Annotated in this window: 102 protein-coding genes and 4 pseudogenes (1 of these 106 cut by a window edge); 51 read left to right on the top strand and 55 right to left on the bottom strand. The window is 67.5% G+C overall.

The genetic code is table 11. From position 1 onward, the window contains the following. The 3 genes and pseudogenes from KM176_RS20065 to KM176_RS25370 all read right to left on the bottom strand — a co-directional run. Positions 1-600, bottom strand: the 5' portion of a protein-coding gene (locus tag KM176_RS20065) for a TRAP transporter substrate-binding protein (protein WP_160895535.1). Its footprint begins 369 nt before the window's first position; only the first 600 of its 969 coding nucleotides appear in the window; it begins with the start codon at positions 598-600; its stop codon lies beyond the left edge, outside the window. 375 nt (positions 601-975) lie between these two features. After that, entirely contained in the window at positions 976-1,446 is a 471-nt protein-coding gene (locus KM176_RS25005) for a formylglycine-generating enzyme family protein (RefSeq protein WP_375372129.1), read from the bottom strand. 158 nt (positions 1,447-1,604) lie between these two features. Then, positions 1,605-1,793 (bottom strand): annotated as a pseudogene (locus tag KM176_RS25370) (SUMF1/EgtB/PvdO family nonheme iron enzyme); the annotation flags it as partial. A gap of 151 nt (positions 1,794-1,944) precedes the next feature. Here KM176_RS25370 and KM176_RS20050 point away from each other — a divergent pair. Genes KM176_RS20050 through KM176_RS20020 form a run of 7 tightly spaced genes read left to right on the top strand, consistent with a single transcriptional unit; the run spans position 1,945 to position 7,535 of the window. Continuing rightward, positions 1,945-2,700 carry a GntR family transcriptional regulator gene (locus KM176_RS20050; protein ID WP_160895536.1) on the top strand — a complete coding sequence of 252 codons (756 nt, stop codon included), beginning with the start codon at positions 1,945-1,947 and terminating at the stop codon, positions 2,698-2,700. Next, positions 2,697-3,242, top strand: a complete 546-nt coding sequence (locus tag KM176_RS20045) for an ABC transporter substrate-binding protein (RefSeq protein WP_160895537.1) — start codon at positions 2,697-2,699, stop codon at positions 3,240-3,242. Before KM176_RS20050 ends, KM176_RS20045 begins: the two co-directional genes overlap by 4 nt. A gap of 42 nt (positions 3,243-3,284) precedes the next feature. Next, entirely contained in the window at positions 3,285-3,662 is a 378-nt protein-coding gene (locus KM176_RS20040; protein ID WP_160895538.1) for a substrate-binding domain-containing protein, read from the top strand. A gap of 6 nt (positions 3,663-3,668) precedes the next feature. Further along, positions 3,669-4,112: an ATP-binding cassette domain-containing protein gene (locus tag KM176_RS20035; RefSeq protein ID WP_160895539.1), complete on the top strand. Its 444-nt coding sequence runs from the start codon at positions 3,669-3,671 to the stop codon at positions 4,110-4,112. 13 nt (positions 4,113-4,125) lie between these two features. Beyond that, positions 4,126-4,485 (top strand): ABC transporter ATP-binding protein, encoded by a 360-nt coding sequence (locus tag KM176_RS25315; protein WP_160895540.1) that lies wholly within the window; start codon positions 4,126-4,128, stop codon positions 4,483-4,485. Then, complete coding sequence (locus tag KM176_RS20025) at positions 4,470-5,243, top strand: ABC transporter permease (protein WP_202397907.1); 774 nt, start codon at positions 4,470-4,472, stop codon at positions 5,241-5,243. The genes KM176_RS25315 and KM176_RS20025 overlap by 16 nt, the downstream gene beginning before the upstream one ends. A gap of 57 nt (positions 5,244-5,300) precedes the next feature. After that, positions 5,301-7,535 carry an arylsulfatase gene (locus KM176_RS20020; RefSeq protein WP_160895541.1) on the top strand — a complete coding sequence of 745 codons (2,235 nt, stop codon included), beginning with the start codon at positions 5,301-5,303 and terminating at the stop codon, positions 7,533-7,535. 647 nt (positions 7,536-8,182) lie between these two features. Here the strand turns inward: KM176_RS20020 and KM176_RS20015 are convergent. The 5 genes from KM176_RS20015 to soxR all read right to left on the bottom strand — a co-directional run bounded on the left by KM176_RS20015 (position 8,183) and on the right by soxR (position 14,500). Next, a complete protein-coding gene (locus tag KM176_RS20015; RefSeq protein ID WP_160895542.1) occupies positions 8,183-9,496 on the bottom strand; it encodes an RsmB/NOP family class I SAM-dependent RNA methyltransferase in 1,314 nt (437 codons plus the stop codon). Positions 9,497-9,716: 220 nt separating this feature from the next. After that, entirely contained in the window at positions 9,717-11,072 is a 1,356-nt protein-coding gene (locus tag KM176_RS20010) for a cytochrome c (protein ID WP_160895543.1), read from the bottom strand. 12 nt (positions 11,073-11,084) lie between these two features. Continuing rightward, entirely contained in the window at positions 11,085-12,854 is a 1,770-nt protein-coding gene (locus KM176_RS20005) for a GMC family oxidoreductase (RefSeq protein ID WP_160895544.1), read from the bottom strand. Positions 12,855-12,856: 2 nt separating this feature from the next. Further along, positions 12,857-13,558, bottom strand: a complete 702-nt coding sequence (locus KM176_RS20000) for a gluconate 2-dehydrogenase subunit 3 family protein (protein WP_160895545.1) — start codon at positions 13,556-13,558, stop codon at positions 12,857-12,859. 438 nt (positions 13,559-13,996) lie between these two features. Next, positions 13,997-14,500, bottom strand: a complete 504-nt coding sequence (soxR, locus tag KM176_RS19995) for a redox-sensitive transcriptional activator SoxR (protein ID WP_160895546.1) — start codon at positions 14,498-14,500, stop codon at positions 13,997-13,999. A gap of 84 nt (positions 14,501-14,584) precedes the next feature. Between soxR and KM176_RS19990 the strand changes: the two genes are divergently transcribed. From KM176_RS19990 to KM176_RS19980, 3 genes are all read left to right on the top strand, one after another. Next, on the top strand, positions 14,585-14,986 hold the full coding sequence (locus KM176_RS19990; protein ID WP_160895547.1) for a VOC family protein: 402 nt from the start codon (positions 14,585-14,587) through the stop codon (positions 14,984-14,986). A 115-nt stretch (positions 14,987-15,101) separates the two neighbouring features. Then, a complete protein-coding gene (locus tag KM176_RS19985) occupies positions 15,102-16,220 on the top strand; it encodes a Fic family protein (RefSeq protein WP_160895548.1) in 1,119 nt (372 codons plus the stop codon). Positions 16,221-16,303: 83 nt separating this feature from the next. Then, positions 16,304-16,828: a hypothetical protein gene (locus KM176_RS19980; protein ID WP_160895549.1), complete on the top strand. Its 525-nt coding sequence runs from the start codon at positions 16,304-16,306 to the stop codon at positions 16,826-16,828. A gap of 44 nt (positions 16,829-16,872) precedes the next feature. On the opposite strand, the gene KM176_RS19975 is transcribed toward KM176_RS19980, so the two are convergent. The 6 genes from KM176_RS19975 to KM176_RS19950 all read right to left on the bottom strand — a co-directional run bounded on the left by KM176_RS19975 (position 16,873) and on the right by KM176_RS19950 (position 22,938). After that, the gene (locus tag KM176_RS19975) at positions 16,873-17,151 is read right to left on the bottom strand and encodes an NfeD family protein (protein ID WP_160895550.1); all 279 of its coding nucleotides are present in this window, start codon (positions 17,149-17,151) and stop codon (positions 16,873-16,875) included. Beyond that, the gene (locus tag KM176_RS19970) at positions 17,151-18,017 is read right to left on the bottom strand and encodes an SPFH domain-containing protein (protein WP_160895551.1); all 867 of its coding nucleotides are present in this window, start codon (positions 18,015-18,017) and stop codon (positions 17,151-17,153) included. Before KM176_RS19970 ends, KM176_RS19975 begins: the two co-directional genes overlap by 1 nt. A 260-nt stretch (positions 18,018-18,277) precedes the next feature. Continuing rightward, on the bottom strand, positions 18,278-19,426 hold the full coding sequence (locus tag KM176_RS19965; protein WP_160895552.1) for an NAD(P)/FAD-dependent oxidoreductase: 1,149 nt from the start codon (positions 19,424-19,426) through the stop codon (positions 18,278-18,280). Positions 19,427-19,428: 2 nt separating this feature from the next. After that, positions 19,429-20,475 carry a Gfo/Idh/MocA family protein gene (locus tag KM176_RS19960; protein WP_160895553.1) on the bottom strand — a complete coding sequence of 349 codons (1,047 nt, stop codon included), beginning with the start codon at positions 20,473-20,475 and terminating at the stop codon, positions 19,429-19,431. A 3-nt stretch (positions 20,476-20,478) separates the two neighbouring features. After that, positions 20,479-21,942, bottom strand: coding sequence for an amino acid ABC transporter permease/ATP-binding protein (locus tag KM176_RS25310; protein WP_202397908.1), 1,464 nt, complete (start codon positions 21,940-21,942; stop codon positions 20,479-20,481). A gap of 174 nt (positions 21,943-22,116) precedes the next feature. Then, on the bottom strand, positions 22,117-22,938 hold the full coding sequence (locus KM176_RS19950) for an ABC transporter substrate-binding protein (protein ID WP_160895555.1): 822 nt from the start codon (positions 22,936-22,938) through the stop codon (positions 22,117-22,119). Positions 22,939-23,110: 172 nt separating this feature from the next. On the opposite strand from KM176_RS19950, the gene KM176_RS19945 reads away from it, so the two are divergent. Further along, positions 23,111-24,169 carry a LacI family DNA-binding transcriptional regulator gene (locus tag KM176_RS19945; RefSeq protein ID WP_160895556.1) on the top strand — a complete coding sequence of 353 codons (1,059 nt, stop codon included), beginning with the start codon at positions 23,111-23,113 and terminating at the stop codon, positions 24,167-24,169. Between the two features lie 17 nt (positions 24,170-24,186). On the opposite strand, the gene KM176_RS19940 is transcribed toward KM176_RS19945, so the two are convergent. Continuing rightward, positions 24,187-24,600 (bottom strand): ester cyclase, encoded by a 414-nt coding sequence (locus KM176_RS19940; protein ID WP_160895557.1) that lies wholly within the window; start codon positions 24,598-24,600, stop codon positions 24,187-24,189. 98 nt (positions 24,601-24,698) lie between these two features. Between KM176_RS19940 and KM176_RS19935 the strand changes: the two genes are divergently transcribed. Beyond that, complete coding sequence (locus tag KM176_RS19935) at positions 24,699-25,139, top strand: MarR family winged helix-turn-helix transcriptional regulator (RefSeq protein WP_160895558.1); 441 nt, start codon at positions 24,699-24,701, stop codon at positions 25,137-25,139. A gap of 6 nt (positions 25,140-25,145) precedes the next feature. Here the strand turns inward: KM176_RS19935 and KM176_RS19930 are convergent, their stop codons facing one another. Continuing rightward, entirely contained in the window at positions 25,146-26,117 is a 972-nt protein-coding gene (locus KM176_RS19930) for a quinone oxidoreductase family protein (RefSeq protein WP_160895559.1), read from the bottom strand. A gap of 177 nt (positions 26,118-26,294) precedes the next feature. On the opposite strand from KM176_RS19930, the gene KM176_RS19925 reads away from it, so the two are divergent. Next, positions 26,295-27,215 carry a LysR family transcriptional regulator gene (locus KM176_RS19925; RefSeq protein WP_160895560.1) on the top strand — a complete coding sequence of 307 codons (921 nt, stop codon included), beginning with the start codon at positions 26,295-26,297 and terminating at the stop codon, positions 27,213-27,215. Between the two features lie 11 nt (positions 27,216-27,226). On the opposite strand, the gene KM176_RS19920 is transcribed toward KM176_RS19925, so the two are convergent. The 6 genes from KM176_RS19920 to KM176_RS19895 all read right to left on the bottom strand — a co-directional run bounded on the left by KM176_RS19920 (position 27,227) and on the right by KM176_RS19895 (position 34,183). Then, on the bottom strand, positions 27,227-28,351 hold the full coding sequence (locus KM176_RS19920; RefSeq protein WP_160895561.1) for an iron-containing alcohol dehydrogenase: 1,125 nt from the start codon (positions 28,349-28,351) through the stop codon (positions 27,227-27,229). 1 nt (position 28,352) lies between these two features. Further along, a complete protein-coding gene (locus KM176_RS19915) occupies positions 28,353-29,084 on the bottom strand; it encodes an amino acid ABC transporter ATP-binding protein (RefSeq protein ID WP_160895632.1) in 732 nt (243 codons plus the stop codon). 19 nt (positions 29,085-29,103) lie between these two features. Continuing rightward, the gene (locus KM176_RS19910; protein ID WP_160895562.1) at positions 29,104-29,787 is read right to left on the bottom strand and encodes an amino acid ABC transporter permease; all 684 of its coding nucleotides are present in this window, start codon (positions 29,785-29,787) and stop codon (positions 29,104-29,106) included. A gap of 78 nt (positions 29,788-29,865) precedes the next feature. Continuing rightward, on the bottom strand, positions 29,866-30,696 hold the full coding sequence (locus KM176_RS19905; protein ID WP_160895563.1) for an ABC transporter substrate-binding protein: 831 nt from the start codon (positions 30,694-30,696) through the stop codon (positions 29,866-29,868). Positions 30,697-30,974: 278 nt separating this feature from the next. Next, positions 30,975-32,021: an oxidoreductase gene (locus KM176_RS19900; RefSeq protein ID WP_160895564.1), complete on the bottom strand. Its 1,047-nt coding sequence runs from the start codon at positions 32,019-32,021 to the stop codon at positions 30,975-30,977. A gap of 266 nt (positions 32,022-32,287) precedes the next feature. Beyond that, positions 32,288-34,183, bottom strand: a complete 1,896-nt coding sequence (locus tag KM176_RS19895; protein WP_160895565.1) for a PhoX family protein — start codon at positions 34,181-34,183, stop codon at positions 32,288-32,290. Positions 34,184-34,608: 425 nt separating this feature from the next. Between KM176_RS19895 and KM176_RS19890 the strand changes: the two genes are divergently transcribed. The 5 genes and pseudogenes from KM176_RS19890 to KM176_RS24990 all read left to right on the top strand — a co-directional run bounded on the left by KM176_RS19890 (position 34,609) and on the right by KM176_RS24990 (position 43,655). After that, the gene (locus KM176_RS19890) at positions 34,609-35,670 is read left to right on the top strand and encodes a homocysteine S-methyltransferase family protein (protein WP_160895566.1); all 1,062 of its coding nucleotides are present in this window, start codon (positions 34,609-34,611) and stop codon (positions 35,668-35,670) included. Next, entirely contained in the window at positions 35,663-38,380 is a 2,718-nt protein-coding gene (gene metH, locus KM176_RS19885) for a methionine synthase (protein WP_160895567.1), read from the top strand. The genes KM176_RS19890 and metH overlap by 8 nt, the downstream gene beginning before the upstream one ends. A 1,457-nt stretch (positions 38,381-39,837) precedes the next feature. After that, positions 39,838-41,184: pseudogene (locus tag KM176_RS19880) on the top strand (low temperature requirement protein A). Then, positions 41,181-42,206, top strand: coding sequence for an ion transporter (locus KM176_RS19875; protein WP_160895568.1), 1,026 nt, complete (start codon positions 41,181-41,183; stop codon positions 42,204-42,206). Before KM176_RS19880 ends, KM176_RS19875 begins: the two are co-directional and overlap by 4 nt. A gap of 759 nt (positions 42,207-42,965) precedes the next feature. Continuing rightward, complete coding sequence (locus KM176_RS24990) at positions 42,966-43,655, top strand: alpha/beta fold hydrolase (protein ID WP_375372130.1); 690 nt, start codon at positions 42,966-42,968, stop codon at positions 43,653-43,655. Between the two features lie 23 nt (positions 43,656-43,678). Here KM176_RS24990 and KM176_RS19865 read toward each other — a convergent pair whose 3' ends face one another. The 8 genes from KM176_RS19865 to KM176_RS19830 are packed head-to-tail and all read right to left on the bottom strand — an operon-like array spanning position 43,679 to position 53,241. Further along, on the bottom strand, positions 43,679-44,149 hold the full coding sequence (locus tag KM176_RS19865) for an Lrp/AsnC family transcriptional regulator (RefSeq protein WP_236045386.1): 471 nt from the start codon (positions 44,147-44,149) through the stop codon (positions 43,679-43,681). A gap of 30 nt (positions 44,150-44,179) precedes the next feature. After that, positions 44,180-44,908 carry a haloacid dehalogenase type II gene (locus KM176_RS19860; protein ID WP_160895569.1) on the bottom strand — a complete coding sequence of 243 codons (729 nt, stop codon included), beginning with the start codon at positions 44,906-44,908 and terminating at the stop codon, positions 44,180-44,182. Positions 44,909-44,920: 12 nt separating this feature from the next. Then, a complete protein-coding gene (locus tag KM176_RS19855) occupies positions 44,921-46,261 on the bottom strand; it encodes an aminotransferase class III-fold pyridoxal phosphate-dependent enzyme (protein ID WP_160895570.1) in 1,341 nt (446 codons plus the stop codon). A gap of 23 nt (positions 46,262-46,284) precedes the next feature. Beyond that, complete coding sequence (locus KM176_RS19850; RefSeq protein WP_202397910.1) at positions 46,285-48,339, bottom strand: NADH:flavin oxidoreductase; 2,055 nt, start codon at positions 48,337-48,339, stop codon at positions 46,285-46,287. Between the two features lie 52 nt (positions 48,340-48,391). Beyond that, positions 48,392-50,029: an ABC transporter ATP-binding protein gene (locus KM176_RS19845; protein WP_160895572.1), complete on the bottom strand. Its 1,638-nt coding sequence runs from the start codon at positions 50,027-50,029 to the stop codon at positions 48,392-48,394. 1 nt (position 50,030) lies between these two features. Further along, positions 50,031-50,888 (bottom strand): ABC transporter permease, encoded by an 858-nt coding sequence (locus KM176_RS19840; RefSeq protein WP_160895573.1) that lies wholly within the window; start codon positions 50,886-50,888, stop codon positions 50,031-50,033. After that, a complete protein-coding gene (locus KM176_RS19835) occupies positions 50,885-51,829 on the bottom strand; it encodes an ABC transporter permease (RefSeq protein WP_160895574.1) in 945 nt (314 codons plus the stop codon). Before KM176_RS19835 ends, KM176_RS19840 begins: the two co-directional genes overlap by 4 nt. Next, positions 51,826-53,241, bottom strand: a complete 1,416-nt coding sequence (locus tag KM176_RS19830; protein ID WP_202397912.1) for an ABC transporter substrate-binding protein — start codon at positions 53,239-53,241, stop codon at positions 51,826-51,828. The genes KM176_RS19835 and KM176_RS19830 overlap by 4 nt, the downstream gene beginning before the upstream one ends. A gap of 395 nt (positions 53,242-53,636) precedes the next feature. Between KM176_RS19830 and KM176_RS19825 the strand changes: the two genes are divergently transcribed. From KM176_RS19825 to KM176_RS19805, 5 genes are all read left to right on the top strand, one after another. After that, entirely contained in the window at positions 53,637-55,061 is a 1,425-nt protein-coding gene (locus KM176_RS19825) for an aldehyde dehydrogenase family protein (protein WP_160895575.1), read from the top strand. After that, a complete protein-coding gene (locus KM176_RS19820; RefSeq protein WP_160895576.1) occupies positions 55,048-56,574 on the top strand; it encodes an argininosuccinate lyase in 1,527 nt (508 codons plus the stop codon). The genes KM176_RS19825 and KM176_RS19820 overlap by 14 nt, the downstream gene beginning before the upstream one ends. Then, positions 56,571-57,785: an MFS transporter gene (locus tag KM176_RS19815; RefSeq protein ID WP_160895577.1), complete on the top strand. Its 1,215-nt coding sequence runs from the start codon at positions 56,571-56,573 to the stop codon at positions 57,783-57,785. The genes KM176_RS19820 and KM176_RS19815 overlap by 4 nt, the downstream gene beginning before the upstream one ends. Continuing rightward, a complete protein-coding gene (locus KM176_RS19810) occupies positions 57,782-58,141 on the top strand; it encodes a tRNA-binding protein (RefSeq protein ID WP_160895578.1) in 360 nt (119 codons plus the stop codon). The genes KM176_RS19815 and KM176_RS19810 overlap by 4 nt, the downstream gene beginning before the upstream one ends. Positions 58,142-58,516: 375 nt before the next feature. Further along, positions 58,517-59,134 (top strand): GNAT family N-acetyltransferase, encoded by a 618-nt coding sequence (locus KM176_RS19805; RefSeq protein ID WP_160895579.1) that lies wholly within the window; start codon positions 58,517-58,519, stop codon positions 59,132-59,134. 196 nt (positions 59,135-59,330) lie between these two features. Here the strand turns inward: KM176_RS19805 and KM176_RS19800 are convergent, their stop codons facing one another. The 3 genes from KM176_RS19800 to KM176_RS19790 form a co-directional block, all read right to left on the bottom strand. After that, complete coding sequence (locus KM176_RS19800) at positions 59,331-59,735, bottom strand: hypothetical protein (RefSeq protein ID WP_160895580.1); 405 nt, start codon at positions 59,733-59,735, stop codon at positions 59,331-59,333. A gap of 31 nt (positions 59,736-59,766) precedes the next feature. Continuing rightward, entirely contained in the window at positions 59,767-60,690 is a 924-nt protein-coding gene (locus KM176_RS19795) for an ABC transporter substrate-binding protein (protein ID WP_160895581.1), read from the bottom strand. 145 nt (positions 60,691-60,835) lie between these two features. Beyond that, on the bottom strand, positions 60,836-61,273 hold the full coding sequence (locus KM176_RS19790) for an FCD domain-containing protein (protein WP_311136174.1): 438 nt from the start codon (positions 61,271-61,273) through the stop codon (positions 60,836-60,838). Between the two features lie 293 nt (positions 61,274-61,566). Here KM176_RS19790 and KM176_RS24985 point away from each other — a divergent pair. From KM176_RS24985 to KM176_RS19750, 7 genes and pseudogenes are all read left to right on the top strand, one after another. Then, a pseudogene (locus tag KM176_RS24985) lies at positions 61,567-62,565 on the top strand (ABC transporter ATP-binding protein). A gap of 68 nt (positions 62,566-62,633) precedes the next feature. Continuing rightward, the gene (locus KM176_RS19775; protein ID WP_160895585.1) at positions 62,634-63,668 is read left to right on the top strand and encodes an extracellular solute-binding protein; all 1,035 of its coding nucleotides are present in this window, start codon (positions 62,634-62,636) and stop codon (positions 63,666-63,668) included. A 16-nt stretch (positions 63,669-63,684) separates the two neighbouring features. Then, a complete protein-coding gene (locus KM176_RS19770; RefSeq protein ID WP_160895586.1) occupies positions 63,685-64,515 on the top strand; it encodes an ABC transporter permease in 831 nt (276 codons plus the stop codon). Then, positions 64,508-65,332: an ABC transporter permease gene (locus KM176_RS19765; RefSeq protein WP_160895587.1), complete on the top strand. Its 825-nt coding sequence runs from the start codon at positions 64,508-64,510 to the stop codon at positions 65,330-65,332. Before KM176_RS19770 ends, KM176_RS19765 begins: the two co-directional genes overlap by 8 nt. A gap of 27 nt (positions 65,333-65,359) precedes the next feature. Further along, positions 65,360-66,769: a M24 family metallopeptidase gene (locus tag KM176_RS19760; protein WP_160895588.1), complete on the top strand. Its 1,410-nt coding sequence runs from the start codon at positions 65,360-65,362 to the stop codon at positions 66,767-66,769. Beyond that, positions 66,766-67,410: a flavin reductase family protein gene (locus tag KM176_RS19755; protein WP_160895589.1), complete on the top strand. Its 645-nt coding sequence runs from the start codon at positions 66,766-66,768 to the stop codon at positions 67,408-67,410. Before KM176_RS19760 ends, KM176_RS19755 begins: the two co-directional genes overlap by 4 nt. 651 nt (positions 67,411-68,061) lie before the next feature. After that, positions 68,062-68,772 carry a cysteine hydrolase family protein gene (locus tag KM176_RS19750; RefSeq protein WP_160895590.1) on the top strand — a complete coding sequence of 237 codons (711 nt, stop codon included), beginning with the start codon at positions 68,062-68,064 and terminating at the stop codon, positions 68,770-68,772. Between the two features lie 136 nt (positions 68,773-68,908). Here the strand turns inward: KM176_RS19750 and KM176_RS19745 are convergent, their stop codons facing one another. The 5 genes from KM176_RS19745 to KM176_RS19725 are packed head-to-tail and all read right to left on the bottom strand — an operon-like array spanning position 68,909 to position 73,530. Beyond that, the gene (locus KM176_RS19745) at positions 68,909-69,616 is read right to left on the bottom strand and encodes an ABC transporter ATP-binding protein (RefSeq protein ID WP_160895591.1); all 708 of its coding nucleotides are present in this window, start codon (positions 69,614-69,616) and stop codon (positions 68,909-68,911) included. Next, on the bottom strand, positions 69,603-70,337 hold the full coding sequence (locus tag KM176_RS19740; protein WP_160895592.1) for an ABC transporter ATP-binding protein: 735 nt from the start codon (positions 70,335-70,337) through the stop codon (positions 69,603-69,605). The genes KM176_RS19745 and KM176_RS19740 overlap by 14 nt, the downstream gene beginning before the upstream one ends. Before the next feature lie 6 nt (positions 70,338-70,343). Beyond that, positions 70,344-71,357 (bottom strand): ABC transporter permease subunit, encoded by a 1,014-nt coding sequence (locus tag KM176_RS19735; RefSeq protein WP_160895593.1) that lies wholly within the window; start codon positions 71,355-71,357, stop codon positions 70,344-70,346. 19 nt (positions 71,358-71,376) lie between these two features. Further along, positions 71,377-72,243, bottom strand: a complete 867-nt coding sequence (locus KM176_RS19730) for a branched-chain amino acid ABC transporter permease (protein WP_160895594.1) — start codon at positions 72,241-72,243, stop codon at positions 71,377-71,379. Between the two features lie 57 nt (positions 72,244-72,300). Further along, a complete protein-coding gene (locus KM176_RS19725) occupies positions 72,301-73,530 on the bottom strand; it encodes a transporter substrate-binding protein (RefSeq protein ID WP_160895595.1) in 1,230 nt (409 codons plus the stop codon). Between the two features lie 317 nt (positions 73,531-73,847). On the opposite strand from KM176_RS19725, the gene KM176_RS19720 reads away from it, so the two are divergent. Beyond that, positions 73,848-74,768, top strand: a complete 921-nt coding sequence (locus tag KM176_RS19720; protein WP_160895596.1) for an AraC-like ligand-binding domain-containing protein — start codon at positions 73,848-73,850, stop codon at positions 74,766-74,768. Between the two features lie 9 nt (positions 74,769-74,777). On the opposite strand, the gene KM176_RS19715 is transcribed toward KM176_RS19720, so the two are convergent. The 12 genes from KM176_RS19715 to KM176_RS19660 all read right to left on the bottom strand — a co-directional run bounded on the left by KM176_RS19715 (position 74,778) and on the right by KM176_RS19660 (position 86,025). Continuing rightward, a complete protein-coding gene (locus tag KM176_RS19715; protein WP_160895597.1) occupies positions 74,778-75,761 on the bottom strand; it encodes an asparaginase in 984 nt (327 codons plus the stop codon). Between the two features lie 10 nt (positions 75,762-75,771). After that, positions 75,772-76,965 (bottom strand): ABC transporter substrate-binding protein, encoded by a 1,194-nt coding sequence (locus KM176_RS19710; RefSeq protein ID WP_160895598.1) that lies wholly within the window; start codon positions 76,963-76,965, stop codon positions 75,772-75,774. Continuing rightward, positions 76,962-78,017 carry a CobW family GTP-binding protein gene (locus tag KM176_RS19705; RefSeq protein ID WP_160895599.1) on the bottom strand — a complete coding sequence of 352 codons (1,056 nt, stop codon included), beginning with the start codon at positions 78,015-78,017 and terminating at the stop codon, positions 76,962-76,964. The genes KM176_RS19710 and KM176_RS19705 overlap by 4 nt, the downstream gene beginning before the upstream one ends. Beyond that, entirely contained in the window at positions 78,014-78,343 is a 330-nt protein-coding gene (locus KM176_RS19700) for a hypothetical protein (RefSeq protein WP_160895600.1), read from the bottom strand. Before KM176_RS19700 ends, KM176_RS19705 begins: the two co-directional genes overlap by 4 nt. 60 nt (positions 78,344-78,403) lie before the next feature. Further along, positions 78,404-79,282, bottom strand: coding sequence for a polysaccharide deacetylase family protein (locus KM176_RS19695; protein ID WP_160895601.1), 879 nt, complete (start codon positions 79,280-79,282; stop codon positions 78,404-78,406). Between the two features lie 24 nt (positions 79,283-79,306). After that, positions 79,307-80,374, bottom strand: a complete 1,068-nt coding sequence (locus tag KM176_RS19690) for an ABC transporter ATP-binding protein (protein WP_160895602.1) — start codon at positions 80,372-80,374, stop codon at positions 79,307-79,309. A gap of 77 nt (positions 80,375-80,451) precedes the next feature. Next, on the bottom strand, positions 80,452-81,672 hold the full coding sequence (locus tag KM176_RS19685) for an ABC transporter substrate-binding protein (RefSeq protein WP_160895603.1): 1,221 nt from the start codon (positions 81,670-81,672) through the stop codon (positions 80,452-80,454). A 66-nt stretch (positions 81,673-81,738) separates the two neighbouring features. Further along, the gene (locus tag KM176_RS19680; RefSeq protein WP_160895604.1) at positions 81,739-82,491 is read right to left on the bottom strand and encodes an SDR family NAD(P)-dependent oxidoreductase; all 753 of its coding nucleotides are present in this window, start codon (positions 82,489-82,491) and stop codon (positions 81,739-81,741) included. A gap of 29 nt (positions 82,492-82,520) precedes the next feature. After that, positions 82,521-83,249, bottom strand: a complete 729-nt coding sequence (locus tag KM176_RS19675) for an SDR family NAD(P)-dependent oxidoreductase (RefSeq protein ID WP_160895605.1) — start codon at positions 83,247-83,249, stop codon at positions 82,521-82,523. Further along, positions 83,246-84,091, bottom strand: coding sequence for an ABC transporter permease (locus KM176_RS19670; RefSeq protein WP_160895606.1), 846 nt, complete (start codon positions 84,089-84,091; stop codon positions 83,246-83,248). Before KM176_RS19670 ends, KM176_RS19675 begins: the two co-directional genes overlap by 4 nt. Before the next feature lie 3 nt (positions 84,092-84,094). Then, the gene (locus tag KM176_RS19665; RefSeq protein ID WP_202397914.1) at positions 84,095-85,006 is read right to left on the bottom strand and encodes an ABC transporter permease; all 912 of its coding nucleotides are present in this window, start codon (positions 85,004-85,006) and stop codon (positions 84,095-84,097) included. After that, complete coding sequence (locus KM176_RS19660; RefSeq protein WP_311136175.1) at positions 85,003-86,025, bottom strand: ABC transporter ATP-binding protein; 1,023 nt, start codon at positions 86,023-86,025, stop codon at positions 85,003-85,005. The genes KM176_RS19665 and KM176_RS19660 overlap by 4 nt, the downstream gene beginning before the upstream one ends. 289 nt (positions 86,026-86,314) lie before the next feature. Between KM176_RS19660 and KM176_RS19655 the strand changes: the two genes are divergently transcribed. From KM176_RS19655 to KM176_RS19590, 14 genes and pseudogenes are all read left to right on the top strand, one after another. Continuing rightward, positions 86,315-87,313, top strand: coding sequence for a GntR family transcriptional regulator (locus tag KM176_RS19655; protein WP_160895607.1), 999 nt, complete (start codon positions 86,315-86,317; stop codon positions 87,311-87,313). A gap of 398 nt (positions 87,314-87,711) precedes the next feature. Next, entirely contained in the window at positions 87,712-88,455 is a 744-nt protein-coding gene (locus KM176_RS19650; protein WP_160895608.1) for a gluconate 2-dehydrogenase subunit 3 family protein, read from the top strand. Positions 88,456-88,484: 29 nt separating this feature from the next. After that, entirely contained in the window at positions 88,485-90,257 is a 1,773-nt protein-coding gene (locus KM176_RS19645) for a GMC family oxidoreductase (protein ID WP_160895609.1), read from the top strand. A 13-nt stretch (positions 90,258-90,270) separates the two neighbouring features. Continuing rightward, a complete protein-coding gene (locus KM176_RS19640; protein WP_160895610.1) occupies positions 90,271-91,548 on the top strand; it encodes a cytochrome c in 1,278 nt (425 codons plus the stop codon). A gap of 44 nt (positions 91,549-91,592) precedes the next feature. After that, on the top strand, positions 91,593-92,663 hold the full coding sequence (locus KM176_RS19635) for an ABC transporter substrate-binding protein (protein ID WP_311136176.1): 1,071 nt from the start codon (positions 91,593-91,595) through the stop codon (positions 92,661-92,663). Between the two features lie 65 nt (positions 92,664-92,728). Next, positions 92,729-93,538, top strand: coding sequence for an ABC transporter permease (locus tag KM176_RS19630; RefSeq protein WP_160895611.1), 810 nt, complete (start codon positions 92,729-92,731; stop codon positions 93,536-93,538). Then, positions 93,535-94,347: an ABC transporter permease gene (locus tag KM176_RS19625; RefSeq protein WP_160895612.1), complete on the top strand. Its 813-nt coding sequence runs from the start codon at positions 93,535-93,537 to the stop codon at positions 94,345-94,347. Before KM176_RS19630 ends, KM176_RS19625 begins: the two co-directional genes overlap by 4 nt. A gap of 50 nt (positions 94,348-94,397) precedes the next feature. Further along, on the top strand, positions 94,398-95,558 hold the full coding sequence (locus KM176_RS19620) for an acyl-CoA dehydrogenase family protein (protein ID WP_160895613.1): 1,161 nt from the start codon (positions 94,398-94,400) through the stop codon (positions 95,556-95,558). Positions 95,559-95,561: 3 nt separating this feature from the next. Then, entirely contained in the window at positions 95,562-97,613 is a 2,052-nt protein-coding gene (locus KM176_RS19615) for an acetate--CoA ligase family protein (RefSeq protein ID WP_160895614.1), read from the top strand. Continuing rightward, complete coding sequence (locus KM176_RS19610; RefSeq protein WP_160895615.1) at positions 97,610-98,395, top strand: carnitinyl-CoA dehydratase; 786 nt, start codon at positions 97,610-97,612, stop codon at positions 98,393-98,395. The genes KM176_RS19615 and KM176_RS19610 overlap by 4 nt, the downstream gene beginning before the upstream one ends. A 20-nt stretch (positions 98,396-98,415) precedes the next feature. Then, entirely contained in the window at positions 98,416-99,336 is a 921-nt protein-coding gene (locus KM176_RS19605) for a BKACE family enzyme (RefSeq protein ID WP_160895616.1), read from the top strand. Beyond that, positions 99,333-100,753, top strand: a pseudogene (locus KM176_RS19600) (carnitine 3-dehydrogenase). Before KM176_RS19605 ends, KM176_RS19600 begins: the two are co-directional and overlap by 4 nt. A gap of 14 nt (positions 100,754-100,767) precedes the next feature. Further along, positions 100,768-101,502 (top strand): class II aldolase/adducin family protein, encoded by a 735-nt coding sequence (locus KM176_RS19595; RefSeq protein WP_160895617.1) that lies wholly within the window; start codon positions 100,768-100,770, stop codon positions 101,500-101,502. Between the two features lie 117 nt (positions 101,503-101,619). Then, the gene (locus KM176_RS19590) at positions 101,620-102,618 is read left to right on the top strand and encodes a zinc-dependent alcohol dehydrogenase family protein (protein ID WP_236045388.1); all 999 of its coding nucleotides are present in this window, start codon (positions 101,620-101,622) and stop codon (positions 102,616-102,618) included. 32 nt (positions 102,619-102,650) lie between these two features. Here KM176_RS19590 and KM176_RS19585 read toward each other — a convergent pair whose 3' ends face one another. Beyond that, positions 102,651-103,643, bottom strand: a complete 993-nt coding sequence (locus KM176_RS19585; protein WP_160895619.1) for an aldo/keto reductase — start codon at positions 103,641-103,643, stop codon at positions 102,651-102,653. Further along, positions 103,640-105,139 carry an NAD(P)-binding domain-containing protein gene (locus KM176_RS19580; protein ID WP_160895620.1) on the bottom strand — a complete coding sequence of 500 codons (1,500 nt, stop codon included), beginning with the start codon at positions 105,137-105,139 and terminating at the stop codon, positions 103,640-103,642. The genes KM176_RS19585 and KM176_RS19580 overlap by 4 nt, the downstream gene beginning before the upstream one ends. Positions 105,140-105,588: 449 nt before the next feature. On the opposite strand from KM176_RS19580, the gene ggt reads away from it, so the two are divergent. Continuing rightward, positions 105,589-107,283: a gamma-glutamyltransferase gene (gene ggt, locus KM176_RS19575; RefSeq protein WP_160895621.1), complete on the top strand. Its 1,695-nt coding sequence runs from the start codon at positions 105,589-105,591 to the stop codon at positions 107,281-107,283. Between the two features lie 6 nt (positions 107,284-107,289). On the opposite strand, the gene KM176_RS19570 is transcribed toward ggt, so the two are convergent. After that, on the bottom strand, positions 107,290-107,565 hold the full coding sequence (locus KM176_RS19570) for a WGR domain-containing protein (protein WP_160895622.1): 276 nt from the start codon (positions 107,563-107,565) through the stop codon (positions 107,290-107,292). 231 nt (positions 107,566-107,796) lie between these two features. On the opposite strand from KM176_RS19570, the gene KM176_RS19565 reads away from it, so the two are divergent. Next, positions 107,797-108,729 carry a 2-hydroxyacid dehydrogenase gene (locus KM176_RS19565; protein ID WP_160895623.1) on the top strand — a complete coding sequence of 311 codons (933 nt, stop codon included), beginning with the start codon at positions 107,797-107,799 and terminating at the stop codon, positions 108,727-108,729. Positions 108,730-108,735: 6 nt separating this feature from the next. On the opposite strand, the gene KM176_RS19560 is transcribed toward KM176_RS19565, so the two are convergent. Together KM176_RS19560 and KM176_RS19555 are read right to left on the bottom strand one after the other, a co-directional pair. Next, complete coding sequence (locus KM176_RS19560) at positions 108,736-109,947, bottom strand: MFS transporter (RefSeq protein WP_160895624.1); 1,212 nt, start codon at positions 109,945-109,947, stop codon at positions 108,736-108,738. Between the two features lie 239 nt (positions 109,948-110,186). Next, positions 110,187-110,909, bottom strand: a complete 723-nt coding sequence (locus KM176_RS19555) for a GntR family transcriptional regulator (protein WP_236045385.1) — start codon at positions 110,907-110,909, stop codon at positions 110,187-110,189. Between the two features lie 127 nt (positions 110,910-111,036). Between KM176_RS19555 and dctP the strand changes: the two genes are divergently transcribed. From dctP to KM176_RS19535, 4 genes are read left to right on the top strand one after another with little or no spacing between them, the layout of a single operon-like run. Then, positions 111,037-112,062, top strand: a complete 1,026-nt coding sequence (dctP, locus tag KM176_RS19550) for a TRAP transporter substrate-binding protein DctP (RefSeq protein WP_160895625.1) — start codon at positions 111,037-111,039, stop codon at positions 112,060-112,062. A 58-nt stretch (positions 112,063-112,120) separates the two neighbouring features. Beyond that, entirely contained in the window at positions 112,121-112,642 is a 522-nt protein-coding gene (locus tag KM176_RS19545; protein ID WP_160895626.1) for a TRAP transporter small permease subunit, read from the top strand. After that, the gene (locus tag KM176_RS19540) at positions 112,632-113,948 is read left to right on the top strand and encodes a TRAP transporter large permease (RefSeq protein WP_160895627.1); all 1,317 of its coding nucleotides are present in this window, start codon (positions 112,632-112,634) and stop codon (positions 113,946-113,948) included. Before KM176_RS19545 ends, KM176_RS19540 begins: the two co-directional genes overlap by 11 nt. A gap of 13 nt (positions 113,949-113,961) precedes the next feature. Then, on the top strand, positions 113,962-114,132 hold the full coding sequence (locus KM176_RS19535) for a hypothetical protein (protein ID WP_202397916.1): 171 nt from the start codon (positions 113,962-113,964) through the stop codon (positions 114,130-114,132). Positions 114,133-114,286 lie beyond the last annotated feature (154 nt).

Raw genomic sequence — 114,286 nt, 5'->3', positions numbered from 1 at the left:
GACCGCGTCGATGGCCCCGGCGGCAAGCGAGGGGATCACCTCGCCCCAGGGCAGCTGCACCGGGACCATGCCGGCGGAAGAGAAGACCTCGGTCGAGGATTTGTCATAGGAGCGGATCTTCATGCCGGCGAGGCTGGCGATGTCGCTGACGGGGGTCTTGGTCCAGATCTGCTGCTGCGGCCAGGGGATCGTGTACAGCAGCTTCTGGTTGTTCTTCGCCATGATCTTTTCCAGCTCGGGTTCAAAATAGCTTTCGAACTGCTCCAGCTCGGCGAAGGAGGACAGGAAGTAGGGCAGAGAGGTCAGGCCCAGCATCGGCTCCTCGCCGATCTGCTGGTTCAGCAGCATGTCGCCCACCGGCACCAGGCCGTCGCGGATGGTGCCCAGCATCTCGGGGCCCTTGAAGCCCAGCGAGCCGCCGGTGTGCAGCACCATGTCGACCCGGCCGTCGGTGGCCTTGCGCACGTCGTCGGCGAAGGTGCCGGCGCTGACGCTGATGTAGTTGTCGTCGGGCCAGGCCAGGGGCAGATCCCAGGTCTCGGCGAGGGCAAGGGAGGGGCTGGCGGTCAGCAGGGCAAGCGCGAGGCCGCGGGTGAACATCGGAAGATCTCCTGTTGCAGATGGCGCGATGGTGTCCGCGCTCGTGGGATGAGGGGAAATTTCCGCCTCGGGACTGACAACAAAAGCGAATTGTTCGGCGGGCATTTTCATTCCATGATGGAATGAAAGCCCGCCCTAAGGCATAAATGCTTTGCGGACGCAGCTTTAGCGATTGTTCGGTCGCGGTGGCGCGCATCACGCCGGCGATCTGCCGTCGTGTCAGGCCGGGCGTTCCTGCCGCGAGGATAGCGCAAATTTTGCGCATTTCGCCCAAGAATTAATCCGATCGACCGTCCGTGATCCCTTCGGGCCTCTGGTTGCCGCCGGGAAATCCTCCGGGTGGACCATGGGAGGCAGGGGGAGTTCACCGCCCCGTCAGGGCCCTATCTCCGCGATATCCGCAGCGCAGCGGAAGCCCAGGTGGCTTGAGGTCGCCTGCACCATGTTGGCGGTCCGGGCCGAGACCCGGTAGCGGTTGCAGTAGGAGGCATGGCACAGGTAGGAGCCGCCGCGCATCGCCTTCAGGTCCGGCGTCGCCTCGGCCCAGTCCGAGCCGGTCCATTCCCAGACATTGCCCGCCATGTTGTACAGGCCGTAGCCGTTCGGGGGAAAGCTGCCCGCCGGCGCCGTGCCGAGGTGCCCGTCGGCACCGGTGTTCTCGACCGGGAAATGGCCTTGCCAGATGTTGCACATGTGCCGACCGCCCGGGGTCAGCGCATCGCCCCAGGGAAAGCGGGACCCTTCCAGGCCGCCCCGCGCCGCGATTTCCCATTCCGTTTCGTCCGGAAGGCGCTTGCCGGCAAAGCGGCAGAAGGCCCAGGCATCGTTCCAGGACACATGCACCACCGGATGATCCTCGCGCCCGCGCAGGCCGGAAATGCCACCGTCGCGGCGGTGCCGGTGGCCTCCTGCGCATCGGGCCAGAGCTGGGCGAGGAAGACGAAGGACCAGCCCAGGCGCTCGGCCTCGCTACGGTGGCCGGTCGCGCGGACGAAGGCGGCGCACTGGGCATTTGTGACCGCGGTGCGGTCGATCAGGAAACCGGGCCGGGTGATCCGCCGCACCGGGCCCTCGCCGTCGCCGGGGTTCACATCGGGGTCATCACTGCCGATCTGCCAGTGCCCCGGGGGGGATTCGTGCCATCTCCGGGTGTTCGGCGGGGGCCAGGGCGGCTGCCGTCCTGGCCGGATCATGCGACATTTTCGGCTTTTGCCCGGTTTTTTGGGCTGCAACAGCTCATCTGACTCGATCCTTTCCGGTCCCGCAGCGCGCGGCGTGGGCGAACTTTGACTCGGGGAGGCGAAGAACCTCCAGAGGTAGGACGTCCTACCTCTCGGAGTGCCCATGCAGGAAACCGCCACCGACCGCGTCATCAACTACATCCGTTCCGCGGGGCTGACCGCGGGGGATCGCCTGCCGGCAGAGATCGTGCTGTCGCAGATCCTCGGGCTCAGCCGGAACTCTGTTCGCGAGGCCTATGCAGACCTGCTGGCCAAGGGGATGCTGATCCGCCGCCGTGGCGTGGGCACCTTCGTGGCCGAACCGCCGATCATCAATTCGATGGCCGCCGGCACCGGGTTCTGGCGGCTGATCGAACAGTCCTGCATGATCCCCGGCCTGACCGAGCTTGAGCGCGGCCCGGCGCCGCCGCCGGTCGAGGTCGCCGGCCCGATGGGGCTGGAAGAGGGCCAGAAGATCGACCGGATGCGCTGGCTGTTCCGCGCCAACGGCACGCCCTGCGTGCTGATCGATCACTACATCGCGCCGCAGATCCCGCTTGCGGCCTTCGAGCCCGAAAGCGGCCCGAACGCCCTGCTGGCCCTGCGCGATCACATCGTCATCGAGGGCGCCCAGCTGATCACCAGCGCCTGTGCGGTCAACGCCACCCACGAGATCGGCGGCCTGCTGCAGCTGCCCGAGGGTGAGGCGATCCTGGCCGGGACCGCCACCGTGCGCTCGGGCGATGGCCGCGTCCTTCTCGCCTCGCGGTCCTGGTACAACTCCCGGATCGTCAACAACCGCCAGACCCTGAACCTGACGGCGATGCATTTCCTTCCCGCCACTGCCACGACGACATCCGACATGGAGCACTCCGAATGAAGACTTCTCTCCTCTTGCGCGGCCTGATGGTCGGCCTCGGCCTGACCCTGGCCCAGCCGTTGCTGGCCAAGGATACCCCCGTGCGCTTCGGTGTCGACGCCTATACCACCGGGTCCCAGATCTGGGTGGCCGCCGAGAAGGGCTACTTTGCCGAGGCCCAGATCAAGCCCGAGAGCACCACCTACGCCATCGGCGTGGAGGCCAACGACGGCCTGCTGATCGGGCGCGAGGACATGTCGGTGGGGCTTGATTTTCCGATTGTCACCCGCCTGAGTGGCGGCAAGATGACGGTGCTGGCGGGGATCTTCCATTCCGCCCCCGGCTTCCACAAGCTGGTGGTCGTCAACGACATCAAGACCGCCGCCCGCCTGAAGGGCAAGAAGATCGGCCTGGCCACCGGCACCGCCGAGCACCTGATCACCCTGAAGTACCTCGAAGAGAACGGGCTGTCGGAAGATGACGTACAGATCGTCGGCTTCACCAGCCTGATGGAAATCGTCGCCTCCCTGGGTTCGGGCCGCATAGACGCCGCCTTCGTCTGAGCCGACGGCACCGAGAAATCGACCAGCGACGGCAAGCATTACGTGCTGACCGACGACAGCGCCGCCAAGCGCAGCGGCTCGGGCTACATCGCGGCCTCCACCGCCTTCGCAGTGGCCCACCCCGAGACCGTGACCGCCGTGCTGGGCGCTCTGGAAAAGGCCAGCACCTTCATCGCCGGGAATCCCGACGAGGCCGCCCGGATCACCGCCGGCCACACCCGCGCCCCCGAGAAGACCATGCGCAGCCTGCTGGACGACATCAAGTTCGCCCTGGCGCTGAGCGACCACGAGAAGACCGGTTTCGACGAGGTGGCGGGCTCCCTGGCCCGGACCGGCCAGGGAGATGTGACCTTCGCGACCGGCGTGTCGCCGCAATTCCTCGAACAGGCCGTGCCCGGCGCGGTCTCCTATACCAAGTAAGTGATGATGACCTCCGACAGCCCCCGAGCGCCGACCGGTCGGGCTGCCGTGACCTTCGACCGGGTAGGCATGGCCTACCCCGGTCAGAAGGCCGGCAGCGACCTGATCCTGGCCGAGCTTTCGCTGACCATCGGCGAAGGCGAATTCTTCATCCTTGTGGGCCCTTCCGGGTCCGGCAAGTCGACCCTGCCGAAGCTGTTCGCCGGCACAGAGATCCCGACCGAGGGCCGGGTGCTGGCCTTCGATCGTCCCATCGACGGGCCGGACCGGCGCCACGGCATGGTCTTCCAGTCGATCGAGGAGCCGCTGTTCCAGTGGCTGACGGTCACGGGCAACGTGGGCTTCGGCCCCCCGGTTGCCGGGAAATCCCGCAAGGAATGCCGAGAGATGGCGCAGCGCTACATTGACCTCGTGGGCCTGTGCGGCCACGCGGCGAAGTTCCCCCAATGAACTCTCGGGCGGGATGAAGCAGCGGGTGCAGATCGCCCGGACGCTGGCCGCCGAGCCCGAGCTGATCCTCTTCGACGAACCCTTCGCGGCGCTGGATGCGCTGACCCGCCGGGTGCTCCAGCAGGAGCTGATCCGGATCTGGCAGGAGACCGGGCGCACCATGGTCTATGTCACCCACGACATCCGCGAGGCGGTGATCCTGGGCCCGCGCGTCGCGGTGATGAGCCGCGGCCCGCGCGCCAGCATCATCCGCATCTACGACACTGACCTGCCCTATCCGCGCGACGATCTGGATGCGGCCTTTGCCACCTCCGTCCGCGCCATCGAGGCCGATATCGAAAAGGAGGCGTCCAGCCAATGGCACGCGGAATGACCCGGGATTACGTCCTGTCCATTGCCTCTGTCGCGGCGGTGCTGCTGCTGTGGCAGGCGGCCTCGACCTGGCTGGTCGATCCGATGTTCCTGCCGACGCCGGTCGCGGTGCTGGCGGGGGGCTGGCAGATGCTGAAGGACGGCACGCTGCTCAGCTCCATGGGGATCTCTCTGATGCGGATCCTCTGCGGCTGGGTGCTGGGCAGCCTGATCGCGGTACCGCTGGGCCTGGCGGTGGGCGTGTCGCGCACCGCGCGGGCGCTGATCGACCCGTTCATCCACTTTTTCCGCTTCGTGCCCGCCATCGCGCTGGTGACGCTGTTCATCGTCTGGTTCGGCGTCGGAGAGTTCAGCAAGATCGTCCTGATCGCCTATGCCACCGCCTTCATCGTCATGGTGAACACGGCAAGCGGCGTCTCGGGGATCTCGCAGGACAAGCTGAACGCGGCGCGCTGCCTGGGCGCCAGCCCGCGCCAGGTCTTCCTGAGGGTGACGGTGCCGGCGGCACTGCCTTCGATCTACATCGGAATGCGGCTGGCGCTGGCCTCTTCCTTCCTGGTGATCGCCGCGGCCGAGATGCTGGCCGCCAATGCGGGTCTTGGCTACATCATCTGGACCGCCCGCCTGTATTTTCAGGTCGACTGGATGTTCGCCGCCATCATCGTGCTGGGCCTGCTGGGTTTCACCGCCGACCGCCTGTGGCGGATGATCGGGCGGCGCTGGCTTGCGCACTTCCTGCGCGGCGTCACCGGCTACTGATTTCCTTGCGCTGCGCCTTGCCGGGCGCTGCGCCATGCTTTCCCAAGGATCCTTCCCATGACCCAGGACACCCGCCAGATGATCGGGCGGACCCATCACGAGTCCGATCGCCGTTACGCCCCCATCGCGGCCGGCCCCAAGGGCCAGCCGAACGTGATCTACGTGGTGCTCGACGATGTGGGCTATGCCGACCTCGGCTGCTTCGGCTCCGACATCGACACCCGGAACTTCGACAGCCTTGCCGACAACGGGCTGCGCTACGCGAATTTCCACACCACGACGCTCTGCTCTCCGACCCGCGCCTGCCTGCTGACCGGACGCAACCACCATTCGGTGGGGATGCGCTACATCGCCAATGCCGACATGGGCTGGCCCTCGGGGCGCGGTGCCATCGACCACAAGGCCGGCACCCTGGCCGAGATGCTGCGGATGCAGGGCTTTGCCACCTATGCGGTCGGCAAGTGGCACCTGGCGCCCACGGAACAGGCCAATGCCGCCGGTCCCTTCGACCAGTGGCCGCTGGGCCGCGGCTTTGACCGGTTCTACGGCTTCATGAACGGCGGCACCGACCAGTATTACCCCGAGCTGTTCGAGGACAACCACCCGACCCGACCGCCGAAAAGCCCCGAAGAGGGCTATCACCTGTCCGATGACCTGGCCGACCGGGCGGTGCGCTTCATGTCCGACAAGATGGCGATCTGGCCGGACAAGCCCTTCTTCCTTTATCTCTGCTACGGCGCGGGTCACTTCCCCCACCACGCCCCTGCGGCGGCGATGGAGAAGTATCGCGGAGCCTTCGCCCATGGCTGGGACGAGGAACGTGAGCGCCGCCTGGCCAAGCAGAAGCGCATGGGGCTGGTGCCCGCCGACACCGCGCTGCCCGATCCCAACCCCGGCGTGCGCCCCTGGGCCGACCTGTCGCAGGAGGAACGCGCCGTCTCCGAACGGATGCAGGAGGCCTATGCCGCCTTCCTCGACCATACCGACAAGAGCTTTGGCCGCGTCCTCGACTTCCTCGACCGCACCGGCCAGCGCGAGAACACGATCATCGTGCTGATCTCCGACAACGGCGCCTCGGTCGATTGCGATCCCGACGGCACCACCAACGTGCTGCGCTGGTTCAACCGGATCTCGGACGATTACGAGGTCTCGGCGCAGGAGATCGACCAGATCGGCGGCCCGCGCAGCTTCGGCAACTATCCCTGGGGCTGGGCGCAGGCTTCCAACACGCCGCTGAAGCTCTACAAGAGCTTTACCCACGGTGGCGGCGTACGCGACCCGATGATCTTTTCCTGGCCTGCCGGGATCGAGGCGGCGGGCGGTATCCGCAGCCAGTTCACCCATGCCACCGACATCACGCCGACGGTGCTGGAACTGTGCGGCTACACCGCGCCCGAGGTGATCAGCGGCGTGCCGCAGATGCCCGTGCACGGCGAGAGCTTTGCCTACAGCTTCCTCGAACCCGGGGCCGAGACCCTCAAGAAGACCCAGTATTTCGAGATGTACGGCCATCGCAGCATCTGGCACCAGGGCTGGAAGGCGGTCACCTGCCACAAGGCCGGCACCGATTTCGAGTCCGAGGCCTGGGAGCTGTACCACCTGGACGAGGATTTCTCGGAGACCCGCGATCTTGCGGCAGAGATGCCCGGCAAGCTGACCGAGCTGAAGGAACGCTGGTGGGCGGAGGCGGGCCGCTACGGGGTCGAGCCGCTGGATGACAGCGACGTGCTGTTCAAGCCCGCCTACCGCCCGGGCGCGCCGCGCTGGCGCGCCAGCTACACGTTCCATCCGCCGCTGTCCCCGATCCCCCCGGAAACCGCGCCGCTGACCCAGGATCGCCCGCACAGCATCACCGTCACGGTGGAGCGCGACAGCCCCGATCAGGACGGGACGCTGGTCTGCTTCGGCAGCTGCCACGGGGGCTACGGGCTCGACATCATCGAAAACCGGCTGGTCTATGTCTACAACGCCGCCGGCACCGGCGTGACCCGGCTGGTCTCGGACCGGGAGGTGCCGCTGGGGCGCAGCACGCTGACCTTCGAGTTCGACAAGACCGGGTCGTTGCAGGGCCGGGGACGGCTGCTGATCGACGGCGTGGCGGCGGGCGCGTGCGACTTCCCGCGCACCCTGCTGCGGCTGTCGCTGGCACCGCTGAAGTTCGGCGCCAGCCACCCCGAGCCCGTCGATCCCGACCGCCGCGATGCGCCCGCGTTCCGGGGCCGTCTGCTACGGGTGGACTATGCCCTTGGCGCCGACAGCGGCCTGATGCCTGACACGCTCGATATCGACTGAGCGTTTGCCGCCCCGCTCAGGGGCGGCAACCTTCGCAACGGCGTCCCGGGGCCTGTGCTTCCCTGTCCGCCATGGCACCCAAGCGCCGCGCATCGCGACCTGCGGCCAAGCGCTGGCGCGCGCCCCACCATCGACGCGGATCAGGGACGAATGCGCGATCTCCACGCTTTGGCCAATCGACCGGAGGGCAAGCCCTCTTCCACGCGGGCAATGACGGCCACAGGCATGAACCCCGGCGGATCCATGACGACGAGGACCGTTGAAGACCGGCCCTGCCTGCCCGAGAGTCGGAAGGCCATCGCCCGCAATATCGATAAGGAGGGCCGCCGGGGCAGGCCCGTGCGGATCCCGCCGGACGCACCGGGCGGGCTGTCTGCGTTAGGTAGGGCGCTGGATGATCACATGCTGGCAATCACGATGACGGCTGATCTTCCGGCCCGGTCGTGCACCCGGCGCCTGGCCAATGGCCCGGGGGATGGCGCTGGCCGCACCGGCGGCCCGCCGCGATCCTGCCATAGTGACGCCCTTCGCCCGATTGCGGCCCGCCCGGGAGTTGGTGAGGACGGGGCAGCCTTCCGGCGGCCTGGCAGATGACCGGTGGCCCCCGGATATCTGACCGGGGGGCACCATGCCCCCGCCATCCGGTCTCAGGCCTGTGCCGGATCTGCCGCCTCCCGCAGCAGGATCGCCGCAAAGAAGCCGTCGGTGTCATGGCGCGCGGGCGTCAGCGACAGATGGACGGGATGCGCCGAGGCGATGCCCGGCGCGGCCTCGGACAGCGGCAGGATGCGGAAGTCGGGATGCGCGGCCAGGAAGGCGTCGACCTGCGCCTCGTTCTCCTCGGGCAGCAGAGAGCAGGTGGCGTAGACCAGGCGCCCGCCCGGTTTCACCAGCCGCGCGGCGCTGGACAGGATGCGGGCCTGCAGGGCGATCAGGCTGTCGAGGCCCTGTTCCTCGGGGGCGCGCCAGCGGGCATCGGGATTGCGCCGCCAGGTGCCGGTGCCGCTGCAGGGGGCATCGACCAGAACGCGGTCGAAGCTGCCCTTGTGGCGTTTCACCCAGCGGTCGGTCTCACTCGTCAGAAGCCGGGTTTCGGCATTGTGCACGCCGGCCTTGCGGAACCGTTCCGAGGCGCGTTTCAGCCGTCCCTCGTTGACGTCGCAGGCGATGATGCGGCCCTTGTTTTCCATCTGCGCGGCAATCGCCAGCGTCTTGCCGCCGGCACCGGCGCAGAAATCGACCACGCGATCGCCGGGACCGGCCTCGACCAGCATGGCGACCAGCTGGGAGCCCTCGTCCTGGATCTCGACCGCGCCGGATTTCAGCGGCTCAAGCCGGGCCAGCGACAGGCGCGTGCGCAGCCGGATCCCCTGCGGTGCCAGACCGGAGGGCTCGGGCTGCAGATCCTGCGCCTCCAGGGCGCGCAGCACCTCGGCGCGGTCGGCCTTGAGGGTGTTGACCCGCAGGTCCAGCGTCGGGGGCGTCAGAAGTGCGGCCATTTCGGCCTCGAAACTGTCGCCGAAGCGGCGGTGCAGCGGCTCCGCGGCCCAGTCGGGGCATTCCAGCCGCACCTCCTGCGACATCGCCGGATGGACCATGGTGCTGCCCCGCAGCTTGGTCAGCAGGGTGTCTTCCTGGGCCGTCAGCGGGGCGGGGGCGAATTTTGCGCCGCTGAACTGGCGGCGGATCTGCTCGGGCGGCTGGCCCTCGCCCAGGCTCAGCCAGGCCAGCAGCCGGTTGCGGGGCGTGTCGGGGCGACCGTGGCGCTCCAGCCACCAACCCAGCCGGGCCCGGTGCCGCAGGATCGCGTTCAGCCGCTCCAGCAGGGCGCCGCGATCGCGGTCATCCATCTTGCGCCGGGCGCGGAACCAGGCCGAGACAACGGCATCCGCGGGGCGCGCGACGCGATCGAGGTCCCCCATGAGATCGAGGGCAGCTTGCAGGCGGTTGGCAGAGGTCATGGTCAGATGGTCAGTTCGCTGGGCTTCGGGACGGGCTGGACAGGCCGCCGGGCGGACCTTCGGGTCCGGGTCCTGCGGCCCTGCGGCGCTTTCCGGCGTGCTTACTGGCAGGCCCGGCGTTTGGAAACCGGGATTTTCGCGGCGGGCAACTGTCCGGACGGCAAAAGGGCCGGTCGCGGGGACCGGCCCTTTCGGGTTTGCGGGGCGCGGCGCCCGGAATTCAGTGCGCGGGGGCGGCGCTCCGGACGGCGGCGACATCGGCTTCGCTCACGGCGGGGGCGGCATTGCCCCAGGCCTGGCGCAGGAAGCTGGCCAGCGCCGCGACCTCGCTGTCATCCAGCCGCTCGCCATAGCCCTGCATCACCAGGGCCTCGGGGCGTTCCCGGGTCGAGGGAACGCTGGCACCGTGCAGGATCACCGAGATCAGCGGGGTCTTCTGGTCCGAGGTCACCAGCGTGTTGCCGGCGAGTTCGGGGAAGATCCCCGGCGCACCCTTGCCGGTCACGAAGTGGCAGGCCGAGCAGTTGTCGAGGTAGAGACGCGCGCCCAGCGGCATCTCGGGGTTTGCCTCGGTCAGCATCTTCGCGGTCTCGGCGCCGGCATCGTCGGCCTTGGCCGGGGGCAGGACCTGCGGCAGGGCGACGGAGAGGCTTTGCGGCACATCGCTCACCTTGCCGTCCAGACCCTTCAGGAAGGCGGCCATGGCGATGTTGTCCTGGTCGCTCAGGTACTGGGTGGAGTCCTTGATCACCAGGCCCATCTCGCCGTTGGCGGCGGAATGCGCGTTGCGCCCCGTTGCCAGATAGGCGGCCAGTTCCGTCACGCTCCAGTCCTTCAGCGCGCTTTCGGGGCCGTGCAGCGCCGGGGCGGCCCAGTCGCCGACCACACCGCCGGTCAGGAAGCCCGCTTCGCCCGCATGGGTCCCGGCCTGGGCCATGAAGCTGTTGCGCGGGCTGTGGCAGGCCGCGCAGTGGCCGGGGCCTTCGACCAGATACTGGCCGCGGGCCTGCAGGTCGTCCCCGGCGGTGGGCTCAAAGCCGATGCCGCCGCGCAGGGCGACCCAGTTCCAGGCCCGGATGCCGAAACGCAGGTTGAACGGGAAGTCCAGCCGGGTCTCCTCGACGTCGCTGCGCACCGCCGGCACCTCGGTCATGAGGTAGTCGTAAAGCGCGCGGATGTCCTGTTCGCTCATGAAGCGGTAGTTTTCGTAGGGCATCGCCGGATAGAGGTGCTCTCCGTCCGGTGTCAGGCCGTCGACCAGGGCGGCGCGGAAATCATCCAGCGACCAGGTGCCGATGCCGGTGTCCTTGTCGGGGGTGATGTTGGTGGCCCAGATCGTGCCCATCGGGCTTTCGATGGCGCGCCCGCCGGCCAGCGGCTTGCCACCCTCGGCGGTGTGGCAGGCGGCGCAGTCGCCGGCGCGCATGACGTATTCGCCGCGGCCCGGTTCCGGGGTCCAGTCCGCCGCCAGCGTCTCGGTCGGGGCCGAGCGCTGGACGGGGACGAAGAGGAAGGCCAGCAGGGCGAGGACGCCCAGCACGACGAGGCCCGCGATGATCTTCAGGAAGGTTTTCATCGGTCAGGCTCCTCAGACCAGCGGGCGCGGGTTGGACAGGTACTGGGTGCGGATCGCGTCCACCGTGTGGTAGGCCAGACCGCCGACCAGGCCGGTGGGGTTGTATTGCGTGTTCTGCACGAAGTTGCCGGCGCCCATGACGAAGACGTTGTGCTGGCCCCAGGACTGGCAGTACTTGTTCACCACGCCCTCGCGGGCGTTTTCGGACATGATGTGTCCGCCGGTGTTGTGCGTGGTCTGGTAGGGCCGGACATCGTATTGCGCGCCGATGTCCTTGAAGCTCGACTTGGTGATGTCGGCCTGCATGGTGGCGGCAAGCGGCTCCATCTGGGTCTTCATGTACTGGATCATCCGCAGGTCGTTGTCCTGCCAGTTGAAGGTCATCCGCATCAGCGGGCGACCGTGGCGATCCCTGTAGGTCGGGTCCAGGTCGAGGTGGTTGTTGGCATAGGACATGTGAGAGCCATGCGCGCCGATCGACATGGCGTGGCCGTACCATTCACCGATGCCTTCCTTCCAGCCCGCGCCCCAGCTGGGGGTGCCCGGCGGCAGCGACATCGACCGGATCGGCTGGCCGTTGAACGTGCCCGAACGCCAGTAGGCGCCGCCGATGAAGCCCAGCTTGCCGAAGTCGTTCTGGTTGACCGAGAAGTCGTCGATGCACACGCCGTTGGCGCCGGTGCCGACGAAGGGGTTGAAGTTGGCATCCCTGTAGTAGAGCGACACGCCGCCGGTCATCTGGTAGGCGTAGTTCTTGCCCAGCACGCCCTCGCCGGTGGCGGGGTCGTAGGGGGCGGCCAGCCCGGACACCAGCATCAGGTGCACGTTGTTGAGCTGGTAGGAGGACAGGATCACCATGTCGGCGGGCTGGAAGACCTCTTCCTGCGCGGCCTCGTCCCAGTAGGTGACGCCGGTGGCGGTCTTGCCATCGGCGGCCAGTTCGACCTTCAGCACCTCGGAATGGGTGCGGTATTCGAAGTTGGGCATCCGCTTCAGCGCGTCCAGGATGGTCGTCTGCGGCGAGGATTTCGAATACTGGTAGCAGCCGTAGCGTTCGCAGAAACCGCAGTAGTTGCAGGGCCCCATCTGCATCCCGTAGGGGTTCACGTAGGACGTGGAGGCAATGCCGGCGGGCGCCTGGAACGGGTGGTAGCCGGCGGCCTTGCAGGCATCGTGGAACTTGGCGCTGTCATAGGTCCGCGCCATCGGCGGCATCGGGTATTCGGTCGAGCGCGGGGCCTCGAACGGGTTGCCGCCCTCGCGGATCTCGCCGTTGACGTTGCCGGCCTGGCCGGAAATGCCCGCCACCTTCTCGAAATGGGCGAAATAGGGCTCCATCTCCTCGTAGCTGACCGGGTAGTCGCCCAGGTTCATGCCCTCGGGGATGATGCCTTCGCCCCAGTTTTCCTTCACGTAAGAGCGCAGACGCATCTCTTCGGCCTGGGGCCGCCAGAACAGGCCGTTCCAGTGGGTGCCCGCGCCGCCGACGCCGTTGCCGGGCAGGAAGGAGCCGAGGTGGCGATAGGGCAGCGCCGTCTCGTCGCCATTGCGGCGCACGGTGACGGTCTGCTGTGCCGGCTTCTGCATGTTCTCAAGGCGGACGCCGTATTTCAGTTCGTCGATCTGGTTGGGATACTTGAACTCGGGCACCGTGTTCTGGTCGCGTCCACGTTCCAGCGCGACGATCTCCAGACCCTCGCGTGCCAGCTCGATCCCGGCGATGGACCCGGTCCAGCCGAGGCCGACAATGACGACGTCCTTCTTCTTTTCCTGACGTGCCATGTTCAAGCCCTTTCGCCCGTGATGGACACCGGGCCCAGCGGGTATTTCACGTTGTGGCGCTCGGGCCATTCGCGGAACGCGGCGCGCGCGCCGGGGAAGCCGATGTAGACCCAGGACTGCATGTCGTGGTTGCCGCCGTAGATCGGGTCGGCAAAGTAGCCTTCCTTGGTGTTGGCCAGCAGAATGCCGAAGAATTCGCGCAGCTCGGGCGCGAGGGGCGCCTCGCCCTTCTGCAGGGCGCTCAGCGCGGCGTCCTGGTCCTGGGGGGAAAGGGCGGCAAAGCCCTTGCCATAGGTGTCGGCGCACCAGGCATCGAAAGCGGGAATGGCCTGGCGGTAGACTTCGGCTGGGGTCAGCGGGGTCTGCCAGCCGCGGGCCGGTTCGGCGCCGGGATCATGGGGGCCTTCCATGTACCAGTCGGAGGCGGCGCCGTAGCGCCCGGCCAGCTGAAGGTCGAGGAAGACCGGAACGCGCGCCTCGAGGGCGCCGGGGCCATTGCCTTCGGAGGGGATCAGCCGCGCGGTGGCGGCCATCACGAAGGCCCATTCCTCGGCGGTGAAATAGCTGCGCTCGTACTGGTCGAGGGGCACCGGCGGGGTCTTGTCCGCCGCCTTTGCCGACATCGCGACGCCTGAAAGCGCAAAGCCGGCTGCCGTGGCTTTCAGGAAGCCCCGGCGGCTCGGATATCCGGGTAGATCTGTCATTGGTTTGTCCTGCCGTTAGGTGGAGCCGACACAGCCCACGGATGAGTGAGTCAAATTGTCCACCCTAGCGCTATAGGCTTGACAGGAGGTCGGCAACCGACCGGAGCGGTGGATCCGACATCATCTTTTGCAACCCCGGATCTGTTTCCGGTGCCGGCCGACGCGTGACCCCATAAAAATAAAGTGAATTTTCAAGTTTCCGGTAGGTTTTCTTTATTTGCATTAATTTCCTTACTTTTCAGTGCGGGAATTTTGAATTCACAGAATCCATCCCTTCTGGTCCCCCCCCCGGGCCATGGGATCGCTCCCAATTGTGATCGCTGCTTTGCAGCATCGCGATCTGGGAAGGGGTGATTCGGAAAGTCAGAGGTTCGTAGGGCTTTGCTGTCGCTGCGGCACCCGCGCAGGTTGGGTGTTTGGGTGCCGCCCCGCGCGGGGCTATTCGGTCGAACGGTCGCCCCGGGCCGGGATGGGATCGCCCATCAGGTAGCGGGGGCCGGGGCCCTTTCGACCGGCCCGGTCGCCGGCATTGTAAAGTGCGCAGCTGTCCAGCGACAGGCAGCCGCAGCCGATGCAGTTGCCCAGGTTGTCGCGCAGCCGGGTCAGGGTGGCGATGCGCGCGTCCAGCGCGGCGCGGTAGTGTTCCGACATCTGCCGCCAGTCGGCGGCGGTCGGGGCCCGGCCCTTCGGCAGTGCCGCCAGCTGGTCGCGGATCTCGGCCAGGGAGGCGCCGAGGGATTGGGCGATCATGATGAAGGACAGCCTGCGGATGTCGGTGCGGTCGTAGCGGCGCTGACCGGCGTCGTCGCGCCAGGGCCGCACCAGCCCCTCGGATTCGTAGTAGCGGATCGCGGAAGGCGCCAGGCCGGTGCGCTCGGCCACGGCGCCAATGGGCCATCCGAATGCGCGCGTACCTTTTGCTACTGGTTTGGATTTGCACATTTTTATTCCCTTGCCTTCAAGTTAGGTTGAATCCGGAGAATGCCCGCCACAAGATCCAATATCCAGCCCCAAGGAGCAGGCGCGATGATCCGTCTGGAACATGCCAACATCACGGTCAGCAATCCCCAGGCCACGGCGGCCTGGCTGTGCGACGTCTTTGGCTGGCAGATCCGCTGGCAGGGTGCCAGCCGAGAGGCCGGCAAGACGATCCATGTCGGCACGCAGGAGAGCTATGTCGCGCTGTTCAACTTCGGCGGCGCCAACATGCCGCGCCCGGCGCGCTACCGGACCCAGGGGATGCTGAACCACCTCGCCGTCTTCACCGAGGAGGATATCGGCGCGGTGGAGGCGCGGGTTATCGCCGCCGGGTTCGAACCGATCAACCACCATGACTACGCCCCCGGGCGCCGTTTCTACTTTCTCGATGACGACGGGATCGAATGGGAGGTCGCCTCGCATCAGGGGCTGGCGATGGCGGCGGAATAGCGCTTTGCCGGGGCGGATGCGGGGATTGCGGCACCAATCAGCGCATATTCTGCGGTGATTGGGCTTGAGGCTGCGGCGAAACCCTGTCACATTCACCGCAAAAGAGGCGGTGAATGTGACCTATATCCATGAACGGCCGGATTGGCCCGCGTTCCGCTGGTCCGCCGAAGCGCTGGCGGACCAGCTGGCCGCGTTGCGACACCGGCAGGGGCGGCTGCTGGGCCGCATGGAGGGGCTGGGCTTCGACCTGCGCGCCGAGGCGCTGCTGCGCACCCTGACGGAAGACGTGGTGAAATCCAGCGAGATCGAGGGAGAGCAGCTCGACAGCCGGGCGGTGCGCTCTTCCATCGCGCGGCGGCTGGGGATCGACATCGGGGCGCTGGCCCCCACCGACCGCCATGTCGAGGGCGTGGTCGAGATGATGCTGGATGCCGCCCACAACTACGCCATGCCGCTGACGGAGGAGCGGCTGTTCGGCTGGCATGGCGCGCTGTTCCCGACCGGGCGCAGCGGCATGACGCGGATCACCGTCGGCGGCTGGCGGCCCCGCAGCGCCGGGCCGATGCAGGTGGTCTCGGGCTCCTACGGGCGCGAACGGGTGCATTTCGAGGCCCCCGATGCCGCCCGCCTGCCGGCAGAGATCGCCCGCTTTCTGGCCTGGGTCGAGGCGCCCGACGGCACCGATCCGGTGCTGAGGGCGGCCATCGCGCATCTGTGGTTCGTCACCATTCACCCGTTCGAGGATGGCAATGGCCGCATTGCCCGGGCGATCGCCGACCTGATGCTGGCAAGGTCCGAGGGCAGCCCGCAGCGCTTCTACAGCATGTCCGCGCAGATCCGGCAGGAGCGCGGCGCCTATTACGCCATGCTGGAACGCACCCAGAAGGGGGACCCCGAGATCACCGAATGGCTGAGCTGGTTCCTGGGCTGCCTGGACCGGGCCATTTCCGGGGCCGATGCCATGCTGGCCGAGGTGCTGACCAAGGCCCGGGTCTGGGAGCAGCTCAGGTCGCTGTGGCTCAATGAGCGTCAGCGCGACGTGATCAACCGGTTGCTTGACGGGTTCGAGGGCAAGCTGACCTCGGGCAAATGGGCGAAGATGACCAAGGTCTCGACCGACACGGCGCTGCGCGACATCACCGAGCTGGTCGCGCTCGGGGTGCTGCGCAAAGACCCCGCCGGCGGGCGCAGCACCAGCTACAGCCTGCAGACGGATCTGCCCGGACAGGGCTGACACCACCGCAAAGCTTGCATCGGGGCGCCGTTTCGCGGGATATGCCGCCCTGTTGCCAGACCACGGGATAGCCGACAGCCATCATGCCCCAGACCGACCACCTCAGGACCGATTGTTCGAAATGCGCGGCGCTGTGCTGCCTTGCGCTGGCCTTCGACAGGGGCCGGGATTTCGCCTTCGACAAGAACCCCGGAGAGCCCTGCCGGAACCTCTCGGGGCACAGCTGCACGATCCACGACCGGCTGGACGGGGAGGGGATGCGGGGCTGCGTCGCCTATGACTGTCTTGGTGCCGGCAACCGCGTCGTTCAGGAGGTCTTTGCCGGACGCTCCTGGCAGAGCGAGCCGCAGCTGACGCGGCCGATGATGGAGGCCTTTTCGGGAATGCGGGAGGTGCACAGGCGCATCGACCTGCTGCGCGCCGCCGAAACCCTGCCGCTGGAGCCGGGCGACGAGCGGATCCGGTGCGAGTTCCTCGAACGGCTGGAACGGCATCGCTGGAGCGGGGCCGAGCTGAATGATTTCGAGGTCGGCCTGGCGCTGGAAATCGACCTCTTCTTCCACGGGCTGCACCGCTACGGGCCGCTTGATCCGGCCTTCGGGGTCTGACCGCAAACCGGCATCGGGTCACGGGGTCGGCGCCGCCGGGCGCATCAGTTGTCGTTGATGTCGCGGTCCCAGAGCTTGACCTGGCCCTTGCGCACGCCCACCCAGCCGCGCAGCGCCAGCCAGGCCAGGATCGACAGCCCGGCGAAGACCACCAGGTGCCAGCCCAGGCTGTCGCCCATCCAGGTGACCGGCGGCAGGCCCGACCACAGCAGCAGCCCGGTCAGCACCGCGCCGATGGCGAAGCCCAGAAAGATGAAGGCCGGGGCCAGCAGTTCCAGGATGCCCAGCACGCAGCCAGCCACCAGCCAGGCCCACCAGGGCATCACAATTTGCCCCGCAGCATCCGGAAGGCATCGCCGAAGGCGTCCAGTGCCTGGGCCGGCACGATCACCGTCTGCTTGCCGTCGCCCTTGCCCACAGCGGTCAGCGCCTCGACCTGTTTCAGCGCGACCTGGTACTGCGCCGCCTCGATCCCGTTCTCGGCGATGGCTTTGGCGACGACGCCGGTGGCATAGGCCTCGGCATCGGCGGTGATCCGGCGCGCCTTGGCGGCCTGCTCGGCGGCGTAAAGCTCCGCGTCGGCCTGAAGTTCCACCGCGCGGCGGCGCCCCTCGGCCTCGGTCACGGCGGCGCGGCGGGCGCGTTCGGCATTCAGCTGCTGGAGCATGGCGGCCCGGGTCGCCTCATCAAGGTTGACGTCCAGGATCTCGGTCCGGGTGACCTCGATTCCCCAGTCGTCGACCATGGCGCGCACCGCCTCGCGGATTTGCTCGATCAGGGCGTTGCGGTTAGACTGCACCTGGTCCAGCTCGATCTTGCCGATCTCGGAGCGCACGATGCCGGCGACGGTCGTTGCAATGGCGGCATCCACGTCGCGGATCCGGTAGACCGTCTTTTCGGGCTCTGTGATGCGGTAGAAGACGCTGGTTTCCACCTGCACCAGCACGTTGTCCGAGGTGATGGCGTCCTGCTCGGCGGTGGGCAGCTGGCGCTCCAGGATGGAAATCTTGTGCGCCACCCGGTCGACGAAGGGCACCACGAAGTTGATGCCCGGCCCCAGCACGGCGCGCAGGCGCCCGAAGCGTTCGACCACGTGTTTCTCGGATTGCGGCACGATGCGCACCGCAAGGTAGGCCGCCAGCAGCACCAGTGCCGCCAGGGCAAACGGCAAGATATCGGTCTGGACCATCGTTCCTCCTCCTGCACCCGGGGGCGCGCCCGGACGGGCGGCGATCAGGCGGGGCCGGCGGAGGGGCGACGCAAGGCGCCGTCCGTCGTCCGGCGGCACCGGATCCGGGAATAGTGCAGCGTATTCTTGCACTCCTGTCCCGTTCCGTCGAGGGCGATATGGGTGACCCTTTGGCGCGCCCGGGCGGCATCGGCGGCGGGGACGTACCGGGTGCGCCCGCAGGATGGTCTGCGGGCGCAGCGGGCCGGGGTACGCCGGGCTCAGGCGCGGGCGGGTTCGGGCAGGCGGAAACGCTCCGGGCGGAAGCTGTCCAGCATCGGGTGGCGCAGGCCCAGGGCGATCTCCTCGGCCAGGATCTCTCCGGCGATCAGGCCCAGGGTGGCGCCGCTGTGCGAGAAGGCGACGAAGCAGCCCGGCAGGGCCTCAAGCTCTCCGAAGACCGGCTCGCCGCCGCCGGGAATGGGCTTGGGGCCCATATGGACGGCCTTCACGCTGAGCGCGGGAGACGGGTCCAGCACGGCCTGAGCGGCGTCGATCAGCCCCTGCACGGTCGAGGGCCGCGCCTCCCAGGTGCCGTCCTCGTGAAGGACCACCTCTTCCTCGGACCAGCCGGAATCAAGGTAGAAGGCGCCCTCGGGCGTCGGGCGGACGGCGACGCGGGGGGTGTTCAGCACGGCCTTCAGCGGATGGTCCAGCGGCGCGGTCTCGACCAGCAGGGCGATCGGGCTTTCGTCGGGGATCGTGATCCCGAGCGGGGCCAGCATCCCCGGGACGCCGGGGCCGGTCGCCAGCAGCACCGCATCGGCGGCAAAGCTGCGGCCATCGGCAGCCAGCGCACCGACGGCGCGCCCGTCCTTGACCTTCGGGGAGGTGGCGCCGGCATCGGTGACGACAGTACCGCCCAGGGCCACGAATTCCTCGGCCAGCAGGGTGATAAGGGAGGGCAGGTCGACCCAGCCCTCGTTCGGGTTCAGGATGGCGCCGGGGGCGGTGACGGCGGCGCCGTTGACGCCGGGCACCCGCTTTGCCGCCTCGGCCCCCGAAAGCAGATCGGCCTGATAGCCCAGGTCCCGCTCGTAGCGGCAGATCGCGGGGATGTCGTTCGCGGCATCATCGGCATCCCAGGTCAGCCCGCCGCCGAAGCTGAGCCAGTCGGCGCCGGGATGCTGATCGGCAAGTGTCCGGTAACGTTCCACCCCGGCCTGGCGCAGCCGGTGATAGGGCAGGGAGCGCCGCCGCGCGGTGTTCAGCCAGGCCAGCGACCGCCCCGAAGCGCCATTGGCCAGCGGCCCGTCGTTGATCAGCGTGACAGAGACCCCCATCCGGGCCAGCTGGAGCGCGGTGGAGGTCCCGAAGATGCCGCCGCCGATCACGACGACGCAGGACAGGGTAAGGGTGGGGCGGGGCATGTTCAGGCTCCTTGAAGGTCTTGGTCTGAGGGGAGGTTGCGGGGCGCGCCGTCCCGGAGGCTGTCGGCCAGCGCCTCAAGGGCGCGGGCATTGGCGCGCAGCTCGGCCAGGGCGGGGGCGGGATCGCTGTTGCGGCGCAGGGCGGTCACGAAGGCATCGAGCTGGGCACGGTACTGGTCGGTCGCGGGCAGGGTCAGGACCTCGCGCCCGGTGCCGGCCAGGTCCTGCCCGGGATCGATGACCAGCCGCGCGGCATGATCTGGCGGGCAGTTGAACGGGGCATCCAGCACGATCCGACCGGTGCTGCCCAGCAGCACCAGAGACTGGGCAAGGCTTGACTGGGTGGCGACGGTAAAGCTGGCATGACGCCCGCCGGCAAAGCCCATCAGCCCGCTGGTCAGCCGGTCGGTGCCGAAGACCGGATCCAGATCGGCCAGGGCGCAGACCCGTTCAGGTTCGGCGCCGAAGAAGTAGCGGGCGCTGTCGATGGCGTAGCAGCCGATGTCGTAAAGGCCGCCGCCACCGATATCGGCGCGGTTGCGGACGTTTTCGGGATCGGCATTGGCATAGCTGAACAGGCACTGGATGGCGTTCAGGGTGCCGATGCGACCCTCCTGCACCAGCGCTAGGGCGGTTTGCCACTGCGGATGGTGGCGGGTCATGAAGGCCTCGGTCACGCGGCGGCCCGTGCGTTCGGCGGTTTCGGCGACCCGGGCGGCCTCGGCCCCGGTCAGCGCCAGCGGCTTTTCGCACAGCACGTCCTTGCCGGCTTCCAGCGCGCGGATCGTCCAGTCCACGTGCAGGTGGTTCGGCAGCGGGATGTAGACCGCCTCGATCCGGGGATCGTCGAGGATCTCCTGGTAGCTGCCCCGGGCCTCGGGGATGGCGAAGTCCCGCGCGGTGGCGCGCGCCCGGTCGATATCGCGCGAGGCGATGGCAAGGGGCTGGCAGAGGGCACTGGCGCGCATCGCGGGCAGCACGGCCTTGCGGCCAATGCCGGCGCAGCCAAGGATGCCCCAGCGAAGCGGTGTGATCTCGGGTTCGGTCATCTTTCAGAGCACCTCTGCGAAGAAGGATTTCAGCCGCTCGGTCCGGGGCGCGTCGAACAGCTGGTCGGGGGGACCGGACTCGACGATCCGGCCCTCGTCCATGAAGACGATCTGGTCGGCGACCTGGCGGGCAAAGCCCATCTCGTGGGTGACGACGACCATGGTCATGCCGCGCCGGCCCAGGTCGGCCATCAGGTTCAGCACGCCCTTCACCAGTTCCGGGTCCAGCGCGCTCGTCACCTCGTCGAACAGCACCACCTCGGGTTCCATCGCCAGCGCCCGGGCGATCGCCACCCGCTGCTGCTGCCCGCCGGAAAGGTTGGCGGGACGGTGATCCCCGCGCCCCTCAAGGCCCACGTCGGCCAGCCGGGCCTCGGCGATGCGGCGGGCCTCGGCGCGGGGCAGGCCCTTGATCCGCGTCAGCGAGAGCATGATGTTCTCGCGCGCGGTGTGATCGGGAAACAGGTTGAAGTGCTGGAACACCATGCCGACCTTGGCGCGCAGCGTCTCGGGCTTCATGGCGCGGATGTCGGCGCCGTCCAGCGTCACCTCGCCCGCGTTCATCTCGACCAGGCGGTTCAGGCTGCGCAGCAGCGTCGACTTGCCCGAACCGGAAGGCCCGATGATGCAGGTGACAGAGCCCTTGGGAACATCCAGGTCGATGCCGCGCAGCACTTCAAGCGAACCGTAGGACAGCCGCAGGCCGCGGATCGACAGGCTGCCGCCGTCGAAGCGGTGCGCCTCCTGGGTGGGGGCGGTCTTCAGCTCGGCGACTTCCTCCAGGCCGCTGGCGGGTTGCAGGCTGGACAGGCGCCGTCCCGTGCGCAGGCGGGTGTCAATGTAGTTCACCAGATGGGTCAGCGGCACGGTGATCACCAGGTAGAAGACCCCCGCCAGCAGCAAGGGCGACAGGTTGCCAGTGACCACGGCGGCATCCTGGCCGACGCGGAAGATCTCGCGCTCGGAGGCCAGGAGGCCCAGGAAGTAGATCAGGGAGCTGTCCTTGACGTTGCCGATGAACTGGTTGACCAGCGCCGGCAGCACCCGGCGGATGCCCTGCGGCACGACGATCAGGCGCATCCCCTGGCCATAGCTCATCGACAGGGCGCGGCAGGCCTCCATCTGGCCGGTGGGCACGGCCTGGATGCCGGAGCGGAAGATTTCCCCGATATAGGCGCCGGCGATCAGGCTGAGGGCCAGGATGCCCAGGGGGTAGGGCGAGGGGCCGAAGAGGTGGCGCCCGATGACGGCGAAACCCTGGCCGATCAGCAGGATGGTGACGATGGCGGGCAGGCCGCGGAAGATGTCGGTGTAGATGCGGGCGGGCCAGCGCATCCAGGCGGAGCGCGAAATGCCCATGACCGCCAGCACGATGCCGATCAGCGTGCCCAGCACGGTCGAGGCAGCGGCCAGGATCAGCGTGTTCTTCAGGCCGGTGGTGATCATGACCGGCAGGATTTCGGCCATGGCGTCCCAGTCTAGGAACGTCCGTTGGAGATTTTCCAACCACATGAGAGAGGACTCCGGGGCCGCCGGCGCGGGGCGGTCCGTTGGGGGCAAGTGTCAGGCGGCCGGAAGGATCCGGCCGCAGCGGTGTCGGGGGCTGCGGGGGGACGGGCAGACGTCCCGGCAGAGGCGCCCTCAGCCCTGGGACGGCAGGTACTGCTTGGGCATCGGCGAGCCGGGGAACCATTTCTGGTACAGATCGCGCCAGGTGCCGTCCTGCATCGCCGCGTGCAGGCCCTTGTTCAGCGCGTCGCGCAGGGCGTCGTTGCCGGGCTTGACGGCAAAGCCCGCGGGGGCGTCGAAGGAGGGGATGTTGACCTTGATCTTCAGGTCATAGCGTTCGGCATAGCTCTTGGCGGCCTCGTAATCGAGGAACTGCGCATCCACGGTGCCGTTGTTCAGCGCCGCGACGGCGGTGTTGTTGTCGGGGAACTGCACGATGTCGGTGCCGGTGAAATGCTTGCGGGCGTACATCTCCTGCAGCGTCCCCTGCACCACGCCCAGGCGCTTGCCCTTCAGCGAGGCAACGTCGTCGGTCACGGCATCCTCGCCCGAGAGGACCGAGAGGTAGCCCGCCAGGTAGCCGTCGGAGAAGTCGACCACCTTCTTGCGGGCATCGGTGATGCCGATGGCGGCGGCGGCGATGTCGAAGCGGCCATTGGCGACCGAGGGCAGCAGGGCCGCGAATTCCTGGCCGGTGAACAGGATCTGGTCCTTCTTGAAGCCCATGCCGGCCAGAACGTGGCGCAGCAGCTCGACGTCGAAGCCGGTGAATTCGCCGGTCGCGGTGGTGAAGGCATAGGGTTTGGCATCCCCCAGAGAGCCCACCATCACGGTGCCGGGTTCGATCAGGTTGTAGGGATTGGCCTCGTCCGCCTGGGCGGCGCCGGTCAGGGCGGCCAGGGTCGCAAGGGCCATGGCGGGGCGAAGCATGCGCTTGAGCATGGTCAGGGTCATCCGGGGATCTCCACTGTCGGTCCGGTTGTTGGGAATTTTCTATTTTTATCCACTGATACCGGTCGCAAACTATGTGATACCGGTCTCAATAGGCGTATGCTGCATGTTTGTTTTGCGTCCCGTCAAGAGGCGGGATAGAAAAATCCGATCAGGCCGAAGGAATGCCGCCGCAATGACTGCACGAAACAAGAAACTGACGGTGGCGGATGTGGCCCGGGCCGCGAAGGTGTCGAAGGCCACGGCGGCAAGGGTTCTGGGCGGTTACGGCGTGACCAGCGAACGGACCCGCGAAGCCGTGCTGCAGGCCGCGCAGGACCTGGGCTACCGGCCCAACGAACTTGCCCGTTCAGTCAGCACCGGGCGCAGCGGGCTGATCGGGGTGGTGGTCGGCGATATCGAGAACGCCTTTTTCGCCCGTGCTGTGCGGGGAATCAGCGATACGGCACGGGCGGCGGGGCTGAACGTGATCATCAGCAACTCGGGCGAGGACCTGGCCCAGGAGCGCGCGCTGGTCTCGGTCCTGCTGCGTCAGCAGGTGCAGGGTCTGATCGTCGCGCCCACCGATGACGGCGATGTCGCGCATCTGGCCGAGGCCATGGCCAGCGGCACGCCGGTCGTCACCATCGACCGCTGGGTCGAGGGCCTGGGTGCCGACGGGATCTGCGGTGATGACCGGGCGGCGACGGCGGCGCTGGTGGCGCAGATGCAGGCCCTGGGTCATCGCCGGATCGCCTATGTCACGGCAATCCGGACCCCGCAGCCACGCCTGCAAAGCCTGGCGCAGGTGCGCATTGCCGCGGTGCGGGAACGGATCGCGGGCTTCCTGTCGGCCGCGCCCGCAGGACAGGACTGGCATGAGCGGGTGCACACCAACGCCACCGGCGCGGCGGCGATCGACGCCATCGTCGCGCGGCTGCTCTCCGAGACGCCCGGCGTCACCGCCATCCTGGCCTCCGACAGCCTGGTCGGCGCCGAGGTGTTCCGCGCCCTCAGCGCGCGCGGCATCGCGTTGCCGGCACAGATGTCGCTGGTGGCCTGGTTCGATGCCGACTGGAGTCGGGTGACGGTGCCCGCCGTCACGGTGGTGGACCAGCCGACGCACCGTTTCGGCGCCCTGGCGGCGGAACGGATCATCGCGCGGATCGGAGGAGAGACCGGCCCGGCCCGGCACCAGCGCATCGAGACGCCGCTGATCCGGCGCGGCTCTCTGGGGCCCGCGCCGGGCGACTGAGCGCTGCGTCCGGTGCCTCAGGCCGCCCCGGCGCGCAGCTGTGCCAGCACGGCAGGCAAGCTGTTGAGGCCCCAGTGCTCGGCATAGCGACCGTCCCGCACCCGCACGATGTCGATCACGTCGATCCGGATCGGGCCGTTGGTGGCCGCCACACCCATCAGCGGTCCGCTCAGCGTGCCGGCGATGGTCTTGCGGGTCGTGACCTTGTCGCCTTCGACCAGCTGATCCTCGATCGTGACCGTCAGCCCCGAGATCGCCGGACGCAGCACATGTTCGAACGTGTGCCACATGCCTTCGGGGCCCTGGGGTGCGCCGGGCGGGGCGGAATGGTTGACGAAATCCTCGGCCATCAGCGTGCGGAAGGCCGCGGGGTTGCCTTGCTCGATCACCTCCCTGTTGAAGCGTCGCACGACGGACCTGGGGTCTTGCATCTGATCATCCTTTCGAATCTATACAGGGGCACTGTATAAATGACATCGCCTCATCGGGAAACGGTGTTTGCCGGGGGGCCAGACGGAGGGAGGCAGGGATGCCCGATCAGGAGGATTTCGCGCTGGCGGAACGGATACGGGCCGCGACGGGGGCCTTTGTCCGGCAGGTCCGGCAGGGGGCCGGCACGCCCTCGGATGCGCGGCTGGTGACCCTCGCGCATCTGGAGAACCAACCGGCCAGCGCGGCAGAGTTGGCCCGGCTGCGGGGCGTCACGCACCAGACCATGCGGGTCCTGCTGGCTCAGCTGACGCAGGAGGCGCTGGCAGAGAGTCGGCCCGATCCGGCGGATGCGCGCGCGACGCTGTTCTCGCTCACGGCGCGGGGGCGCGACACGCTGGCCCGGTCGCGGGCGGCCCGGGCGGGCTGGATCGCCGAACGCTGGATCAGCGGGCTGAGCGCGCAGGAAAAGACCGCGCTGCAGGTGACGCTGGCAGCGTTGGAGCGGCTCTGCGGCCCGCCGGAGGCGCCCCCGCGCTGATCCCGTTCAGAGCGTCAGGACAACGGCACCCATGGCCTGGCGCGACAGCAGCCGCTCGTAGGCACGGGCATGGTCGGCCAATGGCCAGGTGCTGTCGATGGAAGGTTTCAGGCGTCCGTCAGAGATCCCGGCCGCGAGGGTCGCGAAGGTGGCGGCGATGGCGGCGTCGCTTTCCAGCCACAGGTCGTAGCCCAGCAGACGTTTCTCGTGGACGACGAGGTCGGGCAGATCGATGGCGGCGCTGGTGCCGCCGGCAAAGCCGATGGACACGGCGGTGCCCCGGGCGCGCAACGCCGTCAGCATCGCGCCCAGCACCGGCCCGCCGACGGTATCGAAGGCCAGGTCGGCCCCGAGGCCGCCGGTGGCGCGTGCCACCTGCGCGGGCAGCGCTCCGGCGGACAGGTCGATCACCGTCTGCGCGCCGGATTGCCGTGCCCTGGCCACCTTGGCGGTCGAGGACACCAGGGCGATCGGTTCCGCGCCCAGCATCAGCGCGATCTGGGTCAGTGCATGGCCCAGGGCGCCGCTCGCGCCCGAGATCAGCACTTTCTGGCCGGGGCTGACCTGTCCGACGCGGGTCATCGCCTGATGGGCCGTGGCATAGTTGACCGGCAGCGCGGCCGCGACGGTCAGATCGTACTCCGGGGGCAGGGCGATCAGCCGCTTGTCCTCGACCAGGGCCCATTGCTGCTGCAGGCCGTCCCCGGTGATGCCCAGCTGGCCGCCGCCGAAGATTGCCACGGGGGTCCCGGGCGCAAAGCGCGCGCCGCTTTCGACGCGGCCCGCGGCCTCGTTCCCCAGCACCAGCGGGGCGGTGGCCCCCGTCACCTTGCCGGTGCGCACCTGATGGGACAGCGGGTTGGCGGTGGCCGCGTGGATGCGCACCAGCGAATGCCCGGGGCGCGGTGCGGGGCGTTCGCGCGATTGCAGGCGCATGTCCGGAGGGGTGCCGAACCGGGTGGCGACAAGCGTGTTCATGATCCTGGATCCTGTCTGTAGGTGATGGCGGCCTGGCGACCATTGTGCCGAAATCCGTATAAAGACCGGCCCGGTCCGCGCGCCATCTGTATCGGGATCTTACTTAACGGTTGAATATCGGCGGGGAAGGCGCTCTGGATGGGATCACTATCCATAATGGTGCATAATGGGGGCCACATGGACCGGTTGCTGGCGATGCGGGTCTTCACGCGGGTGGTCGAGACGGGCTCTTTCGCGCGGGCGGCGGATCAGCTTGGCCTGCCCCGCTCCAGCGCCAGCAAGCTGGTGCGGGACCTGGAGGAACATCTGGGCGTGCTCCTGTTGCACCGGACCACGCGGCGGGTCTCGGTCACGCAGGAGGGGCAGGCCTATTTCCCCACCGCCCAGCGGGTGCTGCACGAGCTTGAACAGGCCGAGACCGCGCTGCGGGGCCGCGATCTGAAGCCGCGGGGCCCGTTGCGGATCGAGGTGGCTTCCTCCTTCGCCAACCTGATGCTGATCCCGGCGCTGCCCGATTTCGCGGCGCGCTATCCCGACATCACCCTGTCGGTCGGCATTTCCGACCGCAGCGTGAACATCGTCGGAGAGGGGGTGGACTGTGCCATCCGGGCGGGCGAGGCGGATGTCACGAGCTTCATCGCGCGCCGGCTCTTCGCTTACCAGACGGTCACCTTTGCCGCGCGCAGCTACCTGGAGCGCCGGGGCGTGCCGCAGACCCCCGAGGCGCTGGAGGGGCACGACATCGTCGGCTATTTCTCGGCCGCCAGCGGCAAGCCCTGGCCGCTGCACTTCGCGCGGCGGGGGCGGCAGGTGACGGTCGAGCGTTTCACCATGGCGGCCAATGACGGTACCGGCCATGTCAACATGATCCGGGCCGGGCTGGGGATCGGGCAGAACCTGCGCGAGATCATCGCCCCCCAGCTGGCCAGCGGTGAACTTGTGACGATCCTCGACGACTGGACCCTGCCCGAGATCCCCTATGCGCTGATCTACCCCTCGCGCCGGCTGGTGCATGACCGGTTGCGGGTCTTCATCGACTGGACGGTGGCGCGGTTCCGGGCGCCGCACGGGCCCGCAGCCGCGCCACCGGCGCCCTGAGGGATGCCGCCTCAGCCCTGCCAGAGCGCCCGGTAGAGATCGGCGACCTCCCCGGCGGTGGCCAGGCGGGGATTGTTCGCCGGGGTGCCGGAGGCCAGTGCCTGGCGCACCATCTCGGGGATCATCGCGTCGTAATCCGGCGCGGCGATGCCCCGGTCGCGGATCTTCGGCACCTCCAGCCGGGTGTTCAGCCCCTCCAGCCAGCCCGCCAGGTCGTCCCCGGCGCCAAGGGCCGTGGCCGCACGGGCATAGGCCTGAGGAGCGGTGGCGATGGAAAAGCGCGTGACCAGCGGCATCAGCATGGCGTTGGACATGCCGTGGGGCACATGGAAGGCGGCGCCGATTGGGCGGCTCATGCCGTGGATCAGCGCGGTCGAGGTATGCGACACCGCCAGCCCCGCCAGCATCGCCCCGCTCAGCATCGCCTTGCGGGCCTCGCCATCCTGCGGCGCCCCGGCGACGCGTTCCAGATTGGCCCCGATCAGGCGCAGCGCCTCGCAGGCAAGCCCGTCGGAATAGGGGCTGGCGTTGCGGTTCACCAACGCCTCAAGCGCGTGCGACAGCGCATCAAGGCCACTGTCCACGGTGACGCGGAAGGGGCAGGTCACCGTCAGCTCCCAGTCCAGCAGCGCCAGAGCGGGCAGCAGCGCGGTGCCCAGCATCAGCAGCTTTTCGTGGCTGGCGGCATCGGTGATGACGGCGGCGCGCGTCACCTCGCTGCCGGTGCCGGCGGTGGTGGGCACGCAGATCACCGGCGCCACCTCCAGATCAACGATCTTGGGGACCGCATGATCGCGGGGGTGGCCGCCATGGCGCGACAGCAGCGCGGCGACCTTGGCGATGTCCATGGCGCTGCCGCCGCCGATGCCGATGATCCCGTCGGCACCATGATCGCGGGCGGCCTGGGCGGCGGCCATCGCCTCGGTGTCCAGCGGATCGGGCGAGACACCCGAGAAGACCGAGGCCGCAAGCCCGGCGCCCGAGAGCGCCTTCAGCGCGGGTTCGGCAATGCCCAGCGTCAGCACGCCGGGATCGACCACCACCAGCGGGCGCAGGCAGCCAAGGGCGCGGGCGGCCTCGCCCAGGGTGGAGACGGAGGCGAGGCGGATGTCGCGGGGGGAAAGGATGCGTGTCATCTCAGTGCTGCAGGATCTTGGAGAGGAATTCGACCGCGCGGGGGCTTTTCGGGGCGCCGAAGAAATCGTCCTTCGGGCTGTCCTCGATCACCTCGCCGCCATCCATGAAGACCACCCGGTCAGCGACGCGGCGGGCAAAGCCCATCTCGTGGGTGACGACGATCATCGTCATGCCCTCGCGGGCCAGTTCCACCATCACGTCCAGCACTTCGTTGATCATCTCGGGGTCCAGGGCGGATGTCGGCTCGTCGAAGAGCATCGCCACCGGGTCCATCGCCAGGGCCCGGGCGATGGCGACGCGTTGCTGCTGCCCGCCGGACAACTGGATCGGGAACTTGGCGGCATGGGCGGCCAGCCCGACGCGCTCCAGCAGGGCCATGGCCTTGGCCTCGGCCTCGGCGCGGGGACGGCCCATGACCTTCTGCGGCCCGATGCAGAGGTTGTCGAGGACGCTCATGTGGGGGAACAGCTCGAAATGCTGGAAGACCATGCCGACGCGGGCGCGCAGCTTCGTCATGTCGGTCTTCGGATCGGTGACCTCGGCCGCCTCGATGGCGATGCTGCCGCCCTGTACCGGCTCAAGCCCGTTGACGCATTTGATCAGCGTCGACTTGCCGGATCCGGAGGGGCCGCAGACCACGACCACCTCGCCGCGCGCCACGTCCAGCGAACAGCCCCTGAGGACCTGGAAACCGGGGCCGTACCACTTGTCGACGCCCTTGAGGGAAATCAGCGGTGTCATGGAAAGCTCCTCAGTGTCCGGCGGAAATGTCGAAACCGCGCCCGAAGCGGCGCTCGATCCGGCGCTGCACGAAATCCCAGGCGGTGGTCATGATCAGGTAGTAGAGGGCGGCCACCACGAAGAGCTCCAGCACCATGAACTTTTCCTGGATCAGCACCTGGGTGCGGCGCAGCAGTTCCTCCATGGAGATCACCGAGGCGATGGAGGTGGTCTTCAGGCAGCCGTTGACCGAGTTGCCGAGCGGCGGAATGATGATGCGGGTGGCCTGGGGCGCCACGATGTAGCGCATGATCTGCCAGTCCTTCATGCCGATGGCGCGGGCGGCGTTCGACTGGCCGCGCGGCACGGCATTGATGCCCGAGCGGATGATTTCGGCCAGGTAGGCGGCCTCGTTCATCACCAGCCCGATCAGGGTGGATTCCAGCACCGTGAAGCGGATGCCGATCTGCGGCAGGCCGGTGTAGATGATGATCAGCTGGACAAGGACGGGGGTGCCCCGGAACAGCCAGATGTAGAAATGCGCGAACCAGCGCAGGGGTTTCAGCGGGCTCATGCGCAGCAGCGCGATGACGAAGCCCAGCACCAGCCCCAGCGTGATCGAGGCCACCGTCAGCCCAAGCGTGACCAGCGCGCCCTGGAACAGGTAGCCATTGGTCAGGTATTCGAAAAATCCGGTCCAGTTCCAGCCGTGCACGGCGGTCTTCCTTCTGTCGTGTCGGAACGGGGCCGGTCCCGGAGCCCTGGCGCCGGAACCGGAGGGGGCGCGGCGGGCTTACAGGCCCGGGCCGTCCAGCTTCAGGCCGCCGGCGGCGGGCTTGACGCCGTATTTCTCCATCAGGGCGGGCAGCCAGCCATCGGCCTGCATCTCTTCCATGACCTTCTCGACCGTGGCGGCGAAATCGGCATTGTCGAAGGTCAGGGAGCCGGGGGTGGCGTACATCCCCGAGAGCGCCTGTCGGAAATCGCCCTGGTCCTGGTACTGCTTGGCCACCGGGTCGATCGAGACGGCGGCGTCCACCTGACCCGCGCGCAGCGCCTGGAAGACGGTGGCGTAGTTGTCGAACAGCTGGATGGTCATGGGTTTCAGGCCCTTGGCCTTAAACTCCTCGTTCAGCTCGCGCATCTTGGCGGCGTCATAACCGCTGACCTCGGTGCTGATGGTCTTGCCGGACAGGTCCTCGATCTTGGTGATCGAGCTGTCGTCGGGCCGCGTCGAGGCCGAGATCGCCAGGCTTTCGTAAGGGATCATGTAGAGGATCTTCAGCCGCTCGGGCGTGACGAAAAGCCCGGCGTCGATCAGATCCCAACGGCGGGCCTTCAGGCCCGGCACCATGGTGGCATATTCGGTCGAGACAAAGCTTGGCTCCAGGCAGAGGCGTCGGGCGATCTCGTCGCCCAGGTCGATGCGCAGGCCCATCAGCTTGCCGGTGGAATCCGCATAGGCCATCGGCGGCAGCGTCGGGCTGACGGCCATCGTCAGCTTGCCCTTCTCGACCAGATCCTTGGCCGCAATGGGAGAGGTGCACTCGGCGGCCTGGACGGCTCCGGCCAGTCCGAAGGCTGCGCAGAGCGTCAGCGCAATGCGTCGAGAAACGTGTTTCATGATCACCCTTTTGTCTGTTTGTCTTATGGTATACCACCATACGAAATAGAGTTCTCCGATGCGTCAACCGTGCCGAGGGCCCTGCAGGGTGTTTCAGGGGCGCGTCGGCGGGTTTGCGGAAAATCTTTGCGGAAAACTTGGAAGAGCAGGGCAGGGCCTTCGGCTGATCGGGCCTAGCTCGCTCAATTCCAGAGGGCGCGGCGCGGCGGAAGCCGTGTCACGGGCAACCCGCCGGGGCGGGGCAGGGAAAGGGCAGGCCCGGGCCCGCCCTTGCGATCTCAGAAGCCGCGCGCGAAGGGACCGGTGGCGCGGGCGTAGGTGGGGATCGGGAAGCTGACCTCCTCGCCCGCCTCGCGGGCGGCGCGGATCGGCCAGAACGGATCGCGCAGCAGCGCCCGGCCCATCATCAGCAGGTCCGCCTGACCGCTGGCCACCAGATATTCCGCCAGATCGATGGAGGCGATGGAGCCCGTCGCCCCGGCGGCCAGCCCCGTGGCCTCCTTGATCCGGGTGCCGTAGGGCGTCTGGTAGCCGGGATAGACCGGCCCTTCGTAGCCGGGCAGGATGTTGCCGGTCTGGGTGTCGATCAGATCCACACCCTGTTCCTTCAGCGCGCGGGCCAGGGTGATCGCCTCGTCCAGCGTCACCCCGTCCGCCCCGAAGTCCTGCGCCACGATGCGGTAGAGCAGGGGCATGTCCGCGGGCATTTCCGCGCGCACCGCGGCGACGATCTCCAGTGGCAGGCGCATCCGGTTTTCCGGCGATCCGCCATAGGCATCGGTGCGGGTATTGGCGCAGGGGGCCAGGAAGCTGTGCAGCAGGTAGCCGTTGGCGGCGTGGATCTCGATCGCGTCGAACCCGGCGGCCAGTGCCCGGCGCGTGGCCCGGCGGTAATTGTCGATCAGCGCGGCGATGTCTTCGGCCGTCATCTCGGCGGGGGCGCCCAGCGTGTCGTCATAGGCGATGGCCGAGGCGGCGACGGCGGTGTCGCTCAGGTGCGACTTGCGCCCGGCATGGGCCAGCTGGGCGAACATCTTCGCCCCGCAGAGATGGGCGAAATCGGTGATCCGCTTCAGTCCCTCGATCTGGCCGTCCTCCCAGAGGCCGAGGTCGTTCGGGCTGATGCGCCCGCGCGCCTCGACGGCGATGACCTCGGTGCCCAGCATCCCGGCGCCGCCCAGGGCGCGGGCGGCGTAATGGGCGTAGATGTACTCGTTGATCCGGCCGTCCTCCTGGCCGCGGTACATCAGCATCGGCGACATGACGATGCGGTTCTTCACCGTCATGCCGCGCAATGTGAAAGGCGAGAATACCTGGCTTGCCATCTGTACCTCCGTGAATGGCGGGTGCGTCCCGGCGCCAGTGTCGGGGTCCGGGGGGGCCATGCAAGCCATGGCGCCGGGGTTGGCGGGCGGGCACCAGAGATTGGCGGGCACAGTCAAATCGCAGCGCGCCGGACCGGGAAAAGGCCTGTCCTGGCAAGGCGCTGCCCGGGAGGCGGGGCGCCGGTGGGCCCGGCGCCGTCACGGGCCCGAAAAGGCCAGGGGCCCCGCCGGATGACGGGGCCCCCGATTGCCGTATCGCGGGCGGCTCAGCCGACCAGCGCGCCGTCGGCCCGTTTCACCGTGATGATCGAGGAGCGCGGCAGGTCGCCTTCCTTGCCCGGCCAGTGGCCACCGGGGTGCTGGATGCCGACGAACATCGTGCGGCGGTCGGCGGACCAGCACAGGCCCGTCACCTCGGCGCCGTTGGGCGCGGTCAGGAAGCGGGCGATCTCTCCGGTGACCGGGTTGCCGGCCAGCTGCTGGTTGTTGCCCATGCCGGCGAATTCGCCCTCGTTGCTGTCCTCACCGTCGGTCTGGATCCAGAGCAGCCCGGCGCTGTCGAAGGCCATCCCGTCGGGAGAGTTGAACATGTTGCCCGCCGTGACGTTGGGCGAGCCCGCATAGGCGCCTTCCTCGGTCTCGGGGTTGCCGGCCATCACGTAGAGATCCCACTGGAAGCCGTCGGCGGCATGGTCATCGCCGGCGGGATACCAGCGCACGATCTGGCCGAACTTGTTGGCCTCGCGCGGGTTCGGGCCGCCCACCGGGGTGGCATCGCCGCCGGCATTGGTCTTCAGGCCGCGGTTCTTGTTGTTGGTCAGGCAGCAATAGGCCTCGACCGCGTTGGGGTTCACGGCGATCCACTCGGGGCGGTCCATGGTGGTGGCGCCCAGCTTCGAGGCCGCGGTGCGGGCAAAGATCAGCATCTCGGCCAGCTCCATGCCCGTGGTCTCGGGGGTCATGGCCAGCCATTCGCCGCTCTGGTCATCGTGGAACTTGGCAACGTAGAGCGTGCCCTCGTTCAGCAGATGTGCGGTGTCCTCTCCGGGGACATAGGGGGCATCCGACACGAAACGGTAGAGGAATTCGCCGCGCTCGTCATCGCCCAGATAGACCACCACGCGGCCATCGGGGGCCAGGGTGACCTCGGCGTTCTCGTGCTTGAAGCGGCCAAGGGCGGTGCGCTTGACGGGGGTGCTGTCGGGGTTGGTCGGGTCGATTTCCACGACCCAGCCGAAGCGGTGCGGTTCGTTGGGGGTCTTGCTGACGTCGAAACGGGGATCGAAGGCCTCGTAGCCGTACTGGCCCTGCTCGTGGATGCCGTAGCGCTTGTAGCCGGCCTGCACGGTCGCCTCGCCGCCCAGCCCGTCGCTGGCGCCGAAGTAGCCGTTGAAGTTTTCCTCGCAGGTCAGGTAGGTGCCCCAGGGCGTCTTGCCGGCGCCGCAGTTGCCCATGGTGCCCAGCACGTTCAGGCCCTCGGGGTCGACCTCGGTCTGCAGCAGCGCATGGCCGGCGGCGGGGCCCGCGATGGTCATCGGCGCATTGTGGTGCAGCCGGCGGTTGAAGCGCGAACCCTTGACCGGGGCCCAGCCCTCGGGTCCTTCAACGATCTCCATCACCGTGACGCCCTGCAGGTTCTGCAGCTTGCGCACGTCCTCGGCCGAGGCGGGGGTGCCATCGGCGGTCTGGGGCAGGTTGATCTCGGGGTTCACGTATTCGTTGTTCACGGCCATGATCTGATGGGCGCCGATCACGAAGGTCTCCATGCCGTCGGTGTTTTCGCCGAAGACGCGGTCGCTGTCGGCGGCGGCGCCGCCGGTGGCATGGTCGAAGGCCTGCACGCCGTCAAACAGCGGATCGCCCCAGCTGACCAGAATGTCGTGCACGTAGCCCTCGGGGACATGGACCTGGAAATCGGTCTGCGCCGCGATCGGGGTGAAGGGAAAGCGCGTTGCCGCCTCCTGGGCGCGGGCCGAAGTGCCGCTGAGCAGGGCGCCGCCCATGGCAGCCGCGCCCGAACCGAAGGCCAGCACACCGCCCAGGAAGCCGCGGCGGGACAGGGCGGCCTCGACGACGCGGTCGAAATCGTTGGTTTCGGGACGGGGCGAATGCTGTTCGTCCCAGTCGTCGGCGGAAATCTTGTGGGCCGGGATGTCACGCATCTGGAAGCTCCTTTTGCCGGGCAGCACACCGGGATCCGGCACAGCGATGCGGCGGGTCTGGGCAGGGCAGGCTGGGCGGCTATCTCTTTGAAGGGTGGTCGGTTTTGGCTGTTCTCGCGGAAACGTGACCGAAGCGGGCGCGACTTTCCAATGAAGGTTTTCTGACAGTCCGGATTTCGCCGGTGCGGCAGGGCCGGGACCGGGGCGTTCCGGACATGACCCCGGTTGCGCCCGGGCTGGCAAAACGGGGCGGGCGACACTATTTCGGGCGAAAGATCCGCGCCGTGCCCCGCGGCAATGGCCGGATTTACCGCCCGGATGCCGTGGCGGAACCTGAGCGGAATGCATAACGATCCTGAGAATTATGAATTTCTCTTGTGACGCAGACCGTATTAAGCAGGCACGCTTGAGAAAGTAGGTGACCGATGAACATTTTTGCCCTGCCGAGGACCCCCGCCTATGAAGCGCTGACGCGCGCCGCTCAAGAGCGAATCCTGATTCTGGATGGCGCCATGGGGACGATGATCCAGACGCTGAGCATGACCGAGGAGGATTTTACCGCCAATGGTCACGTGCATGGTCCGGGTTGCCGCCACTACCCCTCGAACCATCCGCAGAAGGGCAACAACGACCTGCTGGTGCTGACCCAGCCGCAGGCGGTCGAGGACATCCAGCTGAAGTTCGCCCTGGCCGGCGCGGATATCCTTGAGACCAACACCTTCTCTTCCACCACCATCGCCCAGGCCGATTACGGCATGGAGGCGGCGGTGCATGACCTGAACGTGGCCGGCGCCCAGGTGGCGCGCCGCGCCGCCGAACGCGCCGAGGCCATCGATGGCCGCAAGCGCTATGTCGCGGGGGCCGTGGGGCCGACCAACCGGACCGCCTCGATCAGCCCGGACGTGAACGATCCCGGCTACCGCGCGGTGACCTTCGACGACCTGCGCCGGGCCTATGGTCAGCAGATCGACGGGCTGATCGCCGGCGGCGCCGACCTGATCATGATCGAGACGATCTTCGACACGCTGAATGCCAAGTCCGCTATCTTTGCCGCCTTCGAAAGCTTCGCCAAGGTCGGCAAGCGCCTGCCGATCATGATCTCGGGCACCATCACCGATGCCTCCGGGCGCACGCTTTCGGGGCAGACCCCGACGGCCTTCTGGCATTCCGTGCGCCATGCGCGGCCCTTCACCGTCGGCCTGAACTGCGCGCTTGGCGCCGATGCCATGCGTCCGCACCTTTCGGAGATGGCGGGGGTCGCCGACACGCTGATCTGCGCCTATCCCAACGCCGGCCTGCCGAACGCCTTCGGCCAGTACGATGAAACCCCCGAGGACACTGCCCGCAAGGTCGAGGTCTTCGCCCAGGAAGGCCTGGTGAACGTGGTGGGCGGGTGCTGCGGCACCACGCCCGAGCATATCGGCGCCATTGCCGAGCATGTCGCGGGCTACGCGCCGCGCAAGACCGGAGTGACCGAAGATGTCTGATCCCCTGCTGCGTCTCTCCGGGCTGGAGCCCTTCGTGCTGACCAGGGACATTCCCTTCGTCAACGTGGGCGAGCGCACGAACGTCACCGGCTCGGCCAAGTTCCGCAAGCTGATCACCAACCGCGATTACGCGACCGCCCTCGAGGTGGCGCGTGATCAGGTTGAGAACGGCGCCCAGATCATCGACATCAACATGGATGAAGGCCTGATCGATTCGAAGCAGGCGATGATCGACTTCCTGAACCTCGTCGCCGCCGAGCCCGACATCGCCCGCGTGCCGGTGATGATCGACAGCTCCAAGTGGGAGGTGATCGAGGCCGGCCTGCAATGCGTGCAGGGCAAGCCGGTGGTCAACTCCATCTCGCTGAAGGAAGGCGAAGAGGCCTTCATCCACCATGCTTCGCTGTGCCTGTCCTACGGCGCCGCCGTGGTGGTCATGGCCTTCGATGAGCAGGGCCAGGCCGACAGCTTCGAGCGCAAGACCGAGATCTGCGCCCGCGCCTACAGGATCCTGACCGAGGAGGTGGGCTTCCCCCCCGAGGACATCATCTTCGACCCGAACGTCTTTGCCGTCGCCACCGGGATCGAGGAACACGACAACTACGGTGTCGATTTCATCGAGGCGACCCGCTGGATCCGCGCAAACCTGCCGCATTGCCATATCTCGGGCGGGGTTTCGAACCTCTCGTTCAGCTTCCGCGGCAACGAGCCGGTGCGCGAGGCGATGCACGCGGTCTTCCTCTATCACGCCATCAAGGCGGGGATGGACATGGGGATCGTCAACGCCGGCCAGCTGGCGGTCTATGACCAGATCGAGCCCGACCTGCGCGAGGCCTGCGAGGACGTGGTGCTGAACCGCACCCCCGCCAATGGCGGCAACGCGACCGAGAACCTGCTGGAGGTCGCCGAACGCTTCAAGGGCGACAAGCGCGAAGAGAAGAAGCGCGACCTGGCCTGGCGCGAATGGCCGGTCGAGAAGCGGCTGGAACATGCGCTGGTCAACGGCATCACCGAATTCGTCGAGGAAGACACCGAGACCGCGCGCCTGGCTGCCGAAAAGCCGCTGGACGTGATCGAGGGGCCGCTGATGGCGGGCATGAACGTCGTCGGCGACCTGTTCGGCGCCGGCAAGATGTTCCTGCCCCAGGTGGTGAAATCCGCCCGCGTCATGAAACAGGCGGTGGCGGTGCTGCTGCCCTACATGGAGGCCGAGAAGGAAGGCCGCCGCGAAAGCGCGGGCCGGGTGCTGATGGCCACCGTGAAGGGCGACGTGCACGACATCGGCAAGAACATCGTCGGCGTCGTCCTGGCCTGCAACAACTACGAGATCATCGACCTGGGCGTCATGGTGCCGCCGCAGAAGATCCTGGCCGAGGCCAAGGCCCATGAGGTCGACATCATCGGCCTGTCGGGTCTGATCACCCCGTCGCTGGACGAGATGGTGCACCTGGCCTCCGAGCTGGAGCGCGAGGGCTTCGACGTGCCGCTGCTGATCGGCGGGGCGACCACCTCCAAGGTGCATACGGCGGTGAAGATCTCTCCGCAGTACAAGAAAAGCCAGGCGATCTACGTCACCGATGCCAGCCGCGCCGTGGGCGTGGTTTCGGCGCTGCTCAGCAAGACGCAGAAGCCGGCCTATATCGAGGGCATCCGCGCCGAATACGACGAGGTGGCCGAGCGTCACGAACGCGCCGAACTGGCCAAGCAGCGCCTGCCGCTGGCCGCCGCGCGCGCCAATGCGATGAAGATCGACTGGTCCGATTACAAGGCCACCGCCCCCGCCTTCACCGGCCGCAAGGTGATCGAGGGCTGGGATCTTGAGGAGATCGCCCGCTACATCGACTGGACCCCGTTCTTCCAGACCTGGGAGCTGAAGGGCGTCTATCCCCGCATCCTTGAGCACGAGACCTACGGCGAGGCCGCGCGCAGCCTGTTCAATGATGCCCAGGCGATGCTGAAGCGGATCATCGAGGAGAAATGGTTCGGCCCCCGCGCCGTGGTGGGCCTCTGGCCGGCCAATGCGGTGGGCGACGACATCCGCCTTTATGCCGATGACAGCCGCACCGCGGAACTGGCGGTGCTGCACACGCTGCGCCAGCAGACCTCCAAGCGCAAGGACAGCCCGAACCTGGCGCTGTCGGACTTCGTTGCCCCCGAGGGCACGGCGGACTGGGTGGGGGGCTTCGTCGTCACCGCCGGTCCCGAGGAGGCCGAGATCGCCAAGCGCTTCGAGGCCGAGGGCGACGATTACGCCGCCATCATGGTCAAGGCCCTGGCCGACCGCTACGCCGAGGCCATGGCCGAGATGCTGCACCAGCAGGTCCGCAAGGAGCACTGGGGCTATGGCGCGGACGAGACCTTCGCCCCGCAGGAGCTGATCGGCGAACCCTATGACGGCATCCGCCCGGCGCCGGGCTATCCCGCGCAGCCGGACCACACCGAGAAGCGCACGCTGTTCGATCTGCTGGACGCCGAGGCCTCGACCGGGGTGGAGCTGACGGAAAGCATGGCGATGTGGCCGGGCTCTTCGGTGTCGGGCCTCTATATCGCGCATCCGAAGTCCTACTACTTCGGCGTCGCCAAGGTCGAGCGCGACCAGGTGGAAGACTACGCCGCCCGCAAGGGCATGGAGGTTGCCGAGGTCGAGCGCTGGCTGGCCCCGGTGCTGAACTACCGCCCCGACGGCGGCAAGATCATGGCGGCGGAATAAGTCCCTGCCGTGCCGTCCGGCTTCGGGCGGCGCGGCTGCGACGCCCGGGCAATGACCCGGGGCCTGCAAAACCCGGGCAGAGGCCAAAGAAGGCACGCCCTGCGCATCCCGGATGCCGGCTGCGCAGGCCTGCCGTTGCCGGAGGACCTTGGGGGCGGCACGCCCAGGGGCGCAACCGGGCAGCCGGGACACGGGCCCCAGTCTCGATGGGTGCGCCACGGCTCTGTGAAGATCACGACCCGAAACATAAGACAGATTACGAGGGCTGCGTGATGCTGCGCGGCTCCGGGAGGCAATGTCGGCTGTCCGCTTCGCGGGGCATGGGCCGTCCGTTGCGTCGGACCATCGCCTTTGCATCGGGACGTTTCGCAAATCCTCCCGGCCCTGCGGCTGTATCTGGATTTGGCCAACGCCCCCCATTGCGGTTGAAGATACCGGCATGTCAGTGACGAAGCCCTTCAGCTTGGGGGCATCCTGCGACTGGCCGGTCGGGGAACGCGGAACGGTTCCCCGGCGACGACCCTGCGCTCTTGCAGGGAGAGGAGGCGGAGGCCAGCCCTTTCCTGCCGGATCGCGAGGGGGGCAGCCGGGCCATTCCCATGCGGCGGGTTCCCGGTGCGACAAGGGGAGCCGCCACCGATGCGCCCATCCGCCCGGGCCGTCCCTGGCGGCCGGCGGCAGCACTTGCCCCGGCCTGGCGCGCGCCGAAGCAGGCAGTGACGCCGCGCCAGATCCCCAAGGGTTTCCGTCGCGCCATATCCTTCCGGATCGGCCGGCGTGGAAACGATCTTCAGGCGGAACGGTCCAGGGCCGTGGCGCATCAACCGGCTGTCCGAGGGGGCGCGAATTACGGTGTCCGGCCCATCCTCCGGGCTGTCCGCCAGCCGGACGCCGCGGTCCGGATCAGGCCGGACCTCGGGCCGGGCGCAGGAACTCCTCCATCACCGGCGTCCCGATCCTGCCGACCAGCGGCAGGGCCCTGGAGGGGGCGGGCAAGTCCGCCCTGGGTCGCGTGGATTGCCTTGTTGCGCAAGGCTGGCGGCAGGACCGCCCGACCCTGCCCTCCGGCGCACCTGCCATGGCGGGCTGCGTGCCCTTTCCGACTTTGCTTCGTCCTGACGTTTCGCGCGCCGGCAGCCGGGGGGCGAAGTGCGGCCCCGCGCCTGTGCCACCGGGGTCCCCGGTGGCTGCCCTGGCGCCCTCCCCGCGACGCGGGGCCGGCTGGCGTTTCCTGTCCTCGCCGCCTGTGCCGCTTCGGGCCGGTGATCGCGATGCGCGGCAACACTGCGATCCTCCCCGCGTCTGCGCCAGATTGCCCCGGTGCTTCTGGCCGGTTTCGCCGCCCGGAGGGGCGCGCCAATCTGGGGGGCGGGTGATCGGCGCGGCGCTTGTGACGACCGTCCGGGACGGCAGATGCGCCGCCCGGAGGGAACCTGATCGCGTGGCCCGTGCCGGCGATGCCCCGCCGCAGCGCCACCGAGGGGGACAGGATCCCCCTGCGGGCCCGGCTTTGTCCTGCCGCGCCTCAGAAAGATATTGCGACCGGACGGTCCTTCTCTTCCCCTGAAAGGCAGACAAATCGGTGCAAGGGACACAACATGCCGCTCAAGGATTTTCCGATCTGGACCCGCCCCCGGCATCACCTGGATGTCGAGGGAGGGGCCAGCAATCATGTGCATTGGGTCGAACTTTTCTACGACCTGGTCCATGTGGTGACGATCTTCCTGCTCGGAAACTACCTGTCGCACCACCTCGGCTGGCCGGGATTCTGGACCTATACCTTCCTTTTCATCGCGATCTTCTTCGCCTGGGCCGACAATTCGGTCTACAACTTCCTCTACATCTCGACCGACATCCCGCACCGGGTGGCGATGGCGGTGCAGATCGTCACCATGATGTTCATTGCGGCGGCCATCCCCGAGATCACCCACGGGGGCTGGCCCTGCTTCGCGCTTGGCTAGGCGCTGAACCGGGCCCTTACCGCATGGCTCTACTGGCGCGCGCGCCATCTCGGGGCCGAGACCACCTCTCTGGCCTTCGAGATGGGGCGAAACTTCTTCGTCCTTGCTGCGGTCTTCGCCGTTTCGGCCTTCCTGCCGCGGCCGCTTGCCTACTGGGTGTTCGGCGCGGGGATCGTGATGATCCAGCTGATGTACCTGCTGCCGGGTATCGGCACGCTGCGCTTCGAGCGTTTCCTGCCGCGGCTTGGGCGCCTCTCGGAGCGCTTCGGTCTGCTGATGCTGATCCTGCTTGGCGAGGGCTTCTTCAAGCTCTGCATCACGCTCTCTGACAAGGGGATCGACAAGGCCTATCCGGGGACATTCTTCAACATTGCCATGGGCGGGCTGTCGCTGTTTGCGCTGGCCTGGATCTATTTCGACAGCGCGGGCATGGCCAAGCTGAAGACACGCAGGGTGCCGCTGATGCTGTGCTACTGGTTTGCCCATATCGTCATCCTCTGGGCGGCGGTGACCATCGGCGTGGCGCTGGCCGGAGAGGTCTATGTCGGCTTCCTCGAGCCCTATCCGCCGGGCTACGGGGCACTAGGAGCGCTCGGGCTGGCCGTGTTCCTTGCCGCGCTCTGGGTGCTGCAGCTGCTGGTCGAAGGGCGCGACGAAACCCGGCGCTACCATAGCGGTGGCCTGCGGCTTTTCGGGGTGGCCATGGCGATCTTCATGTTCTTCATCCTGCCTTACGTGCCCGCGATCATCGGCAACCTCGGCTGGGGCATCGCGCTGTTTTCGCAGATCGGCGTGCCCCTCTACCGGGCGGTGCGCGACCTGCGCGCCGCTCCGGCATCGTGAGCGCCGGAGAGGAAAGCCTCCGGCGGCGGGTCTACCTGCTGCTGGAACACCCCGGGACCGGGCCGGGGCTGGCGCGTGTCCTCGACGTCGCGCTGATCCTGCTGATCATCGCCAACGTGATCGCCGTCACCCTCGAGACCGTTCCGGGCCTATATGCGGCCCACCGCGCCAGTTTCCGGGCCTTCGACACGCTCTCGGTCACGGTTTTCACGCTCGAGTACATACTGCGGGTCTGGGCCAGTGCCGAAGGGGCGCCCGGACTTGCCACCTGGCGGGCCCGGCTGCGCTACATGCGCAGCCCGATGGCACTGATCGACCTCGCGGCGGTGCTGCCCTTCTTCATCGGGCTTCTCTTCACCTCCAACCTCCAGATGCTGCGCATCCTGCGGCTCTTGCGCATCTACAAGCTCACACGCTACTCCCCGGCCCTGTCCGTGCTGATCGCGGTGATCCGCGAGGAATCGGGGGCGCTTCTGGCGGCCTTCTCGATCCTGACGATCCTGCTGGTCTTCGCGGCGACGGGCGCCTACCTCGTGGAACACCAGGCGCAGCCGTCGGAGTTCGGCTCGATCCCCGCCGCCATGTGGTGGGCGCTGGTGACGCTGACAACGGTGGGCTACGGGGACGTGACGCCGATCACGCCTCTGGGCAGGGTCTTCGGCGGCTTCATCACCGTGCTTGGGGTCGGCATGGCGGCGCTGCCCGCCGGTATCATCGCCAGCGGTCTTGCCGATCACCTGCATCGCCGCCGCGACCACCTGCGCAACGAGTTCCGCCTGGCGCTGGAGGACGGCAGGATCGACCTGGAGGAGGGCCGTCAGATCGAGCGGTTGCGCCGCGAGCTCGGCATCAGCCGCGATATCGCCCATGCCATCCTCTCCGAGGTGCGGTTGCGGCAGGTCCCACGGGGCCCATGCAGCTGTCCGGTCTGTGGCCATGTCCTTGACAGCGGCAAGGGCGACGGGGGCGGATCCGTTCATGCGCGGGAGCCGGGCGCGGGAGCCGGGCGCCGAGGGAGCTGACGCTGCGCCAGACCGCCGGTGAGCGGTGCCGGCGGTTCGGCGCGCTCTGGCGGTCTATGACGCATGTCGTCGGGGGCGCGGCGCAGTCACCAGGCCGCCACGCCCGTCCGAGGCCGTGCGGGTGCCTTGGGCCGCCCCGCGAGGATGGCAAAGATCGCCGCCGTCAGCCTGTCGCCCAGCAGCTGCGTGGCGGGCTTTTCGTGGGACAGCTCCGGAAGCCTCCGGACCAGCGTCTGCCCCTGGCCGGCGGCGACGAGGTGCCCTTCACCGAGCGGCCCCTACGGACCCCAGCAAGCAAGCCAAAGCGGGGACGGGCTCAATCCGAAACCAGACCCTTTCCCCGGACAGGCCCGTCGCCTGTCCGACCGAACCCCCATGCCTTGAAGGCGCATTCCCATGTCCGACAGACCGACCGGCAAGATCGCCTTCGTCACGGGTGCCTCCAGCGGCATCGGCCGGGCCACCACCAGGTCTTTCGCCGTCGAAGGCGCTTGTGTCTAGATCGCTGGCCGCCGCAGGGAGGTATCGGAACGCGCCGTGGCCAAGAGCGGCGCGACTGCGACCGGCGTCCAGGCCGACCCTGCCAGCTTGCTGCGCTGTTCGCCCGGATCAAGGGGAACGTGGCCGCCGCGACGTGCTGTTCACGGCGGCCGGTGGCGGCGGCATGCGGCCCCTGGGCGAGATCACCGAGGAAAAGGTCGATGATGCCTTCGATCACAACGTCAAGGGGGGATCTGCACGGTCCAGAAGGCGCTGCCGTTGCTGGGGCGCGACCGCTTGGTCATCCTGACCGGCTCCACCGCCGGAACCAAGGTCACCGCCACCGAGGCCTTCGCCGTCGCCGAGGCGCTGGACCTGAAGGACGCCGTCCATATCGGCCATTCCACCGGCGGCGGAGAGGTCGTCCGCTATGTCGCGCAATACGGCCAGCCCGCCGGCCGGGTCGCCAAGGCGGTGCTGGTCTCGGCGGTGCCGCCGCTGATGCTGAAGACCGAAACCAACCCCGAGGGCCTGCCGATGGAGGTCTTCGACGGCTTCCGTGCCGCCCTTGCCGCTAACCGCGCGCAGTTCTTCCGCGACGTACCGGCGGGGCCCTTCTACGGCTTCAACCGCGACGGCGCGGAGCCCCAGGAAGGCGTCATCCAGAACTGGTGGCGCCAGGGCATGACCGGCGGCGCCAAGGCGCATTACGACGGCATCAAGGCCTTCTCCGAGACCGACCAGAGCGCCGATCTGAAGGCGATCACCGTGCCGGACGCCGGCAGCGCCTGCGTGCATCGGCAAATCCGGGCACGGGACACGCGGTGCCCCTTTGCCGTGGCCTGTCGCGGGAAGGGGCATCCTCTCCGGGGCGATACTGGCAGGGGCCGCTGCGTCCCGGCGGCGGTTTCGGGACAGGGGAGCGCCTGTTGGGGAAGGGACACGGGGGCGCGGGACACCGGGGGCTGACCCCGCCGCCCGGCCCCGGGGCATCAGTCGTCCATCAGGGCCTTCAGCGGAATGGCATGACGCTCGATCGGCGACTTGATCACGATGTAGCTGAAGTACTGCGAGATCCCCAGGTTGCGGTCCTGCAGCCCCTCGATGATCTCGTGGTAGTCCGAGACGTTGCGCGCCGTGAATTTCACCAGGTAATCGTACCCGCCCGAGATCAGGTGGCATTCCGTCACCTGCGGGATCCGCCCCATCTCCTGCTCGAAGCGCGAGAACAGCTCCCGGCGGTGATCGGACAGGGTAAATTCCGTGAAGACCGTGACCGGCTGCGAGACCTTCGAGAGATCGAGGAAGGCCCCGTAGCCGGAGATGATCCCCGCTGCCTCCATGCGCTTGACGCGCTGGATGCAGGGGGATGCCGACAGTCCCACGTGTTCGGACAGCCGGACGTTCGAGATCCGGCCATTTTTCATCAACTCGCTGAGGATGTTGATGTCTATTCTGTCCAATTTGACCGTCAAACCGTCTCTACGCAGGCCTCAGGATGCCTTGCGCAGCTCCTTTTGATGGGCCGCGACCAGGTCCGCCATGGAATTGAATCGGAAATCGTATTTCGGCATCTCGCCGGGGTTCATCGTGGCGCCGAAGCCTTCCTTGTCGTGCCGGCGGTAGATCCAGGCCGAGGTCAGGCCCTGGCGGTTCGCGGGCTGGTGGTCGTGGAACATGCTTTCGGCGGTATGCAGGATCTCGTGCTTCTCGATGCCCACCCGCGCGAGATGCTCAAGCATGTAGTCGAAGTTGCGGTCCGAGGGCTTGTAGCTGCCGACGTCCTCGGCGGTGTAGACATGGTCGAAGGTCACGCCCAGCTTGTCGTTGGAATGCTTGAACGAGGCCGCATCGACATTCGAGAGCACGCAGAGCTTGTAGTATTTCTGCAGGTACTGCAGGGCGCCGGCGGAATCCTCGAAGGCGGGCCAGTTCTTCACGCTGTCGCCGTAGACCAGGCACTCTTCCCAGGTGACGGGGATGTTCCACTCTTCCGCAAGGCGACGGTAGACGGTGGCCAGAAGCCGGCGGTAGGGCATCGCCGGGGTCCATTTCTGCTGGGTGCTTTCGTGGTAGGCATGGGCCTCGAGGATCCGGTCGCGGCTCAGCGGCGTCGTCAGCCGGGCCGTCAGGGGTTTCAGCCCTTCGACCATGCCCCTTTCCCAGTCGATGAGCGTGCCATAGACATCGAAGGTCAGGATCTTGAAATCATTGAGGTTCATTTGAGGCTTCCTTCACAGGGATAGAGTATTCAGGCTGGTTTCGATGCGTTCGGCAATCAGATCGATCTGATCTGGCGAAATCGTGAGGGCCGGCGCAAGTCCGATGGTGCCGTCGTTGAAACAACGGGCAATGAGCCCGTTTTCCAGCAGGGCGGAAAACAATTTCTGCGAGATCCCGCTGTCGGCGGCGAAGGGGGTCTTCCTGCGCTTGTCGGCGACGATCTCGACCGCGGCCAGCAGGCCGAGGCCGCGCACCTCGCCCACCAGGGGATGTGCTTCCAGACGCTTGAGCGCGGCCATGAAGGCGGGCGCCCGGGCCTGAGCATTGGCCAGGATCCCGCCCTCCTGGTAGAGGCGGATCACCTCGAGGCCCACGGCGGCCGAGACCGGGTGGCCGGAGTAGGTATAGCCATGCCCGACGGTGCCCCCGGTGGCGGCGATCCCCTCGAAGACCTTGTCGGACAGCACGCAGGCGCCCATCGGCGCATAGCCCGAGGTCATCCCCTTGGCCATGGTCATGATGTCGGCCTGCACGCCCTCGTGCTCCTGGGCGAACATCTTGCCCGTGCGACCGAAGCCGGTGATCACCTCGTCCACGACAAAGAGGATGCCCAGCTCGTCGCAGGCCTCGCGCATGGCCTTCAGCCAGCCGTGCGGCTGCACGATGACCCCGCCCGACCCCTGCACGGGTTCGGCGAAGAAGGCCGCGACCCTGTCCGCGCCAAGCGCATGAACGCGGTCCTTCAGCGCCTGCACCGAGGCCGCGATGACGGCGGCGTCGGAGGGATCCTCGGAGCGGTAGGCGCCCGGCGCCGGAATGTGGTGCTGATGCGCCGTCGGCACCGAGAAGCCGGCGTGGAAGGGTGCCAGCCCCGTCACCCCCGCCCCGGTCGAGGAGGAGCCGTGATAGCCCTTCTCCAGCGACAGGATGTGCTTGCGCTCCGGCTGGCCCCTGGCGGTCCAGTAATAGTCGATGAAGCGCAGCGCGCTGTCCACGGCATCCGACCCGCCCAGAGAGAAGTAGACGTGGTTCAGATCGCCGGGCGTCAGCTCGGCCACCTTTTCGGCCATGCGGATGGCAGCCTCGGAGGCGAAGTCGAAGTAGCCCGTGGCGTAGGGCAGCTTCTCCATCTGCGCCTGGGCGGCGGCGACGACGGATTTCTGCCCGTAGCCGACATTGACGCACCAGAGCCCGGCGAAGGCGTCAAGGTAGGTCTTGCCGTGGATGTCGGTCATCCAGAGGCCCTCGGCGCGATCGAAGATCAGCGGCCCGGCCTCGGACTTGCCCGCCCACTGAGAGACCGGGTGCACCCTGTTCAGACGGTCGCTGCGACCAAGCGAATTCGTGAGCATGGTTCTCTCCTTGGGTCACGGGATCAGAGGACGAGGCAGAGCCGGAAGGCATCGTAGATCGCGGCATGGATCGAGCGCGAGGCGACGGCATCGCCGATGGCGTAAAGGACATGGCCCCTGCCCTGTTCGGGCTGCACCGGCTGCGGTTCCAGCGCCAGAAGCTGATCGAGGTGGGTTTCCCCGTTGTTGATCGCGGCGCCGCGCGTCTCCCGGTAGAGATCATCGAAGGGAATGGAGCCGTGATCGACGATCACGTCGTCGGCCTCGTAGGTGACATGCTCTCCGGTCAGCATGTGCATCATGGTGGCCTTCAGCCCGTTTCCGGCGCGTTCGACCTTCACGATCTCCATGTCGATATCGACCCTGGCGTGCAGGGCGGCCAGCTTCTTGCGGTAGGTCACGCGGGACTGGTATTCCATCTCCTGCGCCATGAACTCGTCCATGGTGGTGAGCGTCACCTCGTGGCCCAGTTCCGCCAGGGTCAGTGCGGTGGAGGGCGCTTGGTGGCGGCCCGTGCCATCCACGACGAGGACGCGCTTGCCGATGGTCTGCGGCTCGTTCAGGGCGTCCCAGGTGGATTTCACCAGCTCCTCGCCGCCATGGGGAACGGTGGTGTCCGGCAGGCCGCCGGTCGCCATGATCACCACGTCGGGGTTTTCGGCCGCGATCGTCTCCTCATCGGCGAAGGTGTTGGTCTTCACGGTGACGCCCAGGTGCTCCAGCTCGGCCGCGCGCCAGTCCACGATGGCGATCAGGTCGCGCCGCCAGCCGGCCAGCGAGGCCAGCAGGATCTGGCCGCCGACCCTGGGGGCCGCTTCGAACAGCACCACCTCATGGCCGCGCTCGCCCAGCACGCGGGCGGCTTCGAGGCCCGCGGGGCCGCCACCGACCACGACGGCCTTCTTCTTCACCGGTGCCGGCGGCACGATGTGCGGCAGCTTGAATTCGCGGTTGCTGGAGACGTTGTGGATGCAGTTGCCCAGCCGGTAGAGGCAGTGCGAGGTGCCGATGCAGGGCCGGATCCGGTCCGCCTCGCCCTGCTCCAGCTTCTTCACGATGTAGGGGTCCGCGATATGGGCGCGGGTCATGCCCACGAGGTCCAGCAGCCCTTCCGAGATGGCGTAGCGCGCGGTTTCCAGGTCCGCGATGCGGGCGGCGTGGAAGACCGGCAGCTTCACCTCTTTCCTGAAGTCGCCGACGATCTTCAGGAAGGGCGCCGAGGGCTGGGCCATGTTCGGAATGTTGTGTTCCACCAGCGCGCGGCCGGTGTCCATCTTGCCGAAAATGCAGTTGAAGAAATCGATCGAGGTCTCGGCCTGCAGGATCGTGGCGATCTCGACGCATTCATCAAACGACAGGCCGATGTTGTCGCCCTCATCCACCACATAACGCATCCCGACGACGAAATCGTCGCCCACCTCGGCGCGGATGCTGTCGTGCAGCTCCAGCGCGAAGCGCATCCGGTTCTTCAGCGTGCCGCCCCATTTGTCGGTACGGTGGTTGGTCAGCGGAGAGAAGAACTGGCCGATCAGGTGGCCGCCCGCGAGGGTTTCCAGCCCGTCGAAACCGCCTTCCTTCAGGCGGCGCGCGGCCTCGGTGTAGTCGCGGATGATGCGCTTGATGTCGTGCTCGTCCATCTCGTGGGCGATGGCGCGGTGGCGCATCTCGCGCATCCGGGACGGGCCCATGGCGGGCAGCCACTGGCTGACCGTGGCATCGGCCCGGCGGCCCAGGTGAGAGATCTGGCACATGATATGGGCGCCGTGCCTGTGCACGCGCTCGGACATCTGCTGGAGGTAGGGGATGGCATCGTCATGAGAGACATCCATCTGGTTGCCGCCCCAGTTGCTGTCGGGGGAAACCTGGGAAGAGCCGCCGATCATCGTCATGGCAAGGCCGCCCTTGGCCTTTTCCTCGTGATAGGCCTGGTACTGCTCCTTCGGGTAACCGCCGCCCCCGGCGGTCGCCGCGTGGCTGGTCGAGATGATGCGGTTGCGCATCGTCAGGTGCTTCAGCTTGAACTCGGTCAGCAGCGGGTCCCGGGTACGCATCTGGGCCGGCTTTGCATGGGTGTTCATCTTGCTCTCCATGTGGATATCGGCACCGGCCCGCCGGGGGCCGGCCCTGTCATCAGGCCGTCGGGGCGGCGGGGACGGAGGTCACTTCTTCCAGCCAGCCGCGGCGCAGCTGCGGCACGGCCCGGACCAGCTGGCGGGTATAGGCATGTTCGGGCGCGGCGGTCAGCCGATCGCGCGCGGCGCGCTCGACCTCGCGGCCCTTCAGCAGGACCATCACCTCGTTGCACATCGCCTCGATCTTGCCGAGGTCGTGGCTGATGAAGAGGTACGACAGGCCCAGTTCGCGCTGCAGTTCCACCAGCAGTTCGACCACCGCGTTGGCGACCACCGTGTCCAGCGCCGAGGTCACCTCGTCGCAGATCACCACCGAGGGGTTCGCGGCCAGGGCGCGCGCCAGGTTGATCCGCTGCTTCTGCCCACCCGAGAGCTCTCGGGGAGAGAGATCGGCCAGGTGGGCCGGCAGGCGCACCATGTCCAGCAGTTCCATCACCCGCTGGCGCCGCGCGCCGCCGCGCAGGCCGTGGTAGAAGGTCAGTGGCCGGCCAAGGATCTCGGCATTGCTCAGGCGGGGGTTCAGCGCGGTGTCGGCCATCTGGAAGACGATCTGCAGCTCGCGCCGGTCCAGCTTGCTGCGCCGCCGGGCGTCGCGCAGGTCCAGCGGCCGGCCGTTCAGCATCGCGCGGCCCTGCGCCGCCGGCAGCAGCCCCGCCAGCACCCGGCCCAGCGTCGACTTGCCCGAGCCGGATTCCCCGATCAGCCCCAGCGTCTGGCCCTGCCGGATCCGGAACGAGATGTCGTGCAGCACCGGGTAGCCGGGCAGGCCGTTGCGGATCCGTCCGTATCCTGCGACCACGCCGTCGGCCTGCAGCACGACATCGCGGTCATGGCCCTCCGAAAGGTCCAGGCGGCGGGTCTCGGAGGCGTCCAGCAGAGAGCGGGTGAAGCCCGAGCGCGGTCGTTCCAGCACGTCCTCGGCGGGGGCGTTCTCCATGACCTCGCCGTCCTTGAGCACGATGATCCGGTCCGCCACCTGCGCGACGACGCCCAGGTCGTGGCTGACGTAGATCGCGGTCACGCCGCGTTCGCGGATCATCGCCTTGAAGGCGGTCAGCACCTCGACCTGGGTGGTCACGTCAAGCGCGGTCGTGGGCTCGTCGAAGATCATCACCTCGGGGGTGTTGATCATCGCCATCGCGGCCATCATCCGCTGCAGCTGCCCGCCCGAGACCTGGTGGACATAGCGCTCGCCGATGCTGTCGGGCTCGGGCAGCGCCATGGTCTTCATCAGCGCCTTCTGGCGTCTGCCGGCCTCTTCGCGGCTCATCGAGCGGTGCAGGGTCGCGGCCTCGACGATCTGGCTGCGGATGCGCTTGACCGGGTTGAAGGCGGCGGCGGCGGATTGCGCCACATAGGCGATGTCCTTGCCGCGGAAACCGCGCAGCGCGGCCCGCGACAGCCCCAGCACGTCCCGGTCCCCGACGCGGATCTCTCCGCCGGTGATCCGGCAGCCGCGCCGGGCATAGCCCATCAGCGACAGCGCGATGGTCGACTTGCCGGATCCCGACTCCCCGATCAGGGCGATCACCTCGCCCTTTTTCGCGGCAAAGCTGACGTTGCGGACGATGTCGCGCCCGCCGGCGGCGATGGTGAGGTTGGACACCTCGATGAAGGGCTTGTCCTGTTCGCTCATCTCAACGCTCCCGGTTCTGGTGCGAAACGGCATCGACCATCAGCGTCATCGCGATCGTCAGCGACAGCAGCGACAGGGCCGGGGCGAAGATCGCCGGGGCGCCGTAGCTGAGCCCCACCATGTTCTCGGAGATCAGCGCGCCCCAGTCCGCCTCGGGCGGCTGGACGCCCAGCCCCAGGAATGACAGCCCCGAGAGCAACAGCGCGATGTAGATGAACATGATGCCGAAATGGGTCAGCATGTTGGGCACGATGTTGGGCAGGATTTCCCGGAAGATGACATGCAGGTGCCCCTCGCCGCGCACGCGGGCGGCATCGATGTATTCCATCCGCGAGACGTTCAGCGCCGCCGCCCGCACGTTGCGGTAGGCCGAGGGGATGTAGAGCGCCGTGATCACGATGATCAGCACCGGGATCGAGGTGCCGAAGCCCGCGACCGCCACGAGGGCGAAGATCGTCGAGGGCAGGGAATTCACGGTGTCCATCAGCCAGGACAGCGCGGTATCCAGCGGCTCGCTCAGAAGCGTCGCGCCGACACCGAGGAGCAGGCCGAAGAACAGCGCCAGACCGGCGGTGACGAAGGGCAGGCCCACGGTGTACTTGGCCCCCGTCATGATGCGCGACAGCACGTCCCGCCCAAGGTAGTCGGTGCCCAGCCAGGTCTGGTGGGTCATCGGCCCCAGGACGTTCCAGCTGTCGATGAACGCGCCCGGGTCATGGGGGGCCAGCCAATCGCCGAAGATGGCGATGATGGCCCAGAACAGGAAGACGACGGCCCCGATCAGCGACAGGACGGGCCAGCGCGGCAGGCGCAGGCGACGGGTCGGGCGCGCCGGAACGGCGGTGGAATCCATGGTCATGCGGTCCTCAGCTTCGGGTTGGTAAGAATGGCGATGATGTCGGCGATCAGGACCAGGATCAGGAAGCCGGCGCAGAAGATCAGCGCGCAGGCCTGCATCAGCGGCAGATCGCGGTTCGACACGCTGTCGACCATCAGCTTGGTCAGGCCGGGATAGGCGAAGATCACCTCGACGAAGACCACGCCCGAGATCAGCGCATTCAGCGACAGGGCCGAGGCGTTGACGATGGGCCCGGCGACGTTCGGCAGGGCATGGAGCACGGCGGCGCGCAGTCCCGAAGAGCCCTTGAGGACGGCGGTCTCCACATAGGGTTCGTTCATCTGCTGCAGCAGGATCGCCCGGGTCATCCGGGCCATCTGGCCGATGACCGACAGCGACAGGGCCAGTACCGGCAGGGTCATCACCTGGAACAGCCCGCCCAGGGAATGGACCCGGTCGACGCTGGACAGGGCGGGGAACCAGCCGGTCCAGACCGACAGCACCAGCACGAAGAGCGTCGCGATCAGGAACGAGGGCGTCGAGAGCGCGATGATCGACAGCAGCGTCGTCAGCCGGTCGAAGACCGAGTTGGGCTTCATCGCCGAGGCGATGCCCAGCACCAGGGAGACCGGGATCGCCACCAGCGCCGAGAGCCCCGCCAGCATCAGCGAGTTCGGCAGCCGCGTCGCGATCACCTGGGCCACCGGCTGGCCGTTGGCCAGCGAGATGCCGAAGTTGCCGTGCAGGATGCCGCCCAGCCAGGTCCAGTATCGGATGAATTCGGGCTGATCGAGGCCCATCTGCGCGCGCAGGGCCGCAAGCGTGGCGGGCGTCGCATCCTGGCCCAGCAGCGACGCGGCTGCGTCGCCCGGCAGGGCGCCGCTGACCAGGAAGACCAGCGTCGCCACCAGCCAGAGCGTCAGGACCCCCAGGACCAGCCGTTTCAGGATCAGCCGGATCATTGGTCGATCCAGACGTTTTCGGCGAAGGCATAGCCCATCATGTTCCCGGTCGGGATCGGCTCGAGCCCCTTGAGGGAGCTGGCGCGCGCATCGATGTTGGAGAAGAACACCGGGATGCCGCTGCCGGCCTCGTCGCGCACCAGCTGCTGCATGTCTGAATAGATCGCGCCGCGCTTTTCCTCGTCGGTCTCGACGCGGGCGGCCTTCAGCATCTGGTCGAACTTGTCGTTCTTCCAGCGCGAGGAGTTGTAGGCCCCGTCCGAGGCATAGCAGAGCGAGAAGATCATGTCGGCGGTCGGACGCTGGGTGATCGTGCCGAAGCCGAAGGGCACCTTCATCCAGACGTTGGACCAGTAGCCGTCGACGGGCACGCGCTTGACGTCGATCTCCAGGCCGATCTCCTTGGCCGACTGCTGCATGATCAGCGCCATGTCGAGCGTGTTGCCGACCCCGGCCGAGGCCACCAGCGGCACCGAGCTGCCGATCACGCCGGCCTTCTTCAGGTGGAACTTGGCCTTGTCCGGATCATAGGCGCGCTGCGGGATCGAGGCGTCGTAGTACTTCATCGTCGGCGCGATCGGCTGGTCGTTCCCGAGGCTGGCGAAGTCGCGGTAGATCGAGCTCTGGATCGTCTTGCGCTGCAGCATGTACTTGATGCCAAGCGCGAAATCGTCGCTGCCGATGACCGGGTCGGTCTTCTGCATGATCACGTCGGAATAGGTGCCGGACTTCGTCACGAACAGCTCGACGTTCTTGGACATCTTGATCAGCCGGGACGAGCGCGGGTTGATCCCGGTGGTCAGGTGGATCTCTCCGGCGCGCAGCGCGTTCAACCGCGAGCTTTCCTCGGGCAGGCCGAAGAACTCGATCGTGTCGACGAACTGCTTGCCCTCCTTCCAGTAGGCGTCGTTGCGCTTGGCCAGCGAGCGCACGCCGGGCTCGAAGCTCTCGACCTTGTAGGGGCCGGTGCCGATGCCCGCATCGAAATCGGTGGTGTCGGCGGGCACGATCAGCAGGTTGAAGGTGCCGAAGATGACCGGCAGGTCGTAGTTCGGCTCGCTCAGGGTGATCTTCACCGCGTGTTCGCCATCGGCCACGACATCGGTGATCGAGGAGGTGTAGCTGCGCGCGCGCGAGGCGGTCTGGGGATCGTTGTGCCGCTTGATCGAGAAGACCACGTCCGCCGAGGTGAAGGGCCGGCCGTCATGGAAGGTGACGCCCTTGCGCAGGGTGAAGGTCCAGTCGCTGCCATCGGTGGTGGACCATTTGGTCGCCAGCTCGGGCTGGGGGGTCAGGTTGCCGTCCAGCCAGGTCAGGCCGTTGTAGAACATGAAGCCGCGGGAATAGTCGGTGCCGTTGCGGAATCGCGCGGGGTCCAGCGTCTCGGCGGTGGAGGAGGAGGACCCGGCCACCCGCAGCGCTTGGGCGTCTCCGCATAGGCGGTGGTGGCCGTCCCGGCGACAAGGCCGGCCGAGGCGATGGTCATCCCCGAGGCCACGAGCATCTTCATGACATCGCGGCGCGAGGCCCCGCGGCGCAGGACCTGCTGCAGGCGCGCCATGTCGCGCGGGGAGAGGCGGGGCGTCTCGAAATCGGTCATTCTGGGTCTCCATATTGGGGGCGCGATCTTGACGTCGGCGTCCGGGTCTCTTGGCCCAAGAGTGACCCCCGGCCCGCAGTGGAAACCGCAGAAAATGTCGCCTCAAAGAGTGAAATCCGGTTTTGTCCGGGTGATTTTCACCGAAATTTCCCGTCACATCCCCGCTATCCCTTGTAGGACCGCGACCGAAGTTCACGAGGGGATCTCATGGAGCAGACAAAATTCTACATTGGCGGACAATGGGTTGACCCTGTCTCCCCACGCCTTGTCGAGATCAGGAATCCCGCCGACGACACGATCTGCGGCCAGGTGGCCCTGGGTTCGGCGGCGGACGTGGATCGTGCGGTGGAGGCGGCCCGCAGCGCGCTGCGCCGCGGGATCCTGCCGCTGCCCGAGCGCATCGCCCTGCTGCATCGCATCGCCGATGTCATGGAACGGCGCGAAGAGGATCTGGCCCAGGTCATCACCGAAGAGATCGGCGTGCCCCTGTGGTATGCCCGCAAGGGCCATGCCGCAGCCGGGGCCGCGCATATCCGCATCCTCTGCCAGGAGCTGGAACACTTCGCCTTCGACTGGATGCAGGGCGACACCCTGGTTACCCGCGTGCCCATCGGCATCGCCGCGCTGATCACCCCCTGGAACGTGCCGGTCAATCAGATCGTCATCAAGGTGGCTCCTGCCCTGGCCGCGGGCTGCGCCACGATCCTCAAGCCCTCCGAGATCGCGCCCGGCAATGCCACGATCATCGCCGAGATCCTGCACGAGGCCGGCGTGCCGCCGGGTCTGTTCAACCTGGTGCACGGCGACGGGCCGGGCGTCGGCGCGGCGCTGGCGGCCCATCCCGGCATCGACATGGTCTCGTTCACCGGCTCGACCCGCGCCGGCATCGCCGTCACCCAGGCCGCCGCCGCGACGGTCAAGCGCGTCGGCCTCGAACTGGGCGGCAAATCGGCCAACATCCTCCTCGACGATGCCGACCTGGAGGATGCGGTCGCAAAGGGGGTGCGGGCCTGCTTCATGAACTCGGGCCAGGCCTGCTCGGCGCCCTCTCGGATGCTGGTGCCCCGCAGCCAGATGGAGCGCGCCGCCGAGATCGCGGCGAAGACCGCGGACAGCATTCGCGTCGGTGCGCCGCGCGACGAAGATGTGAACCTCGGCCCGGTCGCCAGCCAACGGCAGTGGCAACGGATCCAGTCCTGCATCGAGACCGGCATTGCCGAGGGCGGGCGTCTGGTGGCCGGCGGCCCCGGCCTGCCCGATGGGCTGAACCACGGCGCCTACGTGCGCCCCACGGTCTTTGCCGACGTCACCCCGCAGATGACCCTCGCACAGGAAGAAATCTTCGGCCCGGTGCTGGTCATGATCCCCTACGACAGCGATGCCGAGGCGGTCGAGATTGCCAACGATACGGTCTACGGCCTGGCCGCCTATGTGCAGGGCCGCGACCTGGCCCGGGTGCGGGCCATCGGGCGGCAGCTGCGGGCGGGGCGGGTGCACCTGAACTACCCGGTCCTGGACCGCACCGCCCCCTTCGGCGGCTTCAAGCAGTCCGGCAACGGACGTGAGCAGGGCCGCTACGGCCTGGAAGAGTTCCTCGAGTACAGCGCGTTGATCGGCCATGGCACAGAGTGATGCACCCCGGGGCGAGGTGATCGCCGAAGAGGCCCGGCCCGGCCGTCGCCGGGGCGCGACGCCGGCCTATATGGAATCCTACAAGGAGGGCTTCGTCGAGGACACGGCCGAGTTCATCCATTCCTACGATCTGGCCCATGCCCTGATGCTGGGAGAATGCGGGATCCTGCCCGCGCCCATCGCGCTGGAGGTGCTGGCCGGCCTGCGCGAGATGCAGGCCCGCGGCATGGCCGAGTGCCGGCGCAGCGCCGGGGGCGGCAACCATGCCGGGGAATACTGGCTGACGCAGAACTGCGGCTCGGCGGTGGGCGGGGCGATCGGCCTTGCGCGCAGCTCGGGCGATCTCTCGGCGATCTCGTTCCGGATGTATGCCCGCGAGACCCTGCTGAAGCTGCGGGAGGGTCTGCTGGGCCTGCGCGCCAGCCTTGTGGATTTTGCCGCGCGCCACGTCCAGGACGTGCTGCCCGGCAACACCCATGGCCAACATGCCCAGCCGATCACCTTCGCGCTCTGGGCGATGATGTACCACGACGCGCTTGAGCGCGACGGCGCCCGGCTGGCCGAGATGACCGCGCGGCTGAACCACAGCCCCGCCGGGGCCGGGATCATGGCCGGCACCGAATTTCCCATCAACCGGCGCCGGATCGCCGACATGCTGGGCTTTGATACGGTGGTGCCCAACACGCTGGACGCGGCGCTCAGCCATGACCTGGAGCTTGAGTTCGCCTCGCTGCTGAACCTGCTGTGCTATTCCCTGTCGCGCATGGCCGAGGACCTGTTCCTGTGGAACACGACCGAATACAGCCTGATCACCCTGCCCGACTGGTTCATCGGCACTTCCTCGATGATGCCGCAGAAGCGCAACCCCGACGGGCTGCAGGACCTGCGCAACCTCTCGGCGCAGGCCCAGGCGACGCTGACCATGGTGATCGGCACGGAGCGCGGCCCGACCGGCTTCCCGATCATCGAACGCCGCAATTCGGACCGGATGCTGCGGGGGCTGGCCGCGCAGCTGAGCGAGCGCCTCGACATCCTGCCCGAACTGCTGGCCGAGATGAAGGTCAACGGGCCGCGCGCCGAGGCCCATGCCAATGCCTACTGGGCCAGCGTCACCGATCTGGCCGGGGCGCTGGTGCGGCAGAACCACATCGACTGGCGCACGGCGCACGGCCTGGTGGCGGGCTTCGTGCGCGATTGCATCGCCAAGGAGCGCCCCCCCTACGAGGTCACCGCCGACGACTTCAACGCCTATGCCAGCCGCAGCGGCGCGCTGACCATCACCTTGGACGAGGCGGTCTTTACCCGGGCGCTGGATGCCCGCGCCTTCGTCACCCGGCGCGACACTTTCGGCGGCCCGGGGCCGGAGGCCATGGAGGGGGCACTGCTGCGCGCCCGCGGCGCGATGGCCCGGGAAAAGCGCGACCTTGCCGCCTTCCGCGCGCGGATCGCCCAGGCGCAGCAGAGCCTGCTGCAGACCGTCGACGCCGCCGTCCAGGCAAGGCGCTTCGCGTGAGCCTGGCCGGAACCGTTCCCCGCGCCGGCGCCGGCCGCGTCATCTGGTCGGTGGGCTATGTCCACGGGCTGAGCCATCTCTACATGCTGGCCCTGCCCCCGCTCTTTCCGCTGCTCAGCCGGGATCTCGGGGCGTCGCTGGCGGGGCTGGCCGGGATCCTCGGGGCCTTCAACCTGATCACCGCCGCCACCCAGTACCTTGCCGGGGTGGCGGTGGACCGCTTCGGCGGCCTGCGCTGCCTGCGGATCGGGCTGGCGCTGTCGCTTCTCAGCCTCGCCCTTGCCGCTCTTGCCCCGGGCTTCTGGACCCTGGCGGGCGCCTTCGCGCTCTGCGGCCTGGCCAATGCCGTCTACCATCCCGGGGATTTCCAGCTGCTCAACAGCCGGGTGCCCGCCGCCCGGCGGCCCTTCGCCCTGTCGGTGCACAATTTCGCCGGCAATGTGGGCTTTGCCCTGGCGCCGGCGCTGCTGGCCCCCGTCGGCTTTACCCTGGGCTGGCGCGCGGCCCTCGGGCTTGCGGTGATCCTGGGCCTGCCGGGGCTGCTTGCGCTTTTCCTGCTGCCCGGGGATGCGCCGCAGCCACGCCCCGGCCGCCGGGCGCCGGGGCAGCGCACCGGCCTGGCCGAGGTCGCCGGCCCGGCGGTTCTTCTGCAACTTCTGATCTTCACGCTGTTTTCCCTGGTCTCGGGCGGGGTCCAGAGCTTTTCGGTGCTCGCGGGGGCCGGTCATTTCGGCTACGGGCTGAGCGATCTGAACCGGATCCTGGCGCTTTACCTGCTGGTGGGCACGACCGGGATCGTCCTGGGCGGCACCCTGCTTCAGCGGGGATGGTCCGAGACCACGGCCTTTGCCAGCGGCATCGTGCTGGCCATGGCAGGCTGGGGCCTGGCCTGGTCGGGGCTGGGCGGGTTGCAGGGCTATTCCGCCGGGATGCTGGTGATCGGCTTTGCCATGGGCTTCATCCTGCCCGCCCGCGACGTGATCGTTGCCCGCATGACCCCGCCGCACCTGCAGGGCCGCATCTACGGCTTTGTCACCACCGGCATCAACATCGGCCAGTTCGGCGCCCCGGTTCTGGTCGCGCCGATGGTCCAAGGCGGCCATACCGGGCTGTACTACGCCTTCCTCATGGCGGCCCTGGTCGCAAGCCTCCTGGCGGGGCTGTCCAGCCGGACGGCCCGCCCCAAAGTTCAAACGAAAGGACACCCATGACCGTCTCGACACCGCCCCTCAAGGAGCAGGCCGACTATGCCGCCTTCGAAGCCCTCGACCTGCGGATCGGCCAGATCCGCGAAGTGCTGCCCTTCCCCCGTGCCCGCAACCCTTCCTACAAGGTTGCGATCGACTTCGGCCCCGCGATCGGCGTGAAGTGGTCTTCGGCCCAGATCACCCGTTACGCCCCCGAAGAGCTGCTGGGCAAATCCGTGGTCTGCGTCGTGAACTTCGGCCCCCGCAACATCGCCGGTTTCCTGTCCGAGGTCCTGATCATGGGGGCCGCCAACGCCGCCGGAGAGACCGTCATCCTGAGCCCGGAAAGCGATGTGGTACAGGGCGGTGCAATCTACTGAAGACGCGCCCATGCCGTTCCTTGCCCGATAGAACGGATGAGCGAGGGCTGCGGGAGCGACCGCGACCTTTGCGGGACGGCAGAGGGCGACGCGGCCATGGGGCGGGCAAGGGGCACTGCCCCGGCAGCTTCCTATCCGCTCGTCATGGGCCTCTGGTGCGGGGATCTTGCCTGCATCCCCTCTGGTCCCCCGGTGCGGAGGTCCGGGGCGCTGCGGCGCGTCGAACGGCTGGAAGGCGATTGCAGGCCATTGGCCTTCGGGGCCTTCCCGGGCCGGGCTGGGGGCATGAGCGAAGCGGTTGCCCGTGACCGGGTGGCCTGAAGGGGCATTGCGTCCGATCTTCAAGGGGATAACCTGATCCCCTCAGGAGGACCCATGTTGCCCAAGGCGCGTCTCATCGATCCCCGCACCCTGCGGGTGCCACGCGAAGTGCCGACCCCGCGGCTGCAGCTTCGCGCCCCCTCGCCTGCAATGGCCCTGGATCTTGCCGAGGCCCGGGCCGAGAGCCATGCCGCCCTGCATCCCTGGTTTCACGCCGAAATGGGAACCGAGGCGGAAGAGGCAGATCCCGGCTGGCAGGCCGGCAGGCTTGCCGCCCAGGTGATCGCCTTCGAGCGGCGGGAAGACCTGACCTATTACCTGTTCGACAAGGGCAGGCTGATCGGGATGATCACCCTTCATCCCCTGTGGCGCCGGGGCCAGATCAAGCTGACCTATTGGATCCGGATCTCTGCGCAGCGGCAAGGCTACGGACGCGAGGCTGTCGGCGCGATGGTCGCGTTTTCCTTCGAGGTCTTGTCGGCACGCCTTGTCACGACCGGCCATGCCGAGCCGAACCGGGGAAGCGCCCGTCTGGCACGCAGTCTGGGCTTTCGCCAGATTGCGCGCCAACCACTTGCCTGCGAATTGCCGGATGGCAGCCTGGTGGCCGGCATCGGCTATGCCCTTGAAAGCGATGATCGCCCGCCCGCCGCTGCTGACGGGAGCCAGTAGGCCGCCCGCTGCCACCCGCGCGGCCAGCCCCGGCGACAGGCCGGAGGGCGCGGTTTGCGGGCGATCCGCCCATGGCCCGGAAGGCCGCAAGGTACAGGCGGGCAAGGTCCCCCGATGACCGGGGAACCTTTTGAAAGCGCCGTCAGACGCGGTGCCCATCCTGCGGCCGGTGGCCGTGCCAGCTGTTCGGCCTTCGTCAGGCAGGCTCGTTCGCCCGCCCCTCAAGGAAGACGCCGGCCCTTTCGGCGCAGGCCCGCACGTGTTCGGCAGAGCGCTGGATATAGGCGCGGGCCTCGGCGTAGCGGTAGGATTGCGCCTCGTAGCTCGGATAGCCGTAGTTGCGGGCCTCGTAGGTGGCCCAATCCTCGATCTCCCCGCTTTCGATGCGGGTTTCGTAGGCGTCGACCATGGCGATATAGGCGTCGTATTCCTCCGCCGTCAGGTCGGGATGAACGGCCCGCCAGACGGGATCGTCCAGCTGGATGCATTGGCGCGGGTTGGCGGCGCGGGGCTTGTCGTCGCAGGAGGCCGCCATTTCCAGCGACAGGTTCAGATCGGGGTTCGCCTGCGCCAGGATCGGCAGGATCGTGTTGAAATCCACGACCCCTTCCCCACAGGCGCGGCCATGTCGCTTACTCCTGGGGCAGGGCTGCCGCGTCGTTGACCTTCACGGTATCAACGGCAAGCGGGCCAAGGCCCCATTTCTGCATGATCCTGGCGTAGCCGCCTGCATCGACCATCTGCTGGAGGGCCGCGACCACGGTGTCGCGCAGCTCGGGATTGTCCTTCGAGGTCAGCATGCCGAGGTAGCCAACGGCAAGGCGGATGTCGGGCAGCGCCTGCAGGCCGACGCCTTTGCCGATCTGTTTCTCGGTGGTGTAGACGCTGGTTGCATAGCCATTGACCGTCGCATCGGCGCGCTTGGTGCGCACGGCCTGCAGCACGTCGGGCATCTTCGGCAGGGACATGATCTGCATCGGCGCGGCGCAGCTTTCGGCGAACTGGGTCACCAGGCGGTTCTGGAAGGTGCCGACGGGCACGGCGACGCGCTTGCCGCAGAGATCCTCCATGGAGGTAATGCCCAGCGGGTTGCCCTGCTGCACCATGATGGTGGTGGCGTCGTACATGTAGTCGATGACATCGACCTGCTTTTGCAGCTCCGGATCGTCATTGATGCCGGAAACGGTCATGTCGAACCGCTTGGAGAGGATCGCCGGGACGATCCCGGCCCCGGCGCCAAGGTCGGTCATCTCGACCTTCAGGCCCAGGATCACCCCAAGGGCGGCGGCGATGTCGGCGTCGATGCCCACCAGATTGCCCTTGTCATCGTGGAAGCTGATCGGCGGCGTCAGGTCGGTGGCGATGCGCAGGACACCGGCCTTGCGGATGTCGGCGGGCAGCCTGGCGGACAGCGCGGGGGTGGCGGTGACACCGGGAAGGGCCGCGACCTTGGCAGAGGCGATCATGGTTTCGCCCCTGCCCTGGGCATGGGAGCCGGAGGCAACGAGGAGGGCGGCAAGCACCGGGCCGAGGGTCAACTTTGAGAGCATGTGCATGAGGAGAAGCCCTGTTGTCGGGCGCGCCGTTGCTCGACGCTGCAGGATCAGAATTCACGCGCTACCCAATGTTCGAAAGTTTATGTGAAACTGTTTCCTGATCGACTTTGTGCAGTCCCGGGCAGTTTGGAAACCCCGCGGCCCTTCAGCCCTTGGCCGTCATCCGTTCAAGGATGGCCAGGAATACATCCTTCTCACCATCGACGCCCTCATAGGCGATGCTGCTTTCCATCTCGTCCAGATGCGCGGCCATGGCCGCATGGGCACTATCGAAATCGCCACTCTTGAGGTGGCCCACGATCGCCTCGTGCTGGGCCACGCCGCGGCCGCAGCCCTGTTCGCGGTCATAAAGCGCGTTCACCAGCGACAGCCGCGTCAGCACGTTCTGCAACATGGCCATCAGCACGCCATTCCCGGTGAACCCGGCCAGAATATGGTCGAAATCGCCTGCAATCCGCTTCTTCGCGGTAAAATCGTCGCCCGCATGGACCCGGCGTTCGACGTCCACGGCGGCCTCCAGCGCCTCCAGCTCTGCCTTTCCAAGCCGTCCGGGCAGGGAAACCATCACCGCAAGCTCCAGCACGCGGCGCGCAGGGTTGCGCAGATCACTTCGGAAATGTCGTCGGACAGAATTATGTCGTCTTTCATGGAAGGCGCGCCCCGCAAGCTGGTCCTGAAACTGCTTTGGATTTGGCGGCGGGGACTCGAAAAGCGCAAGTTTTCGTTTTCATAGCGCCTATGGCTGCATCACGTCGACAGTTCTTGGTCAAATAATTCGCGAAAATACTGCCGTAAAAATATTCGAAAAGATTTGCGAATACTTTGCCCGCATGGCTGGACTCACAACAGTTCGCAACCGGCGGAGACCCCCGAGCCATGGCCAGGACAGGATTGCAGATCAGGAACGTCAATCACAGCTACGAGGACAAGCAGGTTCTTCATGACGTGAGTTTCGACGCCGCAGACGGCAAGGTCGTCGCCCTGCTGGGGCCTTCGGGCTGCGGCAAATCCACCATTCTGCGGCCCATCGCGGGCCTGATCACCCCGGACCAGGGCCGGATCGAACTGCAGGGCCGCGATCTGGCCCGGGCGCAGGTCCGTCACCGCAAGCTGGGGATGGTGTTCCGGAACTTCGCGCTGTTTTCCCACATGACCGCGGCGGAAAACGTGGCCTACGGCCTGGCCCACCTGTCCCGCCCCGAACGCAGGCAACGTGTCGCCCGCCTGCTGTAACTGGTGCGCCTGACCGCCTTCGCGGACCGTTTCCCGTCCCGGCTGTCGGGCGGTCAGCAGCAGCGCGTCGCGGTGGCCCGCGCCCTGGCCATCGACCCCGCCTCCCTGCTGATGGACGAGCGCCTTCGGCGCCCTCGAACTTGCCCTGCGCGGGCCGAGCTGCAGGCCGAGCTGGTCCGGATGCAGGAGGATGTCGGCATCACCACCGTCATGGTCACCCATGACCAGGAAGAGGCCCAGGCCGTCGCCGGCCAGCTGGTGGTGATGAAGGACGGACGGGTGGAAAAGGTCGGCACCCCGGAAGAGGTCTGCGACCATCCCGCCAGCCTCTTCGTCAACGGCTTCATCGGCAATGCGAAGCGGATCGGGGCCACCATCACCGGCGATGCCCAGCTGCGGACCGCCGATGGCAGCGCGCTGGCGCTGAACCGGCCGCTGAACTTCGTGCCCGGCACCGATGTCACGCTCACCACCCGCCCCGAGGACCTGAGCCTCCCGTCCGCCGGCACCCCGGCACCCTGCGCGCCCGGTTCGAAAGGGCTTGATGGGGCGTTCGCTGCTGCTCGATGCCTCGCTGGTCTGCGGCACGCCGTTGAAGGCGCTGATCCCGCGCGACGACGCCTGCCGCCCCGAACGCGGTGAAATCCTTCACCTTCTTCCCGACACGACCCGACTGCACGTTTTCCCAACCCCTCTGATCGGAGACTGACATGACCCTCGACCTGACCCGCCGGGCCTTCACCCTTGCGGGTCTCTCGGCCCTTGCCACCCCCGCGCTGATCCGTCCGGCCCGCGCCGCCGGCAGCAAGATCGTCGCCGCCACCTTCCCGGGCAGCTGGGAAGACGCCTACCGCAGCACCCTGACGCCGACGCAGGCGCAGGAGGGCTTTGATCTGACCATCGCGCCGGCCCTGGCCCAGGACCAGATCGCCAAGCTGATGGCCAGCCGCAACGCCCCGCCCTACGACGCGATCCTGGTGTCGCCCGGTCAGACCGACGTGCTGATCCGGAACGACCTGATCGAGAAGATCGACCCGACCCGCCTGAAGAACTGGGACAAGCTGATGCCGGCGGCTCAGAGCGCATGGGGCCCCCATGTCACGATCGAGATCAACGGCATCGCCTACAACCCCGACATGGTCGACGAACCCACCGGCTACAAGGCGCTGTTCGAGGATCCGCAATACGACAAGCTGGTGGCCTTCACCGGTTTCGAACAGAACGCCGCCGTCATGGCCTGGACCGAGATCAACAAGCTTTACGGCGGCAGCTACGACAACATGCAGCCGGTCTGGGAGCTGATCGCCAAGAATATCGACAAGCTGACCATCGCGACCTCGGGCGACAACCAGATGGCGCTGTACCAGCAGGGCGAGATCGCGGTCTTCATGTGCTCGACCGGGAACGTGGCGCATCTGAACGACCTCGGGCTGAACTGCAAGTTCGCCAAGCCCGCCAGCGGCGTGCCCGCGGTGCCGGTGACGATCCACATGGTCAAGGGCGCCAGCAATCCCGATGGCGTCTATGCCTACATGGACGCGGCGATCTCGGCGGCGGCTCAGACGCAGATGGCCAAGGCGCCGACCGCGATGATCCCGATGAACACCGACGTGCCCTATTCGGACGAGATCTCGGCCTTCATCACGCCGGAAGAGGTGGCCAAGGCCGCCTATCCCGACTGGGTGGCGATCAACAAGCATCGCGCCGCCTGGACCGAGCAGTTCGACCGCATCGTCGCAATGTGAAGCAAGGGAGGTCGCGATGATCCGCAAGAACTTGATACCCGCCTGGCCGCTGATCCTGGCCATGGTCCTGTTCTTCACAGGCCCCCTGGTGCTGCTGTTCGGCATCAGCCTGCGGGGACCCGACGGCAGCTGGGGGTTCGGCAATTTCGCGACCTTCCTCTCCGACGGCTTCTCGCGCAAGGTGCTGTTCGACACGCTCTGGCTGGGGCTGCGGGTGACCGCGCTGGTCAGCCTCGTGTGCCTGCCGCTTGTCATGCTTTACTGGCATGCCGGGCGGCGGATGCGGGGGCTGATCCTGATCGGGACGCTGCTGCCGATGCTGACCTCGAACGTGGTGCGCACCTTCGCCTGGGTCGTGCTGCTGGGGCGCAACGGCCCCATCGGCCAGTCTCTGGCGGGGCTGGGCCTGGTCGAGCGGCCGATCTCGATGCTCTACACGGAACCGGGGCTGATCATCGCCCTGGTCCAGATCGAGATGCCCTTCCTGCTGCTGCCGGTCTTCGCGGTGATCAACCGCGCCGACCGGGCCACGCTGGATGCCGCCGAAACCATTGGCGCCGGCCCCTGGCGCGCCTGGTTCACCACAATCCTGCCGCAGATCCTGCCGGCGGTGCTGGCGGGCTGGGTGCTGGTCTTTGCCGGTGCCACCACCTCCTACGTCACGCAAAGCGTCATCGGCGGCGCGCGGCTGATCTTCCTGCCGCAATATGTCTACCGCCAGGTCGGCGTGCTGTTCCAATGGCCGATGGCCGCGACGATCTCGATCCTGCTGCTGGCCTCGACGGGGCTGGTGATGCTGGCTCTGGCGCTGCTGTCCCGCAACGAGCGGCTTCAGGCCCATGGCTGAGAAACGTACCCTTGAACCGGGCTTCGGCGCCTGGAGCTACCGGATCTTCGTCTGGGGCGGCGGCCTGCTGATGCTGGCCTACCTGGTCCTGCCGATCTGCGTCGCCCTGCTGATGTCGTTCAACAGCGGCGCGACGCTGGCCTTTCCGCCCAAGGGCCTGTCGCTGCGCTGGTATGCGGCGCTGCTGGATCCGGTGAAATCGGCCCCGCTGCACCTGGCGGCGCTGAATTCGCTGAAGGTGGCGTTGGCAACGGTGGTGGTGGTGACGCTGATCACCGCCCCCGCGGCGCTGGCCCTGGCCCGGGGGCCCCGCCGCCTGACCTCGACCGTAGAGCCGGTGCTGCTGGCGCCGCTGGTGCTGCCGGCGCTGGTCTATTCGCTCTCGGCGCTGCTGGCGCTCAGCCTGCTGGGCCTCGGCACCTCGTTCTGGACCATCCTGATCGGCCACAGCATGGTCTTCGCGCCGCTGATGTTCCGCACGGTGCTGGGCCTCGCGCAGCGGCAGAGCGTCTCGCTCGAGGAAGCCTCGGCCACCCTTGGCGCCTCCCGCCTGCGCACCTTCGTCCGGGTCAGCCTGCCGGGCATCCTGCCGGGGGTCTTCGCGGGGGCCTTCCTGGTCTTCATGCAGTCGCTCGACAATGTGGACGTGACGCTGTTCCTGGGCAATCCGGGCCAGACCATGCTGCCGATGCGCCTGTTCGCCATGCTGGAGGAAAGCCTCGATGGCCGCGTCGCCGCCGTCTCGGGCCTGCTGATCCTGGCCGCCGCCCTCCTGCTCATCACCCTGCAACGCTTCGGCGGGCGCGATGCCCGCTGACCCGCCCTTTCGGAAAGGATCCCTGACATGAATGCGCATCTTACCCGCGCCGTCCCTTCGATCGAACGCCTGCTGGGCGATTTCGAACCGGATTTCGATTTCGCCCCGGCGATGCCGATCCCGCCCTCCGAATATGCCGAGCGGATGCGCAAGCTGAAGCGCGAGGCGGTGCTGGCCGGTCTGGACGCCGTGGTCGTGCATTGCGACAGCGTCGGCTGGTTCCACGCCGCCCATGCCTACCTGCGCTACCTCTGCGACTGGATGCGCGAAGGCGTGCTGATCGTGCCGGTGGACGAGGGCAAGGAGCCGGTGCTGCTTTCCTTCTTCACCCAGTCCGTGATCCTGCCGCCGGGCGGTGAACCGGTGGGCGTGGACCGCATCCTGCAGATCGGTGCCGTGGGGCGCGAATATGCGGACATCCCCGGCGACTCGGGCGCCCTGACGATGAAGGCGCTGGTCGGCATCCTGCGGGATCTGAAGGCCGACAGCATCGGCTTCATCGGTGACAAGCGCTCTGCCGCCTTCCGCGCCGGGCTGGTTGCGGAAATGCCGAAAGCGAAGATCTCCGACCAGCACGCCATCCTCGACCGGATGCAGCGCAACCGCACGGTGAACGAGATCGCCCAGTTCCGCAGCGCGGCGCAGCTGATCTCGATCGCGACGCAGGCGGCCTATCATGTCGCACGCCCCGGCGTGACGGATTACGAGATCTACGCCGCCTTCACCATGGCCCAGATGGCGCGCGGCGGTGAAACCGGCGATGGCTACCAGATCGGTGCGAACCAGTGGGGCACCCATTGCGGCAAGCCCTACGGCCATGTCATGCGCAGGGGCGATCTGGCGAACCTCTATGTCTCCAACGTCACCTATCAGGGCTACACCGCCCAGACCGCGCGCATGTTCGCCTTCGGCGATCTGACCGACCGGCAGGAACTGGTGCTGGACGCCTGCACCCGTGGCGTGAAGGCTGCCGAAAAGCTGATCAAGCCCGGCACGCTGGTGCGCGACCTGAACAACGCCGCCTTCGAGAGCTACATCGAGGCCGGGATGCTGAGCGACGCCGAGGCCCGCACCATGCCCTACAACTGGTCCACCGCCGAGGGTGGCGCCCCGCGCGAGATCCCGCGCCAGTATGTGCCGGATGCCGATTACGAGGCGCAGGGCCGCAAGCTGATGCATGTCTACCCGGCCACCTTCGGGCCGCATAACCCCAACCTTGGCCATTCGGTCGGCATGGCGGGCGGGCAGAACGCCTTCAACATCTCGTCCCACAACTACGACAAGCTGGAAGAGGGCATGGTCTTCGTGCTGCATACCCAGTGGCTGGAGCCGCAGTCCGCAGGCTGCAACATCGGCGACATGTATGTGGTGACCGCCGACGGGTTCGAGAACCTGTCGCGCCATACCCCTCTTGAAACCTATCGGGTGCCCGCATGAAAAGCCGTTCCTTCGACTTCGCCGAGCTGACCCCGAAAGAGCGCTACAAGCTGCTGATCGGCACCGTGATCCCGCGTCCCATCGCGCTGATCACCACGGTCGCGCAGGACGGCACGCCGAACGCCGGGTCCTTCAGCTTCTTCAACATCCTCACCCATGATCCCGCGATCATGGCCGTGGGGATCGAGCACAAGCCCGATGGCACCCCCAAGGACACCGCCGCCAACATCCTGGCGACGGGCGAGTTCACGGTGCATATCTCGGATCAGGCGCTTGTCGACGGGATGGAGATCTGCTCGATCAAGTTTCCGCCCGACGTGGATGAGCTGTCGGTCGCGGGGCTGGAAACGGCGCCGGGGGAAACTGTCCGCTGTCCGCGCATCCTCGCGGCGCCGGCGGCCTTCGAATGCCACCTGATGCAGACCGTCCCGGTCAGTCCCGCGCGCACCATCGTGCTGGGCCAGGTGAAGCGGATGTTCGTGCGGGAAACGCTGGTGGACCCCGAAACGCTCCATGTCGACCAGATCGGTATCGACGCGGTTGGCCGCCTCGGGGGCCATCTTTACGCCCGCCAGCTGGACCAGTTCGAGCGGGTCACCCCGACGGTGGAGCAGTTCATGGCCGGGAGCAAGGTTGGCTGAACCGTGCACCTGCCAAGGCCGTTGCCCTGTCCCGGACAGGCTGGCGGCGCTGCCCGGCCGGGCTGTCGCGCCTGCCGGTGCCTGAAGGTCAGGGACCCGACGGGCCCCGCCCGGAGGTCCGCCTCCGGGCGCCGCAAGCGGGTGCCCGGTGTCGTGGCAGCGCATCGCCTTGCCGATACCGATTCCTGCCCAGACCCGGTTTCGAAGGCCCGGAGGAGGCCGCGTACCTGCCTCCGGGACCGCCAGGGCCGGCTGATCGGGTCAGGGGCGCCCAATTTCACCGGCCCTCCATCACGACCTGCACCGCCGCCTCCGGCAAGTAGGGCATGGCGCGCGGCCTTGCCATCTGGCGGCGGCCTCAGAGCGGCGTTTCCCTTGCCTGCGCTGTGATCCTCCTCGGCCTGTAGGCCGTGTTCATCGACCGGAGGCTTTCATCTGGAAATCGCTGGTCTCCAGAAGCCTGGCCGGCTGTCCGGATCCCGGGGACCACCTCGGCGGGCAAAGGTGCCGGTTCGCCGGGCAATTCCGCGCCGGGAGCGCGGTGGATCAACGTCACCGGTTCCAATGACTAATCGATTTGCTATGATCGGACATCGGCTGGCCCCCGATGCGATCCGGAGGGGCCGCCGTCCGAACAGCAACGAGGAAATCATGCATAAGATCAAGATGTCCGACGCCGCGCTGGAGCGCGGCCGCAAGAACCGCGACGGTCGCGACCATGCCTACGAGGCGATCGACCCGACCCGCACGGCCCATGTCGTCGTCGACCTGCAGAACGGCTTCATGGAGGTCGGCGCCGTCTCCGAAGTGCCCGTCGCGCGCGACATCGTGCCCAACGTCAATGCCCTGTCGCGCGCCCTGCGTGCTGCCGGCGGCCACAATGTCTTTCTGCGCTATACCTTTGACGCCGCAGAGGCCCGCCCCTGGACCAGCTGGTACGGCGACATGCTGGGCAAGCCATTCTCGGAAGGGCTGGCGAAGGGCTTTACCCGGGGCGATCACGCCCATGACCTCTGGCCGGGCCTCGACGTGGCGCAGGGCGATCCGGTGCTCGACAAGACGCGCTTCAGCGGCTTCATCGCCGGGACCTGCGATCTGGACGCGGTGCTGCAATCGCTGGGCGTCGATACCGTGCTGATCACCGGCACCGTGACCAACTGCTGCTCGGAAACCACGGCGCGCGATGCCCACCAGCTGAGCTACCGGGTGATCTTCGTGGCCGACGGCAATGCCGCGCTGAACGATGCCGAACACAACGGCACGCTCGACAGCCTTTATCCGATCTCGGCCGACATCCGCACCACCGAGGAGGTGCTGGCGCTGATCGAGGCCGGTACCGCCCGTCGCAGCGCCGCCGAATGACCTGACCCCGTCCGGGGCCCCTGCGGCCCCGGACACCTCGTTGCCCAAACTCCATGTCGCGGCCGCATCCCGCGGACATGCCAAAGCCCCCCGGAGCCTGCGGGCGCCGGGGGGTCTTTTCGCGCGGGGGATCCGCTCAGGCCGCGAAGCCCATGAAGGCGCTGACCGCGCCGCTGTCGGTCAGCTGATCCTTCGGGATCTGCCGGTCCAGCACCCCGTTCGAGATCGCGTAGACCCGGTCCGAAAGACCGGTAATGAATTCCAGGTTCTGCTCAACCAGGACGATGGTGATGTCGGTGCTCCGGCTGAGCTGTTGCAGGGTCTCGGCGATCTCGTCGATGATCGAGGGCTGGATCCCCTCGGTCGGCTCGTCCAGCAGCATCAGGCGCGGCTTGCGGCACAGGCAGCGCGCCAACGCCAGAAGCTGCTGCTCGCCTCCCGAAAGCGCGCCGCCGTTGCGCTCCAACAGGCGGGTCAGGCGCGGGAAAAGCGTCAGGATCTCCTCGATCACCTGATCACGGTCGCGCTGCCCGGCGATGCCGCTTTCGAGGTTCTCGCGCACGCTGAGCGTGGGAAAGATCATCCGGCCCTGCGGCACCAGCCCCAGCCCGGCCCGGGCGCGGGCATTGACCGCCTGGCCCTTCAGGCTGGTCCCGTCGAACAGGATGTCGCCGCCGGTGACCTTCACGAAGCCCATGATGGCACGCAGCAGGGTGGTCTTGCCCATGCCATTGTGGCCCAGCACGCCCACCACCTCTCCGGGGGCGACGGTCATGTCGACCTGGTGCAGCGCCGGGACCGATCCGTAGGCGGCCTTGAGAGAGCGGATTTCAAGCAGCGACATCGGCCTGTTTCCCCAGATAGATTTCCTGGACCGCGCGGTCCGTCATGATGTCGCCGATCATCGCTTCGCGGAAGATGGCGCCGCGGTTGAAGACGGTGGTGAATTTCGCGATGCGGCGGATGAAGGCCATGTCGTGCTCGACCACCACAACCGCCGCGCGGCGCGCGGTTTCCAGCACCAGATCGGCCAGCCGGTCGCGCTCGGCCCCGGTCATGCCGGCGGCGGGTTCGTCCAGCAGCACCAGCGCGGGGGCGGGGGCCAGCACGGTGGCCAGCTCGACCAGCTGGCGCTGGCCATGGGCCAGCAGGCCGACCTCGCGCCGGGCCAGATGGGTGATGCCGCATTTCTCCAGCATCTCCTCGGCGCGCTCCTTCGCCATGGGTTTCAGGTGCCGCCGCCGCGCCGCCATGCGGATGTTTTCATAGGCGGACAGCCCGTCGAAAAGGTTCGGCACCTGGGTCTTGATGCCGACGCCGAGGTTGACGATGGCGTGGGTTTCCCATCCGGTGATGTCCTGCCCGTTCAGGCGGATCGTCCCGGAGGTCGGTTTCAGCTGGCCGGTCAGGCACTTGAAGAAGGTGGACTTGCCCGCGCCGTTCGGCCCCAGCAGGCAGCGCAGCTCACCGGGGTTCAGCGAGAAATCGACGTGATCGACGGCGGTGACGCCACCGAACTGCATCACCAGCTTTTCGGTGGTCAGGATCGGGGTCGGTTCAGACATCGGAGGTCACCTTTGCAGTGCGGCGGGGGTGCGGGCCTTCAGCGCGACCAGCGCGTCGCGCAGCGTCGGCAGGCCGCCCTTGGGCACCAGAAGCACCAGGACCATCATGATCCCGCCCAGGATGAAGTTGTTGTTCAGCACATGCATTTCCCCCAGCTTCAGCGACAGGTACTGCAGCACCACCACCGCGATGATCGGACCGGCCAGCGTGCCGACGCCCCCCGCCATGGTCCAGATCAGCGCCTTGGCCGACATCTCGAGCGAGAAGACATTGGGATCGACGAAGGTCTGGTAGGTGGCCCACATGCCCCCCGCCATGCCCGCGATGCCCGCCCCGATGGCGAAGACGATCACCTTGTGGCGGCGCACGTCATAGCCCAGCAGCGCCGCGCGGGTCTCGTTCTCGCGGATGCCGAGGGAGACGCGCCCGAAATCCGAGGCGATGAGCGTGCGCAGCACGATGTAGAGGATCACCAGGATGGCCATGAAGACCTGGAACATCTGGCCCGGGTCCAGCCAGGCCTCGGGCTTGCCCGGCACGTTCAGCACCGGCACCGAGGGGATGCCGTTGAAGCCGCCCAGCCGGGCGTCTCCGATGGCGTATTCGGGCCCGGCTGTGTGGTTGATCAGCTTCCAGAAGATCAGCGTCACGACCATGGTCACCACGCCCATGTAGACGTCCGAAAGCTTGCCGTAGAACATGAAATAGCCAAGCGCCGCGCCGAACAGCGCCGGCAGGCCGAAGGCCAGCAGGAAGGGAAAGGTGGTTTCCCCCATGTTGATCGAGGCGACCGAGAAGGTATAGGCGCCAAGCCCGAAGAAGGCCGCCTGGCCAAAGCTGAGGATGCCGCCGAAGCCCCAGATGTAGGAGAGCGAGAGCACGTAGACCGACAGCACGACATACTGGGTGATCTGCATGATCTGGAACAGGTCCCAGACCAGCGGGCCGGCGACCAGCAGCGCCAGGCCGATGGCGATCATGACCCAGAAGCCGGCGTCGCGGTGAAGAGAGGTTTCCATGGAAAGGTCCTTGGGCGGGTCAGAGGGATTTGCGGAAGATGCGCCCGGTGATGCCCTGCGGCAGCACCCGCAGCAGCACCAGCGCCGCCAGCAGCAGGGCGGCATCGCCCCAGACCGGCCCGGTGGCGAAGGTCACGCCCTGGCTGATCGTGCCCAGCAGCGTCCCCGCCGAAAGCGTGCCCGCGATCATCGAGGCGCCGCCGGTGATCACCGTGATGAAGCTTTGCGCGACGAAGTTGACGCCCATCGAGGGGGCGACCCCGGTCAGCGGCGCCAGCAGCCCGCCGGCCAGCCCGGTGACGGCCGATCCCAGTCCGAAGGTCGCCATGTAGACCCAGCTGGTGCGCACGCCCAGGGTCTCGGCCATATCGGGGTTCTGCATGGTGGCCCGCGCGATCAGCCCGGCCGAGGTATAGCGCAGCAGCGCCCAGATCGCCGCCATCAGCAGCGCCGCCACGACGATCAGCAGCAGGTTGTAGCCCGGCACCTGGTAAGCGCCGATGGCGATGCTGCCCAGCGGGGTCGACACCCCCTGCACCGTATTGCCGAACACCATGGTGACGCCGCCGATCATCAGCAGGCTCAGCCCCCAGGTGGCCAGCAGGCTGTCGATGATGCGCCCGTAAAGGTGTCGGATCACCAGCCGTTCGACCAGGATGCCGAACAGACCCACCGTCAGCGGCGCCAGCACCGCGATGGAGATCCACAGCGGCACGCCCGCATTGTGGGACATGATGGTGATGTAGCCGCCCAGCATGAGGAATTCCCCGTGGGCGAAGTTGATGACCTTCATCATGCCGAAGATGATGGCAAGGCCGGCAGCCAGGATCACGAGCCATGAAATGGCCCGCAGGATCTCAAGGATGACGATGACGGTATAGTCCATGTGGCGCTCCGGGCGGAGGGGCCGCGGGGGGCCGCAAGGGCGCGGCCCCCTGCCCCGTTACAGGCTGATCTCGAACTGCTTGTTGCTGTCGGGATCCTTGGAGAGGTTGCACACCATCTGCGTGTCCGAGGGCTGCACCGCGTTGAAGGTCTTCTGGATCACCATCTCCTGATCCTTCAGCTCGGCGATGTAGACATCGCGGATCGTGTGATGGGTGTCGGGGTCGATCGCGACCTTGCCTGCGGGCATGTCATAGCTCTTGCCCTTCTCCAGCTCCTGGATGATGCCCATCCGCTCGGTCGCGCCGGTTTCGCTCACCGCCTGGGCCCACATCTTCACCGACTCGTAGGTGACTTCCGAGATCTCGCCCAGGATCGGGGCATCATTGCCGTAGAACGTCTTGATGCCGGCCTTGAAGCTGGCGTTGGCGGCATTGTCGACCGAGGGGAAGTAGCCGGTGGCGACGACCATGCCGTTGCCCTCTTCCGGGGTCAGCATGACGTTCTCGGTGCCCGCGCCGCCGAAGCTGGAAGAGGCGATGGGGATCTCTCCCTTCATCCCCGAGGCCGCCCATTGCCGGTAGAAGCCCAGATGCGCCGTGCCCACCAGCAGCGAATAGACGATGTCGGGCTTGGCGCCCTGGATCTTCGAGATCGAAGAGCCGAACTGCGTGGTGTCGAGGGGGAAGAACTCGGTCTCGACCAGCTCGCCGCCGTTTTCCTCGACATAGCGCTTCACCCAGGCGGCCGAGATATGGCCGTAGTTGTAATCGGCGGCGACGATGTAGACCTTCTTGCCCCAGAGCCCCATCACATGGGGCACCAGCTGGGCGATGGTCTGGGCCGGGGTGGTGCCCAGGGTGAATTCGTTGCGGTCGCACACCCCGCCCTCGTAGAGGCAGTTGTAGAAATACAGCGTCTTGTAGCGATGGAAGATCGGGCGGATCGTTTCGCGGCTGGCCGAGGTGATGCCGCCAAAGACCACGTCCACCTTGTCCTTCAGCGCCAGCTGGGTGGCGTATTGCGAATAGAGCGACATGTTGGACTGCGGATCATAGGTCACCGCCTCGACCTCGCGGCCCAGCAGGCCGCCGGCGGCGTTCAGCTCGGCCACCGCATAGCGCAGGGCCTTGTCCATCGGCACGCCGCTGGAATCGATGGCCCCCGACAGGTCGTGCAGCCCGCCGATCCGGATCGTGTCGGTCTTGGCATGCAGGATCGAAGGGGCGGCCAGCGTCGTGGTCAACGCCGCGGAGGCCTGCAGGAAGGAGCGTCTGGAGAGCGTCATGTCGGGTCCCTGAAGTGGTCTGTCTGTGGCTGACCGTCTCTGGGGCGGCCATTGCGCACAGGCTGCGGCATTGCGCGGGGGGCGGCTCGGCCAAATCGGCCATTCGTTCGATCAGGCTGGCCAAGGGCCGGAATCGGCCCCGCAGAGGCGGGTTTTCCGGCCCGGGTCGCTCTGCGGGTGCGTAAGATTTTGGCAAATCGCTTTGGTATTGCCGAACAAGATGGCGTGACCCGGGGTCGTCCGGCGCCCGGAAGCCCCCGGCCCCGGACCATTGGCCGGACTCGCGCTAGGCTGATGGCCTACAGGGGGTAAGAACCATGGCAGCTTTCTCGACCCGCCACCTGAGCACGCGGGAGCGCCGGGACTATTGGCACGATCTGGTCAGCCGGACCTTCTCGGCCAGCGAATGCAACCTGCACGATCAGGAGGGGTTCGACGGCGATCTGGACGTCTTCGGGTTCGGCGATATCGACCTCTCGCGCCTCAGCTCCGGGGCGGTCAGCTATGACCGTACCGCGCGGCATATCCGCAGCGACAGTTTCGACCATTTCCTGATCCATGTGCTGGACAGCGGCGAAGGCTGGCTGACCCAGAACGACCGTCGTATCCGCCATGTGCCGGGCAGCGTGGTGATCTACGATTCCAGCCGGCCCTTCTCGTTCCGGTTCGAGGGCGGCTACAGTTCCGTCGTGCTGCGGGTGCCGCGCCCATTGCTGCAAAGCCGGCTGGTCGATGCCGACCGGCTGGGCGGCAGCCTCGGCCTGCCAGAGCGCCCCGAGACCCGGCTGGTGGCAGCGATGCTGCGCGAATTCGCCGGGATTGCCGCCGAGGGGCGGCTGTCGCGCGAGACGCTGTGTTCCTCGCTTGATCTGATGATGCGGGCGCTGCTGGATCCGGCGGCCGAGGCCATGCCGGATCCGGGGGCGGCCCTGCACCGGATCAAGCGCTTCCTGACCGACAACCTGACGGACGAGACGCTGACGGTGGCCGACATCTGCCGCCGGCAGAACATCTCGGTGCGGTCACTGAACCGGGCCTTTGCCCGGGATGGCACGACGCCCACCGCCTGGCTGCGCGACCAGCGGCTGGCGCTGGCCCATGCGATGCTGTCGGAGGGGCGGGTGCAGACCGTGTCGGAGGCGGCTTTTGCGGCGGGGTTCGCCGACCTCACGCATTTCGGGCGCAGCTTCAAGCGGCGCTACGCGCGCACCCCCAGCCAGGTTCTGGCCCGGCACTGAGCGGCGCGATCAGGCATAGCCCGCAAAGGCCTCGCGCAGCGGCGTGCCTGTCAAGCCCGCGCCCAGCAGCGCCGCCAGCAGCAGCCGCGCCTTCACCGCCGAAAGATCGCCCGCCGGGATCGCCCCGGCCTCGGCCAGGGTGACGCCGCCGCTGTCGCCGCCGTAGATCGCGGCGGTGCGCCCCTCGTGGCAGCGCGAGGCGACGACCACGGGCAGGCCGCGCGCCAGAAGCCGGGCGGTTTCGGCGGCAAAGCCCTTGGGCGCATTGCCCCGCCCGAAGGCCGACAGCACGATGGCGCTGGCTCCATGATCCCCCGCCAGTGCCATCAGGCGGGGCGTGCTGCCCAGGCCGAGGGTGATCAGCTCGACCTCGGGATCCAGCCGGGGCACCGCCAGCGGGCGGCGCGGCGCGGCGGGGCGGGTGTAGAGATGGACGGTGCCACCATCGACCTCGCCCAGCTTGCCCTGCCCGACCGAGCGGAAGGTATCGACCCGCGCGGTATGGGCCTTGGTGACATGGCGCGCGCCGTGGATGTCGCCCTCGAACAGGATCACGGCGCCGAGGCCGCCCAGCAGGGGGCTGGCCGCCGCGCTCAGGGCGTCGGCGATGTTCCTGGGCCCGTCGGTGTCGGGCTGGCCGGCATGGCGCTGCGCCCCGGTGAAGACCACCGGCTTTTCCGACCGGACCAGAAGCCAGGCCAGGAAGGCGCTTTCCTCCATCGTGTCGGTGCCATGGGTCACCACGACGCCATCGACGGCGGGATCGGCCAGCACCGCGTCGATGCGGGCGCACAGCCGGTGGATCGTCGCGAGGTCCAGCGCGTAGCTTCCGGCGGCCTCGAAATTCTCGACCGTCACGGTGATCCCGGCGGGCGGGGTGTGCAGCCCGGCCAGCAGCGTCTCGCCGCTCAGTCCCGCCGTCACGGCAGCCCCCCGGGTGCGGGCGGAAGACGCAATGGTCCCGCCCGTGGCAATCAGTGTCACGTGTTTCATCTGTCTCTTCTCAGCTTGCGCGGCGCTGCCCGCGTCCCTTGGTGGCCGCCAGGGCGATGACCTCGTTCCAGCGCCGGACTAGGTAGTTGTGTTCATCCATGGTCGAATTCCAGATCCCGATATGGCGCGAGCGGTCGCGATAGGACCCGCCCGAGCGGCTCTCGCCCTCGGGGATGATCGGGCGTCCGGCGGCATCGTTCAGGGTCTCGGCGGCGGGCAGCCCTTCGTACCAGTAATCCCAGTCGGCCTTGGGCATATGCGCCTTCACCCGTTCGGGCACCGACATGTAGTAGCCCTGCCGCGCGACCATCGCGCCGGCATAGCCGTCAAGGTACCAGTTCAGCCATTCATAGGCGCGCTCCAGCCTGGCCCCGCTCAGCTGGCGGGACAGGCACATGCCGCCGTGCCAGGCGCGGTAGCCTTCCGCCGGGCGGGCCTGACGCACCTTCATGCCATGGCGTTTCATCGACACGATGGTCGGCCCCCAGAGCGGCGCCAGCATCAGCTCCCCCTTGCGGAAACGGTCCACCGGATCGTCGGCACGGCGCCAGAAGGGCTGAAAATGGCCGCTCTGGATCAGCGATGCGGCATGGTCGGCCATGGTGTCGATCTCGGCCACCGACATGTTGCCCATGTCGCGAAAGCTCATCCGGCCATCGGCGGCCAGCGCCATGGCGAAATCGAAGACCCCGATGGCGGGTTCATCGACCAGTGCCACATGCCCCGCCCAGCGGGGGTTCAGCAGCTCGGCCCAGCTGGTCACGTCGCGGTCGACATCGACGCCGGGGGCGCTGACCGCGAAACTGTCGAAGTTGTAATAGGTCGGCAACATGGAGATCCGCCCGGTCGGACTGTGCGACAGGGTGGCGTCATGCTGCACGAACAGCCGGGAGGCTGGCACGTCGCCGCGCCCGCGCGGCCCGTAGCCGGGGGCGGTCCGGGTCAGGTCGTCCATCGCATCCCACTGGCGGATCCGCCGGGTGTCGATGGCCTGGATGGCGCGCCAGTGCCAGACGATATCAAGGTTGTGGAAGCACTGGTCGTAGACATCGTAGCTGCCCGGATCCAGCGCCGCCGTCCTCTGGGTATTGATGAAATCCTTCTCGATGAATTCCAGCGGGAACCCCAGATCGGCCTCGGCGCGATCCTTGAGCAGTCTCCAGGGCTGAACTTCCGTCGTCAGAATGCGTAGCGGTTCACTCACGCAGCGGTCCTTACCTCTTGCAGGCCGGTGAAGGCGGCAAAGGAGCGACGGATCAGATCGGGGGACACGCCTTCCAGGATGAAGACCAGCCGCGACTGGCGCGGGCCTTCGGGCCAGTGATCCAGATGCGTCGGCGCATGGATCAAGTGCTGCACTCCGTGAATGGCGACGGGCCGGTCCTCTCCTTCAATGACCAGAATACCCTTCACCCGGAATATCTTGTCACCGTATTTGTGAAGAAGGAGTGTAAGCCAGGTCCCGAACATAGTCCAATCGATTGCATCCGCGATCACCAGCGAGAAGCTAGTGACGCCCAGCGTGTCGGCGCCCGGGTGGTGATGGTGGTGATGCCCGTGATCGTGCCCGTGATCGTGGTTGCAGGTGGCGTCGCAGACATGGGCCGCGTCATGGCCGCCTTCGCGGGGCGCGGGCAGCAGGGCAGGCCCGAAATCCGCAAGGATCGCCGGCACGGGATCGGCGCTGGTGACCAGCCCGGCGGTCGGGTTGATCCGGCCCAGGCGGTCGCGCAGCGCGGCCTCGGTGCCCGGTGGCGCCAGGTCGGTCTTGGTCAGAACGATGCGGTCGGCGGCGGCGATCTGGCGCACGGCCTCGGCGCGGTGATCGACCTGCCGGCCCGCGTTCACCGCATCCACCGTGGTCAGCACCCCGCCATGGGCGAAATGCGAGCGCAGCACCGGATGGGCGGTCAGCGTCTGAAGCACCGGATAGGGATCGGCCAGGCCCGTCGTCTCGATCACCACGCGGTCGAAGGCGATCTCTGCGCGCGCGCGCAGGCTTTCGAGGTTCAGCAGCGCATCGGCCACCTCTCCGCGCACGGTGCAGCAGATGCAGCCCGATTTCAGCAGCACGACGGTATCGTCGATCCGGTCCAGCAGATGATGGTCCAGCGCGACCTCGCCGAATTCGTTGATCAGAACCGCCGCGCCCGCCATCGACGGATCGTCCAGAAGCCGTTGCAGCAGGGTCGTCTTGCCCGAGCCCAGAAAGCCCGTCAGCAGGATCACCGGGGTCAGGGGATGGGCGCCGCTCATGTCCGCTGGCCCTCCATCCAGGCGATCAGCCCCTCGTCCAGCGGATCGAAGGCGCGCCCCGCCAGCGCCTCGGCCTCGGGCCACAGATGCGAGAGCGCCTCGAAGACGCTGCTGGCCCCGGTCGCAGAGGACAGCACGTAGGAGCGGCCCTGCCAGACCTCCAGCCTGAGCCGCCGGTAGGAGGCGATCCGGTTCACCGCCTTCAGGCGCCGGGCGGTTTCCATGCGCCGGGACTGGCTGTCGCGGTTGCGGGAATAGACCCCGGGGCGGTCCACCGCGTTGGTCCAGTGATCATCGCATCCAAGGATGCCGCAGAGAGAGCACATGGCCCGGTCCTTTCGTCGTCGAAACCGGGCGGGGACGACACGCCCCCGCCCGCGCGGGCCTTACGACCGGGGGAACTTGCGGTCGTAATCGTCGGCCATCTCGTTCATGGTGACGAAGCGCACGCCTTCGTGGCCCTTCATGTGCTTGAACAGGCGTTCCAGCATCAGCAGCACCTGCGGCCGCCCCGAGACATCGGGGTGGATGGTGATCGGGAAGACGGCGTAATCCATGTTCTCGTAGACCCAGTCGAACTGGTCCTGCCACATCTGCTCGATGTCGCGGGGGTTCACGAAACCATGGCTGTTGGGGGATTTCTTGATGAACATCATCGGCGGCAGGTCATCAAGGTACCAGTTCGCCGGGATCTCGATCAGGTCGGTCTCCTCGCCGCGCACCAGGGGCTTCATCCAGTCCTCGGGCTTGGCGGTATAGTCGATCTTGGTCCAGGTATCGCCGACGCGCACGCGGTAGGGTTCGAAATCCTTGTGCATCAGCGAGTGGTCGTACTTGATCCCCTTCTTCAGCAGCAGTTCGTTGGTGACGTTGGAGAATTCCCACCAGGGCGCGACATAGCCGGTGGGCCGCTGGCCGGACAGCTCGGTGATCAGGGCGATGCACTTGTCGAGGACCGCCTCTTCCTGCTCGGGCGTCATGGCGATCGGGTTCTCGTGGCTGTAGCCGTGGATGCCGATCTCGTGGCCGCGCTTGGCGACTTCCTTCATCTGCTCGGGGAAGGTCTCGGCAGAGTGGCCGGGGATGAACCAGGTGGTCTTGATGCCGAACTTGTCGAACATGTCGAGCAGGCGGATGGCTCCGACCTCGCCGGCAAACAGCCCGCGCGAGATGTCGTCGGGGCTGTCTTCGCCGCCATAGGAGCCGAGCCAGCCTGCGACCGCATCGACGTCGATGCCGAAGCCAACGAGAATTTCTTTTGCCATGGGAAGTGTCTCCTGTCGGATAGTTTAAGCTTGAATGAGGGTGACCGAGGCCGGATCGACCCCAAGGGTCACCGGCGCGCCGATCTGCAGGGCGCGGACCTCGGGACGGTCGGCGCCGATCTCGACCGCGATCTCGGTGTCATCGGCCAGGCGCACCTTCAGGTGGCCGACCGCACCGACCAGGCGGCGGGCGCTGAGGGTGCCGGGCAGATGCACCTCTCCGGGGGTGTGCTGCGGCTGGATGCGGAAGGCTTCGGCGGGGATCACCGCCATGGTGGCGCCTGCCGGGCCGACGCCGTCGATCAGGCCGACGGCGGTGTCGATACGCCCGAACGCCGGACCATCCGTGCCCACGGAACGGCCCCGCAGGATGGTGTTGGAGCCGATGAAATCGGCCACGAAGGGCGTCGCGGGGCGGCGGTACAGCTCGCGCGGGGGCGAGATCTGTTCGACCACGCCGTTCGACATCACCACCACCCGGTCCGACAGGCCAAGCGCCTCGGACTGGGCATGGGTGACGAAGACGAAGGTGATGCCCAGCTCGCGCTGCAAAAGCTTCAGCTCGTTCTGGATGATCCGGCGCAGGTTCGCATCCAGCGCACCCAGCGGTTCGTCCAGCAGCAGGATCTCGGGCTCCACCACCAGCCCGCGGGCCAGGGCGATGCGCTGGCGCTGCCCGCCCGACAGCCGGTCGGCCTTGCGATCCGCGTAGGGTTCCAGGTCGAACATGTCGAGGATCCGGTCGACCTTGCGATTGCGCTCGGCCTTGGCCATCCCCTTCACGTCAAGGCCGAAGGCCACGTTCTGGCGCACCGTCATGTGCGGGAACAGCGCGTAGTTCTGGAAGATCATCGAGGTCGGGCGCTTTTCGGGCGGCAGATGGGTCACGTTGCGCCCCATCATCATCACCTCGCCCTCGGTGATGTCCTCGAAGCCCGCGATCATGCGCAGGGTGGTCGACTTCCCGCAGCCCGAGGGGCCCAGGAAGGCGACGAACTCGCCCTTGGCGACCTTCAGGTCGAAGTTCGAGACGGCGACGGTGCCGTCGGAATAGGTCTTGCCGACGGAAATCAGCTCAAGATCATGCTGCATGCGGGGCCTCGTCTGGGAAACGCGTCTGGGAATGCTGGGGTCGGGGCGGCGCGGATCGCCCGCCGCCCCGCCGGGGATCAGGCGTTCAGGAACTCGTCCCAACGCTGGATCAGGTGGTCGTATTCATCGGGCCACTGGTGCCAGTAGGCGACGTTGGAGGCGCGCTCTTCCAGGGAACCGCCATCGCGCAGATCGCCGGGGTTGATGCCGTTCTGCGCCTCGCCCTTCCAGGGCTGACCCTCGTACCAGAAGGCATAGGCGTCGGGATCCATCGCGTCCTTGATGTTGGTCGAGGGCGAATAGTAGCCCTGCTCGGTCACGATGATGCCGGGTTTGCCGGACAGCCAGAAATCGGCATAGGCGATGACGGCCTCGCGGTTCGGGGTGCCCTTCAGCATCGAGGGCCCGATCGCCCAGGCGCGGTAGCCTTCCTTGGGCGTCGCGTATTTCGCCGGCTTGCCCTGTGCCTTCACCGCCATGACTGCCGGCTGCCAGGCGTCGCAAACCACCATCTCGCCCGAGGCCATGAGGTTCACGAGTTCGCCGAAATCGCCCCAGAGCGCGCGGAACTGGCCACCCTTCTTCTTCGAGATCAGGAACTTGGCGGCCTCGTCGATTTCCTTCACCGTCGGGTTGCCGGGGTTCTTCGCATCCAGCAGCCCGAGGGATTTCATCGCCAGGATGGCCTGGCCGATGGCGATCAGCGGATCGACGTTCAGGCCCGACTTGCCCTTCCACTTGTCGTCGAAGATCGCGGTCCAGGTGTTGGCCTCTTCGTCCGACAGGACCTCGGGATTGTAGCCGATGGAGTCGTAGTTATAGACCGCCGGCACCATGTAGAGCTGGCTTTGCGCGTCATCCGCCCAGATCTGCCCCGAGATCTGCGCCTTCGGGCCCCATTTCGGGTCGGCCTTGGTGAAGGTGTCGCGGATCGAGGCCCAGTTGCTGATCGAAGCCGCCGGGATGGTCTCCACGTTGTCGGTGGCGATCAGGGCGGGCAGACGCTCTCCGATGATTTCCCAGCAGTCGTAATCCGAGGAGCCCGAGAGGATCTTGGTCTGGGCATCGGGGTAGGTCGAGGGCGTGCCCGACACCGACCCGACGCCGGACTGCGCCTTGAACATCTGCAGGATGCGGTCCTGCACGGTGGTCGAAAGCCCGGTGGTGCGCAGCGCCTCGTCCGAGAGGTTGGCCGCATAGGCCATGCGCGCCCAGGGGTGCAGGCCCGTGCCAAGCGCCGCAGCCCCGGCGGCGGCACCGTATTTCAGGAAGGAACGTCTGTTTGCTGTCATCGACATGCGGATTTCCCTGTTGCTGGAAGGATGAAAATGGGGGGTGTTGGGTCGCCCCTGGTCTTGGGCCGCTCAGTAGCGACCGGGGGTCAGCCCGCCATCGACCGTCACCACCTGACCCGTCAGGTAGGAGGCATCGGAGGAGGCAAGGAACCTGATGACGCTGGCGATCTCCTCCGGGTCGCCAAGGCGCCCCATCGGGATGTAGGGAGAGGCGATATCCGCCGCGTCCGGGCCAAGGCTGTGGCCGGGGTTCAGAAGCTGCGCGGTGCGGATGTAGCCTGGCGCGACGCCGTTCACCCGGATGCCGCGCCCGGCATATTCCACCGCCAGCCCCCGGATCATGCCGATGACGCCGGATTTCGCCGTGGAGTAATGCACATGCTCGTCCCAGCCATAGGCAGTGCCCATGATCGAGGAGAGGCAGATGATCGAGGCGCCCGCCTTCATCGCCGGCAGTGCCGGGCGGATCACCCGCATCATGCCGTAAAGGTCGACATCCAGCGTCTCGTGCCATTTCTCGTCGGTCATCTCCGACATCGGCACCCGAAGGGCGATCCCGGCATTGGCGACGATCACGTCGATACTGCCGAAGCGGGCGTTCAGATCGGCGACCAGTGCATCGGCATCTTCGGTCGAGCGCACGTTGAGGGGTTGGAATTCGGCGCTGCCACCGGCGGCGCGGATCGCCTCGGCGACGGCGCGGCCCTCGGCTTCAAGCACATCGGTGACCACCACGTGATCGCCATTGGCGCCGAAGGCCAGCGCGGCGGCCCGCCCGATGCCGATACCGGCGCCGGTGACCAGAACAGTTCTCTTGTCCATTTGAATGTCTTTCTTCTTTCCGAGGGGGCTCAGAGCATCACGTCGCCGGAGTTGGGCCCCAGCGTCTGCCCGACAAAGAGCGCGGCATCGTCCGAGCACAGGAAGGCGACGCTGCCCGCGACCTCGGCCGGGGTGCCGAAGCGGCCCAGGGGCAGTTCCGCGCGCTTGGCGGTTTTCCAGTCTTCCGACAGGGCCTCGACCAGGGGGGTGTTGATCGGGCCGGGGGCCACCGCATTGACCCGCACGCCACGGGCCGAAACCTCGCGTGCCAGGGATTTCGTCATGCCGATGATGGCGGCCTTGGCACCGGCGTAATGCACCAGCTCGACCCCGCCGATCTGCCCCAGCTGGGAGGCGACGTTGACGATGATCCCCTGCCCCGCCGCCAGCATCGCCGGCAGGCAGGCGCGGGTGCACAGGAAGGTGCCGCGCACATGCACCGCGAAGATGCGGTCGAAGGTCTCGGGCGCGATCTCGAGGAACGGGGCCTGGTGGCCGAAGCCCGCGTTGTTCACCAGGATCTTCGGTGCGCCCAGATCGGCGGTGACGGCGGCCAGCATGGCGTTTACGGCGGCGGCATCGCTGACATCGGCGCCATAGGCCCGGGCGGTGCCGCCGGCGGCGGTGATCTGGGCGACGGTGGCGGCGGCCCCCTCCTGCGTCAGGTCGTTGACGGCGACGGCATGGCCTTCGGCGGCAAGGCGCAGGGCGATCGCCGCCCCGATGCCAGAGCCCGCTCCGGTGACAAGGGCGCTCATCCGTTGTCCTCCTGGCCGGCAAAGCGTGCGGCGCGGTTGGTGAAGCGCTTCATCAGCAGGCCGTAGATGACCAGCAGGGTGAAGCTGAACAGGGTGGTCAGCACGCCGAAGGCGAAGATGTTGGGATGGATCTCGACCGAGAAGGTGCCGTAGATCGCCAGCGGCAGCGTCAGGTCGCGACCGGCGGTGAACAGGGTGCGGGCGAATTCGTCGTAGCTGAGCGTGAAGCTGAACAGCATGGCCGAGAGCACGCCCGGGAAGATGATCGGGAAGGTCACCCGCCGGAAGGTCTGGGCCGGGCTGACACCCAGCGACAGGGCGGCCTCTTCCACGGTGCGGTCGAAGCGGTTGAAGATCGCCAGCATCACCAGGAAGGCGAAGGGATAGGTGTAGACCACGTGCAGCACGAAGGAGGTGCCCCACCAGGCCCGGCTGATGCCCAGCGTGCTCGACAGCAGCGCCATGCCCAGGCCCACCAGCACGCCCGGCACCATCATGCCGAGGATGATCAGGTAGAAGGCCGGGCCCGACCCCTTGAAGCGGGTGCGGAAGGCCTCGGCGCTCATTACGCCCAGCACGGTCGAGACCACGGTGGTCATGAAGGCCAGGGTGATCGAGCGCAGCAGGCTGTCGCCGACCGGCAGCTGCGCCACGCGGGAGGCCTCGCTCAGCCCGAGAAGCTGCTTGTACCAGTAGAGCGACCAGTCCTGCACCGGGAACTGCGGGCCGCCCTCGGGGCCCTGGAAGGACAGGATCGTCAGCACGATCATCGGGCCGTAGAGGAAAAGCAGGAAGGCGGCGGCGTAAAGGCCCAGGGTCGGGCGGAGAATGCGGGATTCCATGGCTCACATTTCCTTTCGCAGGTCGACGATGCGCAGGGCCAGCGCGATGACGGCGGTGATGATGAGGGTCAGCACCACGCCCGCGACCGCGGCGAAGGCCCATTTCAGAGAGCCCACCTGGCTGACGATGATGTTGCCCAGCAGGTTGACCTTGCGCCCCGAGAGCGAGGCGGCGGTGGCGAATTCGCCCAGCACCATGACCGAGACGAAGATCGCGCCGACCATGACGCCCGGCAGCGACAGCGGCAGGATGATGCGGCGGAAGATGGTCCCGAAGGAGGCGCCCAGATCGCGCGCCGCCTCGATCACCGAGGGGTCGATGCGACCGATCATGAAGGTGACCGGGCCCACCATGAAGACGCAGTAGATCTGGGTCATGCCGACCAGCACCGAGAATTCCGAGAACAGCAGGAAGGTCAGCGGCTCGTGGATCAGGCCCAGCTTCATCAGGATGGTGTTGATCGCGCCCTCGGTGCCCAGCATCGGGCGCCAGGCGATGACGCGGATCAGGAAGGAGGTCCAGAACGGGATGACGCAGGCGACCAGAAGCGCCGTCTGCAACGTCTTGTTGCGCACAAACAGCCCGATATAGAGCGCCACCGGGTAGCCGACGATCAGCGTGGCCGCCAGCACGATGGCCCAGACCCGCAGGGTGGTGCCGATGGCGTGCAGGTAGGTGGCGGAGCCCAGGAAACGTTCCCAGCTGGCCGTCGTCAGGGTCGAGTTCACCGAAAAGGTCGTCTGCGTCCAGAACGACACATAGACCACCATGCACATCGGCAGCACCATGAAGAGCGCCATCCACAGCAGCCCGGGGCTGAGCAGCAGCCAGGCGCGGCGGCGGTCCTTGCGTTCACGCAACTGCGCCGGAGAGGTCTCTGTCGGCATCGGGCTGTCGGTCGAAAGGGCGGTCATCGGGCGGCTCCGGGAAACTGGCGCGCCGTCTGGGGCGCGAAATGCAGGTCGTAATCCTGGCCCTCGACCAGGTCGGGAAGGCGCGGCTGGCTCAGGTGATCGGTGACCTGAAGCAGGCTGCCGTCGGCGGCGCGGAAGAAGGACAGCGCGGTCGGACCGTTGAATTCCCCGGCCAGGAACCTTGCCGGCAGCCGCAGATGGGCGCCCGGCGCCTGCCCCGGCGCGCTGATGTCGATCTGGTCGAAGCGCACGCCCAGCTGGCCCGCCCCGCCCCCGGCGCAAAGCCCGGCATCGAAGATGTTCCAGGCGTTCAGGTGGCGCGCGGCCTGGGCATTCGCAGGCTCGGCGAACAGCCGTTCTGGCGCATCCGCCTGCACGATCCGCCCGCCCGAGAGCACCGCGACCCGGTCGCCCATGGTCAGGGCCTCGGTTTCCGATCCGGTGACATGCAGGAAGCTGACGCCCAGCCGTTCGCGGATCGCCTTCAGCTCGTCGCACATCCGGGCCCGCAGGTTGGCATCAAGCGCACCCAGCGGTTCGTCCAGCAGCACGATGCGCGGCTCGCAGACCAGGGTGCGTGCCAGCGCCACCCGCTGACGCTGCCCGCCGGAGATCGCGCCGATGCCGCGATGGCCAAAGCCCTTCAGCCCCACCAGCTCCAGCGCCGCCTCTGAACGCGCGCGGATTTCCTCGTTGTCGGTCAGCGGGTTGGCGGCCCGGTAGCGCAGCCCGAAGGCGACGTTCTGGGCCACGCTCAGATGCGGAAACAGGGCGAAGTTCTGGAACACGAAGCCGATGTCGCGCTGATGCGGCGGCTTGCCGTCCAGCCGCGTGCCGTCCAGCGCGATCTGGCCCGCATCGGGTTCCTCGAAGCCCGCGATCAGCCGCAGCAGCGTCGTCTTGCCCGAGCCCGAGGCCCCCAGCAGCGACATGTAGGTATCGGCGGGCACTTCGAGGCTAAGCCCCTCCAGGGCGACGGTCTCGCCATATCTGCGGCTTACTTGCCTGACTGTCAGCACGGTGCGCTCCCTGATTAACGATTTTTTTATGCAAACATCGATTCTGCCGCGCGGACCAAGTTCAAAATGATCTTTGCATCAAGAAAACCGTTAACGGATCTGATTTTTGTGATATTATAACAAAATATAGCCTAAAAATAGGTCGCTTCGTGAAGGATGGCCGCGATTTTCGGCAGGATGCCCGGGTGGGCCCGGCGACTCAGAAACGATTTTTGCGTACAGATGAGAAAGCCATTCCCCCCGAAGTCCGGGGTGCCTATTCTGCGCCCAGGTTTCAGAAGGGATAGCCATGGCCAGGTCCGCAGCAGCGCAGGAGCCCGAAGACCACGACAAGCGCGCGACGCTGTTCGAGACGGCGGCAGAGCTGATCCGCCACAATATCGCGCTCGGGCTGCTCTATCCCGGCCTCGTGCTGCAGGAGAGCGCGCTTTCGGAACGCATGGACATGTCGCGCGCCACCGTGAAGCGCGCGCTGGAGATGATCGAGGCCGAGGGCCGCATCCGGCGCTTTTCCGGGCGTGGCTTTCTGGTCTGCGGCTCCGACAGCCCGCGCCGCGAGGATCTGCGCCAGATCGAGATGGACCTGACCAGCCTCGACGACAGTGTCGGCAAGCCGAACTGGCTGCGCATCTACGAGGATGTCGAACGGCACGTGACCCGCTGCCCGGTCTTCGGCCGCTACCGGATCATCGAGGCGCTGGTGGCCGAGGAATACGGCGTCTCGCGCACCATCGTGCGCGACGTGCTGGGCCGGTTGCAGGAACGCGGGTTGATCCAGAAGAACCGCACCTCCCGCTGGGTGGTGGAGCCGCTGACCTCGCAGATGATCAAGAACAAGTACCAGCTGCGCGCCATCCTCGAAGTCGCGGCGCTGCGCTCGGCCGAGCTGCGCTATGACGACCTGCGCGCCCTGATGGACGAGATCAACAGCCTGACCCCCGACGCGGTGTTGAGCGCGCGGCAGTGGTTCGCCCTGGACCGCCGCTTCTTCGAGACGGTGATCCTGGCCACCCCGAACGAGGATCTGGGCAACAGCGCCTCGGGCAACCGGCTGGCGCTTGAGGCTTGCCAGGCGGCGCTGTTCGCCCTTGGCCTGCCGCCGGACACCCAGTCCCTGCTGGAGCTGGGCCAGGTGGTGGAACTGGCGCTGTCGGGCTCGATCCCGGCGGCGGCCAGCATGCTGTCGACACATCTGGAAAAGGCGCGCGACCGGATGATCGCGCAGCTGAAGATCACCGCGATCATCGAACCGCCGCAGGATTTCCCCGCCTATCTGCAACTGGCCTGAGCAATCGGGCCCCTTGCGACGACCGCGCCTGCTGTCGCCCCTGCGGGCGCGCGATAGTGCGGCGAAAGGTCCCGTCAAATGCCGATGCGGTCGATAATTCTCGACCGCGCATTTGCATGACAATCCAAAGAAATCCCGTTCCCTAATTCCAAAGTATAATTAATATATCAGTTGCATGGACCTAGGCTGGCATGAGTTTCCGGCCACGTGGCGTCCCTTGCGGATGCCGGGCCCCATGCACGAATTCGAGCGGGCCCGCCCCAGGACCCGCATTTCCGAGAGGTACAGATGGCTGTCTGACCGTCCCGCACGCAGGCCGACTGCGCGGGCGAAGGGTCTGCCTGTGCGTCCGGGCCAGGCCGCGACTCCGTCCCCTCCCAGCCCCGAAGGAGCATTGCATGACACGAAAATCCGGTTCCAGCTTCGGGAGGCGCGGCTTCATGCTGGGCACCGCCGCGATCGCCAGCGCGGCGGCCCTTGGCGTGCCGTTCGAAAGCGTCCGCGCGGCCACCGTGCTGGACCAGGCCGCCCCCGACCTGGCCAGCTATACTCCGGGCTTCTTCACCGATGCCGAATTCCGCCTGCTCTGCGCGATCACCGACCGGCTGATCCCCGGTGATGGCGACGGAGAAAAGATCGGCCCCGGCGCGCTTGAGGCGAACGTGCCGGTGTTCCTCGACATGCAGATCGGGGGTGATTACGGCCAGGACTGGTACCTGAAGGGGCCGTTTCCGAAACGCCCCAGCCCGCTGATGGGCTACCAGATGCCCTACCTGCCCTCCGAGGTCTATCAGCGTGGCCTCAAGCTTTTTGCCGATGCCGCCCAGGCCGCCCATGGCAAGGCCTTCGAGGACCTGAGCGCCGACGAGCAGGACGCCTTCCTGAGCGACGTGCAGTCCGACAAGGTCGATTTCCTGGCCATGGGAGAGGATTACCTGAGCGGTTCGAACTTCTTCGGCCAGCTCTGGAGCGACACCAAGAACGGCTACCTCTCGGACCCGATGTACGGCGGCAACAAGGGCATGGGGGCCTGGATCATGATCGGCTACCCCGGCGCCCGCGCCAGCTTCCGCGAATGGGTCACCCAGCACAACGTCCCCTATCCGCTGGGTCCCGTCAGCGTCCAGGGCATGCGCGCCTGAGGCGCGGCAACGGTTAAAGGAGATAGCACATGGCTATTGTGAATGACGAAGTCGACGCCGTTGTCGTGGGCCTGGGCTGGAGCGGATCCATCATGGCGATGGAACTGGCCCGAGCCGGCCTGAAGGTGCGCGCGATCGAGCGCGGCCCGGACCAGACGAGCGAGGATTTCGCCTATCCGAAACCCGCCGACCAGTACGGCTACGACAAGCTGTACAAGGTCTTTGCCAAGCCCGCGAGCGCCGCGGTGACGGTGCGCCACGACACCGGCGGCACGGCCCTGCCGACCCGGCAGTGGGGCTCGTTCTGCCCCGGCAACGGCGTCGGCGGTGCGGGCCTGCACTGGACCGCGGTGATGCTGCGCCCGACCCCCACCGACCTGAAGCTGAAGACCTATGCCGACGAGGTCTATGCCCCCGGCCAGCTGCAGGAAGACATGCAGGTGCAGGATTTCCCGGTCACCTGGGACGAGATGGAGAAGCACTTCGACTTCTTCGAGAAGGTCTGCGGCCAGTCCGGCACCACCGGCAACCTGCGCGGCGACATCCAGCCGGGCGGCGACCCGTTCGAGGGCCCGCGCTCGAACCCCTACCCGCTGCCGGCGCTGGAAGACACGCTGAACTGCTCGATGTTCCGCGAGACCACGACGAAGATGGGCTACCACCCGTTCTCGAACCCCTCGGCCAATGTCTCGCAGGCCTGGACCAACCCTTATGGTCAGAACATCGCGCCCTGCAACTACTGCGGCTTCTGCTCCAAATATCCCTGCCTGAACTATTCCAAGGCCTCGCCGCAGACGACGATCCTGGACGCGCTGAAGCTGCACAAGAACTTCGACTACAAGACCAATGCCGAGGTCACCCGGGTCGAGCTGCACGACGACGGGAAGACCGCCAAGGGCATCACCTATGTCGACGAGACCGGGCAGGAGGTGTTCCAGCCCGCGAAGATGGTGTTCCTGTGCTCGTTCCAGTTCCAGAACGTGCGGCTGATGCTGCTGTCGGGGATCGGCACGCCCTATGATCCGATGACCGGAGAGGGCGTGGTGGGGCGCAATTACGCCTTCCTGTCGAACGGCGGCGTGAGCATGTTCTTCAAGGACAAGGAGTTCAATCCCTTCGCCACCGCCGGGGCCACCGGCGTCATGTTCAACGACGTCTCGCCCCGCGCGGGCTTCGAGGACGGGGTGAAGCACGGCTTCCTGGGCGGCGCCAAGATCCATTCCTCGCAGTCCAACGGCAATCCGATCGGCACGCCCCTTCCCGAGGGCACCCCCGGCTGGGGCATGGGCTGGAAGAAGGGGATGCGCGACTGGTACGGCCACCACATGAAGATCTCGATCACGACGACCTGCATGTCCTATCGCGGCAACTACGTCGATCTGGATCCCACCTACAGCGATCACCTTGGCAACCCGATGGCCCGGATCACCTTCGACTGGAAGGAGAACGAGCTGAAGCTGCAGCAGTACCTCAAGGACATCTGCCTGAAGATCAAGGACCAGCTGGGGCCCGACAGCTACCATGCCAGTTTCCTGAAGATGGACAGCCAGTACGATCTGCGCCCCTATGTCTCGACCCACAACGTGGGGGGCGCGGTGATGGGCGATGATCCGAAGACCTCGGCGCTGAACAAGTACCTGCAAAGCTGGGACTGCCACAACGTCTTCGTGCCCGGCGGCAATGCCTTCCCGCAGAACTTCCAGGCCAACCCGACCGACATGATCGGCGCGCTGACCTACCATGCGGCGGCCAAGATCGTCTCCGACTACGTGAAGTCCCCCGGCCCGCTGGTCCAGGCCTGAGAGAGGTGCCAAGATGCTGAAGCTTTCCCTTCTGTCGCTGGCCGCCTCCGGCCTGATCGCGGGCGCCGCGCTGGCCCAGGACGGCACCGACCTGGTGCAAAAGGGCGCCTATGTGGCGCGGCTGGGCGATTGCATGGCCTGCCACACGGCGCCCGGCGGCAAACCCTATGCGGGCGGCCTGCCGATCAAGAGCGATCTGGGCACGATCTATGCGACCAACATCACCCCCGATCCCGACGCCGGGATCGGAAAATACTCCGAGGCCGATTTCGCCCGGGCCCTGCGCAAGGGCGTGCTGCCCGACGGCAGCCATCTCTATCCGGCGATGCCCTATCCCTCCTATGCCAAGCTGAGCGATGCGGATGTCCATGCGCTCTATGCCTACCTGATGCAGGCGGTCGCCCCGGTGTCCACCCCGGCGCCGGAAACCCGGCTGGGCTTCCCCTTCAACCAGCGGTGGGGGATGATGTTCTGGAACACCGCCTTCGGCGATGCCGTGGGCTTTGCCCCCGACCCCGATCTGACCGCCGAAGAAAATCGCGGCAAGTACATCGTCGAGGGGGCAGGCCATTGCGGCAGCTGCCACACGCCGCGCGGCATCGCCATGCAGGAAAAGGCCTATGACGGCGACAGCGCCGCCTACCTCTCGGGCGGAGAGCTGAACGGCTGGGACGTGCCCGCCCTGCGCGCCGATGGCAGCTCCGGTGCCGGTATCGCGGGCTGGAGCACGGCCGAGATCGCCGATTACCTTGGCAAGGGGCGCAACGACCGCGCCGCCGTCGGCGGCGAGATGACCGCCGTCGTGCAGCACAGCACCGGCCACATGAGCAATGCCGATCTGAACGCGGTCGCGGCCTACCTGAAGACGCTCAGCCCGGCGCCGGCGCCCTGGACGCCCAAGCCCGACAGCGCCGCCCGGGCCACCACCGCCAAGCTGACCGCCGCAACGGACCTGTCGACGGGCGCACGGCTTTACATCGACAGCTGCGGCGCCTGCCACTTTGTCAACGGCAAGGGCGCGAAGGATATCTTCCCGCAGCTTGACGGGGCCTCGGTGGTCAATGCCGACAGCCCGACCGGCCTGATCCACACGATCCTTGCCGGGGCGCAGACGCCCTCGGTCGAACGGGCGCCCTCGGTCAACCTGATGCCGGGCTTCGCGGCGCGGATGGACGACAAGGAGGTGGCCGAGCTGGCCAGCTTCCTGCGCGGCGCCTGGACCAACGACGCGGGCGCGGTGACGGCGGACCAGGTTGCCAAGGTGCGCGCAGGGCTGGACAAGGCGCCCTGAACCGGCGCGTTCCCGGGCAGGCGGCATGGGCGGGGCCCCTGCCCGTGCCGCTTTCTGCCGCCCGGGGCCAGATCTCGCGCCGGCAGATGCTCCAGGGGGCGGCCACGCTTATTGGCAGCAGCGCGCTTGGCCTTGGCACCGCCCGGGCCGAGACCTCCCAGCTGGTCTTCGTCAACTGGGGCGGTGATGCCCTGAAGGCCATGGACGCGGCCTTCGGCAAGCCCTTCACCGCAGAAACCGGCATCAAGGTGCTCTACGACGGCTCCGGCCCGACCGAGGGCGCGATCACCGCCCAGGTGCAGGGCGGCCACCCGACCTGGGACCTGGTGGATGCCGATCCCTTCTCATCCGAGGCGCTCGGAGAGAAGGGCATGATGACGCCCATCGACTACGACATCGTCGACCCGGACAAGCAGCGCCCGGGATTCCAGTGGAAATACTCCTCTTCCTGCTACTTCTATTCCTACGTCATCGCCTACGACAGCACGCAGTTCGACACCGCGCCGACGTCGATGAAGGATTTCTTCGACACCCAGAAATTCCCCGGCAAGCGCGCCATGTACAAATGGGGTGCCGGCATGTGGGAGGCCGCGCTGCTGGCCGATGGCGTGGCCCCCGCGGATCTCTATCCCCTCGACCTTGAACGCGCCCATGCCAAGATCAAGGGCTTCAAGGAGCATATCGGCGCCTTCTGGGGCGGTGGGGCCGAAAGCCAGTCGCTGCTGCTGAACGGCGATGTCTCGATGGCGCTGATCTGGAACACCCGCGCCATGCTGCTGGAGAAGGACACCGAGGGCGACATTGCCTTCACCTTCGACGACGGCATCGTCGGCCCCGGCGGCATCGGCGTGCTGAAGGACAATCCCGGCGGCAGCGAGGCCGCGATGCGCTACATCGCCGCCACCCAGGACCCGGAGCGCCAGGCCAAGCTGTTCGAGCTGCTGGGCAACGGCCCCAGCAACCCGGCAGCCGATGCGCTGATCCCCGGAGACCAGCAACACCTGAACCCGATGGACCCGGCCAACCTGCCCCGGCAGACCGCGCTCGACACTGACTGGTACGCCCGCAACTACGGCGACGCGCTGAACGCCTACCTCCAGATCATCTCGGCCTGATCCGCCCATCCCCGCCATTGCCGCCTCCGCGTCCAAGGGACCGGAGGCGGCCGCAAGGAGCCCCCATGCGCGCCGCCCTCTTCCTCATCGGCCCGGTCCTGCTGTTCCTAGGGCTGAGCTACCTGCTGCCCTTCCTGGGCATCGTGGAGCTGAGCTTTACCGACCCGCAGCCCGGCCTCGCCCAGTACCAGAAGGTGCTGACCGACCCGCTGACCCTGTCGGTGATCGCCCGCACGCTGCGGCTCTGCATCCTCGTCACGCTGGTCTCGGTGACAGCGGCCTACGTGATCACCCTGCTCTGGGTGCGCGGCTCGCCCCTGGTGCGCAGCCTGACAGAGCTCTGCATCATGATCCCGTTCTGGCTGTCGATCCTCAGCCGCGCCTTCGGCTGGCTGGCGATGCTGTCGAACCGGGGCCTGCTGAACAGCTGGATGAAGCACCTCGGGCTGATCGACAGTTCGCTTCAAATGACCCGGAACGAATTCGCGGTGGTCGTCGGCATGGCCCACTACCTGATCCCCTTCGCGATCTTCCCGCTGGCCACCGCCATGCGCAACGTGGACGAACGCGTGCTGACCGCCGCCGACGGCATGGGCGCCTCGCGGGGCCGGATCTTCTGGCAGGTCTTCCTGCCGATGACCCGCAGCGGCATCCTGGGCGCGACACTTCTGGTCTTCGTCTTCTCCATCGGCTTCTACGTCACGCCCGCGCTTCTGGGTGGCGGGCAATCGGTGCTGATCGCCGAGCTGATCTACCTCTGGATCTTCCAGATCCCGCAATGGGGCATGGCCGCCGCGATGAGCGTCGTGCTGATGCTCGCGGTGGGGGGCATCCTCTATGTCCTGATGCGCCGCTACGGGGAGATGGCCAAATGAACCGCCTGCGTCCCGGCCTCGTCGCCACGCTGCTGGCCTCCCTTGTCGCGCTGTTCCTGCTGATGCCGCTGATCGCGGTGGTGCCGGTCAGCTTCACCGCGCGGCGCTACCTCAGCCTGCCGGACGGGCACTGGTCCTGGCGGCACTACGAGGCCCTGTTCAGCGATCCCGACTGGGGCCACAGCCTGCTGACCTCGCTTCAGGTGGACCTGCTCGCCAGCCTTCTGGCGGTGATCCTGGCCACGGCCTTCTGCATCGGCATCTGGATGCTGCGCCCGCGCCTGGCCGGGCTGATGACCGGCGTCGTGCTGCTGCCGATGGTGGCGCCGCCCGTGGTCTCCTCGCTGACGCTGTATTTCTTCCTGACCAGGCTGTCGCAATGGAACAGCATCATCGCCTACGACAAGCTGGGCGGCGTGGTGGTCGCGCATATGGTGATGATCGTGCCCTATGCGGTGGTTGTGCTGATGGTCGCCCTCAGCCAGGTGGACCGCCGCATGGACCTGGCCGCGCAGTCGATGGGCGCCAGCGTGCCGCGCCGGATCTTCGGCGTGATCCTTCCCAACCTGCGCTTCGGGCTGCTGGGCGCCTTCTTCCTGTGCTTCCTGCTGTCCTGGGACGAGATCGGCGTGACCCTCTTCGTCACCTCGGTCGAAACCATCACCCTGCCGCGCCGCATGTGGATGGGCCTGCGCGACAATGTCGACCCGGCCATCGCCGCGCTCTCGGTGATCCTGATCCTGATCGTCACCGTCATCGTGGTCCTGCGTGCGCTGATCCTGCTGCGCCGGGCCCGCAAGGCCGGCTGATCCCAGAACCCCTTCCCGATCCCCCCTTTAAATTGACACGAGGGTGAACCATGCATTTTGGCCTGACCAATGAGCAGGAGATGATCGTCTCCACCGTTCGAAGCTTCGTCGAGAACGAGATCTACCCCCATGAAGCCCTGGTCGAACGCCAGGGCGAGGTCCCCGCCGAGATCGGCGCCGAGATCAAGCGCAAGTGCCTGGAGCTCGGTTTCTACGCCTCGAACTTCCCCGAAAGCGTCGGCGGCCCGGGCCTGAGCCATGTCGATTTCGCCCTCGTCGAACGCGAGCTGGGGCGCGGTTCCATGGCGCTGACGCATTTCTTCGGGCGCCCGCAGAACATCCTGATGGCTTGCAAGGGCGAGCAGATCGAAAAGTACCTGCTGCCGGCGGTGCGTGGCGAACGCATGGATGCGCTTGCGATGACCGAACCCGATGCCGGTTCGGACGTGCGCGGCATGAAATGCCAGGCGGTGCGCGATGGCGGCGACTGGGTGATCAACGGCTCCAAGCATTTCATCTCCGGCGCGGAGCATGCGGATTTCGTCATCGTCTTTGTCGCCACCGGCGTCGATGACACGCCCCGCGGCCCCAAGAAGCGGATCACCTGCTTCCTTGTCGACCGCGGCACCCCCGGTTTCGAGATCGCGCGCGGCTACACCTCCGTCTCCCATCGCGGCTACCAGAACAGCATCCTCTACTTCGACAACTGCCGCCTGTCGGACGCCCAGGTGCTGGGCGAGGTCGACGGCGGCTTCGACGTGATGAACGAATGGCTCTATGCCACGCGGATCACCGTCGCGACCAACTCGGTCGGGCGGGCGCGCCGGGTCTTCGACCATGCGCTTTCCTATGCCGCCGAGCGCAGGCAGTTCGGCCAGCCGATCGGCAGGTTCCAGGGCGTCAGCTTCCAGATCGCCGACATGATCACCGAGATCGACGCCGCCGACCTGCTGACCCTCTCTGCCGCCTGGCGCCTGGACCAGGGGTTGCCCGCCAACCGGGAGATCGCCTCGGCCAAGGTCTATGCCTCCGAGATGCTGGCCCGCGTTACCGATGCCGCGCTGCAGATCCACGGTGGCATGGGTCTGATGGACGAACTGCCCATCGAACGCTTCTGGCGCGACGCCCGGGTCGAACGGATCTGGGACGGCACTTCCGAGATCCAGCGCCACATCATCAGCCGGGAACTTTTCCGGCCGCTGGGCGCCTGACCCATGAGGCCGCTCAGCCGGTTCTTTTCGCCCCGTGCCATCGCCGTGATCGGCGGTGGCACCTGGTGCGAAAGCGTGGTGCGCCAGTGCCGCGCGACGGGCTTTGCCGGAGAGATCTGGCCGGTCCATCCGAAAAAGACCGAGGTCGGCGGCCTGCCCGCCTATCCCGACCTGGCGGCGCTGCCCGGCGTGCCGGACGCGGCCTTCATCGGCGTCAACCGGGAGCTGACGGTCGCCATGGCGGCGGACCTCTCGGCGCGCGGCTGCGCCGGTGCGGTCTGCTTTGCCGCCGGTTTCAGCGAGGCCGTCTCGGAACTTTCCGACGGCGCCGATCTTCAGGCGCAACTGGTCGAAGCCGCCGGAGACATGCGGCTGCTGGGCCCCAACTGCTACGGCATCGTCAATGCGCTGGACGGTGTCGCGCTCTGGCCGGACCGGCACGGTCTGACGCCTCTCGACAGCGGGGTGGCGCTGATCGGCCAGTCCTCCAACGTGCTGATCAACCTGACCATGCAGCGGCGCGGCCTGCCGCTGGCCGCCGTGGTGGCGGCGGGCAACCAGGCGCAGACTTCGATGGCAGAGCTGGGCATCGCCCTGCTTGAGGACCCCCGGATCACCGCCCTTGGCCTGCATATCGAGGGGATCAGCGACCTGCCCGCCTTCGAGGCCCTGGCCAGCCGCGCCGCAGAACTGGGCAAGCCCATCGCGGCGCTGCGCGTCGGCTCTTCCTCCCAGGCACAGGCGGCGGCGGTCTCGCATACCGCGTCGCTTACGGGCAGCAGTGCCGGGGCGGTGGCCCTGCTGAAACGCCTGGGCATCGTCCAGGTCGACACCCCTTCGGAGCTGGTCGAGACGCTGAAGATCCTGCATGTGACGGGCGGGCTGCGCTCGGCCCGGATCGCCTCGGCTTCCTGCTCGGGGGGCGAGGCGTCGCTGATGGCGGATATGGGAGAGGCCTCGGGCGTCGATTTCCCGGCCCTGACCGAGGCGCAGAAAACCGGCCTGCGCGCGGCCCTCGGCCCCCGGGTCGCACTGGCCAACCCATTGGATTACAACACCTATATCTGGGGAGACGAAGAGGCTCTTGCCCGGACTTTCACCGCGCTTTGCACCGCCGACCTGGGCCTGGGCTGCGTGGTGATCGACTATCCCCGGCAGGACCGGTTCACCGCGCCCGATTACGATCAGGTGCTGCGGGCCGTGGCCCGGGCCGGTCGCGCGACCGGCACGCCGATGGCGCTGATCTCGTTGCTGGCCGAGGGTCTGCCCGAAGCCGTCGCAGCCCATGCGCTGGAGATGGGGGTCGTGCCGCTGTGTGGAATGGGCGATGCGCTGCGGGCGATCCGCGCCGCCGCCCAGGCGGGTCCCAGGAGGCGCGGCAACCGCCTGCCCGAGCCGGTGCTGCCCCCCGGCACCGGCCCCGCAGCCGCCCGCCTTTATTCCGAGGCCGAGGCCAAGGCCCTGCTGGAACGGGCGGGGGTCCGCGTGCCGCGCGCCAGCCGCGCCGCCAGCGCCGAGGAAGCCGGAGCCAGCGCCGCCCGGATCGGCTTTCCGGTGGTGCTGAAGGGCGAGGGCATCGCCCACAAGACAGAAGCCGGCGCGGTGGCGCTGAACCTTGCCAGCGCCGCCGCCGTGACCGAGGCCGCCACAAGAATGCCCGCGCAGAGCTTTCTGGTGGAAGAGATGATCACCGGCACCGTGAGCGAGCTGATCCTCGGCGTCACCCGCGATCCCGCCCATGGCTTCGTGCTGACCATCGGTCTGGGCGGCATCCTGACGGAGCTGATCCGCGACACCGTCTCGGTCCTCGTGCCGGCCCCCCGCGAAGAGATCCGCGCGGCGTTGAGGGACCTGCGCACTGCGGCGCTGCTGACCGGCTACCGGGGCCGGGCCCCGGCGGATCTGGAGGCGGTGCTGGACACCGTCATGGCCCTGCAGGAGCTGGTGCGCGCCCATGCCGGGCAGCTTGAGGAAATCGAGATCAATCCGCTGATCTGCCGCGCCGAGGGCGCGGTGGCGGCGGATGCCCTCATCAGGATGGGAGAGACCCCTTGACCCTTTCGAACGTGATCACCGCCCGACGCGGCGCGGTTCTTGAAGTGACGCTGAACCGGCCCAAGGCCAATGCGATCGACATCGCCACCAGCCGCGAGCTGGGCGAGATCTTCACCGCTTTCCGCGACGACCCGGAACTGCGGGTCGCCATCATAACCGGCGCGGGGCCCAAGTTCTTCTGCCCCGGCTGGGACCTGAAGGCCGCCGCCGAAGGCGAGGCCGCAGATGCCGATTACGGCAAGGGCGGTTTCGGCGGCCTGCAGGAACTGCGCGGCTTGAACAAGCCGGTGATTGCCGCCGTCAACGGTATCGCCTGCGGTGGCGGGCTTGAGCTGGCGCTTGGCGCCGACATCATCCTGGCCGCCGACCATGCCACCTTCGCCCTGCCGGAAATCCGCTCGGGTACGGTGGCGGATGCGGCAACCCTCAAGCTGCCGAAACGCATCCCCTATCACATCGCCATGGAACTGCTGTTCACCGGTCGCTGGTTCGACGCCGAAGAGGCGCATCGCTGGGGCCTGGTGAACCGCATCCTGCCCGCCGAGGCGCTGATGCAGGAGGCCCGCAAGATGGCCGACGATCTGGCCGCCGGTCCGCCGCTGGTCCTCGCCGCCATCAAGGAAATCGCCCGCGAGGCCGAGGACATGAAGTTCCAGGATGCCATGAACCGGATCAACGCCAGCCAGTTCGAAACGGTCGAGCGGCTCTACCGCTCCGAGGACCAGAAGGAAGGCGCCCGCGCCTTCGCCGAGAAACGCGACCCGGTCTGGACCGGTCGCTGACCCAGACGACAGGAGACATCATGCCGCTTCAGATGACCCGCAAGCTGTTCCTTACCGCCGCCATCACCGGCGCCGGCGCCACCCAGGACAAGAGCCCGCTGGTGCCGCGCTCTCCCAAGCAGATCGCCGAGGCCGCCATCGACGCCGCCCGCGCCGGGGCCGCCATCGTGCATTGCCATGTCCGCGATCCGCAAACCGGCGCGCCCTGCCGGGACCTCGACTATTACCGCGAGGTGACGGATCGCATCCGCTCCTCCGAGGTGGACGTGGTGCTGAACCTGACCGCCGGCATCGGCGGAGACCTGACCTTCGGCGCGCCGGAAACCCCGATGGACCTGGATGCGCCCAACACCGATATGGCCGGGGCCAGTGCCCGCATGGCGCATATCCGCGCCTGCCTCCCCGAGATCTGCACCCTCGATTGCGGCTCGATGAACTTTGGGGATGGCGATTACGTCATGACCAACACGACGAACATGCTGCGCGCCATGGGCGCCCAGATGACCGCCCTGGGCGTCAAGCCCGAGATCGAGGCCTTCGACACTGGTCACCTGTGGTTCGCCACCCAGCTGGTGAAGGAAGGCGTGCTGGCAGATCCGGCGCTGGTGCAGCTGTGCATGGGCGTGCCCTGGGGCGCGCCGAACGACCTGAACACCTTCCTGGCAATGGTCGGCAACGTGCCCGCCGGCTGGACCTGGTCGGCTTTCAGCCTGGGCCGGGACCAGATGCCCTATGTCGCTGCCGCCGCGCTGGCCGGTGGCAATGTCCGCGTCGGCCTCGAGGACAACCTCTACCTGGATCGCGGCGTGCTGGCGACCAACGCGCAGCTGGTCGAACGCGCCGCCTCGCTTCTGAGCAACATGGGCGCGACGCTGATCGGCCCGGCAGAGGTCCGCGCGCAGCTGGGCCTGGTGAAACGCGCCATGCCGGTGCCGGCATGAGCCGCGCGGCCCTGATTGGCGGCGGTGTCATCGGCGGCGGCTGGGCCGCGCGTCTGCTGCTGAACGGCTGGGATGTCAGCGTCTTCGACCCCGCCCCCGGGGCCGCGGCGCAGATCCGCGCCGTGCTGGAGAATGCCCGGGCATCCCTGCCCGCGCTCTATGATCGCGCCCTGCCCGCAGAAGGCCGCCTGACCCTTTGCGACAGCATCGCAGAGGCCGTCACCGGCGCCGACTGGGTGCAGGAAAGCGTCTCGGAACGGCTGGAGCTGAAGCACCGCGTCTATGCCGAGATCACCCCCCACCTGCCCGAGGGGGGCTTCATCGCCTCTTCGACCTCCGGCTTCAGGGCCTCGGAGCTGGGCGAAAAGGGGGCGCCCGTCGTGGTGGTGCATCCCTTCAACCCCGTCTACCTGCTGCCCCTGGCCGAGGTCTCGGGCCCCGAGGACTTGCGCGCCCGGGCGATACCGGTGATCACCGACCTGGGCATGTTCCCGCTGGAGCTGGAAACCGAGATCGACGCCTTCATCGGCAACCGCTTCCAGGAAGCGGTCTGGCGCGAGGCGCTGTGGATGCTGAAGGACGGCATCGCCACCACCACGCAGATCGACGATGCCATCCGCATGGGCTTCGGGCTTCGCTGGGCGCAGATGGGCCTGTTCGAGACCTACCGCATCGCAGGCGGGGCGGACGGGATGGCCAGCTACATCGCGCAGTTCGGCCCTCCCTCCACTGGCCCTGGTCGAAGCTGACCGACGTGCCCGAACTGGACGCGGATCTGATCGCGACGATCAGCGCCCAGTCCGATGCCCAGTCGGGGCACCTGAGCATCGCCCAGCTGGACCGGCTGCGCGACGACAATCTGGTCGCCATCCTGCGCGGGCTGCGCCATTGCGGCAGCGGCGCCGGTGGCGTGATCCTGCGCCACGAGGCCCAGTTGCCCGCGCTGGACGAACAAGACGGCCTGCCGGTCACCTCGCGCCGCGCGGTGCCGGTCACCTGGACGGACTACAACGGCCACATGAACGAAGCCGCCTATCTGGAACTGGGCAGCTGGGCCACCGACGGGCTGATGAAGCTGATCGGGGCGGATGCGGCCTATGTGGCTTCGGGCAAGAGCTTTTTCACCGTCGATACCCGCATCCGCTATCTGGCCGAGGTGCATCGCGACACGCAGCTGACGGTGACGACCCAGGTGCTTGAGGCGCAGGGCAAGAAGATGCGGCTGTTCCACCGGGTCTGGCTGCCGGATGGCACCCTGGCCACGACGCTGGAATGCCTGATGCTGCACACCGACCTGACCACCCGGCGCGCCAGCAGCCCCGAACCCGCCATCGCCGCCGCCCTGAGCTCCCTCGCCCAGGCCCATGCCGGCCTCCCCGCCGAAGGCGCGGGCGGCGCGGTGGGCCAGCGCCCCTGATCCCCGGACCCAAGATGACGCCAGAAGAGCAACAGACCCGCGAGGACCTGGCCGCCTGCTACCGGCTGGCCGCCCTGCACCGCTTCACCGACCTGATCTACACCCATATCACCGCCCGCATTCCCGGCCAGGAGGGGCATTTTCTGATCAATCCCTACGGCTGGCGTTGGGAAGAGATCACCGCCTCCTCCCTGGTCAGGATCGACACCGAGGGCCGCAAGCTCGACGGCAGTCCGCACCGGGTCAATCCGGCCGGCTTCACCATCCATTCGGCGCTGCACATGCATCGCCATGACGCCGCCTGGATCATGCATACCCATACCCGCGCGGGCGTCGCCCTGTCCTGCCTCGAAGAGGGGCTGCTGCCGCTCAACCAGATCTCCCTCCAGTTCCACAACCGCGTGGCCTACCACGATTTCGAGGGCATCTCGCTGGATCCGGAAGAACGTCAGCGCCTCGTCGCGGACATGGGGGATCACCCGGTCATGGTGCTGCGCAACCACGGGCTGATCGCCACCGGGCGCTCTGCCGCCGAGATGTTCTCGAACATGTTCTACCTGGAGCGCGCCTGCGAGATCCAGCTGGCCGCCACCGCCAGCGGTCGCCCGCTGCGCCTGATCGAAGACAGCATCGCGGACCGGGTGCATGGCCAATACGTGCAGATGAACGAGGAAGACGGCGACCTGGCGCTGGAATGGGCGGCGCACCTGCGCTCTCTCACCGGCCTGGCCAGCGATTACCGGAGCTGACCCCGGGGCGCGCGGCGGCAGGAAATCGTTGGAAACCGCAGGCAGCGCCCCAGATTACCCCGGGAACGGACCGACCCCGGCCCCGACAGCAAGACGAAAGGACATCCCTTGAAACAGATGACCCTCAGGGCGCCCGGTGGGCTGGACAACCTCGTGCTGGAAGACGCGGAGGACCCTGCCCGCCCCGGCCCCGGAGAGATCACCGTGCGGCTCCATGCGACCTCGCTCAACTACCATGACTACCGGGTCTGCGCGGTTCAAGGCGCCCTGCCCGACGGTCGTATCCCCATGGCCGACGGCGCCGGCCTGGTCGAGGCGGTGGGCGATGGGGTCACGGCCCTGCGTCCCGGCGATGCCGTGGTCTCGTGTTTCTTCCCGGACTGGCAGGAGGGCGACAGGCGCCCGCACGACTTTTCCGGCACGCCGGGCGACGGGCGCGACGGCTATGCCCGGGAACGCGTCACCCTGCCGGCCAGCTGGTTCACCGCCGCCCCGCAGGGCTGGAGCCACGCGGAAGCCGCCACCATCACCACCGCCGGGCTGACGGCCTGGCGTGCGCTGGTGGTCGATGGCGGGCTGAAGGCGGGGGATACCGTGGCGGTGCTGGGCACCGGCGGCGTCTCGGTCTACGCGCTGCAACTGGCCAAGGCGATGGGGGCCCGGGTCATCGCCACCTCCTCCTCGGATGCCAAGCTGGACCGGCTGAGCGCCCTCGGGGCTGATCACGTGATCAACTACCGCACGACACCGGACTGGGGCGCCGAGATGCAGCGCCTGACCGGCGGGCGCGGCGTCGATCTGGTGGTCGAGGTCGGAGGCCCCGGCACCCTGGCGCAGTCCATCGTGGCCGGGCGGCCCGGCGCGCATCTGGCACTGATCGGCGTGCTGACCGGGCGCGACGGCAAGATCCCGACGGCCCTGCTGATGGCGCGCCAACAGCGGCTTCAGGGCCTCATCGTCGGTTCGCGCCAGCACCAGCTGGATTTCGTGCGGGCGCTGGAGGCCCTGAGGATCCGTCCGGTGATCGATCGCACCTTCGACCTGCCCGATCTGGCCGCGGCCTTCCGCCATCAGGAAAGCGGCGCGCATTTCGGCAAGATCTGCGTGCGGATCTGACCCGGCTGCCGGCAGCGTTTCCGGGGGCCCGCTCAGCCGCCCAGGACCCAGGGCGCGACCAGCCCCCCGGAAACGCAGTCCTCCCAGAAGGCGAGGGGGATCGTCTCGGCGTAGCTGGCCAGCGTGCTGTGGACATGATGCAGGGTCTTGGTGGACCACAGCACCGAAACCACGCAGTCCTGCAGCAGCCCGAAGCGGATGATCGCGGCCCCCTCGCTGACGCCGTGGCGGGTGCAGATCTCTGCCAGCCGTGCCCGGAGCGGCGCGTTCGCCTCGCCGTAGAAGGCGCTGTTTCCGAAAGGAGAGGCGCTCAGCACCGCGATGTCGCGGGCCCGGCAGGCGGCCATCACCTCCTGCGCGCCGGCATGATCCACCAGCGACAGCCCTCCTGCGAAAAGCAGGATGTCGATGTCGAACCCCTCGAGGATGCGCATCGCGATCGCGGGCGTGTTGGCCCCCACCCCCACCATCCGCAGCAGCCCTTCCTCGCGCAGCTTCATCAGCGCGGGCATCCCGGTCTCCATCGCGCAGTCAAGGCCATTCGGACAGACGCTGAGCCCGTGCATGAAGGCAATGTCGGCACGGGTAATGCCCATCCGGTGCAGCGAGCTTTCGAAGGAATTGCGGATGCCGGCCTCGGAATAGTCGCAGATCGGCTTGAAGGCGAGGTTCTGGCTGTAGACCGAAGGGATCGGCACCCGCGTGCCATGGGCATCAAGGTCGATCCCCACCTTGGTTGACAGCAGGTAACTGTCGCGCGGCTTCCAGCGCAGCTGTTCGCCCAGGCGATGCTCGCACAGCCCGCTGCCGTAGAAGGGCGCGGTATCGTAGTAGCGCACGCCCGCCTCCCAGGCGGCCTCGAAGACGTCGCGCACCTCGGCCTCTCCGGCGGCGCCCACCGCCTCGCCCCAGCGGGCCGCGCCCAGCGACAGCTCGCTGAAGGTCAGGCCGGAGCGCCGGTGCAGGCGGGTCTTCACGCGGGCGGGGGTCTTGGGCGGCAGGGTCTGGATCTGGCTTTGGGTCATGGGGTCTCGGTCTCTGCGGCACGGCCTGTGCGGTTGATGAAATCGGGGGCGTAGAACGGGGTCGGCGCCAGCTCGTGCTCGCCCTCCCAGCGTCTGAGCTGCCCCAGAACGGCGTCGAATTCCTCGGCGAAGAGCTTCTGGCAGACCCGCGCGGCCAGCCAGTGACCGCCCGCGCTCAGCGTCGGCACGTCGAGCGAGAGGTTGCCCACGCTCAGGAACCCCGCGGCGTTGAACAGATGCACCCGCTCCAGCCCGGCCAGGGTATGCCCGGGCTTTTCCAGAAGCTCGAAATGGCGGCCGAGGTAGGGCATTCGCAGCAGATGCTCCGCCCCGGGGCGCGGCGGCACGAAACAGTCGCCCCAGAGCCGGATCGCTTCGTGGAGCCCGGCAAACAGCGGCTCCTGCATCAGGTCCACCCGGAAGCCGGTGCCGAGGATCAGGAAATCGTAGGCCTTTTCCTCTCCGGTCGAGATCCGCGCGCTCAGCCCCTCCGCCGTCGGCACCGCATGGGTGATCCGGGTGCCGAAGCGGATGACAAAGCCCGGATGCCGGCAGGTGCGCAACACGGTTTCATGCGGGGGCGGGGCGGGCATGCTGTCCAGATAGGTCGTCAGCGTCCAGCGCTGCGCATCATCCAGATCCATCCAGCCCTCGGCAAAGCCCGCGTTGGAATGCGCCCGGCCCTTGTTGACCTGCGGCAGGGCCAGACGGCGGCAGAACATCTCGACCGAGGCGGCGCCGGCTTCCAGCGCCGTCGCGGCATTGTCCCAGGCCGAGGCCCCGGCCCCGATCACCGCCACGCGCCGGCCCCGCAGCGCGGCAAAGTCGATCTCCTGGCTGGTATGGGCGGCGCGCCCGGTCGACAGCAGCGCCGGATCGACGCCCGCCGGCAGGCTCCAGCCGCCGGTGGCAGCCCGGCCCGTGGCCACTACCACGCGCTTGGCGTAAAGGGTGCGGCCATCCTCGCAGTCCAGCGCCACGTGATCGGCGGCGGGCCGCAGCGCCGTGACCGCGACCCCGCTCTGCATCGGCAGCGCCAGCGTGCGGCGCACCCAGGCGATGTAATCGACCCAGACCGCGTTCGGCACCTTGTAGAGCGCCTCCCAGGCGGCCTTGCCGAAGGTCGCCTCGTACCAGGCCGGAAAGGTCAGGGCCCCGGTCCCGAGAGAGATCCCCGGCAGTGTCTTCGGAGAGCGCAGCGTCGGCATCCGGGCATAGGTGGTCCAGGGCCCCTCCCGGCCTTCCGGGTTGCGCTCGAGGATCAGGATATTGCGCAGGCCGCGCGCCCAGAGCTCTGCGGCACAGGACACGCCGTACATGCCGCCGCCGATCACCACGGCATCCAGAAGCGGCTGGCCGTCCGGCCCGGGGCGCGGCACGGTCCATTCGGCACCGGGCAGGCCCAGCTGGCGCAGCTGCCGGGCCACGGCGGCCTCAGCGGCCCCCGGCACCGCGTGGGCGCTGTCCATCGACATGTCGTTCGGCAAAGAATGCATGGTCCTGTTCCTGTCGCAGCCCGGCACACGCCCCGGGTCAAGGCATCGGCTTAGGGTCGTTTTCCCTGCAATCGCAGCGGCATGGCCCGTCGGGATCGACCTTAGGAGCATTGTTCCGCAAAAAGTCTGCAATCTGCGCCGGGAACCGCGGCCCCGATGCGCGGGGTTTCGAAATTTGCGCCGAACTGCGACCGAATTGATGCGTCCTGCCTGGATTGCCCACAAAATGCTCACGTCTTTGCGGGGTCGCACCGGAAAATCGCCTCATCGGAGCCATACCGCTTTCAGCGTGCACGGGAACCGGCAGCGCGCCGCACCCGCCTGGGGCGCCGACCTGCGGCTCTGCTGGGCAGGCGCCCGGGTGGCGGACGTTTTGCGGGACCCGGCGATTGCAGCCCTCTGCCGAACGCGGTCTAACCGGGACCTGACAGCGCAGAACGAGGCAGGACATGACCGCAGCCGCTCCCTTCCAGGTCCAGACGACGAAATTCCCGGTGCGGGCGCGGGGCGGCATCGTCACCGCGAACCATCCGCTTGGCGCCGCCGCCGGGGCCGAGATGCTGGCGGCGGGCGGCAATGCCGTAGATGCCGCCGTGGCGACGCTGCTGACCCTGACGGTGGTCGAGCCGATGATGGTGGGGATCTGCGGCGGTGGCCTGGCCCATGTCCGCCTGCCCGATGGCACGCATGAGGTCATCGACGGCCTGTCCGCCGCCGGAGAGCGCGCCGACCCGGCGATGTTCACGCCGGTCTCGGACCATCCCGCCCGCTATATGGAGGCCGAGGGCCGGCTGAACGACATCGGCCGCGCCGCCGTTGCCGTGCCCGGCAGCCTGGCCGCCTGGGCCATGATGCATGACCGCCACGGCCGCCTGCCCTTCGCCGATCTGGTGCAGCCGGCGATCCGCCACGCGCGCGGCGGCTTCAAGGTCACGCATTACCTGGCCGGCGCCCTGCACGACAGCCTGGCCTACATGGGCGACGCCATCGACCCGGCCTTCGCCGCGATCTTCCTGCCCGGCGGCAAGCCCCTCGCCCCAGGGGATGTCCTGATCCAGGAAGACTATGCCCGCAGCCTTGAGGCCATCGCCGCCGCGGGCGCCGCCGCCCTGCATGGCGGGAGGCTGGGGCAGGCGCTGGTCGATACGCTGGCAGAGGGGCCGCTGCCCGCCGCCCGGCTGACCCTGGCCGATCTGGAAGGCTATGCGCCGCAGGTGCTGGCGCCGATCCGGGGGCACTACCGGGGGCTGGATGTCTACGGGCCGCCGCCGCCGGCGTCCTCGGGCGTGCATGTGCCGCAGATGCTGAACATGCTGGCGCAGTACGACCTTTCCGCCATGGCCTATGACGCACCGGAGCGGCTGCACCTGCTGGGCCAGGTGATGCGCCGCACCTTCCGCGACCGCAACCGCTACAGCGGCGATCCGCGCTTTGTCGATGTGCCGGTCGAACGGCTGATCTCCGAAGGCTACGCGCTGGAATGCCTGGCCGAGCTGGACGCCGAAGATCCGCTGATGCCCGAGCGCGCGGGCCGCGAAAGCACCGACACCACCCATGTCACCATTGCCGATGGATCGGGGATGATCGTCTCGGCCACCTTCACGATCAACGGGCTGTTTGGCGCCAAGTTCGTGGTGCCCGGCACCGGGATCATCCCCAACAACTACAACTGGAATTTCGATCCCCGCCCCGGCAAGGCGCTTTCGGTCGTGCCGGGCAAGCGGGTGCCGACCTCCATGGCGCCGCTGATCCTGACCCGGGACGACCGCCCGGTGCTGGCGCTTGGCCTGCCGGGCGCGACGCGGATCTTCCCCTCCGCCATGCAGGCGATCCTGAACATCGTCGATCATGGCATGGATCTGCAGACGGCGGTCGAGGCACCCCGGGTCTGGTCCCAGGGTCAGGAGCTTGAGCTGGAGCCGGCCTTCCATGCCCTCGCGCCGCGGCTGGAGGCGCTTGGCAACACGGTGAAGCTGGTGCGTCACATCGGCGGCGGGCTGAACGCGATCCGCTTCCATCCCGATGGCACGATGGAGGGCGCCTGCTGCTGGCGCGCCGATGGCACCGTGCTGGGTCTGGGGGGCGGACGGGCCGCAGAAGGCGTGCGCTTTGCCATCACCGCGCCCGACAGCGATCCCGACTGAGGCCCCTCAGCCCGGGTGATCGAGGCGATAGCCGCGCCGGCGCTTCACCGCCGCCAGCCGCAACAGCTCCGAGATCGCCCGGCCCTCGTCCGAGAAGCACTGCACCATGACCTTGCCGGGATAGCCGACCCGCCCCCATTCCCGAACCAGGCTGGCGCCTCCGAACAGGTCGCGCTGCACCGTGATCCGGTAGTAGCGCAGGATATTGCGCGGCGGCTCCACCCTCAGCAGGCTGAGGCTGGTGGGAAAGACATCGAACTGGCTGTCGGTGGCGGGCGTCATTCTCGGGTCCATCGGCGGGACCCCATGATAGCAGCCGCAACGCCAAGCGCCATGCCCGTCACGCCGAATTGCGCCCATCAGTCGCGGAATTCCGGTCCCTGCGCTGCGTATCCCGCGGGCGGGGGGCCGCACGCGAAGGGATTGCAGGGGCGGCGCTGCCCCGCAGAGGCTTGCGCCGGGCCCGGGGCTGGTCTTCAGTCGCCCCCGAAGACAAGAAGACCGGAGCCCGCGATGACCGTTGCCATCTACATCCCCTCGGACGAGTCCAGCCAGGAGTGGCGCGACCGCCTCGCCCGGCTTCTGCCGGAGATGACCGTGCAGACCTTCGAAGAGGTGACCGACCCCGCCGCCGTGCACTATGCCGTGGTCTGGAAACCGCCGACCGGCGCCATCGCGGGCTTTGCCAACCTCAGGGCCGTCGTCTCGCTCGGGGCGGGGGTCGATCACGTGCTGGAGGACCGCGAACTGCCCGCCCACCTGCCGATCATCCGCACCGTGGGCACCGATCTGACGCAAAGGATGCGGGAGTTCGTGGCGCTTCAGGTGCTGCTGCACCATCGCCGCCTGCCCGAGGTTCTGGCCCGCCAGCGTGCCCATGTCTGGGAAAAGCTGGTGACGCCGCCGGCACCGCGCCGGGTCGTCGGGGTGATGGGGCTGGGCAATATCGGCGCCGCCTCGGCGCAGGCCCTCGCCGGGCTGGGCTTTGACGTGCGCGGCTGGGCACGCAGCCCGCACGAGATCGCGGGCGTCACCTGCTTTGCCGGGGAAGACGGCCTTGCCCCCTTCCTGGCGGGTTGCGAGATCCTGGTCTGCCTGCTGCCGCTGACCGAGAGCACCCGGGCCATCCTGAATGCCGCGCTTTTCGCGCAGCTGGCGCCGGGGGCGGTGGTGATCAACCTGGCGCGCGGCCCGCATCTGGTGGTGGCGGACCTGCTGGAGGCGCTGGCCTCGGGGCAGCTCTCCGGCGCCAGCCTCGATGTCTTCGAGACCGAGCCGCTGCCTGCGGATGACCCCCTCTGGGACCATCCGCAGATCATCGTGACGCCGCACGTTGCCTCCTTCATCGATGCCGAGACCGGCAGCCGGCTCGTGGCCGCCAATATCGCGCGCTTCGAGGCCGAGGGCAGCGTGCCCGACCTGGCCGATGCCGGGCGCGGCTACTGAGCGGCCCTAGGGCCTGAGGCTCTGGCCGAGGCGCGGCGCCACCGGCCAGAGCAGCAGCATCAGCACGGCGAGGATGGCGAAATGCGCCTCGGCCAGGGTGCTGTAATCATAGTGTTGCGCCAGCAGGCCGATGACCAGCACGGACCCGGCCGCCAGCGCATAGGTGATCGCCGCATAGAGCGAGGCCAGCCGCCCCTGCCGTGCCGGGCTGGTGCCATGGGTGATCAGCACCAGCGAGAGGCGGTAGCTCATGCCGCCCATGTAGCCCAGCAGCGCCGCGCCCGGCACCACCAGCAGGCCAAGGCCGGTGCGCGCGGCCAGGATCACCAGCGCCAGGCCGACCGCCCCTGCCAGCATCCCGTGCGAACGCGGCAGGCGCACCGCCAGCCAGGGGCTGCCGACCTGACCGGCAAAGCTGAAGACCAGCATCACGGGCACCGCCAGCGCTTGTGCCAGCGGCTGCCCGGCATGGGCAAAGAGCGTCGGCGAGAGCACGATGGAAGACGACAGCGCGATCCAGGCCACGCAGCCCGTCACCAGCCGCAGGATGTGGCGGCCCAGCACCGCCGTTACGCCGCCCGCCTCGCCGGAGGGGCGGACATCGCGGGCGTTCTGGCTGCGCCGCGCCCAGAGGACCAGCGCCAGCGGCACCAGCAGCACCAGACAGATCAGCGCATGCAGCCGGAAGGTCAGGTGCACCGCCGCATCCCCGAAGGACCACAGCATCATCTGGGAGCCGATGGTACCGATGATGGCCCCCGCAAGGTTGCCGGTGGCCGAAAGGCCCCGCCCCCGGTCGCCCAGCACCGCCGTCACCAGCGCAGCCGAAGCCCCGGTGCCGCACCCGCCCGAGATCCCGGCCAGCACCCGGCCCGCCAGAATGCCCCAGGTCGTCCCGGTCGAGAGCAGCAGGTCGCCCGCCATCGCCAGCACCAGCGCCGCGCAGAGCATCTGCGGCGCCCGGCCCGCCGGACCCGGACGCGCCGCCCAGACCAGCGTCACGATCAGCGCGCCCACGTAGACCGAGAAGGTCAGCGTCAGCTCCAGCGGGGAAAAGCCCAGCTCGGTATTGTAGACGGGCAGCAAGGGCGTGGTGGAGTTGGTGCCCGCCAGCAGCAGGCTGAAGGCCATGGCCGCCAGCCCGCCCTGCGCCAACGACAGGCTGCGCGCGCCGATCCGCGCCGGCAGGCTGCCGGCAGAGCCATCGAGAAGCGCCATGTCAGCACCCCGGTCCGGAAAGCGGGCGCGGGGCGCGAAGCGGGTGCAGCGGGCAGGTCATGGGAGGTCCTTCCAGTGAGTCTTGCCGCCGGCATAGACCGAAGCCCGGGCCGCTGCCACGCACGCCCGGGTTCGTCGCAGGCCCGGACCCGCTCTGCCCCGGGCGCGGCGGGCAAGAAACAGGCACCGGGCCGGGCGATCCTGCCGGCGGTTGCTATCCTTCAGACGAACCGGGGCCCTCAGAAGTACTGGGGATAGCGGGCGCGGATATCCTCGATCTGGGCCAGGGTCCCGGAGAGATGTTCCCGCACCGCCGCCTCGGCGCCCGGCACATCGCCCGCGCGGATCGCCGCCAGGATCTGGCGGTGGCACAGGATGATCGAGGAGGGCTTGCCCGGGTCGGGAAGGTTGAGGTTGCGCAGCCGGTCGATATGGCCGGAGCGCGCGGTGATCAGGTCCCACAGGGTCTCGACCCCGACAAGACCGCAGAGCGTGCGGTGGAAGCTGCGGTCGAGCACGAAGAACTCTCCCATGTCGCCGGCTTCGCGCGCGCGTTCCTGGCGCTGAAGAATCGTCTCGATCTCGGGGAGGACGGCAGGATCATGGGCCTGCGTCAGGCGCCGGGTCACCTCCAGCTCGACCGAGAGGCGCAGGAACTGGGTTTCCCGGGCATGGTCGATGTCGATCCGCGACACTTCGGTCTTGGACTGCGGGAAGATCAGCAGCAGGCCTTCCTCGGCCAGGCGCTGCATGGCCTCGCGCACCGGGGTCTGGCTGACGCCGTAGGTTTCGGAGACCTCGGTGCGCGACAGCGATTGCCCGGGCAGGAGTTGCAGGGACACGATGCGGTCCCGCAGGGCCGCATGGACCTGCTGGCTGGCCGAAATGCGCTTGATCGGGCTGGGTCCGACAGAGGACCGCACGTCCCCGACCATCAGGTCCGAGGGGGTGGAACCGCTCATTTTCAGGATTTCCATCCTCAGGAAGTTTCTCTTGGCGGAAATCTACAACGGGCTTGCGTGGAATGCACTAATATATTAATGCATGAGTTGAGCGGAATTTACTGAGACCGCTTCAAGGGAGGACATCATGAAACTTACGCTGACGGCGCTTCTTGCCGCCACTGTTGCCATGCCTGCGGCCATCGCATCGGCCCAGACGCTCAACATCCAGACCTCGTTCAACGCGGGCGATTTCTCGACCCAGTTCCTGACCGACAAATGGCTGCCGAAAATCGAGGAGATGACGGACGGCCGGATCAAGATCGTGCTGACGCCGAACGGGTCGGTCGTGCCGGCGCGCGAGACCCCCGAGGCGGTGGCTGCGGGCGTGCTGGACGGCGACTTCACCTCGGTGAACTACTTCGCGGGCCTGGAGCCTGCCTACGCGATCATGGGCGACCTGATCTCGGGCTATGACACCCCGGAGCAGATGCTGGGCTTCTGCAAGGACGGCGGCGGCGAGGCGATGATGCAGAAGGCTGCGGATTCGGTCACCGGCGGCGAGGTCCACGTTGTGGCCTGCGGTCCCTACTCCAAGGAATCCCTGCCCGCCCGCGTGCCGATCAACACCTTCGAGGACCTGGCCGGCAAGAAGATCCGCTCGCCCGAGGGCCTGGCCGCAGCCGTCTTCAAGGCCGCCGGTGCCTCGCCCGTGTCGATCCCCTTCTCGGAAGTCTACGGCGCGCTGGAAAAGGGCATCGTCGATGCTGCCGACGCCTCGGCCTACGTGAACAACTCCACCTCGGGCCTGCACGACGTGGCGCCCTACCCGCTCTACCCGGGCATCCACTCCATGCCCTCGATGCAGTTCACCATCAACGAGGAAACCTGGGAGAAGATCTCTCCCGAGGATCAGAAGGCGCTGCATGACTGGTGGTACGACGCCATGTTCGCCATGGCCAAGGAAACCGCGCGGCTCGACAAGGAGCTGGCAGAGCGCGACGAGGCCGGCGGCAAGATCCACGTGATCAACTGGGCCCAGGCCGACCGCGACAAGATGCGTGATGTTGCCCGCAAGCAGTGGGAAGAATACGCCAAGAAGTCGCCGCTGGCGCAGGAAGCGCTGGATGCGAACCTCAAGTACATGACCGAGATCGGCCTCTTCAAAGAGTGATCCGCCGGCCGCGCCCCGCTCCCGGGCGCGGCCCTTCCCCACATTCCCGGAGGGTGCCATGAAGAACCTTCTGGCCCGCTACGCCCGATGGATGGACCGCATCAGCGTCTTCATCGGCCAGGGCTGCTCTATCCTGTTTTTCGCCTGTATCCTGATCTCGGCCGCCGAGGTCGTGCTGCGATACGGCTTCGACCGCCCCTCCGACTGGTCCACCGAGATGTCGATGACACTCTGTGCCTCGGCCTGGGTGCTGGCGGTCGGCTACGTGACGGAACGCAACCGCCACATCTCGATCACCATGCTGGAACTCGTCGTCGGGCCGAAGGTCTGGCACTGGTTCCGCCTGTTCCAGATGCTGATCAGCTTCGGCGCGGTCTTCGTTCTGACCCTGGCGCTGTGGAAACCCGCCATGAAGGTGCTGTCGCGGACCGAGTATTCCGGCACCGCCTTCAACTCCATCCAGCCCACCATCTTCAAGACCATCATCATCGTGGGCTGCGTGATCTACCTGGCCCAGCTTCTGGCCAACATCATCCGCTGGTGCCAGAAAACCGAAGGAGACATCAGCGTTGGGCATTGAATTCATTACCCTTCTGATCGTCCTGTCGCTGCTGGCGCTGATGGCGCTTGGCGTGCCGCTGGGCGTCACCACCCTGACCGTCTCTCTGGGCACGGCGCTGCTGTATTTCGGCGAGCGCGCAGGCTTCTTCATCGTCGCCGCCAACGTCGGCGAGGTGCTGCACAAGTACGAGCTGATCGCGGTGCCATTCTTCGTCTTCATGGCCAACGTGCTGGAACGATCAGGGATCGCCAAGACACTGTTTGACTCCATGGCGATCATGGGCGGGCGCTTCCGCGGCTCGGTCGGCGTGCAGACCTGCATCGTCGCCGTCGTGCTGGCCGCCATGTCCGGCATCATGGGCGGCGAGATCGTCATGCTGGGCCTGATCGCCCTGCCGCAGATGCTGCGCCTGGGCTACGACAAGAAGCTCTCGATCGGCATCATCTGTGCCGCCGGCGCCCTGGCCACGCTGATCCCGCCCTCGGTGGTGCTGATCATCTACGGCCTTGCCGCTCAGGTCTCGATCACCAAGCTCTTCGCGGCCTCCGCCGGCCCCGGCGTGCTGCTGGCCGCCCTCTACATCGGCTACATCCTGCTGCGGGTTCGCCTGAACCCCTCCATGGCGCCGATCTACGACATTCCCGAAACCGGCCTGCCCTTCATGCAGCGCCTGAAGTTCATGAAGGGCGTCATCCTGCCCGCGATCCTGATCGGCTCCGTGCTGGGCGTGATTTACTCAGGCATTGCCACCGTCACAGAGGCCGCGGCCATCGGCGCCGTCGGCGCGGTGGTCATCGCCGGCATCCGCAAGGAACTCAGCTGGCGGATGCTGCGCGACAGTATGCGCCAGACGGTGCTGACCGTCGGTTCGATCATCTGGCTGGTGCTGGGCGCGGTCTCGCTGATCGGCATCTACAACCGGATCGGCGGCGGGGAATTCCTGCGCGGCGTTCTGACCGGCCTCGACGTCGCCCCCATCGTCGTCATCATCGTCATGATGCTGATCGTCATGGTTCTGGGCACCTTCCTGGAGTGGATCGCCATCCTCTTCATCACCGTGCCGATCTTCGCCCCCGTGGTGGTGGCGCTCGGCTACGACCCGGTCTGGTTCGGCGTGCTCTTCGCCATGAACATTCAGATCTACTACCTCTCGCCGCCCTTCGGACCCGCCTGCTTCTTCCTGAAGTCCGTGGCCCCAAAGGAGATCGAGCTGCAGGACATCTTCCTGGCCGTGCTGCCCTTCATCGGGCTCCAGGCGGTTGGTCTGCTGCTGGTGCTGTTCATCCCCGACCTGGCGCTCTGGCTGCCCTCGATGCTGAACTGAGGAGACCGATCCGATGACCGAAGACGACAAATACAAGCTGACCCGTCAGGACGAGGACATCTCGGCCCCCGAGTACGAGGCCGAGGAAAAGGCCGAGTACTACGATTTCGGCAACTGGCCCGAGGTGTTCGGGCTGGCCCTGGCCGCCCTGCTGTTCTGGCTCAGCTTCGCATTCACGGGATAAGACGACATGACACGCAAGAAACCTGAAGATCTCCGTTCCGGGCGCTGGTTCTCTCCGGATGACCTGCGCAGCTTCGGGCACCGTTCGCGGATGATGCAGCTGGGCTATTCGGAGGAAGAGTTCCGCGACAAGCCCGTGATCGGCGTCCTGAGCA

The organism is Pseudooceanicola endophyticus, from assembly GCF_018760365.1.
Lineage (GTDB): Bacteria > Pseudomonadota > Alphaproteobacteria > Rhodobacterales > Rhodobacteraceae > Pseudooceanicola > Pseudooceanicola endophyticus.
The sequence above is the reverse complement of the archived record's forward strand: the minus strand, read 5'-3'. Positions and strand labels throughout refer to the sequence as shown.

Excerpts from the sequence above, each read along its gene's own strand:
- KM176_RS19765 (WP_160895587.1), top strand. The coding sequence starts at position 64,508 with ATGGCTGAGAAACGTACCCTTGAACCGGGCTTCGGCGCCTGGAGCTAC.
- soxR (WP_160895546.1), bottom strand. The coding sequence starts at position 14,500 with ATGTGCAAATCCAAACCAGTAGCAAAAGGTACGCGCGCATTCGGATGG.
- KM176_RS19755 (WP_160895589.1), top strand. The coding sequence starts at position 66,766 with ATGAAAAGCCGTTCCTTCGACTTCGCCGAGCTGACCCCGAAAGAGCGC.
- KM176_RS19625 (WP_160895612.1), top strand. The coding sequence starts at position 93,535 with ATGAACCGCCTGCGTCCCGGCCTCGTCGCCACGCTGCTGGCCTCCCTT.
- KM176_RS19990 (WP_160895547.1), top strand. The coding sequence starts at position 14,585 with ATGATCCGTCTGGAACATGCCAACATCACGGTCAGCAATCCCCAGGCC.
- KM176_RS20005 (WP_160895544.1), bottom strand. The coding sequence starts at position 12,854 with ATGGCACGTCAGGAAAAGAAGAAGGACGTCGTCATTGTCGGCCTCGGC.
- KM176_RS19725 (WP_160895595.1), bottom strand. The coding sequence starts at position 73,530 with ATGACGCTCTCCAGACGCTCCTTCCTGCAGGCCTCCGCGGCGTTGACC.
- KM176_RS20000 (WP_160895545.1), bottom strand. The coding sequence starts at position 13,558 with ATGACAGATCTACCCGGATATCCGAGCCGCCGGGGCTTCCTGAAAGCC.
- KM176_RS19715 (WP_160895597.1), bottom strand. The coding sequence starts at position 75,761 with ATGAAACACGTGACACTGATTGCCACGGGCGGGACCATTGCGTCTTCC.
- KM176_RS19590 (WP_236045388.1), top strand. The coding sequence starts at position 101,620 with ATGACCCTCAGGGCGCCCGGTGGGCTGGACAACCTCGTGCTGGAAGAC.
- KM176_RS19980 (WP_160895549.1), top strand. The coding sequence starts at position 16,304 with ATGCCCCAGACCGACCACCTCAGGACCGATTGTTCGAAATGCGCGGCG.
- KM176_RS19930 (WP_160895559.1), bottom strand. The coding sequence starts at position 26,117 with ATGAACACGCTTGTCGCCACCCGGTTCGGCACCCCTCCGGACATGCGC.
- KM176_RS19840 (WP_160895573.1), bottom strand. The coding sequence starts at position 50,888 with ATGACCATGGATTCCACCGCCGTTCCGGCGCGCCCGACCCGTCGCCTG.
- KM176_RS20020 (WP_160895541.1), top strand. The coding sequence starts at position 5,301 with ATGACCCAGGACACCCGCCAGATGATCGGGCGGACCCATCACGAGTCC.
- KM176_RS19640 (WP_160895610.1), top strand. The coding sequence starts at position 90,271 with ATGCTGAAGCTTTCCCTTCTGTCGCTGGCCGCCTCCGGCCTGATCGCG.
- KM176_RS20045 (WP_160895537.1), top strand. The coding sequence starts at position 2,697 with ATGAAGACTTCTCTCCTCTTGCGCGGCCTGATGGTCGGCCTCGGCCTG.
- KM176_RS19945 (WP_160895556.1), top strand. The coding sequence starts at position 23,111 with ATGACTGCACGAAACAAGAAACTGACGGTGGCGGATGTGGCCCGGGCC.
- KM176_RS19535 (WP_202397916.1), top strand. The coding sequence starts at position 113,962 with ATGACCGAAGACGACAAATACAAGCTGACCCGTCAGGACGAGGACATC.
- KM176_RS19740 (WP_160895592.1), bottom strand. The coding sequence starts at position 70,337 with ATGTCTGAACCGACCCCGATCCTGACCACCGAAAAGCTGGTGATGCAG.
- KM176_RS19630 (WP_160895611.1), top strand. The coding sequence starts at position 92,729 with ATGCGCGCCGCCCTCTTCCTCATCGGCCCGGTCCTGCTGTTCCTAGGG.
- KM176_RS19620 (WP_160895613.1), top strand. The coding sequence starts at position 94,398 with ATGCATTTTGGCCTGACCAATGAGCAGGAGATGATCGTCTCCACCGTT.
- KM176_RS19745 (WP_160895591.1), bottom strand. The coding sequence starts at position 69,616 with ATGTCGCTGCTTGAAATCCGCTCTCTCAAGGCCGCCTACGGATCGGTC.
- KM176_RS19705 (WP_160895599.1), bottom strand. The coding sequence starts at position 78,017 with ATGAGCGGCGCCCATCCCCTGACCCCGGTGATCCTGCTGACGGGCTTT.
- KM176_RS19960 (WP_160895553.1), bottom strand. The coding sequence starts at position 20,475 with ATGACCGAACCCGAGATCACACCGCTTCGCTGGGGCATCCTTGGCTGC.
- KM176_RS20025 (WP_202397907.1), top strand. The coding sequence starts at position 4,470 with ATGGCACGCGGAATGACCCGGGATTACGTCCTGTCCATTGCCTCTGTC.
- KM176_RS19940 (WP_160895557.1), bottom strand. The coding sequence starts at position 24,600 with ATGCAAGACCCCAGGTCCGTCGTGCGACGCTTCAACAGGGAGGTGATC.
- metH (WP_160895567.1), top strand. The coding sequence starts at position 35,663 with ATGTCTGATCCCCTGCTGCGTCTCTCCGGGCTGGAGCCCTTCGTGCTG.
- KM176_RS19595 (WP_160895617.1), top strand. The coding sequence starts at position 100,768 with ATGACGCCAGAAGAGCAACAGACCCGCGAGGACCTGGCCGCCTGCTAC.
- KM176_RS19650 (WP_160895608.1), top strand. The coding sequence starts at position 87,712 with ATGACACGAAAATCCGGTTCCAGCTTCGGGAGGCGCGGCTTCATGCTG.
- KM176_RS19805 (WP_160895579.1), top strand. The coding sequence starts at position 58,517 with ATGTTGCCCAAGGCGCGTCTCATCGATCCCCGCACCCTGCGGGTGCCA.
- KM176_RS19555 (WP_236045385.1), bottom strand. The coding sequence starts at position 110,909 with ATGAGCGGTTCCACCCCCTCGGACCTGATGGTCGGGGACGTGCGGTCC.
- dctP (WP_160895625.1), top strand. The coding sequence starts at position 111,037 with ATGAAACTTACGCTGACGGCGCTTCTTGCCGCCACTGTTGCCATGCCT.
- KM176_RS19970 (WP_160895551.1), bottom strand. The coding sequence starts at position 18,017 with ATGGTCCAGACCGATATCTTGCCGTTTGCCCTGGCGGCACTGGTGCTG.
- KM176_RS19570 (WP_160895622.1), bottom strand. The coding sequence starts at position 107,565 with ATGACGCCCGCCACCGACAGCCAGTTCGATGTCTTTCCCACCAGCCTC.
- KM176_RS19585 (WP_160895619.1), bottom strand. The coding sequence starts at position 103,643 with ATGACCCAAAGCCAGATCCAGACCCTGCCGCCCAAGACCCCCGCCCGC.
- KM176_RS19935 (WP_160895558.1), top strand. The coding sequence starts at position 24,699 with ATGCCCGATCAGGAGGATTTCGCGCTGGCGGAACGGATACGGGCCGCG.
- KM176_RS19775 (WP_160895585.1), top strand. The coding sequence starts at position 62,634 with ATGACCCTCGACCTGACCCGCCGGGCCTTCACCCTTGCGGGTCTCTCG.
- KM176_RS19895 (WP_160895565.1), bottom strand. The coding sequence starts at position 34,183 with ATGCGTGACATCCCGGCCCACAAGATTTCCGCCGACGACTGGGACGAA.
- KM176_RS19675 (WP_160895605.1), bottom strand. The coding sequence starts at position 83,249 with ATGAGCGCCCTTGTCACCGGAGCGGGCTCTGGCATCGGGGCGGCGATC.
- KM176_RS19845 (WP_160895572.1), bottom strand. The coding sequence starts at position 50,029 with ATGAGCGAACAGGACAAGCCCTTCATCGAGGTGTCCAACCTCACCATC.
- KM176_RS19795 (WP_160895581.1), bottom strand. The coding sequence starts at position 60,690 with ATGCACATGCTCTCAAAGTTGACCCTCGGCCCGGTGCTTGCCGCCCTC.
- KM176_RS19855 (WP_160895570.1), bottom strand. The coding sequence starts at position 46,261 with ATGCTCACGAATTCGCTTGGTCGCAGCGACCGTCTGAACAGGGTGCAC.
- KM176_RS19730 (WP_160895594.1), bottom strand. The coding sequence starts at position 72,243 with ATGGACTATACCGTCATCGTCATCCTTGAGATCCTGCGGGCCATTTCA.
- KM176_RS19900 (WP_160895564.1), bottom strand. The coding sequence starts at position 32,021 with ATGGCAAGCCAGGTATTCTCGCCTTTCACATTGCGCGGCATGACGGTG.
- KM176_RS19850 (WP_202397910.1), bottom strand. The coding sequence starts at position 48,339 with ATGAACACCCATGCAAAGCCGGCCCAGATGCGTACCCGGGACCCGCTG.
- KM176_RS19810 (WP_160895578.1), top strand. The coding sequence starts at position 57,782 with ATGACCGTCTCGACACCGCCCCTCAAGGAGCAGGCCGACTATGCCGCC.
- KM176_RS19890 (WP_160895566.1), top strand. The coding sequence starts at position 34,609 with ATGAACATTTTTGCCCTGCCGAGGACCCCCGCCTATGAAGCGCTGACG.
- KM176_RS19690 (WP_160895602.1), bottom strand. The coding sequence starts at position 80,374 with ATGCAGCATGATCTTGAGCTGATTTCCGTCGGCAAGACCTATTCCGAC.
- KM176_RS19905 (WP_160895563.1), bottom strand. The coding sequence starts at position 30,696 with ATGAAACACGTTTCTCGACGCATTGCGCTGACGCTCTGCGCAGCCTTC.
- KM176_RS19750 (WP_160895590.1), top strand. The coding sequence starts at position 68,062 with ATGCATAAGATCAAGATGTCCGACGCCGCGCTGGAGCGCGGCCGCAAG.
- KM176_RS19565 (WP_160895623.1), top strand. The coding sequence starts at position 107,797 with ATGACCGTTGCCATCTACATCCCCTCGGACGAGTCCAGCCAGGAGTGG.
- KM176_RS19735 (WP_160895593.1), bottom strand. The coding sequence starts at position 71,357 with ATGGAAACCTCTCTTCACCGCGACGCCGGCTTCTGGGTCATGATCGCC.
- KM176_RS19670 (WP_160895606.1), bottom strand. The coding sequence starts at position 84,091 with ATGGAATCCCGCATTCTCCGCCCGACCCTGGGCCTTTACGCCGCCGCC.
- KM176_RS20015 (WP_160895542.1), bottom strand. The coding sequence starts at position 9,496 with ATGACCTCTGCCAACCGCCTGCAAGCTGCCCTCGATCTCATGGGGGAC.
- KM176_RS19825 (WP_160895575.1), top strand. The coding sequence starts at position 53,637 with ATGGAGCAGACAAAATTCTACATTGGCGGACAATGGGTTGACCCTGTC.
- KM176_RS19560 (WP_160895624.1), bottom strand. The coding sequence starts at position 109,947 with ATGGCGCTTCTCGATGGCTCTGCCGGCAGCCTGCCGGCGCGGATCGGC.
- KM176_RS19975 (WP_160895550.1), bottom strand. The coding sequence starts at position 17,151 with ATGCCCTGGTGGGCCTGGCTGGTGGCTGGCTGCGTGCTGGGCATCCTG.
- ggt (WP_160895621.1), top strand. The coding sequence starts at position 105,589 with ATGACCGCAGCCGCTCCCTTCCAGGTCCAGACGACGAAATTCCCGGTG.
- KM176_RS19820 (WP_160895576.1), top strand. The coding sequence starts at position 55,048 with ATGGCACAGAGTGATGCACCCCGGGGCGAGGTGATCGCCGAAGAGGCC.
- KM176_RS19545 (WP_160895626.1), top strand. The coding sequence starts at position 112,121 with ATGAAGAACCTTCTGGCCCGCTACGCCCGATGGATGGACCGCATCAGC.
- KM176_RS19665 (WP_202397914.1), bottom strand. The coding sequence starts at position 85,006 with ATGACCGCCCTTTCGACCGACAGCCCGATGCCGACAGAGACCTCTCCG.
- KM176_RS20035 (WP_160895539.1), top strand. The coding sequence starts at position 3,669 with ATGACCTCCGACAGCCCCCGAGCGCCGACCGGTCGGGCTGCCGTGACC.
- KM176_RS20050 (WP_160895536.1), top strand. The coding sequence starts at position 1,945 with ATGCAGGAAACCGCCACCGACCGCGTCATCAACTACATCCGTTCCGCG.
- KM176_RS19655 (WP_160895607.1), top strand. The coding sequence starts at position 86,315 with ATGGCCAGGTCCGCAGCAGCGCAGGAGCCCGAAGACCACGACAAGCGC.
- KM176_RS19700 (WP_160895600.1), bottom strand. The coding sequence starts at position 78,343 with ATGTGCTCTCTCTGCGGCATCCTTGGATGCGATGATCACTGGACCAAC.
- KM176_RS25310 (WP_202397908.1), bottom strand. The coding sequence starts at position 21,942 with ATGGCCGAAATCCTGCCGGTCATGATCACCACCGGCCTGAAGAACACG.
- KM176_RS19860 (WP_160895569.1), bottom strand. The coding sequence starts at position 44,908 with ATGAACCTCAATGATTTCAAGATCCTGACCTTCGATGTCTATGGCACG.
- KM176_RS19920 (WP_160895561.1), bottom strand. The coding sequence starts at position 28,351 with ATGACACGCATCCTTTCCCCCCGCGACATCCGCCTCGCCTCCGTCTCC.
- KM176_RS19580 (WP_160895620.1), bottom strand. The coding sequence starts at position 105,139 with ATGCATTCTTTGCCGAACGACATGTCGATGGACAGCGCCCACGCGGTG.
- KM176_RS19605 (WP_160895616.1), top strand. The coding sequence starts at position 98,416 with ATGCCGCTTCAGATGACCCGCAAGCTGTTCCTTACCGCCGCCATCACC.
- KM176_RS19685 (WP_160895603.1), bottom strand. The coding sequence starts at position 81,672 with ATGTCGATGACAGCAAACAGACGTTCCTTCCTGAAATACGGTGCCGCC.
- KM176_RS19770 (WP_160895586.1), top strand. The coding sequence starts at position 63,685 with ATGATCCGCAAGAACTTGATACCCGCCTGGCCGCTGATCCTGGCCATG.
- KM176_RS20010 (WP_160895543.1), bottom strand. The coding sequence starts at position 11,072 with ATGAAAACCTTCCTGAAGATCATCGCGGGCCTCGTCGTGCTGGGCGTC.
- KM176_RS19965 (WP_160895552.1), bottom strand. The coding sequence starts at position 19,426 with ATGCCCCGCCCCACCCTTACCCTGTCCTGCGTCGTCGTGATCGGCGGC.
- KM176_RS19835 (WP_160895574.1), bottom strand. The coding sequence starts at position 51,829 with ATGATCCGGCTGATCCTGAAACGGCTGGTCCTGGGGGTCCTGACGCTC.
- KM176_RS19925 (WP_160895560.1), top strand. The coding sequence starts at position 26,295 with ATGGACCGGTTGCTGGCGATGCGGGTCTTCACGCGGGTGGTCGAGACG.
- KM176_RS19695 (WP_160895601.1), bottom strand. The coding sequence starts at position 79,282 with ATGGCAAAAGAAATTCTCGTTGGCTTCGGCATCGACGTCGATGCGGTC.
- KM176_RS25315 (WP_160895540.1), top strand. The coding sequence starts at position 4,126 with ATGAAGCAGCGGGTGCAGATCGCCCGGACGCTGGCCGCCGAGCCCGAG.
- KM176_RS19680 (WP_160895604.1), bottom strand. The coding sequence starts at position 82,491 with ATGGACAAGAGAACTGTTCTGGTCACCGGCGCCGGTATCGGCATCGGG.
- KM176_RS19615 (WP_160895614.1), top strand. The coding sequence starts at position 95,562 with ATGAGGCCGCTCAGCCGGTTCTTTTCGCCCCGTGCCATCGCCGTGATC.
- KM176_RS19760 (WP_160895588.1), top strand. The coding sequence starts at position 65,360 with ATGAATGCGCATCTTACCCGCGCCGTCCCTTCGATCGAACGCCTGCTG.
- KM176_RS19645 (WP_160895609.1), top strand. The coding sequence starts at position 88,485 with ATGGCTATTGTGAATGACGAAGTCGACGCCGTTGTCGTGGGCCTGGGC.
- KM176_RS19720 (WP_160895596.1), top strand. The coding sequence starts at position 73,848 with ATGGCAGCTTTCTCGACCCGCCACCTGAGCACGCGGGAGCGCCGGGAC.
- KM176_RS19950 (WP_160895555.1), bottom strand. The coding sequence starts at position 22,938 with ATGACCCTGACCATGCTCAAGCGCATGCTTCGCCCCGCCATGGCCCTT.